The following is a 111385-nucleotide window of genomic DNA, read 5'->3' as shown; positions in this document are numbered from 1 at the left end:
TTTTGTGGTTATTAACATTATACCATATTGGAGCTTTTATTGTACTATTTTTTTCCATTTTTCAAAAAAATTCTGCTCGTTTTTCCCTTACCTACGTTGTTCCTTTGGATTTGATACTTGCTTTTTGGGGAAACTTAAAGGAGTTTTCGGAAAAAGGACGGAATGAGAAGGTTGACGTCAACAGCAGAAAAACGGCTTCTTCAAAGTGCAGAAGCCGTTCATTCTTAAAAAGCAATATCCGTTTCGGCACACAGCGTTTTGCACAGCTTATTGCTTATCTCATCGGGCTGATGAGTGCCTGCATAAAGGGTAAACCTGCTGCCGCAGCGCTTTCGTATGCCGTTTTGGTCAACAGCTGTAAACGCCCTTTCGGAAACGGGAATTGAAACAATAATTTTCTCCCCCGCCTCAAGCCGCACACGCCTGAAACCGCAAAGGCTCACATTCAGCACCGCATTTTCGCTGTAGTCCTTGATGTAAAGCTCAATAACGTCCTCCGTTGCGGTCTGTCCTCTGTTTTCGGCAGTTACATCGGCAATTCCGTCCTTGTACCTGACCGAAGTGCAGACAATATCACCGTAGGTAAGACCGTATCCAAAGGGGTAAAGCACATTGTTTTCCGCATAGCGGTAAGTCCTGTTTTTCATAGAGTAATCCGTAAATTCGGGCAGCAGCTCCGAGTTTTCGTAGAATGTGACGGGAAGCTTGCCCGATGGACTTACATCTCCGAAAAGTATCTCCGCAAGCGCTGTTCCGCCTTCGGAACCCGGGTACCAGGTGTGGATAAGTGCGTCGGGAGAGCATTCGGTATTTACCGAGCTTCCTGCGGCGCATACCACCACAACGGGCTTGCCGGTTTTCATTATCCTGTCGATCAAAATGCGCTGGCTTTCGGGGAGACGGATATCCTTCTTGTCACACGAGGAAAACTCGTTTCCCGTGTCTCCCTCTTCACCCTCAATAGTTGCGTCAAGACCCACGCAGAGTATAATAACATCTGCACATTCCGCCGCCGCCATTGCCTCCGCATACCTGTCTCCCGCCTTAGCAAGTCCCGAGCTTCTGTCCTTGTACAGATGGCAGCCCTCTGCAAATATTACCCTGCCGCTGAACCTTTCCTGAATTCCCTCAAGGAATGTAACATATCTGTCGGCAGTACCGTTGTAATTGCCCTCGAGAGCAGTTCTGCTGTTGCTGTTGGGACCAATTACGGCAATAGTTTTCATCTCATTCTCATTCAAAGGCAGTATGCCGTTATTTTTCAGAAGCACCATTGACCTTTCGGCACATTCCAGGGAAATGTCCTTGTGCTCACGGCAGGAAACTATCTCATATGGGATATCATCATACTCTGTCTTTTCGTCAAACATACCAAGCCTTATCCGTGTCCTCATAAGATGAACGCAGGCTTTTCTTATGTCCTCCTTTGTAACAAGCCCCTCGTCCAGGGCGGCAAGGACATTGGCATAGGTACAGCCGCAGTTTACGTCGCAGCCTGCGGTAAGCGCCATAGCTGCGGACTCCACCGCATTTTTCGTAAGACCGTGATGCTCGTGGAAATCGCTTATCGCCCAGCAGTCGGAAACGAAATAACCGTCAAATCCCCATTCTCTGAGCTTATCCATAAGAAAACTGCTTGCACAGGCGGCTTCACCGTTGACACGGTTGTATGCGCCCATTACGCCCTCCACGTGGGCTTCTTTTATCAAAGCCTCAAATGCGGGCAGATAAGTTTCCTCCATATCTTTAGAGGACACCTCCGCATTGAACTTGTGCCGCAAAGCCTCGGGACCACTGTGAACGGCAAAATGCTTTGCGCAGGCGGCTGCTCTCATAACTTTGCCGCTGCCCTGAAGTCCTTTCACATATGCTTTTCCGTTTTCTGCGGTAAGAAAAGGGTCCTCGCCGTAGGTCTCGTGTCCTCTGCCCCACCTCGGGTCTCTGAAAATATTGATGTTCGGCGCCCAGAGGGTAAGTCCTTTGTAAATGTCCCTGTCGCCGTATTTTGCATAAGCGTTGTATTTTGCCCTTGTCTCGGCAGATGTTATTTCTCCCGCTTTTTCCACAAGCCCTGTGTCAAACATAGCCGCAAGACCGATAGCCTGGGGAAACATCGCTGCAGTACCCGAGCGTGCAAGTCCGTGAAGCCCCTCGTTCCACCAGTTATAGGCAGGTATGCCCAGTCTCGGAACAGCAGGGGAGTCGTATCTCAGCTGACCTGCCTGTTCCTCGACGGTCATTTCATCGGTAAGGGCCTCCGCTCTTTCAAGGGGCGTGAGAGATGTATCAAGATATTTTTTCATATAATATAAAAGTCCTTTCCGCAAAAAGAAAAATCGTATTTATGTGTCTATTATACGGAAAACAAAAGCGCTTGTCAATATAATATCAGAAGAATAAAAATCATAGTAAAAATTTACAGGCATATTTATTGGGAAATTTCTGTAAAATTGTAAAATAACTATTGCAATAAAATTATTTTTGTGATATAATGCATATGCGGATAATGTTCTGCAAAACAAAACTAAAAAAAATTATGGGGGTCATTATTATGAATAAGCTTTTTAAACGAATAGGCGCAGCGCTTTGCGGCGTACTTATGGCGGCAGGCCTTTCGGGCTGTATGTATATCGGTCTGGGAGTTGAGATGAGAAGCAACAATACAGGCTCGGTTTCCCTGTCCTACGGTATGTCTTCCGATTACTGCACCGAGGAGGATTTTGCCGATTCCGAATATGAGATCAAACATTTCACAGTTAACGGCAAAGACTACATCGGTTACGATTATACCGAGGATTACAGCAGCTATGAGGAGCTAAGCGCCGAACTTACCACTCTCAGCGACGACGGCAACAGTTTGTTTACCTCCGCAAAGGCAGAGAAGAAAAACAGCCTTTTCGTTTCTACATACACCTTTGACGCAGTTATGCCTGCTCTTATGGGCGATGACTCGGGAGAATATGCAGGTATGGCTTCTGAAATGATCGCCGTTGACTTTACTCTGAAAATGCCCGGCACCGTTAAATACTGCGAGGGCGGCACAATAGGCGACGACGGCAGCATCACCTTTAATGTTGATCCTTCCGCAGAATGTACCTTCTCCTGCCAGTCCACCGAGGTTAATTTCGCTGCAATATTTATCACGGTCGGAATTGTTATTGTGGTGATCGGCGTTATTGCTGTGGCTGCAAAGAAGAAAAACTGATAAGCAGACATTTTTATTCCCCTGTCTTTTTGGCAGGGGGATTTTTTTATATAAGGGCAGTAAAAAATGCTCCGAAGCCATAAGGGGTTCGGAGCATTTTCAGAAACAGATCTTATCATTCAACGGTTATTTCCAGAACAACATAAGCGGACGAATTAGCTTCAGATTTTATGGTAATATTTGCCTTGCCTGATTTGAGAGCTTCGATTTCGCCCCTGCTGTTTACAGAAATAACGTTGGAATTTGAACTTTTGAAAGAAACATCGGTGCAGTTTGTCTTGATAGGCTTGAAGCTGTATGCCAGCTTGAACTTTGCACCCTTGCTTATGGTAAATTTAGTATTGGTAACAATGATCTCATCGGGAACGATCTTTTCCGTTTCCTCTTCCTTTTCGACCTTTGAGCCGCCGGAAGAACTGCTGCCGGTTTTTACCTTGCCGTTCCTATCGAATTTAACCTTTTTGCCGTCAATGGTAACAGTCTTGTTAACGGCTCTTTTTCCGTCGGAGCAGTAATAGTAATCTGTGCCGTCCACGTCCTGCCAGCCTGTTACCATAACGCCGTCTTCATCAAAATAGTAATAGTTTTTGTCAATCTTAACGCTGCCGACGCTCATTACGCCCTTCATGGAGAAATAGTATTTTCCCGACTTGAGCTTCAGCCAGCCTGTACGCATAGTTCCGTCGGAATTGAAGTAATACTTCTTGCCCGATTTTGTGGTGAGCCAGCCTTTTTTCATAATGCCCTTGCTGTTGAAATAATAAGTCTCACCGTCGATCTCCTGCATACCTGTTACAGTTTTGCCGCTGTCGTCAATGTATGTCATACCCTTGGAGGTCTCTTTCCACTCGGCAGCAAAGCAGTTTGCAGAGGCAGATAATACTGCTGCAGCTGCCATACAGATAACAGCTGTCTTTTTAATTGCGTTGAATTTCATTTCAGGTCAACTCCTTGATTTATTTTGTTAACAATATTATACACCTCTGTGTGTTGTTTGTCAAGAGCTTTCAAAAAATGTCAATAAATATTTTTTTAAATCAAACTAAAAGCACCCCTGCAGAACTTGCAGAGGTGCTTCAGGATGATTTATGGATTTATGGGGTAAATCAGCCCAGTCTTGCCTCGATCTTGTCGAGCTGAGCATAGAGAGCTGCGGGAACGTGACCGCCCTTAGCGGTGATGTCCTCGTCGTAGTATCTTCTCATCTCAGCAATTTCCTTCTTCCAGAGGTCCTTGTCGATGTAAAGGAGCTTGTCCAGGATCTCGGGAGTAACCTCGTCCTCGATGCCCTCAAGGTTGATGTCACCCTTCTTGGGAACATATCCGATAGGAGTCTCCTCAGCGTCGATAGTACCCTCGCAGCGCTTGATGATCCAGTCGAGAATTCTCATATTGTCACCGAAGCCGGGCCACATAAAGTTGCCGTTCTCGTCCTGCTTGAACCAGTTAACGTTGAAGATCTTAGGAGCCTTGTCGCCGAGCTTCTCGCCCATCTCGAGCCAGTGTGCCCAGTAATCGCCTACGTTGTAGCCGATGAAGGGCTTCATAGCCATAGGATCGTGACGGAGAACGCCTACTGCGCCTGTAGCTGCAGCTGTTGTCTCGGAGGAAACAGCAGAGCCCATATATGTGCCGTGAGTCCAGTCAAAGGACTGATATACGAGAGGAGTTGTGGAAGCACGTCTGCCGCCGAAGATGATAGCGGAAACGGGAACACCCTTGGGGTTGTTGAACTCGGGAGATACGCAGGGGCAGTTGATAGCGGGAGCTGTAAATCTGGAGTTGGGGTGAGCGAGCTTCTGAGGCTTGCCGTCAGCACCGATAACAGATGTGAACTCCTTGCCGTTTACCTTAGCGCCCTTCCACTCTGTAGCGTCCTCGGGAGGATTCTTGTCGAGACCTTCCCACCAAACGGTGTTGTCAGCGTTGTTAAGAGCAACGTTTGTGAAGATAGTGTTCTTCATTGTGGAAGCAAGAGCGTTGTAGTTGGACTTTGCGTTTGTACCGGGAGCAACGCCGAAGAAGCCGTTCTCGGGGTTGATAGCGTAAAGTCTGCCGTCCTCGCCGGGCTTCATCCAAGCGATATCGTCGCCTACTGTGAATACTTCATAGCCCTGATCCTTGTAAGCCTTGGGAGGAATGAGCATTGCAAGGTTGGTCTTGCCGCAGGCAGAGGGGAATGCAGCTGTGATGTAAACTACCTTGCCGTCGGGCTTCTTAACGCCGAGGATAAGCATATGCTCAGCCATCCAGCCCTCGTTCTTGCCCTGATAGGAAGCGATACGGAGAGCGAAGCACTTCTTGCCGAGGAGAACGTTTCCGCCGTATGCGGAGTTGATGGACCAGATCGTGTTGTCCTGAGGGAACTGAACGATGTATCTGTTCTCGGGATCAACATCAGCCTTGGAGTGGAGACCTCTTACGAAATCGTTGGAGGTATCGCCAAGGTTTTCGAAAGCCTGTGCGCCCATTCTTGTCATAATATTCATATTGAGAACAACGTAGATGGAATCGGTGATCTCAACGCCCACCTTAGCGAGAGGAGAACCGATAGGACCCATAGAATAAGGGATAACGTACATTGTTCTGCCCTTCATAACACCGTCGTAAAGCTTTGAAAGCTTAGCGTACATCTCGGCGGGATCGCACCAGTTATTTGTAGGACCTGCTTCTTCCTTTGTAGGTGTGCAGATGAAAGTTCTGTCCTCAACACGTGCAACGTCGTTGGGGAGAGTTCTGTGGTACAGACAGCCGGGAAGCTTTTCCTGATTGAGTCTGTACATCTTGTCTCTGTTGCCCTCGGGAAGTGAGCAAACCTCATCGGTAAGAGCATCGAGCTGCTCCTTGGAGCCGTCGATCCATACAACCTTGTCAGGCTTTGTGAGAGCGACCATCTCGTCTACCCACTTGAGTACGTTGGGATTCTTTGTAAGTGCCATACTTCAAAACTCCTTTATTAAATGATATTTTTAACGAAAAACAGAGCTCAAAATGAATAATGTTACAAAGTGACTTGCAAAATTTGCTTAAAAAAAACAATATACATTGTGATTTTTTTAACAAACCGCAGGATAAAAACACTTTGCCGTTGTTCACCAAAGCAGCACACTGTTCCTGTCAAAAAATTATTCCATAACAGTATTATACCCTATAAAACGTCCTCTGTCAAGCATATTTTGATATTACCAAATGTTAAATATTTGTATAGGATATTTTATTGCCGCCGATCTTCGCAAAACCACTTGAAAACCGCCGGAAAAAGAGATATAATTATTGTAAATGTAAACGAATTCAGTTCTCCCTTGTTTCGGGGAGACAGCAGGCAGAAAGGGGAATAATATGGGAGTTACTAAAAATATCCAGAGCAGGGAGACAATAGAAAAAATAATCAGAAATGCATTTCCCGGAAAGAAAATGACCGTTTATACCGAGCTGTCCGAGGGGCTTTGCAATATAGCCTACCGCATAGAGTTTTCGGACGGCAGCAAAAGCATTCTGAAAATTGCGCCGCAGTATAACAGTACCCTGCTCAGAAACGAAAAATGCCTTATGAACGCAGAGGTAAACGCTATGAAGCTTGCGGAAAATATCGGTGATGTCAGGACTGCAAAGGTGCAGTATTATGATACAAGCAAAACTCTCTGCACGGGTGATTATTTCATTATGGAATGTCTTGAGGGCGAAAGCCTTGTCTCTCTTCAGGACAAGCTGAGCGAGGAGGAAAAGGCTCAGATATACTCGGAGGTCGGAAATATCGTCAGGGATATCGCCAAAATAAAGGGAGAGCATTTCGGTCAGCTTTATGACGGTGCAGAGAAATTTGACAGGCTTTACGATTTTGTAAAAATGCTTATCCGTAATGTCCTTGCCGACGCAAGTGAAAAGGATATCCTTATCGGCGTCTCTCCCGAAGAGATACTTTCCCTGCTTGATGCTCACAAGGACGTTTTCGGGGAAGTTTCTCCCGTGCTCGTTCACTACGACATGTGGGAAGGCAACATCTTTGTGAAAAAAGGTCACGTCTGCGCCCTTATCGACTGGGAACGGGCGCTGTGGGGAGACGTGCTTATGGAGGACCGCTTCCGCAGGCACAGCGTAAACGACGCATTTCTGGAAGGCTTCGGTCAGACGGGATTTTCCGAAGCGGAGCGCAAAAGGATACTTTGGTACGATATCGTCCTCTATCTCGGTATGATGACAGAGGGAAAGTTCAGGGAATACCCCGATGACAGTCAGTACCGCTGGATAAAGCCTTATTTTGACCTTTCGTGGAGCGAACTTATATCACTGTAACGAACCTAAAAAGTCAGCGCCGGAGCAGACGATCCTGTCCGCTTTGGCGCTGACTTATCCGGTATTTTATTCTTTCTTTGAAGCGGGAGCGTTTTCAACAGCAGAAACCGCATCGGCAAGCCATTTATCCGTAACGGATTCTACCTCGCCCTTATCGCAGGCAGCAGAAATAGCAGGGTCGATGGGCAGTCTGCCAAGCACCTTGAGACCGTATTCGGCGGCAACATCTTCGATGTGGCTCTCGCCGTAAAGATACAGCTTCTTTCCGCAGTCGGGGCACTCTGCATAGCTCATATTTTCCACAATTCCGAGGATAGGGATATTCATCATATTAGCCATACCCACAGCCTTGCCCACTATCATAGACACCAGATCCTGAGGAGATGTAACGATGATAACTCCGTCAAGAGGTATGGACTGGAAAACGGTAAGAGGCACATCACCCGTTCCCGGAGGCATATCCACGAACATATAGTCAACGTCCTGCCAGATGACCTCGTTCCAGAACTGCTTTACAACTCCTGCGATAACGGGGCCTCTCCAGATAACGGGGTCGGAGGGGTTCTCCAGCAGGAGATTTATGCTCATTATGTCAACGCCGCCCTTGCTTCTCACGGGGATAAGACCCTTTTCGCTGCCCATAGCCCTTTCGGTGGTGCCGAACATTTTAGGTATGGAGGGACCTGTGATATCTGCGTCGAGAACGGCGGTGTGAGCGCCCTTTTTTGCAAATTCCGAAGCCAGCAGACCTGTGACGAGAGATTTTCCCACGCCGCCCTTTCCGCTGACGATACCGATGACCTTTTTAACGCTGCTGCCCTCGCCCAGCTTCTCGATAAAGCTCTGAGGAGACTTTCTCTCAGCGCAGTCCGAGCCGCAGGAGGAGCAGTTATGAGTACATTCGCTCATTGTATAACTTCCTTTCAAGGTTATTTGATGCATATTTTTATTATACCCCATACTATCATAAATGTCAAATAAATCCGAGAAATTTACAGAAGATTTGTTGACAATCCAAAAAATATCAAAAATAATGGTGTATAATTAAGCTATAAAATGAAAAAGTGCGGCAAGACAAACGCCGCTGAAAGGAGTTTTTGGGAAATGCATACTGCGCCCGAAAAGATCATAGATTTTCATACTCACATTCTGCCCGCCTTTGACGACGGCCCTGCCGACTGCCGCACCGCCGCTCAGATGCTTGTAAAGCTGTACGAGCAGGGGGTGACCCACGCAGTTTCCACCTCCCACTTTTACCGCTATGACGAAAGCATAGGGGATTTCCTTGCAAGAAGAGACAGGGCATACAGCGAGCTTCGTGCCTATCTTTCAGCCGAGAGGATAACTCACGTTCCCGAGATAATTCTCGGTGCAGAGGTCTATTTCACCACCGCTCTCATAGATGATCCCGACCTTGAAAAGCTTTGTATCGGTGATACGGATTACATTCTTATCGAGCTGCCATACACCCAGATAACACAGAACGTAAAGGACAGCTTCAGAAGTCTTGCTGCCTGCGGACGGGTGCGCCCCATACTCGCTCATCTTGAACGGTATGCCGCATATGCAGGTGAGGAGACCCTTTTTGAGCTGCTTGAATCCGCTCCCGCACAGATAAACTGCGAATCCGTTCTTTCCGCCCCCTCCTGCCGTCTTGCGGCAAAGCTTTTAAAAAGCGGCGGAGTTGCGGCTCTGGGCAGCGACTGCCACAATATGACCACCCGTGCACCGAAATTTTCCGAAGCAAGGAAAAAGCTTTCACGAAAGATAGGCGCAGGGGTATTTACCGAGCTGATGGTCTCCTCGGCGGAGATACTTGAGAATGGTGATTTCTGAGCAGGCTGAGCCTGCAGCCGCTCGTTCTGTAGTTTATTTGGGCGGCAGGCGGGCGGCTCGGTAACGATACAAATACGTTGCCAAAAATCATAAAGCAAGAACGGAGCAAGGCTATGACCGATAAAAGCAAATTCATCAATGCTATCCCCAAAATAATATGTATAGCCGTAATGCTGTTAATGACGGTCATGTGCTTCATAACGGGCAGCAGCAGGCAGCTCCGTAACCGTCAGAGCGTTCCCGTTTTCACAGGCAGCGGATTTGATTATTACGACCAAAAATATGACATGGCATTCTACGTTTTCATTGTACTGTCGATTATTTCAGGTATCATTCTGCTGATACTTATTTTGTCGGAGAAAAAACGTTCCTTGTTCAAAAAGATAACAGGGGCAGCTCTGACGCTCATATTCGGAATTTTTCTTCTGTTTCTTGATGTGTTTTCCGATACATCGCAGGAAGACAGCTTCTATGAAAATTATTATCCCCAATTTTACATATGCAGTGATGATACCGGTGCGATACGGCTTTTGTTTGCGGAAGGCACCTTCCTGTTTGACGGCATGACAAAAGTGTATTGCCTTGACGAAGAAGATCACGCTTATTACCTGGGTCAGTTCTCAACAGACGACGGAACGGTTCAGGGCGGAAGATATGACATCTCATATTCAGACGATACGGTCTGCTTCCAATATGATTACGGAACCGTTGACGATAAAGGAAATAAGGTCTGTAAAACAGCCTCCTTCAGACTTCCCGAGTATGTACTTGAAAAATAGCTTACCCCCAAAGCCGCTCCCCAACGAAACGGAGAGCGGCTTTTTCACCCATTACCGTTATCTTGCAAAAGCTTTTTATAGCTTTTGTCGATGCCGATCGCACCCAGCGGAGCGGTAATGATTATGGCAAGAACAGAAACGGAAAGCACTATTTTTCCGCAGGGCAGTCCCATTGCCATAGGAACAGAGCCGATAGCCGCCTGCACCGTAGCTTTAGGGAGATATGCGATAACGCAGAAAAGCCTTTCCTTTGCCGTAAGCTTTGTTCCCAACAGACAGAGCAGAACGCCCACCGAGCGGAATGCAAGAGCAATAAATATCATAAGCACCGCCGCACCCCCTGCCCCGAGAGTATACCTTATATCCACAGCCGCTCCCACCAGCACGAACAGCAGCACCTCAGCAGCTATCCACAGCTTTCCGAATTTTGCCGCAGGCCCGCTCCATACGCTCTCATCTGTTTTGAGTTTTATAACGCAAGCCATTGCAACCACCGCAAGCAGACCCGAAAATGCGGCATACTGCTTGATAAAGGTCTCCGTCCACATTAGTAAGAATGATACCGACAGTATTATTATCACCTTGACGGTGTTTTCGATATTATGCTTCCTTCTGCTCGTGATATCAAAGAGAAAATACAGGATATATCCGCACACCGCACCGGTTATCACTCCGAGCACAATTGATACGGGAATATCAAGAAGATCTGCTGCGCTTGCAGAGCCGCCCTGCGCCATTGCCGCAAACGCCGAAAACAGCGTGATAACGAAAATATCGTCGCAGGAAGCCCCTGCAAGTATCATCTGAGGAATGCTCTTTTCCGTTCCGCACTTATCCTCAATGAGCTTTACCATTCTCGGGACTACCACCGCAGGCGAGACTGCGCTCAGCACCGCTCCCATAACGGCGGCTTCGGAACGGGACAGTCCAAAAAAATACGGCGCAAAGCAGACATATCCTATTATCTCAAAGCAGGCAGGGACAAAGGACATCATAACCGCAGGTCTGCCCACTTTTTTCAGGTCTGACAAATCAAGGGACAGTCCTGCTTTTACAAGGATAATGATAAGAGCCATCTGCCGAAGCTCCGAGGATATGCCCAGTATTGTGGGGTCAAGAAGATCAAGCACATAGGGTCCCATAACTATTCCTGCGGCAAGCATACCGATAATCCTCGGCAGCTTTAAAAGTCTCACTATCTCTGCGGCGGAAAGCCCTACAAGAAAAATTATGGCAAGTGAAAATAACATCTTTCATTCCTCCAAAAATAAAAAAGCCGACAGCATCTGCGTAAATTGCAGATGTCATCAGCTTTGTAAGCGGTTTTGGTTTCCCAAGGGAGAACGTCATTCCCTGTGATATTCGGTTTACTTTATTATAGCACGGGGAGAGCGGTCTGTCAAGGGAAAATATTTAATATAATGCTCCATCCGCACCGTGTTCAGCCTGGGAGGGCGTAAATCCCTCATATTCAAGCTGGTCGATAAGCTCGCTTCGTGAGAACTCCATAAAGTCAAGATACTGCTTTGCTTTAAGCACCGCCTGCTCATTCCAGTCAGCTCCGCACTTTTCCACAGCCTCCGTTGCTTCAGCGGTGGAATACCCTTCGTATTCAAGCTGTTCGATAAGTCCCTTCTTTGAAAACGCCGAATATCTCAGATATGCTTTTGCCTGTTCACACGCCTCGGAAGCTGTGTCTATACCGCAATGATCGGCGGCATATTCGGCTTCGGAATGTGTGAATTTCTCATATTCAAGCTGACTTATCAGTCCGTCACGTGAAAATGACGAATAATTCAGATAATCTTTTGCTTTTAATCCCGCCTGCTCTTTCCAGTCCGCACCGCATTTATCGGCAGCGTCCACCGCTTCGGAATGTGAATATCCTTCGTATTCAAGCTGAGCCACAAGTCCGTCGTGGGAAAACGGCATAACTGCCAGATATCTTTTTGCGGTTTTGAGCGCACCGGTGTCCGAGGTATTGCTTGGAGTATAGCTATAGGACTTTGTCGTGCTTTCGGTGGTATAAGACGGCTTTGAGGTTACGGCTGTCGGAGAAGAAACGCTGCTGTGCGGTTTGTTCGCACTGTTCACTGCCGCTCCGACAATAAAAACAGTTGCCGCCGCAATGCAGATAAACGCTGTTTTGCCGCTTATACGGGTACTGTTTCCGCTTTGTGCGGTGTCTCCGTATCTTGGTTTTCCGCAGCTGAAGCACGTGCTGTGATCTGTGCTGTTTTTATGACTGCAGTTCGGACATATCCATACCGGCTCGTTTACATCGGGCTTCGGGACTGCCGCACCCGGGCGCACCGTTCCGCAGGAGGTGCAGGTTTTATTTGAGTCTCTGTTTTTGAAATCGCAATTCGGACAATACCAATCTGCCATAATTATACCCCATTTCAAAATAATTTTTTTCGCAAGATCATTATATCACTTATCGCCTCAAAGCAGCGGATTTTATAACAAAATGGACTAAAAATATTGCAAAAAAATCCAGCCCTCTTCAAAAGCAGAAGAAGGCTGTTGCAGAACTTAACATTTTTAGGCTTAACTACGGGAGCATACCCGTTTACTTCAAAAGCTCCCTGCAGGCATTATGCATCTCCTCAAGTCTCAGACGCTGTTCGCTGCCCTCGGGAACATAGCTTTGTATCTTATCACAGGGGTAATTTTTGCACTCGGCACAGAGCATAACGTGCCTTTCCTTGCAGCATTTTCTTATCTCGCAGCCCTTGCCGAACTTGTTGCAGTCGGCGGACACGGTGCGGCAGCCGCAGCAGGAAATGTCTTTCGGGTAAAATTTTCTTTCACCGCCGGAGTATTCGTGAGCGAGGAATTTCCGCATAGAGTCGTCGTCTCTCTCGGTAGCGATAAAGACGGGACATTCATTGCACATTATTCCGCAGCAGGAAACTGTTTCCATATTTATTCTATCCTTTCTTTCATACCATAAGTAACCGCAGGTGAGCACCCTGCAATATCAGTTTAACATATTTGAGAGTGTACGTCAACCGTTAAAATCTCTCTCTGATAAGTTCCTGCACCTCTCTTATGGGCAGGCTCTTTATCCGATGGCTGCCGATATGCTCAGAGCTTGTGAAGATATGCACATCGCAGGACTTGTTCAGTCTTTGAAAAATATTCTGGGTTATCCGTATCTGCGCCACTCTTTCAAGAGGGACCGTGACGGTGTGGAGCTCATATCCCCTGCAGTATTTGGCGCACACGCTGTCGGGGGTGATGTTTATGCCGTTGGTGCAGTAGGCGCACGCCTTTACAAACAGCAGCCACACCGCAGGCACCTCGCATAGCACGGTCATAAATGTGATAAGCTCACGCCACTGGGAAAACATCATCAGCACCACAAAGCCTGCCGCCTGTATCGCAAATATCAGCAGGGCGGGAGGTCCTATAAAGCGCATAATGTAGGTTATCTTAGGGTTGATATATGTCTCGCTCCCGGAAAACCCTGTAAGCAGCTTTTCCATTATATTGCCCAGACCCTTTACTCCGCCGCTCTTTGTCCCTCTGATTGAGCAGACGGGAACAAAAACGGGCAGCTCATTTTTCCGCTTGCCGTAGCCTGTGCAGTTAACGTGAACGGAGGTCACTCCGAAAAGCTTCATCAGGAGGTTCTGCCGCATATCCGCAATGTTTATCTTCCTGCTGTTTATGCAGTACATTCTCTTCACGATAAAGCCGCCGGTGATGATAATGCATTTTCCCCGTCTGCTTACGGTGAAATTAAGGTGCCTCAGGATATTTGCGGCAAAGGATATCACAAAGCCGATGCCGATTATAACGGAGACCGCCACGCCTGCGGGAGAAATTCCAGTTATGAGCCTGCCTGCAAGGGTGGTAACGGCGTCGGACACATCGCTTACAGCCTTGAAAAACTCTCTTTCCAGCCTGTCCCCGATAATGTCCGTGCTTCCCGACAAAGCGGTCATCAGGAGCACCACTCCCGAAAGAGCCGAGGAAAAAAGCAGGGAAAAGGCTATAAGGCTCTTTGAAGATGCCTTGTAGGTGAAATTCATACCGTCGGGCGTTTTGTCACGCCTGCTGCCCTTGTTTCCGGGGCTTCTGAAAGCCGCCGACAGGATATTGAAAAGCCTTGCCCTGTCGGATTTATATATCATAAGGCTCACGTCCGCAGAGGTCTTGCCTCCCGAGGCGGAGTCGGTGTCAATATAGACCTTTACCGCTCCCAGACGTATCAGAACGGGATTTTCCTCGCTGGTAACGGCGCTTACGTTAAGGCAGGGTATTTTCGTTTCCGATTTGAATATCATTCCCTTTCTGACGGTAACGCCGTCCTCTTCAAACTCATAAAAGGTAAAATACCATCTTATGACCGCAATGGCTATCATAGCTGTCACCGCAAGTATATCCCATCCTGCGCCCTGCGACCACTTGTAAAAATCAAATCTCAGCGCCGCCAGACCTCTTACAAGAGGAATGAGCAGCAGCCAGAAGTTTTTTGTGGTATATCCCAGGAGCGCAGCAGGATGCTGTCGTCTCACTCCGCTCCCCCCTTACTTCTTATCATCGGTCCCGTTTTCAACATCGGTAAAGCTCAGCTGCTCGGAGGACATATCCTCGAAAGAAAGCTGTGTCACGCTGTCGAAATCCTCGGCGATCTCGCTTATCTCACGGGAGCTGAGAATTTCGGAGCTGTCGGTATAAACATAGCCGCTTTCCTCGGGTGAATATTCCACGAAATATTTTCCCTGCGGCTGGGGCGGTTTCGTTTCGCACCGCTCACGGAAAAGCTCAAGTATCTCTCCGCAGTCCTTGTCCGAAAGGAAAAGTATTGGCATAGTTCCGCCAAGCGCCTTTAAGAAAATGAAGTTAAAGCCCGTAAATTGTGACAGGGGAGCGGATATGCGGACTGCGTGCTGTACGGAGCTGAGCTTCATTATCCGATAGGTACGGGTGAATATACCCGAATAGGAAATGACCTCTTTTTCATTTATCACATAGCGTATGGACTTGTACCACATAGGCAGGAGTATTACTATGAACACCACATATACTGCGGCGAAAATTATCATCAGCGCACTTATCACTCTGACGGGCAGTGCAGGGGTATCGGGCATATACTGAGGAAACTTATCCATAGCGTAGAGCCGCAGTATATTTAAAAGCACCAGCAGCACTATGGTCAGCAGAAATGCTGTTGCGGATATGAATTTCCTGCCCTTGGGGTCGGAATTGTAATTTCTGCTCATAGCGGCTCTCCTTTCCCGATAATATTTTTATTATACCATATTTTACAAGGATACGCAAGACTTTTTATTTATATGCATACCGTTTAATTTGAATATCCCGAGGGATAAAAAATACCGCTCTGCACAGGGCAAAGCGGTATTCTGAAATGAGGTCGGGATCTCAGCCGTCACATTCAACTGTTACCATACAGAAAATACAAAGCCTGCAAGGGGCGACAGAACTATCATAACGGCGGAAAAGACAAATGACTCCACAGAGGTAAGGGTAGCACGCTGCTCAGAGGGGAACATATCCTGTAATTTAGCATTTGTCCTCACCTGCAGAGCGTCGTCTCCCACAGCCGCCAGAAAGCCGCCCACAGCCATAAGCAGGCAAGAGGGGGAATGTTCAGCAATAAGCCCCGAAAGAACCAGTCCTGACGCTATGGCAAACACAGTTGCGTATTTAAGCTTCGGCGCTTTCAGTATCAGCCTTGCGCCCGCAATGCCGCCCATTTCCATAAACAGCAGGGCAAAGCCCAGGCTCCACCCGGGTATCCCTTTTTCGGGCAGCTTTGCCTGCAGGAAAAACAGCAGCAGGATATCTGCCGCTCCCACAAGTGCATTGCAGAACATCAGCCCCATTGTTTTCTTAATTTCTTTCAGAAAGGCAAGGCTTTCCTTAAAGCAGCTGACAAGCTCTGAGACTGTTTCCTTTGCGGTCCTGCGCTGTACGGCATTTTCCCGGACATCTGCCCGTATCTCGCAAAGGGACGACAGTATGAATATCTGTATCACTCCTGTGACAAGGTCTGTTCCGTAGGATATCATATGCCCGAGATAAAGGGCAAAGCCTGCGCACAGGGTCGAAATGCCGCCGCAAAGGCGATAGATGATAAGCTGATTTGACTCGTACTTCTCAAACTCGTTCTCTCTTTCTGCCATTTTCAGAGAGTCATATGCAAGAGCGTCTCCCGAGCCGGAGGAAAAATTGAAGCTCAGTGCCTGAAAGGCTATTGACAGGCAGACCATAAACAAATTGCGTGAGAATATCATTATAATGTTGCCTATCATTCTCATAACTGTGCTGACCATAAGCATCTTTTTCCTGCCAAACACATCTGCGAATATGCCCGAGGGTATCTCAAAAATAAGGCTTACGATATGGAACACCGTTTCTGCAATGCCTATTTCCACCAAGCTGTAGCCTCTCGCCGCCAGAATTGCCACCCAGGCACCCGTAAGCGATAAATTGCTCAGCACCGACGAGGAATATAATCCCCTTAATTGTTTTTCTATTTTAAATTTATTCATAAAAAGATCTCCTTAACAGATAATAGTCGTTAAGGAGATAGTGCGCAGCTTTTATTTGATTTGTGTTCATTTACCGCTCAGTCTGTTTACGATCGGGCATATTTATAACAAATCCTCCTGCAAAAGGGCGCACTATCCCCACAGGAGGTAAAAATGCTGCCTTTGCTTAACTGAAGATTTGCGTTTTTCCGGAACATAAACCCGACCTCTGATACTGAATAGTTTAGTATAATTCGGCTCTTATTATATCACAGTTTGTTTTGAATGTCAACCCCTGACGGTAAGATAAATGCGGTCAGCGGATCATCAGCTCGTAATTGTCAATGCTCCGATATTCCCCGTGCTTGAAGCCTGCTTCGTGGATAGTGCCGCAGTAGGAAAAGCCGAATTTTTGGTGCAGAGCCTCGCTGGCGGCATTTCCCGAGGTTATGACCGAAACGATAAGATGAAGAGAGCCGTTCTCACGGGCAAGCTTCAGTATCTCCCTCATAAGCGCAGAAGCCACACCCTGCCTGCGGAATTCGGGAGCAATGTATACCGACAGCTCGGCGGTGGTCTTGTAGGCTTCCTTCTGCCTGTAGGGCGAAAGAGTGGCATAGCCCGAAACTACGCCGTCTGTTTCGGCAGCAAGCAATGGGTGCTCCGCAGTTTGATGCAGGGCAAACCACTCCTTCCACTCCTCAAGGGTCTTTGGCGTGAGGTCGAGAGTGGATACTCCGTTTATGACCTCGTAATTGTAAATTTCCAGCAGTCTTGGAATGTCCGTTTCAGCAGCTTTTCTGATAATCATTTTCATCGTTCCTTTTTTGGGTATTTATAATTGATTATACTCTATACGATATTATTTTTCAATGGAGATATAGAAAATTTCCGTAAAATCGTAAAAGAAAATTTGATGAAAATTTTCTCTCAGCCCTTGCAAATGCCCGGGAGATGTAGTATAATTAAAAATGTATGCGACCATATCACATAAAAAGGAATGATATAAATGTCAATAAGAGTAGGAATGGTCTCTCTGGGCTGCTCCAAAAATCAGGTGGACGCAGAGAGAATGTTATATAAGCTTAATGAAAAAGGCTATCAGCTTGTGGGAGACGCTGCCCTTGCGGACGTTGCCATCATTAACACCTGCGGATTTATCGAGTCCGCAAAGCAGGAGGCAATAGAAACAATTCTCGAGTTTGCAACACTGAAAAAAGAGGGCAGGATAAAGAAGATAATCATCACAGGCTGCCTTGCCGAGCGCTACAAGGACGAGGTGCTTTCCGAGATACCCGAAGCAGACGCCGTTGTGGGCATAGGCTCAAATGACCATATCTGCGATATCGTTGAAAAGGTAATGGGCGGCAATCAGCTCACAAGCTTTGACGATAAGTTAAATTTAGGACTGACAGGCGGCAGAGTTCAGACCACCCTGTCATTCTACTCATATCTGAAAATTGCGGACGGCTGCTCAAACTGCTGCTCCTACTGCGCTATCCCCTCCATAAGAGGAAAAATGCGGAGCGTGCCTATGGAAGCACTCTGCGCTGAGGCTTCAGAGCTTGCGGTAAACGGCGTAAGAGAGCTTATCGTCATTGCCCAGGACAGCACACGCTACGGCGAGGATATCTACGGCAAGCCAATGCTCCCCGAGCTTCTCACAAGGCTCTGTCAGATACCCCAGCTCAAATGGATACGTGTCCTCTACTGCTATCCCGAAAGGATAACAGACGAGCTTATCGATGTAATGGCAAAAGAGGACAAGATAGTCAAGTACATAGATATGCCCATTCAGCATTGTGACGGTGAGATACTCTCAAAAATGAACCGTCCCGGAAATGAGGAAACTCTGAGAGCGCTTATTGCAAAGCTCAGAGAGCGTATCCCGGGCATAATCCTCAGGACCACCCTTATAACAGGTTTCCCCGGTGAGACCGAGGAGCAGTTTGACCGTCTTGCCCACTTTGTAAAGGATATGGAATTTGACCGCTTGGGCTGCTTCCCCTATTCCGCAGAGGAAGGCACAAAGGCTGCCCTTATGGACGGACAGCTTGACGAGGAGACAAAGGAGCGCCGTTCGGATATCATTATGGAACAGCAGATGGTCATTATGACCGAGAAAAACCAGAAGCTTCGTGACAAGACCATCGAGGTAGTAGTGGAGGGCTATGACCGCTACGGCGAATGTTACTTTGGCAGAAGTGCGGCAGACGCTCCCGATATTGACGGCAAGATATTCTTCAACTCCAAAAAGCGCCGCCTTGTTCCGGGCATTTTCGTAAACGTGCATATAAACGATATAATGGACTACGACCTGATAGGAGATGTTGTAGATGAATCTGCCGAATAAGCTTACCGTTGCAAGAGTAGTGCTGGTGCCCTTTTTCATTTTCTTCCTGCTTACGGATATAGTGCCGCTCAGCAGTCTCTGGGCGCTTGTTGTATTTGCACTTGCTTCCATAACCGACGCCCTTGACGGACATATAGCAAGAAGCAGAAATCTCGTTACGAATTTCGGAAAATTTTTAGACCCCCTTGCGGATAAGGTGCTTGTTATCTCCGCACTTGTCTGCTTTGTGGATATGGGACTTGCGGGAGCGGTGCCCGTAATAATCATCATCGCAAGAGAATTTATGGTCTCGGGACTGAGACTTGTGACCGCAGGAGAGGGAGTTGTAGTCGCCGCAGGCATATGGGGCAAGCTCAAGACTGCATTCACGATGGTGGCTATCGTTGTGATACTCCTCTTTGCTGTTATTTTCGGCAAGGACAGCTCTTCCTATGAAATGTGGGTAACGGCTGTTGAACAGACACTTATCTGGATATCGACTGCCCTCACCGTTATTTCGGGAGCCATATATCTTAACGGCTATAAAAGCTATATCAATACGGATAAATAATTCCGGAAGCAGACAGGTATCGCCGGGAAAGCGTTGTTTTCCCGGCGATACTTTTTTATTCCGATGTCAACTGAGCCGCATTTTTTCACTTGCAAAAGCTTTCAAAATATATTATAATAAATAAAATCCCGAAACAGTAGAGAAAAAACTCTATGATAAAAATAACTGCAATGACCACAATGTGCGCCGATGTGTTTGACGGGAGCGGAAAGATATTTCCCGGCGGAGAAGCGCTGAATTTTGCCGCAGCCGCCTGCAAATTCCCCTACATAAGGGTGGGGCTTTTAGGAGCCATAGGTGACGACGAATGCGGACGTGAGATACTTCGCTCGGTGGAAAACAAGCCTGTTGACACAAGCTCCGTCCACGTTATAAAGGGCGGCAGGACAGCCTCCAACCGCATTTACCTCACCGCAGAGGGTGACAGATATTTCAAGGAAGATTCCTGGGACAACGGCGTTTACGGAACCTTTCAGATGTCCGAAGAGGACAGGCAGAGGGTCTGTTCGTCGGATATAGTCTTTATCAACTGTCACAGCCCCAATTTCGGTGATGTCGTATCCCTCAAAGAAAATTCGGACTTTAAGCTTGCGGCAGATCTTGATGTAAGACGTGATTTTGAAAATATGGAAAAGCTCCTGCCAAATATCGACTATTTCCTTATAAGCGGCAGCGAGGATATCCTGCCCGTATTTGAGAGGTGGTCGGAAAAATACCACAGTATCATCAACGTGACCCTCGGTGCAGAGGACAGCGTTACATATCATAAGGGCAGAAAGTACCGTGTAAAAGCCGTACCCGTCCGCAGAGTGGAGGACACCACAGGCTGCGGCGACAGCTATCACGCCGCATTCATCTGCTCCCACGCAAAGGACGGGGACATTACAGCGGCAATGAACGCAGGCTCCGCCGCCGCTTCGGAGACTCTTTCCCATTTAGGGGGATTTTTGTACTGATAAAATAGCGGGACTGCCGATTTTGTGGGTGCAGTCCCGATCCTATTATTTATCAAATAAGAGTTTGGAATGTTCAAACGGCTCCCTCCAAAATCGGAGAGAGCCGTTTTATTTCAGCAAAAATAATTCTTCTTACAGCGCCACCTTGCGCACCGAGCTGCCCGGAACAGTCTTTTTCTCGATATCAGCACCCAACGCTCTGAGCTTGTGCTCAATATCCTCGTAGCCACGTTCAATGTGGTAAATATCGTCTATCTCGGTAACGCCCCCTGCGGCAAGACCCGCAATGATAAGAGCTGCGCCTGCTCTGAGATCGGGAGCGGTAACGGGAGCACCCATAAGCTTTCCCACACCCTCGATAACGGCAACTCTGCCCTCAACGGAAATATCCGCACCCATACGTCTCAGCTCGTCCACGTAGCGGAAACGGTTGTTGAATATTTCGTCCGTAACGATGCTCGTGCCCTCCGCAAGACAGAGAAGGGTAGATATCTGCGGCTGCATATCCGTAGGGAAACCGGGGTGGGGCATAGTCTTGATGCTTGTCTTAACGAGAGGACCGTCAACGGAAATTCTCACGCTGTCGTCAAACTCCTCCACATTAACACCTATTTTGGCAAGCTTCTGAGTAATAGACTCAAGGTGCTTGGGGATAACATTTTTAATGAGCACATTTCCCTTTGTGGCAGCCGCCGCAACCATATATGTGCCTGCCTCGATCTGATCGGGGATAATGGCGTAGCTTGTGCCTTTAAGGTGCTTAACGCCTCTTATCTTGATAACGTCGGTGCCTGCGCCCATAATATCGGCGCCCATAGAATTGAGGAAATTGGCGAGATCGACGATATGAGGCTCTTTTGCGGCATTCTCGATAACGGTGAGACCCGTAGCCTTTACGGCAGCGAGCATAGCATTGATGGTAGCGCCCACGGTTATCTTATCAAAATATATCTGTGCACCGATAAGGGAATCGGCACATATGTCGATCATACCGTTATCCAGAGTGCAGGTGGCTCCCAGAGCCGAAAAAGCCTTGAGATGCTGGTCAATGGGACGGTCGCCCAGGTAACAGCCGCCGGGCATAGAAACTCTTGCTCTGCCGAATTTGCCTAAAAGAGTTCCCAGGAAATAATAGGAAGCTCTCATATGACGTGCAAGCTCATAGGGAACAACAGGGTCCTTGATGTTGCCTGCGTCAATGCGGTAAGTATTTTTGTCAAGCTTCTGAACGTCCGCACCCATTTCGTAAAGTATACGCAGGGATATGGAAACGTCGCTGATATTCGGAATATTTTCAAGCACGCAGGGACCGTCAGCCAGTATAACTGCGGGGATAATAGCCACAACAGCGTTCTTTGCGCCGCTTATAACGACCTCTCCCTCAAGACGTCTGCCGCCTTTTATAATAAACTTTTCCAAAGTAAAATCTCCTGTAGCCGCAAATTTTGTTCTGCGGCAATATTTTATTGCACGCAATATTTATATTGCAATAACTATTATAGCACATTGCAAGTCAAATTAAAAGCATTTTTCTCTAATAAATCTGACGGAAATTTTCTGTGAACATTTGAAATAAATGTCATTCTGTACAAAAAAATACCCGTCTTCTTTTTTTCGGTAAAAACCGAGGGGTGATTTTTGTAACTAATTTGTAATAATCACGCTTTTGCGTAACTGTTTTGTTACCTTTTGGCGGTTTGTCTTTTCCGCTTTGGCAAATGTAACAAAGCTTTGCCTGCAAAACCGCATATATCAAAGCTTTTGCGGGCACTCCTTTGACCTTTGCAGCAGCGGAAAGCATAAAAGCGCACAGTCATATTTTACCCCGCAAAAGCATATTATTTCTATCATTTTCCCGAAAGGATAAATTTTTTATATGGACAGCGGCCTTGATTTTTATGCAGGTGGAATACATTTCAGATTTACCTTCGGATTTTTTTCGGTGTGGGCACTTTTGCTTCTGCAAAGCGCATTTTCCGAAACGGCGGCAATGGCGGCTTTGTGCTGCGCTCTTCACGAGCTTGGACATATAGCAGCGATGAAAGCGCTTAAAATAAAAATACGGGGACTGACCTTCTACAGCGGCGGAGTAAAGCTTAAAAGCGAACCTCTGTCTCTCAGAAACACTTTGTCGGAGATATCCGTGCTTGCGGCAGGTCCCTTTGTAAATCTTCTTCTCGGTGCGGCAGGCTGCCTTTTCGGTAACAGGATATTCACGGGTATCAACATATCCCTTTTGCTCTTTAACCTGCTCCCTTTGTCGGCGCTTGACGGTGGAAGGATAATGTCCGCTGCCGCAGAATGGCTATGCCCTTTAAAAGATGTGTCTCCTGCTTTCCGAACAGCAGATGTTATGTTCGGCATTACTGCGGCGGTGTTCTTTTTTATGTCGGGAAGTGTGAGCTTTACTTTGCCTCTGACAATGGGGGTGATTGTTCTTGAGAGCCTGACAGAGGGCCGAAGCTGATATCCGGCTGATACGTGATTTTTCCTCTTGACAGCTCAAAAAAATATGTTAAAATATCCTTGCGAGTAAGCTATGCGGTTGAACTCATTTTGAGTTAGGAAAGTCCGGGCATCACAGAGCAGGGTAGCTGCTAACGGCAGCCGAGGGCGACCTTAGGGAAAGTGCAACAGAAATATACCGCCCCTTTCGGGATATTTCCCCCTTTCGGGATATTTCCCCCTTTCGGGATATTTCCCCCTGTCGGGATATTTCCCCCTGTCGGGATATTTCCCCCTTTGGGGTAAGGGTGGAAAGGTGAGGTAAGAGCTCACCGGAGCGGCGGAGACGCCGCTGCCGTGTAAACCCTATCCGATGCAACGTCTATTGGTACGTGTACGTCAATGTCTGCTCGGCAGGCGTACCGTAATGACGGCTAAAGCGTTTCGGCGACGATTCGCTCAGATAGATTTCCGCACACGACAAAACCCGGCTTATCGGCTTAGTCGCATTTTTTGAACATAAGGGCGCAGAGGTCTTTTCTGCGCCTTTTTTGTTTGTGCTTTTTTGCTTCAATTATTGCAGAGCGGTGAGATCTGTGATATAATCTTAAATGTGGTAAAAATGTTAAGGGGTGAGATTTATGGGCATTCCGGAAGATAAAAGTGTAATTATCAGGACTGCCAACAAGTCGGACGCCGAGCTGCTTTTGTCATTCGACAGGCATATAAGCAGGTCGGAGCTTGAAAGCATTATCGGGCTTGGTCGGGTATTTATTCTTGAGTGCGGCGGAAGCTTTGCGGGGTGGCTGAGATATGGTCTGTTCCGGGATAACACTCCTTTTATGAATATGCTTTTTCTGCTTGAGGAGTATCGTGGCAGGGGCTTTGGAAAAAAGCTTGTCCTGTTCCGGGAGCGGAAAATGGCTGAGTATGGCTATGTCATAGTAATGACTTCAACCGCTTCCGATGAATATGCACAGCATTTTTATAACAGGCTGGGCTACAAGACCGTCGGGGGATTTGCTCCTTCAGGAGAGCCTTATGAGCTGATACTTTCTAAGAAAATTGACGGCTGAAATTCTGAGCAGAGGGGAGAATTTACAATGAACAAGTTATGCGGCTATATAAAAGAGCAGGCGGAGATAAATTTTTTAAATCTTGAAACGGCTTTAAAGACATATGACAGAAATGCGCCTGTCTGCGGTGCACCGGGGTGGAGATATGCCTATCACACCATTCATTCGGCGGACAAGTGGTTTTTTGATCCGAATGAATACGAGGAGCCTTCCTTTCACGAGGAGGGAATGGATAATCCCGACGATCCTTGTGATGTGGTTTTAAGCGATGAGGAACTGCTTTGTTATCTGAATGAAGTACGGCTGAAGACTCGTGATTATCTTGAGGGGCTTACGGACGGTATGCTTTATGAAAAGCCCGGTAATTGCAGTTTCACCCGCTTTGAGCTTGTGCTTTTGCAGTTTCGGCATATTTCATTTCATACGGGTATGATAAATGGGCAGACTGTTGAGCGGACGGGGAGATTTCCCGTTTATTCGGGGGCTGTGATACGGCAGGGGCTTTATGATGAGTGAGTATAGAAGGGGCGGTGAGGCTTTCACGCAGTATCCCTATTATGACTGATCAAAAAATTGCGGCTTTCCCTTTGAGGAGAGCCGCAATTTCAGTCTGTCGAAAAAGAAACGACAATCATATAATATGCACAAATCAATGCAGAAATTGCTTCGTCAAAAACGTTCCACCGGAACGTTTTTGAGGGTAAGTTATCTCAATCGCTCTACAAGGGGAGGCGGTCGTGTTCGCCTCCCCTCGAAATGCTGTCGCATTTCTCACCCCTTGCTCCGTTTTGAAGGATAAAAGGAGGTTTCGCCCTCTGCGGAGGGCGACCAAAGGGCGCCGCCCTTTGGAAACCTGCAAGCCTTTGAAAAAGGCTTGAGCGAAACTTTTAGTGTTATGTTTATTTGTGCAACTTTTTTCATTTCTCCACTTTATCGACAAGCTGAATTTGCGGCTTTCCCTTTGAGGAGAGCCGCAATTTTATGTTATCAGACTTCTACGCCTTCAAGATATTTTTTCACGTTTGCGATATAGTCCTCCGCTATGTCGCTGAGGCGGCTGTGTTTTTTGGTGATGTAGCCTATTTCCATTGTGGCGTTTCTGTTGTTTTCGTCCTCACGGAATGGAACAGCGGTGAACTCCGAGCCGTTGAGCTCCTCGCAGATTATTCCCGAGCAGAGAGTGTAGCCGTTAAGTCCCACCATAAGATTTAGCTGGGTGGCACGGTCATTGGCGGTGATGGTACGGGGATAGTCGTTTTCGCTGAGTATCTCCTCCGCAAGGAAAACAGAGCTTTGGGCGCCCTGCTCAAAGGACAGGCGGGGAAAGTCTCTGAGCTGCTCAAGAGAAATTGACGGCTCCTTTGCGAGAGGGTGGTTTTTCCAGAGGTAGACATAGGCACGGCAGTTTATCAGGGGGGAAAATTCAAGGTCGTTTTCATTCAGCAGCTTGCCGATTATTTTTCGGTTGTAGTCGCTTTTGTAGAGTATGCCTATCTCGCTTCTGAGAGTGCCCACGTCGGATATGACCTCAAGTGTTTTTGTCTCACGAATGGCAAATTCAAAGTTTATGGTGTCGTATTTTTTCACCGTTTCCACGAATGCCTTTACCGCAAAGGAATAGTGCTGGGTGGAGACGCCGAATTTGCGCTTGAAGGCTCCTGTGGCGGTGTATCTGTCTGTCAGAAGCTCATACTGCTGATAGAGCTGCCTTGCACGTATGAGAAAATCGGCACCTTCGTTTGTGGGAACTACGCCCTTGCTGGTGCGGCGGAATATCATTATGCCTATTTCCTTTTCAAGCTCCTTTACGGCGCTTGTCAGGGAGGGCTGGGAGACGAAAAGCTGCTCTGCCGATCTATTCATCGAGCCTGTGTCCGCAATGGTTATGGCGTATTTTATCTGCTGAAGGGTCATTGTTTTCGGTTCACTCCTTTGTAATTATGTCAACACGAATGTGCCTAAAATTGCCGGCATCGGTGTCGATTTTTTTATGCAGGTGTACAAAAATCATTGTGTTAAAACTAATGTTCCGAAAATATGTTGACAAATCGGGTCAAATGTGCTATAATAATACTGCATAATTAAGAGCGGCGCAGGGGGCGGTTTTTCCGTTTCCTGCAATGCTTTTGTAATTACATTATAAGCTTTTTTATTGCTGAAGTCAAGGTCGGCTATAAATAAAATTTATAGCTAAGTATAGAAAATATGAATTTCACTTATATGAAAAGCTGTGATATAATACATACATAGACCAAAGGAAAACTCCGATAGAAAGGACGGCAGGCGGTATGAAAAATCTTTTATGCTTCGGTGATTCAAATACATACGGCTACGACCCCGAAACAAAGCTGAGATATGATTTCAGCGAGCGGTGGACGGGTATTCTGAGCCGCAGTCTCCTTCCGCTCGGAGTTCACGTGGACGAGGAGGGACTGTGCGGCAGGACTACGGATTTTGACGATCTGTACCGCCCCGGCAGGAAGGGCAGCGATGTTCTCCCCATTCTCCTTGAGAGCCACACTCCCGGGTATGTGATAATTATGCTCGGCACAAATGACTGCAAGAGCTGCTATAAGAACAGCCCCGACGACATTGCGGCAGGGGTGGAAAAGCTGGTTCGCCAGGTCAGGGAATATAACGGGAATGTTAAAATTCTCATCGTCTCGCCCATTCATCTTGCGGAGGGCGTTGGCGAAAAGGGCTATGACGAGGCGTTTGACGAAAACTCTGTGAAGGTCTCAAAGGGGCTGAGGGATGCGTACCTCTCGGTTGCGCAGAAAACAGGCTGCGATTTTCTTGCGGCTTCGGAATTTGCTTCTCCCTCAGTTGCTGACAGGGAACACCTTGACAGGGCAGGTCACAGGCAGCTTGCAAGTGCCATATTCGGAAAAATTCGGGAGGCTGTATAATTGATACAGATTGAAGATCTTTCAAAGACATTTCATACTGCAGCCGGAGATTTCACCGCTCTTTCAGATGTGAATTTAACGGTGAATGATGGTGAGATTTTTGGTATCATCGGACTGTCCGGTGCGGGCAAAAGCACGCTGGTCAGGTGTATAAATTACCTTGAAGTCCCTACAGGCGGCAGGGTGGTCATTGACGGCGACGAGCTTGGAAAGCTTTCAAAAAAGGAACTGCTTATCAAAAGACGGGGCATTGGAATGATATTTCAGGGCTTTAATCTTCTGGAGCAGAGAACGGTTTTAAAAAATGTCTGCTTTCCCCTTGAGATAGCAAAGATGCCGAAAAGCGACGCTGTGAAAAGGGCAAGAGAGCTTCTTGCGCTGGTGGGACTTGCGGACAAGGAAAATTCTTATCCCTCTCAGCTTTCGGGCGGTCAGAAGCAGCGTGTTGCCATTGCAAGAGCGCTGGCGGCAGAGACCAAATATCTGCTCTGCGACGAGGCTACAAGCGCACTTGACCCCGACACCACACGCTCTATTCTTGAGCTTCTCAAAAAGGTGAACAGGGAGCTGGGTGTTACCATAATCGTTATCACCCACGAGATGAAGGTCATAGAAAGCATTTGCGACAGGGCGGCTGTTATTGACGGGGGACATATTGCCGAGCTTGCGCCGGTAAGCGAACTTTTTGCTTCGCCGAAGTCGGACATTGCCAAAAAGCTTATTCTTCCCTCGTTGAACACCGCAGACGAGATAAAGGGCAGCAGAGTGATACGAATTACCTTTGACGGGGAAAATTCCTTCAAGCCTACTGTTGCAAATCTTATCCTCACCTGTCAGGCTCCTCTTAACATTCTGAAAGCGGACACGGAGGATATAGGCGGCGTTGCCTGCGGTCATATCATTCTCGGTCTGCCCGATGACAAGGCTGTTGCCGACAGGGTGATACGGTATCTTGAGGATAATAATATCAAGTACAGCTACAGCGAAAGTGAGGTGGATAAGAATGTCTGAGCTTCTCATTAAGCTCTGGGAGTCGGGTACTATTCAGAAGGGTATATGGGAAACGGTTTATATGACATTTATATCCGCATTCTTCTCCTACCTTATCGGACTGCCTCTGGGTATTCTGCTGAATGTATCGGACAAGGACGGCATTCACCCTATGCCCTGGTTATACCGCATTTTAAGCATCGGGGTGAACATTTTCAGAAGTATTCCCTTTGTTATTCTGATGGTGGCTATGCTCCCTGTGGCGAAGCTCATTACGGGAACAAGTCTCGGAAACAGGGCTATGATAGTTACGCTTATTATTGCCGCTGCGCCTTATGTGGCGAGAATGGCGGAGTCCTCCTTTAAGGAAGTGGGGGGCGGCGTTATCGAGGCGGCTAAGTCTATGGGCGCTTCGGATATGCGGATAATCTGCAGGGTGCTTATCCCCGAGGCTAAGCCTTCGCTTATTGTGGGCAGCGTTATTTCGCTGGTGACTATTCTCGGTTACTCGGCTATGGCGGGCACTATCGGCGGCGGCGGTCTGGGTATGATCGCTGTAAGCTTCGGTTATCAGAGATTTAACGATGATATTATCTGGGTATGCGTTCTGCTTACCATTGTCATTGTACAGATAATTCAGGAAGTGGGTATGCTTATCGCAAGAAAGACCGACAAGCGTATCAGATAGAAAGGAAACACAGAATATGAAACGGGATCTTGAGACGCTCGTAAGAGCAAATTTCAGGTTCGGCCGAATGCGGCGATGTTGACATTTGCTGTTATCGGAAAAACTAAAACTTGTTATTTATGAAAGGAAATCACTATTATGAAAAATCTCAGAAAAACTTTTGCATTTATCTTCACTCTCGCTCTTTCCGCTGCTGTAACAGGCTGCGGCGCTTCGACAGGCAATACGGAAACTCAGACATCTGCTTCGGAAACTCAGAGCGCTGCTTCGGAGGCTGCTGAAACAGAAGCAGCTTCAGGTGCTCTTGAAAAGATCGTGGTCGGCGCTACTTCTACTCCTCACGGAGAGATACTTGAGCAGGTAAAGGACGATCTTGCCGCTCAGGGGTATGAGCTTGAGATAGTTATTTTTGATGACTATGTACTGCCCAACACTTCCCTTAATGAAGGTTCTCTTGACGCTAACTATTTCCAGCACACTCCTTATCTGAACAGCTTTAACGAGGCTAACGGAACGGACATTGTTTCCGCCGCTTCTATCCACTATGAGCCTTTCGGACTTTACGGAAACGGTGTTGCCTCGATCTCGGAAGTTCCCGAGGGTGCGACCATCATTATCCCTGCTGACGACAGCAACGAGACAAGAGCACTTCTGCTTCTTGAGCAGGAAGACCTTATTGATCTTCCCGAGGGCGCTAATGCGGTTGACGGTGTTACTACACTTGACATTGTGGACAACAAGGGCTACAACATCATTACCGTTCAGGCTGACACCGTTGCGGCTCAGTTCGGAAACAGCGATACAGGTTCTCTTGCTGTTATAAACGGTAACTATGCTCTTGCAGCAGGTCTTAACATTGCAGACGCTCTTGCTGTTGAGGACGCTTCGGGCAGCGCTGCTCAGACCTATGCAAACATCATTGCTGTAAGAAACGGCGATGAAAACAGCCCCAAGACCACCGCTCTTGTTAATGCTCTCAAGACCGACAAGGTAAAGAAGTACATTGAGGATACTTACAACGGTGCGGTTGTGGCTATATTCTGATTTGAAAATATTCCGAATAATTCTGCTCGACCCTGTCGGAGCTTTCCGGCAGGGTCGGGAGCTTTTTATTATAAAATGTAAAGGCGGTTTATTATGAAGAAATTATCATTCATACCTTTTGCTGCGGCAATGTTAATTATGCTTTCGGGCTGCGGGGAAAATAATGAGAGCAGGGAGACGGTTTACACCTTTACCGATTCCCTTAACAGGGAGGTTCAGGTCAAAAGCTTTGAGAGGACTGCCGTTCTTTCGGGAAGTCTGGCGGAGATATGGCAGCTTGCGGGGGGCGAGCTTTACGGCGTTACAAGCGACGCTGTGGACAGGGATACTCTCACGCTTTCGGACGATGTGAAGATTTATGGCGGTGTGCATATCCTTTCTGCTGAAAATATCATCGGGGACGGGGTGGACTTTGCGGTGCTTTCAAGCACTATTGCCGATCAGGTGGAGCTTGCGGATACTCTTGAGCCTGCGGGAGTTACCACCGCTTATTTTGATGTTGAGGATTTTGAGGACTATCTTTCCGCTCTGAAAATTTTTACCGATATTACCGGACGACCCGATCTTTATGAGAAAAACGGCGAGGCTGTTCGGGAACGCTGCGAGGAGGCTGTAAAGCGCTCGGAGGGTAAGGGTGAGCCGAAGATACTGCTGCTCAGAGCTTATTCTACAGGCGTGAAGGCAAGAAACAGCGATAATATGACGGGAAAAATGCTTGCGGACCTGGGCTGCGTAAACATTGCGGACAGCGATACCTCGCTCCTTGAGGAGCTGAGCCTTGAGGCTATTGTGAGAGCTGACCCCGATTTTGTATTCGTTACCACTATGGGTGCGGACGAGGAGGCTGCGGTGGCTTCATATGAGGCTGTTCTCGGCTCAAACAAGGCGTGGGAGGAGATGACTGCTGTTAAGAACGGCAAGGTTTATTTCCTGCCTAAGGATATGTTCCACTACAAGCCAAATGAACGCTGGGGAGAGGCTTACGAATATCTTGAGGGAATTTTGTATGAATAAGAAAAAGGCTTTTGCGCCAAAGCTTCTTATATGCTTATGTGTTTTGCTCCTTTCGGCGGTGCTGGGACTTTGCGCAGGCACTAAGTGGTTATCGCCTGTGAGTCTGGCGGCGGATATTTTTAGCCCCGGAATGTCTGCCGATGAGAGGATAGTGCTGTACATAAGGCTGCCGAGACTCATTGCGGCTATGCTTGCAGGGTCGGCGCTGGCGGTGTCGGGTGCGGTCATTCAGGCGGTGCTTGGAAATCCTCTTGCGGCTCCTAACATTATCGGAGTTAATTCGGGTGCGGGTCTTTTTACTGTGCTTTGCGCCTCTTTGTTCCCGACGGCGGCAGGGCTTCTTCCCGCTGCCGCATTTTTAGGTGCCCTTGCGGCGGTGCTGCTGGTTTACGGCATTGCTCGCAAGACAGGGGCTTCACGAATGACCATTGTGCTTACGGGAATTGGTGTTTCAAGTCTTCTGAATGCTTTCATTGACACGGTGACGGCGCTTTATCCCGATGTTATGGTGGGAGTGGCTTCCTTTAAGGCGGGGGGCGTTTCGGGAGTTAATCTTAACTCTCTTTTTCCTGCGTGGATATTTATCATCGCAGGACTTGCAGTCTCAATTATGCTGAGCCACGACCTTGATGTGCTTTCTCTCGGGGAAAATACCGCAGGAAGTCTTGGTATGAATGTGGGACTTGTGAGGTTTATCTGTCTTGTTGCGGCGGCGGTGCTTGCGGGTGCGGCGGTGAGCTTTTCGGGACTTATCGGTTTTGTTGGACTTGTAGTTCCTCATATTTCAAGAAAAATTGCAGGCAGCTCGGAGAATACCGCCGTGCTGCCCCTTTGCGCAGTCATCGGGGCGGCGTTCCTTGCTTTATGCGACATAATTGCAAGGACGATATTTGACCCTTATGAGATACCTTTGGGAATTGTGGTCTCTTACATCGGAGTGCCCTTTTTCTTATGGCTTCTTATCAGAAAAAAGGAGGCAAGGCATAATGCTTGAGCTGAAAAATGTGAGCGGCGGATATGGGAAACGCATTATTGTTTCGGACGTAAGCGCAGTTTTTCCCGAGGGCGGCATTACCTCTGTCATTGGCGCAAACGGCTGCGGCAAAAGCACGCTGCTGCTGCTGTGTGCAGGTCTTATGCCCTGCGCCTCGGGGGCGGTTTTTGCGGACGGGACGGATATTAAAAATATGACGAGAAATGCCCTGGCAAGGAAAATTTCCTATCTTGAGCAGATGAAAAATGTGGGCAGTATTTCTGTGAGGTCGTTGGTTTCTCACGGGAGATTTCCTTATCTTGGATATCCGAGGAGATATACGGCGGAGGACATTTCAAAGGTGGACGAGGCGCTTGAGCTGGCGGGAGCGTCGGACATTGCAGACTGTATGATGAACGAGCTTTCGGGCGGTCAGCAGCAGAAGGCACGCATTGCTATGACCCTGGCTCAGGACGCTGATATCATACTGCTTGACGAGCCGCTTACGTATCTTGATTTCAGGCACAAGCTTGAGATCTCAGAGCTTATTGCAAGGCTTCGGGATATGGGAAAGACCATTGTGACGGTAATGCACGACCCGGAGCTTGCTTTTAAATTTTCCGACAGGATCGCAGTTATGAAAGAGGGCAGGCTTATTGCATTTGACAGTCCCGAAAAAATAGCCTCGGGTACGGCTTTAGGTGAGGCTTTAGGCATTAAGGCGGAATATTGCGATAAAACGGGGCGGTATTTCTTTGACAGGACGGAAAAATTTGTCGATTAAGGATATAATTTTTGGGATTATTTGATTATTCTGTATAAAATTGCCAAAAGTATATAAAACCTATTGACATAGTAGGAATAACGTGATATAATATCGTTAGTCTTAAAAAAGACGGTAAAACTTGATTTTACGGAGCTGATATTATGATCGGTTATTTTGAAGGTCTGGTGAGAGCCAATTTCCGGTTCGGACGATGTTAATTAACCTTTTTCGGATCTTTGCTAAACACATATAAAAAACAGAAAGAGGTTATTTACTATGAAAAAGAATTTTAGATCATATATTTACAGATCACTTATTGCAATATCCGCTGCGGCTGTGGGACTTACTTCATTTGCAGGCTGCTCAAAGGCTGAGGCAAGCTCGGAGAGCGGTTCTGAGAGCAGTACATCGGGCGGAATTGTTACCCTGACAAATGTTTCCTACGACCCCACAAGAGAGCTTTATGAGGCTTACAACAAGGTATTTGCAGAGCATTGGAAAGAAACGACCGGTCAGGACATTGAGATAACTCAGTCCCACGGCGGTTCGGGCAAGCAGGCTCTTGAAGTTGCAAACGGTCTTGAGGCTGATGTTGTTACTCTTGCTCTTGAGTATGATGTGAACGCTGTAAGAGACGCAGGTCTTATCGAGGACGGTTGGGTAAGCGAATTTGCTAATGACAGCGCTCCTTACACATCTACCATTGTTTTCCTTGTAAGAAAGGGCAATCCCAAGAACATTCAGGACTGGGACGATATTGTGAAGGACGGTGTGGGCGTTATCACACCCAATCCCAAGACCTCGGGCGGCGCAAGATGGAATTACCTTGCGGCGTGGGCTTACGCAGACAAGCTTTATAACGGCGATGAGACTCAGATAAAGGAGTTTATTAAGAAGCTTTATCAGAACGTTTTGGTTCTTGACTCGGGCGCAAGAGGAGCTACCACCACATTCGTTGAGAACGGTCAGGGCGATGTGCTTCTTGCCTGGGAAAACGAGGCTTACTTATCCATCAAGGATTATCCCGATGATTACGAGATTATCACACCGAGTGTTAGTATCCTTGCTCAGCCTTCTGTGGCTATCGTTGACAAGGTGGTTGACAAGAGAGGAACAAGAGAGGCTGCTACAGAGTATCTGAATTACCTTTATTCCGATGAGGCTCAGAGAATTGCGGGCGACAATTACTACAGACCTTCAAATGAGGCTATTCTGAATGAGTATGCAGACGTTTTCGACCTTAATGTAAATCTTGTTACCATTGCGCAGTTCGGCGGCTGGGACGAGGCTCAGACAAAGCATTTTGCTGACGGCGGCGTATTTGACGAGATATACGAAGAAAAGTAATATTTAAAGGCGAGGCGTTAGCACGGTTATGAAAAGGTCAAACAAAAGAATTATTCCCGGTTTCGGGCTGTCAATGGGCGTGACCCTTGCGATACTCGGCGTTATCGTTCTGATACCGCTGGCGTCTCTTGTGATATTTACGGCTCAGATGAGCTTTAGCGATATTATCAAGACTATCACAAGAGACAGGGTACTTGCAAGCTTTGAGGTAAGCTTTCTGACTGCGCTTATTGCCTCGCTTATCAATGCTGTTATGGGCGTGGTGCTCGCCTGGGTTCTGGTGAGATATGATTTCCCCTTTAAAAGGCTTTTGGACGGTATGATAGAGCTGCCCTTTGCACTTCCTACCGCAGTCGCAGGCATTGCTCTTACCTCCCTTACGGCGGACACGGGTATTATCGGAAGCATTTTTGCAAAGTTCGGGATAAAGATAGCATACACCCGAATCGGTATCACGGTGGCGCTGGTTTTTATAGGCATTCCCTTTGTGGTAAGGGCGGTCCAGCCTGTTCTTGAAAAGCTTGACCCTTCTCTTGAAGAGGCGGCGGCTACTCTGGGCGCAAGCAGGCGCAGGACTTTCTGGAAGGTCATATTTCCCGAGATAATGCCTGCGGTGTTTACGGGCTTCGGGCTTGCTTTCGGAAGATGCCTGGGTGAATACGGCAGCGTGGTTTTCATTGCGGGAAATCAGCCCTTTGAGACGGAGATAACTCCTCTCATTATTATGTCGGAGCTTCAGGAATACGATTACGCAAGTGCTACGGCGATCGCACTTGTAATGCTTGCGGCTTCGTTTATCATTCTTTTCCTTGTTAATCTTATTCAGATAAGAAATGCAAAGATACTGAGGGGAGGCGGAAAGAGTGCATAAGGAATCAAAGGCAGTCAATTGGCTGCTTATCGGGATAAGCTTCTTCTTTATTTTCGTTATGCTTGTTCTGCCCCTTATTGCGGTAATTACCGAGGCTCTGAAGCAGGGATTTTCCGTTTATGCTGAGGCGATAACGGACAAATACACAGTCAAGGCTATGATACTTACTGTGGAGGCTACTCTGGCGGCTACTGCCATAAATACGGTTTTTGGTTTGTTTGCGGCGTGGCTCATTACAAAGTTTCACTTTAAGGGAAAGAAGCTTTTAGGTTCGCTTATTGATCTTCCCGTAACGGTGTCCCCCATAATCGCAGGTCTCATATTCGTGCTTACATTCGGCAGGCAGAGCCCCATTTATCCTCTGCTTGAGGAGCTTGACATAAAGATAGTTTTTGCAGTTCCCGGAATCATACTTGCAACTATTTTCGTGACTTTCCCCTTTATCTCAAGAGAGCTTATTCCCGTTCTTGAGGCGGAGGGTACTGATGAGGAAGAGGCTGCGGCTCTTATGGGCGCTGACGGATTCACCATTTTCCGGAAGATAACTTTTCCTCATATCAAATGGGCATTTTTATACGGCGTGGTGCTCTGCGCCGCAAGAGCAATGGGAGAGTTCGGTGCGGTTTCCGTACTTTCGGGTCATCTGAGAGGTAAGACAAACACATTGCCCCTTCACGTTGAGATACTTTTTAACGAATTCAAGTATGTGCCTGCATTTGCGGTCTCGTCAATTCTCGTGATGATGGCGATAATCATTCTTGTTATAAGAAGCGTTGTGGAATACATAGGAAAGAGAGAGTCGGAGAATGTACATTGAGCTTAAAAATATTAACAAAAGCTTCGGCAGCTTCAAAGCCTCCGATAATGTGAGCTTCGGCATTGAAAAGGGCAAGCTTATCGGTCTTTTAGGTCCAAGCGGAAGCGGAAAGACCACCATTCTCAGAATGATAGCGGGACTTGAAAATCCTGACAGCGGCGAGATAATCATTGACGGCAGGGTGGTAAACGATGTGCCTGCAAGTCAGAGAGGTATCGGCTTTGTGTTTCAGAGCTATGCGCTTTTCAGGTATATGACGGTTTATGACAATATTGCTTTCGGACTTAAAGTTATGAAGCAGGACAAGGAGCAGATACGGGAGAGGGTTATGGAGCTTGTAAAGCTTATCGGTCTTGAGGGACTTGAGAAGCGCTTTCCCAGTCAGCTTTCGGGCGGTCAGCGGCAGAGAGTGGCTTTTGCAAGGGCGCTGGCTCCTAATCCTCAGCTGCTTTTACTTGACGAGCCTTTTGCCGCAATTGACGCAAAGGTAAGGCAGGAGCTTCGCAGCTGGCTCAAGGATATGATAAGAAAGCTTGGCGTTACGAGCATTTTCGTTACCCACGATCAGGACGAGGCTATTGAGGTGGCAGACGAGATAATCATTACAAACAAAGGTCGGATAGAGCAGGTGGGCACTCCCGAGCAGGTCTACAGCTCCCCCGAAACGGATTTTACGGCTACTTTCTTCGGTCAGCCTGCGGTGGTTGAGGATTACAGCGGATTTCACACCTTTGAAAAGATCGAAAATGCAGACAAGGCTGTTATCCGTCCCGAGTTTGTTAAGATATTCAAGGAAAACGAGCCCCTTAAATTCAAAAGCTCCGTTTCCGAGGGGATCGTTGAGAGAACGGCGTTCAGAGGAAGCAGCGTTGAGATATCCGTCAGGGTAAACGGCGTTCTTCTTACCGCAAGGCGGGGATTTGACGAGCAGAGCGTTTCTGTTGGCGAAAAGGTCTACGTTTTCGTTTACCGAATGTTCGTCACTTCGGGCGGCAGGGCGCAGCTGCTTGAAAATGAGGCGCTCACGGAAGAATCCGTATTCATTTAAAAGGAAACCGGTGATAGTATGAATTTTAACACCGCTCTGCTTCATCAGAGCTTTGACGGAGAAAAAGCCACAGGCTCTACTCTTGTTCCCGTTTATCAGTCAAGCGCTTTCGCTCACGAGTCGGCGGAAAAGCTTGAGGCGGTATTTAACAACAAGGCTCCCGGATTTGCTTACACGAGAATAAGCAATCCTACCGTTGACTCCTTTGAAAAGCGAGTTGCCGCAATGGAAAAGGGGATAGGCGCTGTTGCCTGTTCCTCGGGTATGGCGGCGGTCACGATGTCGCTTTTAAACATCTTGGAGTCGGGAGACGAAATTATCGCAGGCTCGGCTCTTTTCGGAGGGACTATTGACCTTTTCGGTGATCTTGAGGCTTTCGGCATAAAGACCGTTTTCACCGACGAGGTCACGGCGGAAAGCGTGGAAAAGCTTGCTACAGACAGGACAAAGGCAGTCTTTACGGAGCTTATCGGAAATCCGAAGCTTAATGTTACGGACATAAAAGCAGTTTCCGAGGCGGCTCACAAACGTGGCATTCCCCTTATTATCGACAGCACCACCGCAACGCCTTATCTCATAAATCCTTTTGAGTTCGGGGCGGACATTGTCGTTCACTCCTCGTCAAAATACATAAACGGCAGCGGAAACTCCATCAGCGGAGTTATAATCGACAGCGGCAATTTCAAGTGGGACACAAAGCGGTACAAGGGCTTTGAGGAATATAAGAAATTCGGTAAATTCGCATATCTTGCTAAACTCAGAAACGGCATATGGAGAAATGTGGGAGCTTGTCTTGCACCGATGAACGCATATCTGAATTCTGTCGGACTTGAGACCTTAGGACTCAGAATGGAAAGGCTATGCTTTAATGCCAAAAGGCTTGCGGAATTTTTTGAGGAGGACGGCAGGGTAACGGTAAATTATCCTGCGCTTGATTCCAATCCATATCACGAGCTTACGGAAAAACAGCTGAAAGGAATGGGCGGTGCGATAATCACCATTAGGGCAGGAAGCAAGGAAAAGGCGTTCAAGCTTATTAACAGTCTTAAATACGCCTGTATAGCCACCAACATCGGAGATGTGAGAACCCTTGTTATCCACCCTGCAAGCACCATTTACACTCACAGCACCACCGAGCAGCAGGTAAATGCGGGAGTTTATGATGACACCATTCGCATAAGCGTGGGCATTGAGGATATTGACGATCTTATTGCCGATTTCAGGCAGGCTATTGATAAAACGGAGGTTATTTAATATGGCAGTCGATTATGCAACTCTTAAAAAGGGCGGATTTATGCGCCAGAAGCAGAAGAACAACTTCTCTTTGAGACTTCGTGTTGTGGGCGGAAATGTTACAGCTGCTCAGCTTGCGAAAATTGCTGAGGTATCGGAGAAATACGGCGACGGTCACGTTCATCTTACTTCCCGTCAGAGCGTTGAGATACCCTTTATCAAGCTTGACGATATTGACGAGGTAAAGGCGGCGCTTGCTGAGGGCGGTGTTGAACCCGGAGTATGCGGTCCTCGTGTAAGAACGGTCACCGCCTGTCAGGGTGAGGCTATATGTCCCTCGGGCTGTATTGATACCTACGCTCTTGCAAAGGAGCTTGACGAGAGATATTTCGCAAGGGAGCTTCCCCACAAGTTCAAATTCGGCATTACGGGCTGTCAGAACAACTGCCTTAAAGCCGAGGAAAACGACCTGGGCATTAAGGGCGGTATCAAGGTAAAATGGCGTGAGAGCGACTGCATTAACTGCGGCGTTTGCGAAAAGGCGTGCCGTGTGGGTGCGATCGAGATAAAGGACGGAAAAATTTCCGTTGATGAAGGTAAGTGCAATTTCTGCGGCAGATGCGTCAAAGCCTGTCCCACAGACGCCTGGGACGCTGTTCACGGATATATCGTTTCTTTCGGCGGACTTTTCGGAAACAGCATAAGCAAGGGCGAGGCTGTTATCCCCTTTATCGAGGACAAGGAAAAGCTTCTGAAAATATGCGACGCTGCAATTGAATTTTTTGCGGAAAATGCAAATGCCGGTGAGCGGTTTAAGTTCACCCTTGACAGGGTAGGCAGAGATAAATTTGAAAAGAAAATTCTGGAGGTTTACAATGGCTGATATAGATTTTAATATTGACGATAATGTGGATATTACCGATGTGGTTTGCCCCACAACCTTTGTAAAAGCAAAGGTGGCTCTTGAGGAGCTTGATGACGGACAGATCCTTGCGGTGAAGATGAATGACGGCGAGCCTGTTCAGAACGTTCCACGAAGCATTAAGGAAGAGGGTCACAAGATACTGAAGCTCATTAACAATGAGGACGGCACATTCACTCTCATTGTACAGAAGGTCGGTGACTGAGATGGCGGTTCGTGTAAGCGGAGATACCTTTGATACTGAGGTAAAAAATGCAGGAGGGGCTGTTATTGCGGATTTTTATTCCGACAGCTGCGTTCCCTGCAAAAGGCTTTCTCCTGTTCTTGCCGAGATAGAGGAAGAGCAGGGAGACAAGGTAAAGCTTGTTAAGATAAACATAAATTTCGATGCAGAGCTTGCTGAAAAATACGGTGTGATGTCCGTTCCCACACTCATATTCTTCAAGGACGGAGAGGAAGTTTCCCGCATAAATGGTGCGGTGAAAAAATCCGAGATAGTTTCGGAAATAGAAAAAATCTGACCATAATATAAGGAGAAAAATGCTATGAATATCACAGTTGCAGGAGAGAAAAAAGAGGTTAAGGACGGTCTTACCGTTGCACAGCTTGTTATTGACGAAAAGGTGGAGACTCCCGAATATGTTACAGTTACAATAAACGATGAATTTGTTGAGAGCGGCGCTTTTGAAAGCACCGTTTTAAAGGACGGGGACAGCGTTGAATTTCTGTATTTTATGGGCGGAGGTTCCCTTTAATTTAATAAACGGAGGAAACGAAAATGGCATTTACAAACGAACAGCTTGAAAGATATTCCCGTCACATAATCCTCAAAGAGGTTGGTGCAAAGGGACAGAAAAAGCTTCTTAATGCAAAGGTCCTTATCATCGGCGCAGGCGGACTTGGCGCTCCTGCGGCAATGTATCTTGCGGCGGCAGGCGTAGGCACTATCGGTATCGCTGATGCTGACGAGGTCGATCTTTCCAATCTCCAGCGGCAGATAATCCACTCCACCGCCGATATCGGCAAGGCTAAGGTGCAGTCCGCAAAGGAAACTATGGAGGCTATAAACCCCGATGTTACCGTCAAGACCTACCGCACCTTCGTTACAAGCGAGAACATTTCCAAGCTTATTGCGGACTATGATTTCATCATTGACGGCACGGACAATTTTCCTGCAAAGTTTCTCATAAACGACGCTTGTGTTATGGCGAAAAAGCCTTTCTCCCACGCAGGAATTATCCGCTTCAAGGGTCAGCTTATGACCTATGTTCCCGGACAGGGCCCCTGCTACCGCTGCGTTTTCAAAAATCCCCCTCCAAAGGACGCTGTTCCCACCTGCAAGCAGGCAGGCGTTATCGGTGCGATGGGCGGCGTTATCGGCAGCCTGCAGGCTATGGAGGCTGTTAAGTACATTATCGGTCAGGGCGAGCTTCTTACGGGATATCTGCTTACCTATGACGCACTTACAATGGAATTCCGCAAGGTTAAGCTTCCTTCGGACACTTCAAAGTGCGCTGTCTGCGGCGAGCACCCCACCATTACGGAGCTTATCGACTATGAGCAGCACGAATGCGACGGCGTTCATCTTACAAATGAGGACTGATTTCCTATGATAACCTTAAAAAGAGCTGATTTCAATACCATTCTGAAGCACGCAGAAAGCGTTCTTCCCGAAGAGGCATGCGGACTTATTGCAGGCGAGATAACCGAAAGCGGCAAGGAGATAAAAAAGGTCTATATCCTTACGAACATCGACCACTCCAACGAGCATTTTTCCCTTGACCCCAAAGAACAGCTTGCGGCGGTTAAGGATATGCGTGCAAACGGTCTTGTTCCGCTGGGAAACTGGCATTCCCACCCCGAGTCTCCCTCTCGTCCCTCCGAGGAGGACAAGCGCCTTGCATATGACAGCAAGGCAAGCTATCTTATCCTTTCGCTGATGGACAGGGAAAACCCCGTTCTGAACTCTTTTAAAATTACGGGGGATAATGCGGAGAATGAGGGTATAATAATTACGGAATAATTTTTCGGGGAATGATACTTAAATGATCTATGATACCATAATAATCGGAAGCGGAGCGGCAGGTCTTTCGGCGGCAATATATGCCTCACGTGCGGAACTGGACTTTATCGTTATCGAGAAGCTCTTTATGGGCACGGGGCAGATAGCCGAGAGCGAACGGGTGGATAATTACCCGGGGCTTTACGGCGAAAGCGGATATGACCTGGGCGATAAATTCCGCAGCCACGCAGAAGCGCTCGGAGCGAGATTTATCGAGGGTGAAGTCACAAAAATCGCTCCCCAAAAGGGAATATACGTCGTTTCTTTGGAGGACGGCAGCGAGTTTGAGACTAAGACTGTTATCTATGCCGCAGGTGCTTCTCACCGCAAGCTTGGCATAAAGGGTGAGGAAGAACTGTCGGGCAGGGGAGTTTCCTACTGCGCCGTATGCGACGGAGCTTTTTACAAAAACAAGGTGGCTGCCGTGATAGGCGGAGGAGATACGGCTCTCGGCGACGCTGTTTATCTTTCAAAGATAGCAAGCAAGGTCTATCTTATCCACCGCAGAGATGAGTTCCGTGCAAACAAGTCCCTTTGCAGAAAGGTGGCTGAGGCAGGAAATATTGAAACGGTGATGAGTGCTGTTCCCACCGAAATTATTGGAGAAAATCGTGTGGAGGGTATTAGGATCGAGCGTAACGGCAGGGAGGAAACGCTTGCTGTTAACGGAGTATTTGTGGCTGTTGGAACTGTTCCGGGCAGCGAGCCTTTAAAGGGCGTTGCAGATATGGACAAGGGCGGATATATCATTGCAGGAGAGGACTGCGTTACCTCGGCAAAGGGCATTTTTGCCGCAGGTGATGTGCGCTCAAAGCCTCTCAGGCAGGTAGTTACCGCTGCGGCAGACGGTGCAAACAGCGTATATTCCGCAGAAAAATATTTAAGCGAAAACGGAGGAGCTTTCCGTGAAATATGAAAAAATCAAAACCGACCTGCTTATAATCGGCGGCGGTACGGCAGGCTGCTATGCGGCTCTGACGGCTTCGGAAAATTCCGATGTTAAGATACTTATATGCGAAAAGGCGCATATCAAAAGAAGCGGCTGTCTTGCGGCAGGAGTAAATGCTCTTAACGCTTACATCACCGAGGGACATACTCCCGAGGATTATGTGGAATATGCCCGAAAGGACGCTGACGGCATTGTAAGAGACGATCTGCTTTATTCGATGTGCGAGCGCCTTAACAAGGTGACAAAGCGGCTTGAGGATATGGGTCTTGTTATCCTCAAGGACGAGAACGGTAAATATGTGGCAAGAGGAAACCGCAATATCAAGATAAACGGCGAAAATATAAAGCCCATTCTTGCTTCGGCTGTTGAAAAGCTGCCGAATGTTACCATACTGAACCGTGTTAATGTCATTGATTTTTCCGTTTCGGACAACAGGATAAAGGGTGCATTTGCAATTGGCATTGAAAACGACACATTTTATACCATTGAAGCAGACGCAGTTATCGTTGCCACAGGCGGAGCGGCAGGACTTTACAGACCTAACAATCCCGGCTTTTCAAGGCACAAGATGTGGTATCCGCCCTTTAATACGGGTGCAGGCTATGCAATGGGCATAAAGCACGGTGCAGAGATGACCACCTTCGAGATGCGCTTTATCGCTCTTCGCTGCAAGGACACCATTGCTCCTACAGGAACACTTGCACAGGGAGCGGGGGCAAAGCAGATAAATTCTCTCGGAGATGTATACGAGACGAAATACGGCCTTACCACCTCCGAAAGAGTTTACGGTACGGTTTGCGAAAACCTTGAGGGCAGAGGTCCCTGCTATCTGAAAACCGAGGGCGTATCTCCCGAAACGGAGGACTCGCTTATAAAAGCATATCTGAATATGGCTCCCTCTCAGACCATTAAGTGGATAGAAAGCGGCAGTAAAATTTCCGAGCAGAATGTTGAGATAGAGGGTACAGAGCCTTACATAGTCGGCGGTCATACCGCAAGCGGATACTGGGTGGACACAGCCCGTCAGACCACCATAAAGGGCTTATATGCCGCAGGAGATGTGGCAGGAGGCTGTCCTCAGAAGTATGTTACGGGTGCGCTTGCAGAGGGTGAGATAGCTGCCCTGTCAGCAGTAAAATTCATATCCGAAAGCAAGGCTTCTCCCATTGATGAGATTGAAATAAAGGCTCACAGTGCAGAGATCGAGGGATTTATGAGCAAGGGCACCTCTCCATTTACCGCAGAGCAGCTTGAGGAGGCTATGCAGACTGTTATGGACTCCTACGCAGGGGGCATAAAAACAAGCTACCGCTTTAATGAAAAGCAGCTTGACATTGCGGATATGAAGATACGGCAGATAGAAAAGCTGTCAGACAGACTTCACGCAGAGGATTTTCAGGAGCTTATGTACATATATGAGCTTCGTGAGCGGCTTACGGTATGCAGAAGCGTTATTGCACATCTGAAAGCCCGTCACGAGACAAGGTGGCATTCCTTTGCGGAAAATCTCGACTATCCACATAGGGATAATATAAACTGGCGCAAATATGTTAATTCCCGAATGGAAAACGGTGAGATAAAAATTATTCTCAGAGAGCTGACGGAGGAGGGACAGAGAACTTATGAGCATAGCAATTGACAAAAGCAAATGCATAGGCTGCGGAAAATGCCGAAATGTTTGTCCCGGCACTCTGATAAAGCAGGACGATGACGGGAAAGCTTACATAAAATATCCCAAGGACTGCTGGGGCTGCACCTCCTGCATAAAGGAATGTCCCGTATATGCCATAAGCTTCTTTCTGGGAGCGGATATGGGCGGCAGGGGCAGTATGGTGCATACCGAGAAAAAGGACGGTCTCCTGCGCTGGGTGATAGAAAGCCCCACGGGGAACGTTACCAATATCGACATCGACCCCAAGGAGTCAAATAAATACTGATATACGAAAGGCAGGTAATCAGCGTGAGTGATCTTTCACATCTTGACGAGCTTGAAGCGGAAGCTATATACATAATCAGAGAGGTTGCGGCGGAGTGTGAAAAGCCCGTAATGCTCTATTCCATCGGAAAGGACAGCTCGGTAATGCTTCATCTGGCGATGAAGGCATTTTATCCCGAAAAGCCGCCATTCCCTTTCCTTCACGTAAACACAACGTGGAAATTCAAGGAGATGATAGAGTTTCGTGACAAGACCGCAAAGGAGCTTGGCATTGAAATGCTTGAATACATAAACGAGGACGGCGTTAAGCAGGGCATAAATCCCTTTGACCACGGCTCTGCATACACCGATATTATGAAAACTCAGGCGCTTAAACAGGCGCTCAACAAATACGGCTTCACCGCTGCATTTGGCGGCGGCAGACGTGACGAGGAGAAGTCCCGTGCAAAGGAGAGAATTTTCTCATTCAGAAATGCCGCTCACGCCTGGGACCCCAAAAATCAGCGCCCCGAAATGTGGAAGCTTTACAACGCCAAAATTAACAAGGGCGAGAGCATAAGAGTTTTCCCCATTTCCAACTGGACGGAAAAGGATATCTGGCAGTACATTAAGCGTGAGAACATTGATATCGTGCCCTTGTATTTTGCGGCGGAGCGCCCTGTTGTGGAGCGTGACGGCAATCTTATTATGGTGGACGATGACCGTTTCCCGCTTAAAGAGGGAGAAGTTCCGCAGATGAAGTCGGTTCGTTTCAGAACACTTGGCTGCTATCCTCTTACGGGCGGAATTGAGTCTACTGCTCATACTCTTGACGAAATAATCTCCGAGACCCTCAGCGCAGTTTCATCGGAGCGCACATCAAGAGTTATCGACAACGAAGCGGCAGGAAGTATGGAGCGCCGCAAAAGGGAGGGCTATTTTTAATGAAAGGCTTACTAAAATTTATAACCTGCGGCAGCGTGGACGACGGCAAATCAACTCTTATCGGTCATATTCTCTATGACTCAAAGCTGCTTTACGCCGATCAGGAAAAGGCTCTCGAGCTGGACAGCAAGGTGGGCAGCAGAAGCGGAAAGATAGACTATTCTCTGCTCCTTGACGGACTTATGGCAGAGCGTGAGCAGGGAATTACCATTGACGTGGCATACAGATATTTTACCACCGATAACCGCAGCTTCATTGTTGCCGATACTCCGGGTCACGAGGAATACACCCGCAATATGGCGGTGGGAGCTTCCTTTGCAGACCTTGCGGTAATTCTGGTGGACGCTTCACAGGGCGTTCTTGTTCAGACAAGACGTCACGCAAGGATATGCAGCCTTATGGGCATCAAGTATTTCGTTTTTGCCGTAAATAAGATGGACCTGGTGGGCTACAGCCGGGAGCGGTTTAATGAGATAGAAAAGCAGATCTCCGAGCTTTCGGCAGAGCTTTCTCTTGAAAATATTCAGATAATACCTCTTTCCGCCACCGAGGGCGACAACGTTACCAAAAAGTCGGACAATATCAAGTGGTATACAGGTCCTGCGCTTCTTACATACCTTGAAAATGTGGATATTTCCGAGGATAATGAGCAAGGCTTCTATATGCCCGTTCAGAGAGTCTGCCGTCCCGACCATACTTTCAGAGGATTTCAGGGACAGATCGAATCGGGCAGCATAAGCGTGGGCGACGAAATAACCGCTCTCCCCAGCGGTGAAAAGGCGGCGGTAAAGGGAATACTTGTTACCGACAAGTCCGCAGATACCGCATACAAGGGTCAGCCTGTTACCATTTCCCTTGATAAAGAGGTGGACGTTTCAAGGGGCTGCGTTCTCGTAAAGGATACGGACATCGGCGTATACAAGCGTCTGAAAGCTTCTGTTCTCTGGATGGACGACGAGGAGCTTGTTATCGGCAAGGATTACCTTGTAAAGCTTGGCACAAAGACCATTCCCGGAATACTTGCAGGTGTGGAATATGCCGTTGACGTTAATACGGGCGAGCATATTAAGACCGACAAGCTTTCCAAAAACGGCATTGCTCTCTGCGATATACTTCTTACAGAAGCTATTGTGGCAGATAAATTCAGATCTCACAAAACTCTCGGGGAGCTTATTCTTATTGACCGTGTAACGAATATGACATCTGCCTGCGGTGTAGTCGAGGAACTCAGCGAGAGAGGCGGAGGAGCCGCTGACAAGGCTTCCTTCAAGTATGGCGAGCTTACTGCAAGAGGAGACATTTTCGAGGAATTCTACTATGATACAAGCAGCCTGAATGTTCTGAAATATCAGCCCGTAAAGGCTACATATACCGTAGGAGACGAGATACCCACATCGGGCGACAGTTACAGCTATCCCGACAGCTTTGATATCATCGTTCTGAGAGACGGCGTTTCGGTAAAGGTAAGAAACAAGGTCATAACAGAAATAATTCCCACCGCAGATTACGTTTACGGAGACGTTCCCGTAATAAACGGCAGAGGCTTCGGCGTAAAGGCACATTCCGACAGCGAAGTAAAGCAGTTCTTAAAGGAATACTCCGAGACCGACCCGAAGGATCAGAGCGCATTTTTCGCAAAGTGGGTGCGCTTTGACGAGTACAGAAAGGTGATCGTAAAGTCATAATAAACTACAGAGGTGAAAGTAATGCTCGTCACAACAAAAGGAAGATATGCTCTGCAGGTAATGATCGACCTTGCCGAGCATTACAGCGGCAAATGCATACCCGTTAAGGACATTGCGGGACGGCAGGAGCTGTCAATAAAATATCTTGAGCAGATAATGCCCGTTCTCACCAAAGGCGACCTTGTATTCGGCGTTCACGGCAAAAACGGGGGCTACCGTCTTAAAAGGCCTCCCGAGAAATACAGCGTGGGAGAGATACTCCGTGTCGCGGAGGGCAATCTTGTTCCCGTGTCATCTATGAAGGAAAACAATCCTTCTCAGGATAACAGGACTATGAAGATGTGGGAGGATTTCTACAAGCTGACAAATGATTACTTTGACAGCATTACCATTGCAAGCCTTATCCAAAGCGGCGAAGATTATGATTATGTTATATGAATGAGTACGGCTCTTCCCGGATATGACGGGAGGAGCCGCAAACTTATTTATGCATAACAAAATATATCCCGTCAGGCTCATTTTTCAAGCCTGACGGGATATATCTTTAACTTGATTATTCCTTAACGGCGCCGTTTACCAGACCTGCGTAGATCTGCTTCTGAAGTGCGAGGAAGATGACCAGAGCAGGAATGATACAAATAACGATACCTGCAAAGATTATTTCCCACTTAGCTCCGTAGGGGCCCATAAAGCGGTAGAGCGATGTGGAAACCACCGACAGCTCTTCGCTGGGCATATAAAGCTGAGGAGTATAGAAGTCGTTGTAAATGCTTATTACCTTGATGATAAGAACTGTTGCGATAGCGGGTTTTAGCAGGGGAAGAATGATCTTGAAGAAAACTGTGAAGTAGTTTGCTCCGTCGATGATGGCGCTCTCGTCAAGGGAGTAGGAGATGTTGTCCAGAAACTGCATAAAGATGTAAATGGAAACAATATCAGTTCCTATGTAGAGGATGATGGGAGCAGCCATAGTGCCGACAAGGTGGAAATTGTTCATAATGCGGTAAACCGTTACCTGCATTGAAATAGCAGGGAAAAGTGTCGCAAGAAGGAACGCTGCCTTGAGGACTTTGCCGAGAACAGTCTTGAAACGCTGGAGAACGTAAGCAGTCATTGTACCTACGATTATAGTTCCCGTACAGGAGATCACGATGATGATCGCTGTGTTTTTCAGACCTAAAAGAACCTTACCGTCAATGAAAGCGGTCTTGTAGTTCGACCATTCAAACTTTGTGGGACGCGCAAAAACGTTTGATGAAAGGAATTCTGTGTTGTTCTTGAAAGATCCTAAAAATACGACTACAAGGGGAATGAAAACTAACAGGCAGGCAATTACGAGAACGGCATATTTCAGGAAGGTGAAAAGCTTAGGGACAAAAGTGCTGTAGTCCTTTTTGATTGCTGTATCAGCCATTTTACTTTTCCTCCTTGAGAACCAGTTTTTGTATTACCGTGACGACGACTATTATCAGGAACAGTACCACAGCCATCGCCGAGGCAAGCCCGACTTTCTGGAACTTGAATGCCGTTTCTGTTGTCTGGATAACGAATGTGCTTGAACCAAATCGTCCGCCTGTGATGATAAAGGGAATTTCGTAAACGCTGATGGCACCCTTTACCGCAAGTATCATCTGAAGAAGGATAATGGGTCTGATACCGGGAGCGATTATGTAGCGGAATACCTGGAAGCGGTTTGCGCCGTCAAGATCTGCGGCTTCGTAAATATCGGGGGATATAGACTGAATAGCGCCTATGAACATTACAATATCAAATCCGATATATCTCCATATGGAAACGAACACGAGGCAGATGTTGACAAGTCCCTCTGTGGAGAGGAATTTTACGGGGTCTCCTCCCAGCAGGGTGATTATGGAATTAAGAGTACCGTCAGTATTGGTGATGCCGTCGCCCTTCTGGAAAAATCTGCGGAAAATAAGGGCAACTGCAACAGTATTGATCATATAAGGGAAGAAAACAACTCCCTTAAAGAAATTGGAAAATCTGATCTTCGAGCAGAGGATCGTTGCAAGAAAAAGAGCAAGTCCAAGCTGGATAAATGAACCTATAAGGTAGTAAATACTGTTTTTGAAAGCAGCAAAATACTCAGGTGTCGAAAAAACTGTCTTGTAGTTCTCAAGGCCCACGAACTTGACATTTACACCGAACTGGTCTCTTTCCTCAAAGCTGAACTTAACCATTTCAGCGGCGGGAATGTAGGTGAATATGACAAGAAGGAGTGTGGGAATAAGCAGGAAAAGACAAACGGTAACCATCTTTTCAATGTAAGATTTGGAAAGCTTGTTCTTTGGAGCAAGACGCTCGGGCTGAATAGTTTTTTTAGTCAAAGCATATCCCTCGTTTTCGGGTTATTTTCGTGATTTAAGCGTACATCATACCCACGGGTATGAATATACCGTATCATTCTGCGGCGTGAAGAAGGCGCCGCAGAAAAATACAGTATCGGAGAGAAAGAAAAATTTAAAGAAGAAAGTGTGGATTAGCCGAGAATTTCATCTCTGGAAGCAGCCCAGGCAGCGTTAACGTCAGCAGCAATCTTGTCATACTCATCTCTGCCCTTGCCGTCGAATGCAGCCTCTGCCATTCTGAACTTGTAGTTTGTGGAAGCGTCGCCCCAAGGATCAACCTCAGAAGCCTTAGCAATCTCATCCCACTTACCGATGAGTTCCTCGGGGAATGCGTTCTCAACGAAGAGCTGAACACCGAGCTCGTCGAAGGAAGAAAGGGTCTCAGGCATTGCAGCTCCCTTAAGACCGGAGATCTCGCCCTCGTTCTGAGCAAAGCCGGAGTCTGTGCAGAACCAAGTAGCATAAGCCATAGCTGCGTCCATATTAGCGGTGTTCTTGTTAACGCTCATCATATAGTCGTTGGAAGATACGGAGTAGATCTTGCCGTCAATGCTGTTGGGGAAAGGCATATATCCAACATCAGCAGGATCGGAGCCAACCTGAACAGCAGCCTCCTGGAACTGGCTGATTGCCCAAGAACCGAGAACCATAGTTGCGATCTTGCCCTGTGCGAATGCGGGCTTGCAGCCTTCCCAGTCAGTTGTCATAGGATCTTCCTCGTGGAGAGTAGGATCAGCGTAGATATCAAAGAGTGTGCCGTAAACAGCGTCATAGGGGCTGCCCTTAGAGAAGAGGTCAGTCTTTTCGGTGAGGAGCTTGGTGTTGTAATCGGGATCACCGGAAGCGCCTACTACGAGGGACTGCCACTGAGTGATGCACCAGCTTGCGTTGTAGTTGGTGTAGTAAGGAATAGCGTCGGTATTTTCAGCGATCTGCTTGAGGCAAGCAAGGAACTCGTCAGTAGTTGTGGGGAGAGAAGTGATGCCTGCGTCAGCCCATACCTTCTTGTTGTAAAGAACACCGGAAGCTGTACCGCCTGTAGGAAGTGCATAAACCTGACCGTCAACGGTGTAATTCTCAAGCCAGTAGTACTTCTGAGAAAGGTCGCTGTAGGAACCGAAGGAAGCGAAGAAGTTAGGAAGATCAGCCTGCTTCAGAGCCTGAGGAGTCATAACAACGTCGCCGTAGTTATCGGACTGCATCATTGTAGCGATATCGTCAGCATAGTTTGTGAATGACTGATACTCAACTGTTACATTAGGATAAAGAGCATTGAAGCCCTCGGTGAGCTTAGCCATTGTTCCGTCCTGATCTCTGTCGGTACGGTGGTGGAGAACCTTGATGGAACCGCTGATCTCGGAAGAGGAGTCGCCGGCGGGAGCAGCTTCTGTGTCAGCAGCAGCTGTGTCGCCGCCTTCTGCTGCGGTTGTTGTCTCGCCTGCAGCAGCAGTTGTTGTTGCGGTAGAACCGCTGTTGGAACCTCCGCAAGCGGTAAGAACTGAACCTGCCATTACAACTGCGGCACACATAGCCGCAGTTCTTTTAAACTTAGTGTTCATTTTAATGACCTCCATTAAAAAATTAGCATTGTGTGTTATTCATTGCCTATGGTTTTCTGCGATAGTTTTATTATAGTTAATTTCCGTCATAAGTCAAGGGAAAAATGAAATAGCGGCATTTCACACAGCGTAATTTTGTTAGCTTTGTAAATTTTTCACAAATTTCAGAAAGCTATCACAAATCTTTGTTAAATATGATAAATCAGGGCTGCCCGGATTATACATTTTGCTTGTAAAAATTAAGTTCTTTTTGCGAAACATAAATTTTTGATAAAAATAGAAAACGATTGCACGCTTCATATTTACTTTTACGAAATATTATATCCATATAATATTAAGAATTAAAAAATAATTTAGCTTCATAAATAAGCTAACAAATTGCAAATGCAACATAATTTAGTCTAAAAACTGCTTACTAATTTAAGCTAAAAATAATACTTGAAAAGTTCGGGAGAATGTGTTAAAATTAGTCTGTAAATTTACTTTCAGACAGCGCACGGGAGGCGAAACAATTGGCAAAAAGCGTTACTATGCGTGATATAGCGGCAAAGCTTGGAATAAGCGTCGTTTCCGTGTCAAAAGCCTTTTCGGGACAAAGCGGCGTCAGCAGCGAGCTGAGGCAGAAAATACTCAAGACAGCCGAAACAATGGGCTATAAATATGGTACGGAAGCAAAAAAGAAAAAGACTCTCAGCGGAAATATCGGTATCATCGTAGCCGAGCGGTATATGTCGGAAAACAGCTTTTACTTTAAATTTATGCGAGGGATATCCACCGCTCTCCAGCAGCGCAAGCATTATGCATTTTTCCACACTCTCACATCTGGAAACGAGGAAAAAGCTGTGCTTCCCGATATATTTTTCCACCAGAGGGTGGACGGCATCATCATTCTCGGACAGATAGCGGATAAATATATAAACGCCGTTCTCAACACCAAGATACCGGTAGTGTTCCTTGATTTCTACAATCAGCTCACAGCCGAGAGCTGCGTGGTGGGGGACAGCTTTTATGCAGCCTATGAGCTAACGAATTACCTTATCGACAACGGACACCGTGATATCGCCTTTGTGGGCAATATCCACGCCACCAGCAGTATCCAGGACAGATATTTAGGCTATGCCAAATCCCTTATCGAGCATAATATCCGTTTATCCGACTATTATCTTATAAGCGACCGAAAAACGGAAACGGGCGAGTTTATCCCCCTTGAGCTTCCTCTTGTAATGCCCACCGCCTTTGTCTGCAACTGCGACGAAGCGGCAAGCAGACTTATGTCCCTGCTTTCGGAAAAGGGATATCGTGTTCCCGATGATATTTCCGTGACAGGCTTTGATAATTCAGTTTACAGCAGCATTACCGTCCCGAACATCACCACCTTTGAGGTAAATACGGAAAAAATGTCCGCCATCGCCGTAGATGCCCTGCTTTCAAAGATAAAGACCCCCTCCGAGCAGCTGGGAATGATACAGGTCAAGGGGAAGATAATCTTTAAAGACTCCGTAGCCTCACTTAATTTCAAATAAAGAAAGCTCCGCCGCAATACAGCTCATAAAGCCGTACTGCGGCGGATTTTTTTCACATATTAACTCCTGCGGCATAGCCTGTAGAAAAAGCGATCTGTAAATTAAATCCCCCTGTGTAAGCGTCAACGTCAATGACCTCTCCCGCAAAATAAAGCCCGGATACTTTCTTTGACTCCATAGTTTTGGGATTTATCTCGCTGATATCCACGCCGCCCCCCGTAACTATAGCCTCGTCAATGGAGCGAAAATCCTTTATGGTCACCGTCAGATTTTTAAGCAGATGTAAAAGCTCCGTCCGCTCTTTTTTTGATATCTGATTGACCTTTTTCTCTGCAGGGATACCCGAAAGCCTTACAATAACGGGAATAAGCTTTGCTGGAAGAAGCTTTCCCAGGCTGTTTATAAAATCCCTGTTTGCATTTTCGGCAAAATCCCTCTGAAGCCTGCTGTCCAGGGTTTTCTCGTCCAGAGCAGGCTTTAAGTCGATTATCAGCTTGTACCGACCACGTTCCATTTTTCTTATATGCCCCGAAGCCGATAATACCAAAGGCCCCGACACACCGAAATGTGTAAACAGCATTTCCCCCATTTCCGAGAAAAGCTTTTTGCCGTCAGCCCCGTCCACAAGGGTGAGAGTAACATTTTTAAGGGAAAGCCCCATAGCCTCTCTGCACCACTCCTCCTCGCTCACCATCGGAACAAGAGAAGGTCTGAGCGGAACTACCTTGTGCCCCAGCTCCTTTGCAAAACGATAACCGTCCCCGTCCGAACCTGTTTTCGGATAGGAGCGTCCGCCCGAAGCAATAAGCACCGAATTTGCGTGATAAGCCGCACCATCGGCGGAAACGCCCGTGACAGCGCCGTTTTCCGTAAGTATCCTCGTGACCTTTGCATTTTTGACGGTTATCCTGTCCGAACGCTCCTTGATAGCCCTCTCAAAAGCGATAACAATGTCCTCTGCCCTGTCGCTTACGGGAAATACCCTGTTGCCCCGTTCGGTTTTAAGGGGAACGCCAAGGTTTTCAAAAAAACTCATAGTGTCCGAGCAGTCAAAAGCGGCGTAGGAGGAATAGAGAAACCTGCCGTTGCAGGGGATATTAGCAAAAAAATCCTCTTTGATGCAGTTGTTCGTAACATTGCAGCGACCTTTTCCCGTAATGAGCAGCTTTTTGCCCACACGGGGATTTTTCTCAAAAAGGATAACGGTCTTGCCCCAGTCCGCCGCAGTCACCGCAGCCATAAGCCCTGCAGCGCCGCCGCCGATAATAATGCAGTCTGCCATAAAAAATGCTGCCTTTCGAATTTATTTTGTTGCTTCCGAATTTTCGGTAAGAGGAGCCTTGCAGTAGCTGCACCTCTTGCCCTCTGTACCGCCTGTTATCCTGTTAGAACCGCCGCAGCTTTTGCAGGTAACGAACCGATAGCCGTTAATGAGCTTCAGTCCGCCTTTTTCACGGGATAATATTTTGACCCTGCCCTCAGCTCTGTCAATGTAGATGTTGTTAAGGTAATCCTTGTCAATAAGCTCCTCAAGCTCTCTTACAGCCTGCTCAAGGGGAATGTTCATAGTCCTTGCAATTTCCGCAAGCTCGGATTCGGGCTTGTCCGCAAGGCACATAGCATAGACCTCCGCACGGTTACGAAGCTTTCTCTTGTGCTTAGAGGAAAGTATCATAGCAATGCCGATACCGAGACAAGCGCAGGCGAATGGAACATTATCTCTGTGTTCCTCTCTTGCGGCGCTGGCAAATATTCCGAGAATACAGAAAGCAGACCACAGCACACCAACCGTCATAAGAGCCTTTTCAAAAAATAACCCGATAAGCTTTTTCATCTCACCACTCCCGAATTATAAGCTGAAATCCTTGTCATCGGTCTTTTCGTAGACCTCGTATTTCTCCCATATCCCCTCAAGACGCTCCAAGTTTTTGGAAACATACTCCTGCTTTCTCATTCCCACCGCCGAGATAAGCGCATTTATAAGGCTCATAGGAGCCACCAGGGAATCCGCAAAGGAAGCCATATCGCTGTGTGCCAGCAGCAGATGATCCGCATACTGAGCAAGAGGAGAAGCCTTGCTGTCGGTAATGCCGATTACCGTTGCGCCGTTCTCGTGAGCGTATCTGAACGCCTTTACGGTGTGCTTTGAATATCTGGGGAAGCTGACACCTATCATAATGTCCCCCTCGCCGATACCGAGTATCTGCTCGAACATTTCGCTTGTACTTGTGGTGTGGATAATTTTAACGTTGTCAAACATAATGTTAAAGTAGAAAACGATAAAACGAGCCAGCACCGAAGCCGATCTTGCGCCGATAACGTAAATGTTCTTAGCGGAAACAAGAGCGTCAACCGTAGTGTAGAAGCTGTCCTTGTCAATTTCCTCAAGGGTCTTTCTTATCTGCTCAATGTCGAAATTCAGAACTCTGTTAAGAACGTCCTCGCCCGCAAGCTGGTCGTTCATCACATTCATACGCTGAACGGTGGTAAGCTTGTTGCTGGTAAATTCTTTTAGTGCCTTCTGCATTTCGGGATAACCCTCAAAGCCCAGCTCCGTAGCGAAGCGGACAACCGTGGACTCGCTGACGCCAACGATATTTCCCAGCTTAGAAGCCGTCATAAAGGCAGCCTTGTCGTAGTGACCGAGAATATATTCGGCGATTTTCTTGTGACCCTTGGATAATTTCGGAAGTCTTTCCGTAAGCATAGCAGGCAGATTATTCTGCATTTTAAGCCCCTCTTTCAATTCATTTGATATATCATTCATCCCAAAGGGAATTTTGAAGCGATAATATTTCTTTCCGCCGCATTTCGGTGGCAGTTTCATCGGTAATATAAACGTCACCCGAGAGTATAATAACATCACCCTCACGACAGCCCTTGACCATATCCGCCGAAACGGAAAATTCTCCGCTGTCACCCGAAATGACCGCCATATCACCCCGAAGCTTTTCAAGAATAAGCATTATGAGCCGCCTCCCTGTTTTGAAACATACAGCTTTTCTCCGTCGGAATAAACGGAAACTGAACCGCAAAGGTCTGTTCGGTAAATGCTGCCCGTGTATTCCTCAAGCCTTTTCAGCGCCTCTTCGTGTGGGTGCCCGTAGGAATTGCCCTCGCCGCAGGAAATAACGCAAAGTCTCGGCGTGACCCTTTCAAGCAGCTCCTCCGAAGAAGAAGTTGAGCTGCCGTGATGTCCCACCTTGTACGCCGTAACATCAATATCCTGACCGCTTTTTATAAGCGCCTTTTCCCCCTCCTCGGAGAGATCACCCGTAAAGAGCCAGGAAATGCGGTTATAGTCAATTCTAACACAAACAGACCAGTCGTTCAAGTCCTCAAACTCCGCACCCTCACCGGGAGCAAGAATAGTCATAGTCACAGGCAGACCATCAATTTCGGCAATGTCATAAACCTTTCCCGCCTTAGCTGCCGTCAGCTTCATTCCGCCGTTTTTCACAGCCTTGAGGAAATTTTCATAGACCTTAGTGGTGGGAACTTTATCATCGGGCAGCTTGGGAACGATTATCTTCTCAGCTCCTATCTCCGAGACTACCTCCGCCATACCGCCGATGTGGTCTGAATGAGGGTGCGTGGCAATGATGTAATCAAGCCCCGTAATGCCCTTGTCTTTCAGAAAGGAAACCACTTTGCCGCCGTATTCCTTTTCGCCTGCGTCAATAAGAACGCTTTTCCCACCTGCCAAAATGAGGATACTGTCACCCTGCCCAACATCAATAACGTGAACGGCAAAATCTCTCGCCTCTTTTGGAACAGTTCCCCCGTCGGGCATATCGGGGAGCGTAAAACCGATCGCCTGCTGAACGTCCGTCAGCGACACCCATCCCGTTTCAATAAGAACGCCGAGACATACGCCTATACACATCACCATAATGAGCAAAGCGGTGGGAAGTATTTTAAGAAGTCTGCTTACCGACCCCGTCTGCCTTTTTCCTTTTGCCATCTGTCATTCCTGCCTTTTGAACGAGAAGCATTTCTGCCGGTCGAATTTCTTCCGCTGTTTTTGCCGCCGTTTTTCGCTGCCTTTTCTCTCAGATAAGCATTGTACTGCTCATCGGGACGAACAAGACATTCCTTTCCGTTGCCGATAAGGTCGGTGCGGTGCGCCTTGATAAGCGCCTCAATGCATTTTCTCTGATTTTGGAGACGAAAATACTGCAAGAGCGCCCTCTGCATACCCTTTTCCTCCGCAGTTCTCGGAACATACACCTTTTTCATTGTGTAAGGGTCAAGACCCGTGTAAAACATACAAGTGGAAATAGTTCCGGGAGTGGGATAAAAATCCTGTACCTGCTCTGGACGCATTTTAAGGCTCTTGAGAAACAGCGCCAGCTCCACCGCCTCATTCAGCGTACTTCCGGGGTGAGAGGACATAAGATAGGGAACAAGATACTGCTCCTTGCCAATTTTTCCCGTCATTTTATAAAATTTGTCCTGGAACTTTTTATACGCCTCAATATGCGGCTTTCCCATCATATCAAGCACCGCCGCCGAACAATGCTCGGGAGCCACTTTCAGCTGACCGCTCACGTGATGCTCGATAAGCTCACGCATAAACTCCTCGTTCTTGTCCTCAATAAGATAATCATATCGGATACCGCTTCTGATAAAGACCTTTTTAACGCCCTTTATCTTCCGAATTTCTCTCAGGATATCAAGATACTCTGTGTGATCCACCTCAAGATTTTTGCAAGGCTCGGGCGCAAGGCATTTTTTTCCCTTGCAAAGCCCGTGAGTCAGCTGATGCGTGCAGGAGGGTGCACGGAAATTTGCCGTAGGGCCTCCCACATCGTGGATATATCCCTTGAAATTAGGCAGCTTTGTCAAAAGCTCCGCTTCCCTCAGAATACTCTCCTTGCTTCTCACCGAAATTCTCCGTCCCTGATGAAGAGCAATGGAGCAGAAATTGCAGTTTCCGAAGCACCCTCTGTTGTGGGTAATGGAAAACTCCACCTCCTGAATCCCGGGAACGCCGCCCTCTTTCTCATAAACAGGGTGATAAGTCCGCATATAAGGCAGCTCATACACGTGGTCAAGCTCGGGAGTAGTCAGAGAATAAGCAGGAGGCAGCTGCACCAGCATTTTGTCCGTCTGCCGCTGAATTATAGTCTTGCCGTAGATCTCGTCCTGCCAGTCATACTGAATTTTGCAAGCCTTAGCATACTCTTCCTTGTGTTCCCTCACCTGCATAAGAGAAGGACATTCCGCCGCCCCGTAAGGCGTTTCCCTCGGGTCACAAAGATACGCCGTACCTCTTATATCCCGAAGCTCTGAAATTTTCTCGCCCTTTGCAAGCCTTGTGCAAATTTCCACTATCTGATGCTCGCTCATTCCGTACATAAGCAGGTCTGCACCGCTGTCCTCGAGAATAGACGGCCGCACAGCATCGTCCCAGTAATCATAATGAGCAAACCGTCTGAGAGAAGCCTCAAGCCCCCCGATAGCAACAGGCATATCTTTGCCGAAAATACGCTTGATAGCCTTTGAATAAACGATAGTCGCCCTGTCGGGACGTTTTCCCGCCTTGCCCCCTGCAGTGTAAGCGTCATCGGAACGCTTTTTCTTTGCACTTGTGTAATGCGCCACCATCGAGTCAATATTTCCCCCCGTAATGAGGAAAGCATATTTCGGCTCACCCAATTTTTTAAAATCCCTGTCACTTTTCCAGTCGGGCTGAGCAATAATGCCCACAGTAAAGCCCTGATCTTCTATCATTCGTGAAATAATGGAAATGCCGAAAGAGGGGTGATCCACATAACTGTCACCCGTAATGCAGATAAAGTCCAGCTGCTCTATCCCTCTTTCATTCATATCCTCTTTTGAAATTGGTAAAAATGGCATATAAATTCTCCTGCAAAAAATTTATTTCTCCTTAGTCAGAAGCCCGTAAATACGTGAAATGACCAAACTGCTGTCTTTCGGCACATCTTTAGCGTGGTCATACATTATCGTGCTGTCCGAACCGCCGTCATTGTACTCAAGGGAAAATTTCCTGTAACCGCCACGGGATATGCCGTAATACTGAACCTCAAAGCTCTGCACCTCGTCAAGACCGTCATATATTTCCCTCTCGGGCATATAAAAGTCGTCCCATTTTGTGATAAGTACCTCGTCGCAGAACTCTGTAAAATCAGCCGCCTTTTCCTCCGAAAAAGCATTGCTTATCGTCTCGGAAACCTGATATTCTCCGCCCCGATTGAATGAATATGTCTCTTTTTTCGCCGTTCTGTTTTCCATATCCACCGTGTAAACGTAGTAGTGCGGAGCATTGCTGCCGGTGGATATCTCAACGCTCAGGCGTGAAATATCCGCCGCCGAATAACTCTTAGGCAGATCTGTTTCGGTAGGTCCATTGAGCCTTGCCCGAGATGTAAAAAATATCATCACCGCCGAAAACATAATAACCGTTTCAAAAACGGTTATCCCCACAGACACGAACCGTTCGATGTAAGCATATGTGCCATTGCCCTTTGCGTGGATATCGCAGTATTGCCCTACCGTAAACGGAGCCAGAAGTATAAATGCAGCGGCAGGTGGCAGCCCGACATTTTCTCTTTTTGCAAAATATACGAACAGAACCAGAAACAGCAGATATCCCCAGTCCATCGCTGTCTTGACTGCCCTTCCTATGGGAAATGGAGTCTTAGGCTTCTCGGGCTTTTTTTCAATGGAAATGACCTCCGCAGGCGGCTTCATAGCTTTCACCTTCCTAATTTCAGTAAGTACGGCTGCCCGTATCACTCCTCAAAAGGCACATCGTCCTCCGCTACCTCCGCAGGAGCAGCACCTCCGCCGTTTCCGCTGAGTTTTCTCTGCAAAAACATCTCTCTTGTCATAAGCACCTGTCTGGGCTTAGCCCCCTCAAAGGGACCAACAACCCCCAGTTCCTCAAGCTCGTCCATAATGCGGGCAGCCCTCGCATAGCCAAGCTTTAATTTTCTCTGGAAATAGGAAACGGAAACACCCGCACCTCCTGCGTCCACCGCACATTCAATAGCACTTTCGATGATCTTGTCATCTGAGTTGTCATAGCTCTTGTCATTGTCCGCAGGACGTTCCTTTTCGCCCTTAGGCTGAGGAATGTTCTGCTCAATTTCCTTCATAATGTCATCGCTGTATGTAACATCACCCGCACCGTTCTTTATGAAGTTGACAACCGCAGTAACCTCCTTGTCGGAAGTAAAGCAGTTCTGAACACGTACAGGCTTTGCATAGCCCGTAGGGAAATATAAAAGGTCGCCGTTTCCAAGCAGCTTCTCAGCACCAATTTCATTGATAATAGAACGTGAGTCAATACCCGAAGCCACCTTGAGGGCAATACGTGAAGGAATGTTTGCCTTGATAAGACCCGTGATAACATCAACCGTAGGTCTCTGCGTAGCAATGATAAGGTGCATACCTGCCGCACGTGCCATCTGAGCCAAGCGGCAAATGCTGTCCTCGACCTCACCCGCCGCTGCCATCATCAGGTCGGCAAGCTCATCAATAACAATAACGATACGGGGGAGCGGTTCAACACCCTCAGTCTCCGCCGCCATCTCATTGTAACCCTTCAGGTCACGCACATTGTTGTCCGCAAAAAGCTTGTATCTCTTGAGCATTTCCTGCACCGCCCAGGCAAGCGCACCCGCCGCCTTTCGTGGGTCTGTAACAACGGGAATGAGCAGATGAGGGATACCGTCATAGATCTTAAACTCAACCACCTTCGGGTCAATAAGCACCAGCCTTACCTCGTCGGGAGTAGCATTGTAAAGAATGCTCATAATAATTCCGTTTGTGCATACGGACTTACCCGAACCCGTAGTACCTGCAATAATAACGTGAGGCAGCTTTGCAATGTCGCCGAGAATGATCTCGCCGTCAATATTCTTGCCCACCGCAAAGGTAAGCTTGCTCTCGGCGTTTCTGAACTCCTCGGTGTCGATAACATCTCTCAGAGTAACGATGTCCTTTATCTTGTTGGGGACTTCAATTCCCACCGCCGCCTTGCCGGGGATAGGCGCCTGTATACGAACACCTGCCGCCGCAAGGTTAAGAGCGATGTCGTCCGCCAGACCCGTAATTTTGGATATCTTAACGCCTGCATTCGGCTGCAGCTCATAACGTGTGACCGTAGGACCACGATGAATGTCAACTATCCTGGTCATAACTCCGAAGCTCTTCAGCGTCTCCACAAGAGTGTCCGCATTCTGCTTCATCTCAGCCTCTGCCTCCTCGGCGTTAAGCTCGTTGGAGGACTTTTTCAGAAGATCCATAGGAGGAATGACATATTCCGCAGGAGCAGTAACATTTTCGGCAATTTCGTTCTGAATGTCCTGCGCCGTAGTCTCGGGCATATCAAGATCCTCGTCATCGCCAATTTTGTTTGAAGCAAGAGTTGAACCCTTCACCTTGTCATTCTTCTTAAACAAAGGAATACCGCCCGAAGATCTTGCAGGCTCATTACCACCGCCCGAAACGGGAGCAGGCTCACCCTTTGCCGCAGGCTTGACCGCCTTTTTGATTATAGAAGCAAGATCGTCCTGCTTGCTTTCGGCTTCATTTGCAGCAGCCTTAGCCTCATTTGCCGCAGCCGCTTTAGCCGCCTGTCTCTGAGCCTCATTTTCCTCAACGGAACGAGCAATGGCATCTGCCTCAAGCTCCACAGCGCTTTTAGGCTTCTCAGGCTCGGCAGCAGCTTCCGCAGGCTTTTCTTCCACCGCTTTTGCCGCCTCGGCAGCCTTTTTCTTGCCGAAGGGCAGGGGAATGTCAATGTTGAATTCCTTCCGCTTTTCTTCGGCAGCCGCTTCGGGAACGTCCGCATTGGGAACTTTTTTCAAATTCGGCTGAGAACTTGCGGGAACTGCCTTCTTAGGCTGTTTTTTTGCTCCGGGAGGAGGAACGAACTCCTCAACTTCCTCATATTCGGGACGGGCAGCGTCAGCAGCGGCAAAAATATTCTTTATCGCCCTGAAAACGTCCACAATAGTTTTATTGGCAAGGAGCATTGTGAAAACAAATGCAAGGATAATAACGATAATAGCCGCACCTGTCTTGCCGAAAAGTTTCAGCAGAGGGAGAGCAATGACAGCGCTGAAAAGACCGCCGCCGTGCATAGCCTTGCCGTCCTCGAAAAGGTCGGTAAGAAGCTTTCCGAGAGTGATGTCGGGGTCAATAGGCTCCGAGAAAAATATCTGAATGACCGCACAGCAAAGCAGTACCAACAGTATGCCCTGAGCCACCTTTCCCGAGACTGTCTCACGCTCGGTGTCCTTTGATATCATCACCGAGGCATAAATGAGAATAGGGGGCACCAGCACCGCACCCACGCCGAAAAGGCCTAAAATGATGTTATGTATCGCAAGCCACGCCGACTCGCCCTCGAAGAGGAGAAACGCAAGAATGAGTATTCCTGCGGCGAAAATGACCGTAGACCACAGCACCCTGTCGTTGGCACGTTTTGCCTCCTGTTCTGCCTTGGTCGTTCTCCCCTTAGTGGTTGACCTTGATTTACCCGATGATGAAGCTTTTTTGGGAGCTGCCACTTTTTTATCTTCCTTTCTTTATTTTACCGTCCGAATATATTATATAAATATTATAGCACAATCGTTTCTAAAAATCAATGGACATTTCATACGAATTTATCCCTAAAAGTTAAGAACATTTGTATCTATCAGTCGATAATAATAGGGCTGCCGGTCACACGCTCATAAATTCCCGCACCGATGACGAGAATACCGAGAATAAAAGTGTACACCGCAAAAATGCCGAATTTGTCCGACTTCATCAGCCACTTTATGAGCCTGATAGCAAAGTAGCCCGAAACCGCCGCCACAGCCATACCGATAAGCAGGGGAACAGGCTCAAAGCTCATATCGCCGCTGCCCATATCCATAAGCTCCGATAAAGCACCCGCTAAAATTACGGGAATGCCTAAAATGAAGCTGTACTCCACAGCGTCCTCCCTTTTAAGCCCCGACATCAGCCCTGCGGAAATAGTGGAACCCGACCTTGACACGCCGGGCAGCAGCGCCACTCCCTGGAAAAATCCGATAACAAGAGCGTCCGTCACAGTAGTCTCGCCGCCTGTTTTGCCGTCGCCCTTCTTTGCAGTCTTACGGGCAGCTCTGTCGCCCATAGTGAGGATAGCTGCCGTGTAAAGGAAGCATATACCCTCCGCAATGATATCGCTGTCCGAGGACACCGCTGTAAAGAAGTCCTTGAATATGTAAAATGCAAACAGGGGCAGTATGGACACGATTATCATAAGTATCATACGCCTGTTTCCGTCTCCCACCTTAAAGGTGAACTTGCCCGTAAAAATATCTTTGAGCATAGCCAGCGCTTCAAGAATAAGCGCCCATATCTTCTCACGAAAGGCAATGAAAACGGCGATAAGGGTGCCGATGTGGAGAGCAATGGTGGTAAACACCGCCTCATCTCCCGTCACCCCCGTGAAATGCTGAAAAAGCGAGAGATGACCCGAGCTTGAAACGGGCAGAAACTCCGTAGCTCCCTGAATAATTCCCTGAATGATAGCTTCAAAAATTGTCATTATGTAAGATCCTTTCATATGCGGGTGACGACCCGCAGCGAGACGTTCTGTAATTTACTTGGGCGACGAACTGTCGGCTCGGTAACGGCAGGCTGAGCCTGCAGCCACTCGTTCTATAGTTTATTTGGGCGACGAACTGTCGGCTCGGTAACGGCAGGCTGAGCCTGCAGCCACTCGTTCTATAGTTTATTTGGGCATCATACTGTCGGATCGGTAACGGCACATATAAGTAACCCGATAAATTGTTTCTTTATTCTTTTAAAGTGGAAAATGAAAAACACAGCCCATAGGACATTTTCAATTTAACACTTTAAAGAATAAAGAATAAATAATAAAGAATAAATAATAAAGTTATACGGATACGTGTGCGTAACGTTACTTGTTCTTGTTCTCATCGGGATAACGCTGCTCACTCGTCTCAATAAGCTCATACAGCGCCTCAACAGCGTCCGAAAGACCGCCCAGCCTGTCGATAAGCCCCTCTTTTACCGCCGTTTCCCCGTCAATGACTGTACCCATATCAAGTACAAGCTCACCCGTGTTCATCATCAGCTCAGAAAATCTCTCGGGAGAGATGCGGCTGTTCCGGCACACAAAATCGGTTATCCGCTTCTGCATAGCCTCGAAATAGGAAAGCGTCTGAGGAACGCCCAGCACAAGCCCGTTCATACGCACAGGGTGAATGGTCATAGTAGCGCTGGGAACGATATAGGAAAGCTTAGCCGATACCGCCAGCGGCACGCCGATAGAGTGACCGCCCCCAAGTACCACCGAGACCGTAGGCGTCTTCATACCCGAGATAAGCTCCGCAATGGCAAGCCCTGCCTCCACATCGCCGCCTACGGTATTCAGAATGATAAGCAGTCCCTCAATGGAGCGGTCCTGTTCTATAGCCACCAGCGCAGGCATAATATGCTCGTACTTTGTGGTCTTCGTTCCCGGGGGAGCGGCGTAATGCCCCTCAATCTGTCCGATAATGGTCAGACAATGGATAAGGTGCTTGGAATTTTCCGAGACCGCCTGTCCCGCCCGTTCAATAAGCTCCGCCTTGTCGATAAGCTCCGAAGCGGCTGAGTTTTCATCGTCCTCCGTGCTCCGGCTGTATTTTTCATCCGACACCGAAAATACCTCCCGCAATTCATAATATACCTATTATCTCTGTTTAATGCGGAAATATTCCCGGGTGCACATAATTAAATTATACATCACAATTCCTGCAATGTCAATGAATTTTTGCAGGATTGCAAGTTTCCTGCTGCAAAAAATTGCATTTTGCCTTGAAAAACCGCTGTGATTGACGGCAAACACGGAAAAAATGCCGTAATTGTCAGGCAAGCCTAAAATTTTATAAATGTCGACACTCAGCTTTTGACGAATTGCTTTAATTGCCGTCAGAGGCTGTTGGAATGCTTAAAATAAGCGCTGTTTATCAAAAATATACGGGATTTGTTATACCCCCAAAATAACGCAAAAACTATTGCAAATTTAAAAAAAACGTGATAATATTATGTCAACGGGTGAATAAATCACAAGTAAAAAACATAAAAAAGAAAGGACGACCGAAAATGAATGAAAAAATCAAGGTTATCATCGGAGACGAAAGCAAGGAGTTTGGCTGTATGCTTGCAAATTCCCTGAGAGGAAGAGGATTTTTTGCGGTAACGAGAGACAGCGACGGACTTGCGCTTCTTGAAGCTATCCGCAGCGAGGAGCCCGATGTGGTAATAGTTGACAGCATAATCCCGGGAATAGATGCAGCAGAGCTTATCAAGCGCTGCGGCAGCTTTGTACATAAGCCCTTTTTCATAGTCACCTCCGCCTACAGGAATATGTTTGCCGAGCGGCAGATAATGTCGATGGAGAATGCATATTTTATGCTCAAGCCCTTCGACTGCGATATGCTGGTGAACGTTATCCGCAGCGCCGCACAGATGGAGCTGCCCCCCGACGACCCCAGACTTAAAGAGGATATGAAGATGGTGGTCACGGAAATAATCCACCAGATAGGCATACCTGCCCATATCAAGGGCTATCATTATCTGAGAGAAGCAATTCTCCTGAGCCTTGACGACGAGGAAATGCTTGAGAGCGTAACAAAGCTTCTCTATCCGACTGTGGCAAAGCGCTTCAACACCACCGCCTCACGTGTGGAGAGAGCTATCCGCCACGCTATCGAGACTGCCTGGGACAGGGGCGACCTTGACACCATTCAGAACCTTTTCGGCTACACCGTAAGCGTAGGCAAGGGCAAGCCCACAAACAGCGAGTTCATCGCTCTGATAACCGACAATCTCAGACTCAAATACAAAAAGAATGAAAAGGCGCAGATCGCCGTAAAGTGATACTGTCAAAAAGATCCTCTGCAATTTCCGCAGGGGATCTTTTTGTGCTTGACAAGCTATGCAGGCTATGGTATAATATATACAGACAGGTGAAAGCCTGTCATATATGAGAGCTTTGCTCTTGTAAAAAGCAGGAGGACCCTGCCGCTAAGTGGGAGTATTAAAGTAGGAGGACCCTGCCGTTAAGTGGGAGTATTAAAGCAGGAGGACCCTGCCGTTTAAGTGGGATTTATAAAAAGCTGTGTTTTTCGGCACAGCTTTTTTTTATGAAAAGAATGGGTGTAAAAAATTGGAAAAACTGAATTTTTATTATGTTGATATGAAATATATACGTGATCTTGCCAATGCGGACAGCAATGTGCTGTCCGTTTCGCCGCAGGATAACAAGCAGACACGTCCGTTTGTGGGAGTTATTCTTGTCTGTGGAAACAGGACTTATTGTGTTCCGTTATCATCTCCGAAAAAGAAGCACGAAACGATGAAAAACAGAGAGGACTTCTCAAGGATCATTGACAATAACGGAAGGATAATAGGCGTGCTTAATTTTAATAATATGATACCCGTATGTCAAGAAGTCATTACGCCTATAGATATTCGTCCGAACCGCTCCGACCCCCCTGCTCAGATCGGGCGGAAGAAAATTATGAATATTCAGCTTGACTGGTGCAATAAAAATAAGGAGCTTATATGTAAAAAGGCAAATAAGCTTTATCATCTTGTGACCGAAACGCCCGAAAAAATGCGCAGCCTTACACGAAGGTGCTGTGATTTTAAAAAGCTTGAAACGATCTTGGATAAACGGCTTGAAAACATTGCCGTAAAATGATACTATAAACATCTCCTCCTATGGTATAATAAAAATATCATAGGGGGAATTTTTATGCCGAAAAATATAGACAAATCCATATAAAGGTAGTATAATATAATATGTGCTTTTCTATATGACGCTATGGGGGAAGTGAATAACCGAAGTGAATTTACAGCATCTGAAATATATGACAGAAGTAGAGCGCACAGGCTCGGTAACAAAGGCGGCGGCAAACCTCTTTATGGGACAGCCGAACCTCAGCAAGGCAATAAAGGAAGTGGAAAACGAGATAGGCATAACGGTTTTCCGCAGAAGCGCAAAGGGGGTATATCCCACCCCCGAGGGAGAGCGTTTCCTTTCACGGGCAAAGGCGGTGCTTGAGGAAATGGGAAAGCTTGAAGCTCTGTACAAGCAGGATAATGTCCCCGAGCTTTTCACCCTATGTGTTCCCGGTGCAGAATATGTGCCCGAGCTTCTTGCGGAGCTTGCACAAAGTCTGTCCGTAAATATCGAGTGTGTGACCGCTCCTTTTTATCTTGCGGCAGAAAATGTGAGCGAGGGGATATGCAAAATTGCCGCAGTCCGCTGCCCCGACGACTGCAGGGACTTTTTTGCGGCGCTCATTAACGAGAAAAATCTCCGCTCGGAGCAGCTTTTTTCGGGAAAGTACAAGCTCACAGTCTCAGAAAACAGCCCCATTTCGGAAAAAGATGATCTGCCTCCCGAAGCCCTTTCTGAACTCATTCGGATAACCTCGGGAGATGACTTCAAAAGCGGCAGTCCGACAGAAAAAAGGATAGTTTTACGAAACGGCTCAGACCCCTTTGAACTGCTGTCACTTATCCCCGAAGCTTATATGCTTGCCGCACCCGTCCCTGAGAGCAGACTGAAAAAATACGGACTTGTCCAAAGAGAAATACAGGGCGGCGGAGGATTTGCCGACTGCCTTATCACTCCATCGGGATATAAGCCCGACGAATACACCGCTGCATTTGTCAGATGTCTTAAAAACGTGATAAACAAAAACATATAGATGATATTATAAGGAGACCGCTATGGATAAATTTGAACTTGTGTCCCCCTACAAGCCATCGGGAGACCAGCCACAGGCGATAGACAAGCTTGTGGAAGGACTTGAAAAGGGGTACAGAGACCAGACCCTGCTGGGTGTAACAGGTTCGGGAAAGACTTTCACAATGGCGAATGTCATTGCCCGAATGAACCGCCCCACCATCGTTCTCGCCCATAACAAAATTCTTGCGGCGCAGCTCTGCTCCGAGTTCAGGGAGTTTTTTCCCCATAATGCCGTGGAATATTTCGTTTCCTACTATGATTATTACCAGCCCGAGGCATATATCCCCTCCACCGACTCCTATATTGAAAAGGACAGCGCCATAAACGACGAGATAGACAAGCTCCGCCACAGCGCCACACTTGCCCTTGCCGAGCGCAGGGACGTTATAATCGTGGCGTCGGTATCCTGCATATATTCTCTGGGCGCACCCGAGGAATACCGCAGCAACGTCATTTCTCTCCGCAAGGGAATGGAAATGTCCCGTGAGGAGCTTCTGAAGAGGCTTGTGGATATACAGTATGAGCGAAACGACATAAATTTTGTCCGCAACAAATTCCGTGTAAGAGGAGATGTGGTGGAAATATTCCCCGCAGGCTCCACCGAGAATGCCATTCGTGTGGAATTTTTCGGAGACGAGATAGACCGCATTTCCGAGATACAGGTGCTTACGGGAAATGTTATCTCCACCCTTGCTCACACGGCAATTTATCCCGCTTCTCACTATGTAGTTTCGAAAGACCATATCCACGAGGCTGTCCTTGAGATAGAAAGGGAGCTTGGAGAGCGTGTGGAGTGGTTTGAAAAGCAGGGCAAGCTTGTGGAAGCACAGAGACTTAAACAGCGCACCCTTTACGATATCGAAATGCTTGAGGAAATAGGCTTCTGCAAAGGGATAGAAAACTATTCACGCATACTTGCGGGCAGACAGCCGGGCAGCACACCCTATACTCTCCTTGACCATTTTCCCAAGGATTACCTTCTTTTCGTGGACGAGAGCCACGTGTCCCTCCCGCAGGTAAGAGGAATGAGCGCAGGAGACAGAGGCAGAAAGACCGTTCTTATCGACTACGGCTTCCGTCTCCCCTCGGCATACGATAACCGTCCACTTAATTTTGACGAGTTTGACTCAAAAATAAATCAGGCGATATACGTATCCGCCACCCCGGGTCCTATCGAAAGGGAGAAGTCCGCTCAGATAGTTGAGCAGGTAATTCGTCCCACAGGTCTTGTGGACCCCGAAATTATCGTTAAGCCCGTTGAGGGACAAATTGAGGACCTTCTCAGCCAGATAAATATACGTGCGGAGAAGAATGAGAGAGTCCTTGTCACCACCCTTACAAAGAAAATGGCGGAGGACTTAACAGCATTCCTTACCAATGCAGGGGTAAGAGTGAGATATCTTCATCACGATATCGACACCATCGAGCGAATGGAAATTATCCGGGACCTGAGACTGGGCGAATTTGACGTGCTTGTGGGAATAAACCTGCTCCGAGAGGGACTTGATATCCCCGAGGTTTCACTTGTGGCAATTCTTGATGCGGACAAGGAGGGCTTCCTCCGCTCCGAGTCATCGCTTATACAGACCATCGGACGAGCTGCCCGAAACAGCGAGGGCAAGGTAATAATGTACGCCGACAGCGTAACAGGCTCAATGGAGCGTGCCATTGCCGAAACAAACCGCCGCAGGGAGCTGCAGCTAAAATACAACGAGGAACACGGGATCGTGCCGAAGACAATTATCAAGGACGTTCGTGATGTTATCGAGATATCCACCAAGGAGGAGGTAAACGGCAAGACGAGCGAAAAGAAGCTCACCAAAAAGGAGCGTGACGAGCTTATAACAAAGCTCACCGCCCAGATGAAGGAAGCCGCAAAGCTGCTTGAATTTGAGCACGCCGCTTATCTGAGAGACAAGATAAACGAGCTAAAGGAACAGAAATAAACAAGGAAACCCCTGAAAGATAAAGAAAGGATAGTCGGAAAATGAGCAGTTCGGAATTTAAGATCAAATGCCGCAGGATCATAGTAAACAGGATATTCATAACAGCTTTGTTCCTTATCCTGCAAATTGCCTGGTTTGCGCTTTGCATAGTAAAGCTTTCAGCCTTTTCGGGCATAATAAACGCATCGCTTCGGGCGCTGAGCCTGCTCATAGTGCTTTACATTGTCTGCAAGGAGGACAATCCGTCCTACAAAATGATATGGATAATCCTGATAATGGTGCTGCCCATTTTCGGCGGGCTGCTCTACCTTTTTGCAGGCAACAAAAAGCCCTCCAAGCATATGCACCACAAGATACAGGCAACAAAGGAAAAATATCTGCCAATGCTTAAAAGCTTCGGTGAAAAGGGAAAAGCTCTGGAGGAGACAGACCCAAGAGCCTATGCCGTCTGCCGCTATATCAATAACCTCAGCGGTTATCCTGTCTATTCCAATACCCAGGTGAAATACTACCCCGTAGGCGAGCTGATGTTCAAGGATATGCTTGCGGAGATACGAAAGGCGGAGCATTTCATTTTCCTTGAATATTTCATAATCGGTCTTGGAAAAATGTGGGACGAAATGCTGGAGGCGCTTGTTGACAGAGCGGAGCACGGCGTTGAGATACGGATAATTTACGATGATATGGGCTGTGTGGCACTTTTGCCCCCGAAATATTTCAAGGTGCTGGAAAAGATCCACCCCAACATCAAATGCCTTGCCTTCAATCCCGTAGTACCCGTCCTCTCCCTTGTGATGAACAACCGTGACCACCGCAAAATACTGGTAATAGACGGACATACGGGCTTCAACGGCGGCATAAATGTTTCTGACGAATATATAAACGAGACTGCTCCCTACGGTCATTGGAAAGACACAGGCGTAATGCTTCGTGGAGACGCTGTGATGAACCTTACGGAAATGTTCCTGGAGCTGTGGCACAGCTTCAAGGATACCGAAGTCAAGGCGGATATCGTGAAATACGCTCCCGAGGTCTACGGCGAGAAATACCCCTCGGACGGCTATGTGCAGCCCTTTTATGACACACCTCTTGACAGGGAAGCACTCAGCGAGAACGTCTATATCGAAATACTTAGCCGTGCGGAAAAATACGTATATATCTACACCCCCTATCTTATCCTTGACGATATAATGAAAAACGCCCTCTGCCTTGCGGCGAAAAGGGGAGTGGACGTCCGTCTCGTCACCCCCGGCATACCCGACAAGAAGATAATCTACCGTATGACCAGGGCAAATTACACTCCGCTCCTTAAAGCAGGCGTCCGTATATTTGAGTACACCCCCGGATTTATCCACGCAAAGAGCTTTGTGAGCGACGATAAGATAGGCGTTGTGGGAACCATAAACCTTGATTACCGCAGCCTGTTCCTGCATTTCGAGTGCGGCACTCTTTTGTACGGCAACAAGGCTGTGGCAGACCTTAAAAAAGACTGCCTTGACACATTTGAGAAAAGCAGAGAGATAACTCTTCAGAATATAACGCAGTATTACCGTGGAACGATGTTTGACGCTCTGCTCCGTCTTATCGCTCCTCTGCTGTAAACAAGAAAGGAAGTATGTAAATGAACCAAAGAGACAAAAGCAGATTAAAACGGTTTGTACCTTTTTTGCTCCTCTCGGCGGCGGCGGTGCTCCTTGTGATGTATTTCGGCACAGTCGCCTCCGCTCTGAAAGCGGTGCTGGGCATATTCAGCCCCCTGCTTATCGGCTGTGTGCTGGCATATATACTTAACATCATAATGCGCAGGATAGAGAAGACATATTTCCCGAATTCCCGGAAACGTGCAGTCATCGCAACACGCCGTCCCGTCTGCCTTATACTTTCACTGCTGACGGTAATTCTTGCGCTGGCTCTCATAATGGTGATAATCGTTCCTGAGATAGGAAATATCTTCCGTGTGCTGAGCGATTCCTTCCCCGTCTATGCGGCGACTGTTCAGCAATGGCTTGCCGAAGCGGAGGTGAAATACCCCGAGGCGGCTGAGCTGATAAGGGAAAATATTGACCTGAAAAACTTTGACTGGAAAACCATATCCCAGACGGTCATTGATTTTGCAATGAACGGAATGGGCGGAGCGCTGACCTCTGCTCTCACCGTTATCTCCTCATTTTTCGGGGGAATAGTAAACTTTGCGGTGGGACTTATCTTTGCCATATACATTCTTCTCAGCAAGGAGAAGCTGGCGGAGCAGGTGGGCAGGCTTATGAAAAGCTATATGAAGCCCGAAAGCGAGCGCCGATTCCGCTATTTCTGCGCTACAGCGGATAAATGCTTTTCAAGCTTTATCGTGGGACAATGCACAGAAGCTGTCATCTTAGGACTGCTCTGCGCTCTGGGAATGACAATTCTCCGTATACCCTATGCATCCACTATCGGCACCCTTATCGGCGCCACCGCCCTTATCCCCATTGTGGGAGCATACCTGGGAGCGGCTATAGGTGCGCTTATGATCGTAGTGGTAGACCCTATGAAAGCACTTTGGTTCCTTATTTTCCTTGTGATACTCCAGCAGGTAGAGGGCAATGTGATATACCCGAAGGTGGTAGGCTCCTCGATCGGACTGCCCGGAATGTGGGTGCTGGCGGCTGTTACCGTGGGCGGCGGACTTGGAGGCATCGGCGGAATGCTGCTGGGCGTGCCTATGGCGGCAACTGTTTATAAGCTCCTTGAAAACGATGTTCACCGCAGGCTTGACGGGGAAATTTCTTCCGAGAATTCGGAAGAAATACGCTCGGAGGACAATGCCGCCCCGACATCTCCCGATGATAATACTTCCGTTCAGCAGGAGACTGTGGAAAATGCCGGAGAGAACGGCAGCTCGGATAATAGCTGAGATGTAAATATTTTTGTGAAAGCTTATGGTTTAGCATATAAATTGAAATATGGCAGGTTCAGTCTGTCAGACGGTTTGCAGTCCCGTTTTGTATCGGCGTAAATTCGGGACCGGATATCCGTTTGCTATAAGGCTGCGATGATCTTGATGCGTCTCTCCTCCTTACAAGGGGGGAGACCTTTTTTGTGCTTCAGAATTCCGCACAGACTTTTCAATTATGAACAAAATGCAAGTTTATGATTTGCAAATTGCATATTTTACAGAATTTCTCTGATATTTACCGTATTATATCTGATTTTTACCGTAGCAAACGGTGGATTTTTATGGTATATTTTATTTGCAAAAGAAAAATCCGTATAAAGGATATGCAAAATGTTCTGCGAAAGGGGAAGCCCTATGGATAATTACGTTATAACCATTGCCCGAGGCTTCGGCAGCGGAGGAAAGCATATCGGAATGGCTCTTTCAAAGCGGCTCGGTATCCCCTGCTATGACAGCCAGATACTTGCAATGGCTTCAAATTACAGCGGGATAAGCAAGGATCTGTTCGTTCAGGTGGACGAAAAGCTGAGAGGCTATCATCTCCTTAAACGGCTGATGAAGACTCCAAACACCGACGAAGTCGTCCAGCCCACCGACAAAAGCTTCATTTCCGATGTTAACCTCTACAACATTCAGGCGAGGATAATCAGGGAGCTGGGCAAAAACCAGTCCTGCATTATAATCGGAAAGTGTGCAAATCACGTTCTCAGAGATTATGACAATGTGGTCAGCGTGTATGTGGAAGCCCCCCGCAAGGAATGTGTGGAGTCTATCGTAAATCTTCTCGGCGTTACCGAGGACGATGCAAACAAGCTTATCTATCAGACCGACAGATACAGGGCTGATTACTACAAATACTACACAGGCGGCGAGAACTGGACAAATCCCGTTCTCTACGATATGACCCTTAACACCGCCCGTATCGGCAGAGACAAATGCGCCGAGCTTATCGTGGAATATCTAAAAATAAAGCTTGGCAGCGACATTCTCGAGAAAAAGGGAACTATCGAAAATGACAAGGCGCTTGCAGCGCTCAATTTAATTTAATTTCGGCAACGGAGCCGACGGAGATGTGGAAAGAGTCTCCGCCGGCTTTTTTGTATAGTTATTCATAAAAAGAAGAGAGGAAAATTTTATGAAAAAATTCAGTATGAAAATGATCGCCGCCCTTGCTGCGGCAGGAATGATGGCTCTGAGCCTTGCAGGCTGCGGCGGCAGCGCAGGCACATCGTCGGGCGGATCGGAAAGCACCGACGGCTCTGCGGCTCCTGCGGCTTCGGGAGATGATACCGTCAAGGTGGGACTTCTCCACTCTCTCACAGGCTCAATGGCAATAAGCGAAAAGGCTGTAAGAGATGCCGAGGTGCTTGCAATTGAAGAAATAAATGCCGCAGGCGGAGTTCTGGGCAAGCAGATAGTATATGTTGAAGAGGACGGCGCATCCGAGCCTTCAACCTTCGCCACAAAGGCAGAAAAGCTGGTGGACAGCGAAAAGGTAAAGACAGTTTTCGGCTGCTGGACTTCTTCTTCAAGAAAGGCTGTAAAGCCCGTATTCGAGGATTACAATTCTCTGCTCTGGTATCCCGTTCAGTATGAGGGTATGGAGCAGTCGCCCAACATCGTTTACACAGGCGCAGCTCCCAATCAGCAGATCGTTCCCGCTATCGAATATCTCATTGACAAGGGCTACAAGAAATTCTTCCTTTTAGGCTCGGATTATGTATTCCCCAGAACAGCAAATATGATAATCACCGCTCAGGTAAATGCCGCAGGCTGTGAAGTAGTCGGCGAGGAATATGCGGATATGGATCAGACCGATTTTGCTGCTATCATCGGCAAGATCGAAGCCGCTCAGCCCGAGGTCATTATCAACACATTGAACGGCACAGGCAACGTTTCCTTCTTCAAGCAGATGGCTGAGAAGAACTACACCAGTGAGAATTATATGACAATGTCCTTCTCCATTGCAGAGGAAGAAGTTGCAACTATCGGCGCAGATATCCTCAAGGGTCATATGGTATCCTGGAACTATTACCAGACCACAGAGACCGATGTGAACAAGTCCTTCGTTGCGGCTTACAAGGCAAAGTTCGGCGATACAAGAGTTACCTCCGACCCTGCAGAGGCAGCATATGACGCTGTTTATCTCTGGAAGGCAGCCTGCGAAAAGGCAGGAAGCTTTGAGGTAGACGATGTGCTCGGCGCTATCCGCACAGGCGAGATCTCCTTTAACGCTCCCGAAGGCACAGTTACCATCAACGGCGAGAACCAGCACCTTACAAAGCCTGTAAGAATTGGCGAGGTAAGAGAGGACGGTCTTATCTACGAGGTTTATTCAACTCCCGCAGCGGTTGACCCCGACCCCTATCTCACTACATATGACTGGGCTGTTGCAGCAGGCATTCAGCCTATCGAGTAAAACGTTTTAACAAATATCCCAGGGAGGAGCATCCTACTTCGCTCCTCCCGTGATATTGTTTCGTAAGCTTCGGAATAATACCCGATATTCCGAAGCTTATGAATTTCCCCGAAAGGATGAGTATTTTTATGGAACAGTTTATCACCACCCTGTTCAACGGACTTAGTCTCAGCTCCATAATACTTCTCACGTCCCTGGGACTTGCCGTTACATTCGGACTTATGAGAGTTATCAATATGGCTCACGGCGAATTTGTTATGATAGGAGCCTATATGACCTATGTGGTGCAGCAGATATTCGTGAAATTCTTCCCCGAGAGTGTTCGGGATATTTACTACATAGTTTCCATTCCCTCCGCATTCGGTGTGGCATTTTTGCTTGGAAGTCTCCTGGAGAGATTTGTTATCTCAAGGCTTTACGGCAGAGAGATAGACAGTCTCCTTGCCACCTGGGGAATAAGCCTTATTCTCCAGCAGGCTGCAAGAAGCATTTTCGGTACTCAGGGCGTGAATGTCACCGCTCCCTCCTTCCTGAAAGGCGGCATACAGATAGGCGGCTGCACATTTTCCTACAACCGTATCTTTATCTTTGTAATGATCCTGCTCTGCCTGCTTATGGTATGGGTCATAATGTACAAGTCAAACTTCGGTAAGCAAATGAGAGCGGTTATGCAGAACAGACCTATGGCTCAGTGTATGGGAATAAATTCCAGACGTGTGGATAATATCACCTTCGCTCTCGGCTCGGGTCTTGCGGGAATTGCAGGCTGCTCGGTGGCTCTTCTCGGCTCAATTGACTCCACCGTTGGTCAAAGCTACATCGTTAACTCCTTTATGGCTGTAGTTCTGGGCGGCGTGGGCAAGCTTGCAGGCACCGTTTTAGGCTCCACCATAATCGGCTCGGCAAGCATATTTACCGAAAATTACACCTCGTCCACCATTGCAAAGGCTATCGTTCTTCTTATCGTTATCGTGTTCTTGCAGAAGCGTCCTCAGGGTCTCTTCGTTATCAAGAGCAGAAACTTAGACGAATAACAGGGAAAGGAGTTTTCTCACGTGAAAAATCTGCTAAAGAAGCAGGGCAGCAATATCTGCTTTGCATTTATAGTTCTTCTCCTCGCCCTTGTTCCCGTAATGTTTTCGGCAGGGCTGATGAACAGCTCAACGGTGCTGTTTTTAGGCAAATGCATTGCATTTGCTGTGGTGGCAATGGGACTTGACCTTATCTGGGGCTACACAGGCATACTGAGCCTCGGTCACGGACTGTACTTTGCTCTGGGCGGCTACGCAATGGCAATGTACCTTAAACTCCAGAGCACAGGCGGCAAGATAACCGACTTTATGCACACAGGCGGACTTGATGAACTGCCCCTTGTGTGGAAGCCATTTCTGAACCTGCCCCTCTCCATAATTATGATAATACTCGTTCCTGCCGTTGTTTCGGGAGTTATCGGCTATTTCATCTTCAAGAGCAGAGTCAAGGGCGTTTACTTTTCCATCATCTCTCAGGCGCTCACCTGGGCGGCGTATTCAATGTTTATCGCCCTTTCTCCCTACACCAACGGAAATGTTGGCATTACCGAGATAAAGTCGGTGTTCGGCAGCATCAAAGGCGAGGCTAACAGGGACAATATGTTCCTGCTGTTCTACATCTCCCTTGGAATTATGATACTTATTTACGCTCTCTGCAAATTCCTTGTGGGCAGAAAATTCGGCAAACTCCTTATCGCTATAAGAGACGGCGAGAACCGCACTTATTTCTCCGGCTACAGAGTAAGCCGCTACAAGACATTTGTATATGTTCTTTCCGCTGTTATTGCTGCCATAGCAGGTGCGGTATTCGTTAACTTCAACGGCAGCATCACTCCTTCTCAGATGACCATAGCATATTCCATCACAATGGTCATATGGGTGGCTATCGGCGGCAGAGGAACCATAATCGGCGCAGTCATCGGAGCGTTCCTCATCAACCTCTGCGAGTATAATCTCAGCTCCGGAGCAATGGTTGAGGTTTGGCAGTACCTTATCGGTGCGCTGTTCTGCATTACAATTCTTTTCTTCAAGGGCGGAATCGTGGGATTTGTAAAGGATCATTTCCTGGGCGATAAGAAAGCTGCCCCCGCAGCGCAGGCAAAGACTGAGGAGGCAAAGGTATGAGTAACGAAAATATTCTTGAAATAAAGAACATCTCCGTCTGCTTTGACGGCTTCTACGCCCTTACCGATGTGCGGACAAACGTAAAGCGCCACACGGTGCATTTCTTCATAGGTCCCAACGGCGCAGGCAAGACCACTCTCCTTGACATTATCTGTGCAAAAACCAAGCCTACCTCGGGAAATATTATGTATTACCCCGAGGGCAGAGAGGGCATAAGACTTACGGGTATGAAAGAGTACAAGATAGTGGAAGAGGGTATCGGAAGAAAATTTCAGGTGCCTTCGGTGTTTGTGAACCTCACCGTCCTTGACAATATGATACTGTCCCTCAAGGGTCACAAGGGAATTCTCGATTCCATATTCGGCAAGCCTTCAAAGGAGGATATGGAAAACATCGACAGCGTCCTTGAAAGAGTGGGGCTTGCGGATAAAAAGGACGTAAGGGCAGGCAGCCTTGCACACGGTCAGAAGCAATGGCTTGAGATAGGTATGCAGCTTGTGTCAAAGCCCGAGATAATTATGCTTGACGAGCCTGCCGCAGGTATGGGCAAGCCCGAGACATTCCGCACAGGTGAAATTCTCAAGGAGATAAAAAAGGAATGTACCGTTATCGTCATTGAGCACGATATGGATTTCGTAAAGCAGGCGGCGGATATCGTTACCGTTCTCCACGAGGGAAAAATCCTTATGGAGGGCAATATCTCCGATGTGCTGGCGGACAAGACCGTTCAGGCGGTTTATCTGGGCAGAGGTGCGGAGTGATATCCCGAAATAAAGTCGAAGGGTTGATATTTGATGCTGAAAATTCAGAACGTTGATTCATACTACGGTGAGAGCTGCGTTATAAAAGGGCTTTCCTTTGAAGTGCCCAAGGGTAAGATAGTAAGTCTCATAGGCAGAAACGGCGTTGGCAAGACCACCACTCTTAAGAGCATTATGGGACTTGTGAAAACGCCTACGGGCAGTATTCTTATGGACGGTCAGGAAATGATAAAGATGCCCGCTTATGAGAGAGTGCGCCTTGGCATAGGCTATGTTCCTCAGGGAAGAGACATTTTTCCTCAGATGACGGTGCAGGAAAATATTGAGCTGGGACTCCAGCCCAAGGGCGGCAAGGGAACTGTGCCCGATTACATTTACGACCTGTTTCCCATTCTGCCTAAATTTGCCAAAAGAAAGGGCGGCGACCTTTCGGGCGGTCAGCAGCAGCAGCTTGCCATTGCAAGGGCGCTGGCGGCAGACCCCAAGATAATCATTCTCGACGAGCCTACCGAGGGTATACAGCCCTCCATTATTCAGGATATCGGTGCGGCGATACGGAAGATAAACGAATGGAAGGGCATTACCGTCCTTCTTGTGGAGCAGTATCTTGACTTTGTTCTTGAGAATGCAGAGGATATTTACGTTATGGAAAAGGGTGAGATAGTTTTCAAGGGAGGCAGGAATGAAGCTGACCACGATACCATAAGGCAGCTTATGACCGAATAATAATGATCACACGCCCCTCTGTGCCGGAGGGGCATTGTATTTTTTACAGCAGGATATCAGATCCCCTGCTCATTTGCGGATATTTAGTCAATAAAAGTCCGCTTTTTAAAAAATAGCTCTTGAAAAATTCACACTTGTCTAATATAATATAAACTGATGTAATATTTGAACAAGACAATGGACAGATCATATTGTCCCTACTTCATACATTTTTATCAAGAGGACTAAAATGCAGAACATAAAGAAGATCATTACGAGCCGCCTGTATGGCATCACTCTGGGAATGGTGGCGGCGCTCCTTATATTTTCCACTGTTATTCAGATATCAAATGCCAGACACTATGCCGTGGAAAGCTCCGAGATATCGTTTTATCACATCGAACAGCTCCTTTCGGAAAACAAACAGGAGCTTGCGGACGTTAAGGAGCAGTACCGCAATACCTGCCTTTTAGACGCCGAGGGCATTGCTTATATCCTCCAAAGATATCCCGATGCCATATACAGCATTGACGATCTCAAAAAAATTGCCGAATTTATGGAAGTTGACGAGATACACATCTTTGACAAGACGGGCAGGATAATTTCGGGCACTCACCCCGAATACTACGGCTTGACCTTTGATTCGGGAGAGCAGCTGAGTTTTTTCAAGCCTATGCTTACGGATAAAACCCTCAGGCTGTGCCAGGACGTTACTCCCAATACTGCTGAAAGCAAGCTTATGCAGTATTCCGCTCTGTGGAGCGAGAACGGTGAATTTATCGTGCAGATCGGTATGCAGCCTGTGAACGTAATGAAGGTAACAGAGAAAAACGAGCTGTCTTATATTTTCTCTATGCTGAGATCCGACCCCGAGATCGACCTTTATGCCGCAGAATTGGAAAGCGGCGTTATCATAGGCTCCACCGACACGGAGGACGTGGGAAAAGATCTTGAGGATATCGGTATCTCTCTCTCAAAGGCAAAGGACGCTGAGAGCGGATTTGACGCTTCGGTGAACGGTGTGAAGTGTTACTGCATTTTCCGTGAGACGGACGGAATACTTATCGGCAGGATAATCACAAACAAGGAGCTTTACAGAAATATCCCCTACAGCATATGCGTGCTTGCGGCAGGTCTGCTGCTTATCTCCGCTATACTTGTGCAGGCGTTCCTGCGCTGCATTAACAAGTTTGTCATTGACGGCATTTACGATGTTAACAGCAAGCTGAGAATGATAACCGAGGGCGATCTGGACGAGAAAATTTCCGTTGACACAAGCCTTGAATTTTCGGAGCTCAGCAGTCACATTAACGAAATGATAGAAAGCCTGCTGTCGAGTACGGACAAAATATCCTATGTTCTTAACAGCACAGACGTACATATCGGCGTTTACGAATACAGCGAAAAAATGAAGCGTGTGCGATTTACGGAGCAGGTCCCCGAAATACTTGCTCTTGACAGGGAAAAGTCCGAAATGCTCTTTGCGGATCAAGCTCTGTTCAGGCAGTATATCGCAGATATCCTTGATGACCCTGTGGACGGCGAAAATTCGGTTTATCGGCTTGGAGGAGAAACAGAGCATTTCATCAAGCTGAAAGAAATATCAAATGGCAGGGAAAATCTGGGAATTGTCATTGACGTGACCGAGGAAACGCTGAAACGCCGCAAGATAGAGGCGGAAAGAGACATTGACCTGCTGACGGGGCTTTACAATAGGCGTGGGCTTCAGAACAGGCTTTCAGAGCTGTTTGCCGAGTCTGAAAAGACAGGCTATGGCGCTATTGCTATGATAGACGCTGACGGACTCAAGGAAATAAACGACAGATACGGTCACGACAAGGGTGATATGTATCTCAGAAGCATTGCAGACGCCATCAGCTCAGTAGGAAGCAATGGTACTGTATGCGCTCGTCAGGGCGGCGATGAATTTGTGCTGTTTTTGTATAACTATCCCGATGAAAAGGAGCTTCGGGAGGATATTGACAAGCTGGCTTTCATTCAGCAAAATGGCAGCGCCGACCTGGGTGACGGTCTGACAGTTTCTTTGAGATTTTCCTTCGGGTATTGTATGACCAAGGGAGAGACGGATACTGACGCTTTGCTGAAGCTTGCCGACGAGAAGATGTATCGCAACAAAAGCGAGAGGAAAAAGGCAATGTCGGCTCAGATGTGAATTATAAAGTGAACAGCTTTTTTATCACAATAATGCCTTGCAGATACAATTCTCCTCTTCTGTACAAAAAAGCAATGTCAGCTGTTTGTCGGGAAATAGATTTTATAAAAATTTGCGATATGCACAGTTTGCTTTTTGCTGAAATTCACTGTATTGTGCAATTTTGCCAATAACGTTTTTGGGAAAATAATGCGTCGGATTATCTTTGTGAGAAATTCACAGATATCCGGCGCCTTTTCTTTTTATATGTGGTATATATCTATAACTTTAACGCACGAAAGCAAAGAAGTTCTCAGCTTGAAAAAAATACCCGACAGGATTATAATAAGGAAAAATTCAGCCGAAAGGAACGATATAAGTTTGAAAATCAAAGATTTTCAAACTTCCGAGTTTTGTTTTTCGGACTTTGTCCGAAATTTTCTAACGAAAAATACAAAACTCTCTATGAAAGGACGGTTATTTTAATGAGTGAAAACAGAGCAGAGCTTAACAGAAACCTTGCCCAGATGCTCAAGGGCGGAGTTATTATGGACGTTACCACACCCGAGCAGGCAAAAATCGCAGAGGCTGCAGGCGCTTGTGCGGTAATGGCGCTGGAGCGTATCCCTGCGGATATCAGAGCGGCAGGCGGCGTTTCGAGAATGAGCGACCCCAAGATGATAAAGGGCATACAGGCGGCGGTGTCTATTCCCGTAATGGCAAAGTGCAGGATCGGTCATTTTGCAGAGGCACAGATACTCCAGGCTATCGAGATAGACTACATTGACGAGTCCGAGGTGCTTTCTCCCGCAGATGACAAGTATCACATTGATAAGACCCAGTTTGATGTTCCCTTTGTGTGCGGAGCAAAAGATCTGGGCGAGGCGCTGAGACGCATTAACGAGGGTGCTTCTATGATACGGACAAAGGGCGAGCCGGGTACGGGCGATGTTGTTCAGGCGGTGCGCCATATGAGAATGATGCAGTCGGAGATAAGAAGAATTTCCTCAATGTCCAAGGACGAGCTTTACGAGGCTGCAAAGCAGCTGCAGGTGCCCTACAACCTTATCGAATTTGTTGCGGTGAACAAGAAGCTGCCCGTTGTTAATTTTGCGGCAGGCGGAGTTGCCACTCCTGCAGACGCCGCTCTTATGATGCAGCTGGGTGCAGAGGGCGTTTTCGTTGGCTCGGGTATTTTCAAGTCGGGCAATCCCGAAAAGCGTGCGGCTGCTATTGTCAAGGCTGTCACAAACTACAATGACCCGGGGCTTCTTGCGGAGCTTTCGGAGGACTTAGGCGAGGCTATGGTAGGAATAAACGAGCAGGAGATAGCTCTGCTTATGGCGGAGCGTGGTAAGTAATGTCAAAGGTAATTGCCGTTCTGGCATTGCAGGGCGCTTTTGCGGAGCACGAAAAAAAGCTTTCGGAGCTTGGTATCGAAAGCTTTGAGATAAGGCGGCTGCCCGATATTGACAGGTCTTTTGACGGGCTTATTATCCCCGGGGGAGAGAGCACCGTTCAGGGCAAGCTGCTCAGAGACTTAGGACTTTTTGACCCCATAAAAAAGCGTATAGAAGGCGGGTTGCCCGTTTTCGGCACCTGTGCGGGAATGATACTTCTTGCACAGAGCATTGAGGGAGGGGAGCAGTCACATCTTGCCACAATGCCCGTTACGGTCAAGCGCAATGCATACGGCAGGCAGCTTGGCAGCTTCTTTACAAGGGATAATTTTAACGGCAGGGAAATTCCTATGAGCTTTATCCGTGCGCCCTACATCAGCGACATCGGCTCTGCGGAGATACTTGCGGAGACGGGCGGCAAGATAGTTGCGGCAAGGTATGAAAATCAGCTTGTAACTGCCTTTCACCCCGAGCTTTGCGATGATATGTATGTTTATGAGTATTTTCTTACGATGATGGGCGAGTGAGTTTTTATATGTTTGGTCGGGCTGCTTTTCGGGGCAGCTCGATTTTTTTTGTTTGGTTGACAAAAGGGGGCGGGGAGTGGTATAATGAGAAAAAATAACGGGAGATCGTATATGAGCTCGATTTACAGAAATGAAAATGCAAAAAAAGCAGTCCTCGAACTGTACGACAGGCAGCTTGAGGCACTTGGGATACCGTTTAAGGATATTTATGTTGAGACAAGCTTCGGCAGTACCCATCTCATAGAGTGCGGAGATATGGACAAAAAGCCGCTGCTTGTGTTTCACGGCGGCAATGCGACTACTGCTTATAATCTGAAATACTGTGATTTTCTTCTGCCTCATTTTCATATTTATGCGGTGGACACCATTGGTCACCCGGGAAAGAGTGCGGAAGTATCTCTGTCCCCCTATAATCAGGATTACGGAAAATGGGCAGGCGAGGTCATAAGACAGCTGGGATATGAAAAATTGGCTTGCTTCGGCGGTTCATTCGGCGCAGGAGTGCTGGTCAAAACAATGTGTGCGGCGCCCGAAACAGTTGAGAGAAGCGTGCTGCTGGTTCCGTCGGCTATAAAGAACGCTTTGTCAATAAAAAGCATAAATATGATGTTCCCGATGATTATGTACTATATTACCCACAAGGAAAAATGGTTCAGAAAATGCCTTCTGCCTATGGCGGTCGAAGAAAAGAACATTTCCGAGGACATTCTTATCACCGCAAGGTGCAGTATTGACAACGCTAAGATCAAATCAATTATGCCTCAGGACGAAAAGGAGTCGGAACTGAAAAAATACCGCAGTCCCGTACTTGTGATGGCGGCGGAAAAGGACTGCCTTTTCCCTGCTCATAAGGTCCTGCCCCGGGCTCGCAAGGTATGGAAGCAATGTGATACATATATGCTTGAGGGCAGGGGACATATGAATGAACTTACCGAAAAAGAAAAAGAAATGATCGTTGAATTTTTAAAATAATAGGGTACCATATTGCGGTAAGGTCAAATGGCAAAAGGTATTACAGCATTATTTTATAACATTGAGCCTTGCTCTGAATTCTTCTTCTTTCAGAAATGACTGATATTTTTTAGGGGTCAGCCCCGTATATGATTTGAAATCGTGGACGAAATGCGCCTGGTCGAAATATCCCAGGTCTGCGGCTATTTCGGTCAGAGACCGTTCCCGTGGGTCATTCAGCGCCGAGACAGCAGTCTGAAATCTGATTATCCGTGCAAGCTGTTTTGGGCTAAGACCCATCTCGTCCTTGAAGCACTGGTTTATGTATCTTACCGAATAGCCCGTATCGGAAGCCATCTCCTCCACCGAAACATTTCCGTACATTCTAAAAAGCGTGATCGCAGAGTGGCGCACAAGAAGATTGCCGTACTCCTGGGGACAGACACGGCGGTAAATGCTGAGATATGACCGCATAAAACAGTTTATCTGCTCCTTGAAATCACGGCTCGTAAAAATTCCCTCCATCATACGCTCGTCGTGGATAAGTTCGCTCAGATCAATTTTATTGTTCACAAGCTCCTGCATGATCCCGACCTGACCGATAACGGGATTAAAGCCCGGGAGAAATCGTACGCCGAAATAAAGGGTGCAGGGCTTCATTACAGTATAATTCATAGAAAGAACGGTTCCGCAAAGCTCGGCGCAGGGGGCTGCGGGGTCGCAGCAGAAAAGCATATCCGCACTTCCGTCGGGGATAACGCAGACAGGTTCTTCACCTGTGACGCATTGGTAAAAATGGACTATGCCGAATTTGTTGAGAACATATTTCAGATAAGACCTTGATGCCGTTACAAAGAACGGCTGCTTCGGAGTAATATACAACAGTTCTTCCATATATCATCACCGTAAGCATTATATCATATTACATAAGGCATTTCATCACTATTCTTTATACTCATTATGAAAAAAGACAGCCCGCAAAGGGGCGGCCCCTTTGTCATTTCGTTAGATAAACAGCGAAATGAGCAAAGTTTGCCGCTTTGTACCGTTAAAACTTCTTTATCGGTACTTCCCTAAAGAGCTGTCTTTTAAAATTTATTCCTCGGGACGTGTGCCTGTGTTGGTATCGGCTCTCACGCTGACGATCTCGGGTTCGGCGGAAAGATGAAGCTTTCTTGCCATTTCGGGATCGTGGTTTATCTGGTACAGGTCGCTTTCCATAGCCATAACTTCCTTAATGGGATAGGGCTTGAAAAGAGGGCGCTTTATCACAAGTTTTGTCCAGATGACCGCATATACGGACAGGATAGCAAAGGTGATGAGGAAAATAGCGTATATCTTTGTCTTGACCTCCATACTGGGGTCGATGTTCCATATCATAAATGCGTTTCCGATAACGCCGATAACGGGGATAACCGGACCTAAGGGCACCTTGAAGGTTCTGGGAGCCTTGGGCATTGTTTTTCTCAGCACCAGCACGTCGATATGCAGAATGATGTAGGAGAATATCCAGAAGGTACAGCCTGTAAGTATCAGGAATGTTACCTGGTCGCTGGTGGAAAGTCCCGTTGCGTTGATGATTATCATTGCGGCGGAAACTATCAGCAGACCAACATAAGGCGTGCCGTATTTATTCTTACGCATAAATACGGAGGGCAGCAGCTTTATCTTTGCCATTCCGCAGCATATCTGTGAAATGGAGAACATAGCCGTGTTTACCGTACTGATAACAGCTAAAAGGGATATTATCGTCATCCAGGCGGTGCCGAATTTGCCGTAGAGAAGGCTTCCGTAGAGGATATGGGGAACGGTGCTCGATCCAAGCTCTTCCCAGGGGGTATAGTGGCTGAATCCGATAGTCACGAATATCTGCATTACAAGTATCGCAAGCAGACTGATGACCATTCCGAGAGGAACGTTTCTGCGAGCATTCTTTACCTGTGTTGAAATGGGCACGATAAATTCTGCTCCGATAAAGAGGAAGAAGGCAAGACCCAGCAGGGAGAAAATATCTCCGATATCCGAAGATATCACCGCAGGCTGCTCGACTACCTCGCCTGTGCCGAGCTTCAGCGTTCCAAGTATGCCAAGTATCGCAAGCGAGCCTATAAGACCGTAGGCAACAACATTCTGTATCTTTGCAAACATATCCACGCCGAAAAGATTAAAGCACATAAGGATAAGTATCAGGATTATCGAATACACAGTTCCCGAGATTGGAATGTCCGAGAACACGCTGCTCATAGTATTTCCGAACATTGCGACCTCTGTGCTGCCCATTATGGTCTGGCAGGTAAGATATCCGCCCACGTTCACAACTATTGAAGCAAAGGGTCCGAGACAGGCAAGGGTGTACTGCGCCATACCGCCCGAAAGGTTAGGCATAAGCGCATTCAGCTCGCATATGGAAAGTGCTGTAAGGATGTTGAAAAGACAGGCGATGACCATTGTAATGATAAAGGGAGTTCCGATAGCCGCCGCTCCCTGTCCTATGGAAAGCAGACAGCTGGTGGCTATGATAAGTCCCACGCCCGTAGCTATGGCGCTGGGCAGGCCGAGTTTTTTATTCTCCATAAATTTTCACCCCATTACGGTTGCTTTTTTACGGGAGTTACTTGTCTCCCTCCATAACAGCTTCAACGCCCTCCTCGCCTGTGCGGATACGGATAACGTTTGTCACGTCGGAAACGAATATCTTTCCGTCGCCGATATGACCTGTGTAAAGCTCCTTTTTCACAAATTCAAGCAGCTCGTCAAGCTCGTTTTTGGGAACGACCATCATTACCACTTCTTTGGGAAGGAGGCTTATCTCCTTCTTATTTTCATCGGTCTCAAACTCCTGAGTGCCGTGCTGAACGCCGCAGCCAAGCACCTGATAAACGGTCATTCCGCTTATGTTGAAGCGGCTCAGCGCCTTTTTAAGCGGCTCGATCTTTGAAATGCCTGTGATGATCTCTACTCTTGCAAGTTCCATAATAAATTCTCCTCTCTTAAATACAAAAAAATTTCCTTAAAATCTGTCATATCTGAGAGCCGACAGATCAACGGCAGTTTCCTCGTCGGTGGCAAGCTGTGAAAGAACAAGTCCCACAGCAGGGGCTATTCCGAAGCCGTGACCCGTAAATCCGCAGGCTGCTATAAGCCCGGGTACTTCGTCAATTTTGCTGATAACGGGAACGTGGTCGGCGCAGGAGTCCATCCAGCCTGCCCAGCTTCTTACCACCTTTATATTTGCAAGGGACGGGAAGTAGTTCATTATGCCTCTGCAGGCTGCCGATGCGGCAATGCTTGAAGATAAGGGCTTTCCCGGCTTTGCATAAGGCTCAAGACCCGAGTTCAGTCCGAACACGAAGGAACCGTGTTCCGTCTGATGTCCGTAGAAATCGGCGTCGGCGGTACCAAGCATCTGCCAGAACATCGGAGCGGCGGCTTCCGTTACAAGAGTTTCCAGAAGCACGTGCTGCATCGGGATATCAATGCCCACGGTATTGGCTATTGCTCTGCTTTCAAAGCCTGCACAGAGGATAACTCTGTCGCCCTCGTAAACATTGCCCGAAGCTGTAATGACTTGCCTTACAGCGCCCTTGTATTTTTTCAGTTCGATTACCTTTTCGTCCGATATAAAGTGTGCACCCAGTCTGCGTGCAGCCTTGTAATATCCCATTGTTGCCGTAAGGGGATTTGCGTGACCGTCTGTGGGGCACCAGCTTGCACAGGTGACAGCGTCGGAAAGATAGGGGTTGATCTCTCTTGCCTCGTCGCCGCTTATCATTCTCACATCAAGACCGCATTTAACGGCTCTGTCGGTAAGTCCTTCAAGTATCTGCCTGTGCTTCTCGGTGCTGCCGAGACGGAGATTTCCCTGCTGATGATATTCCACATTGGTATCAAGCATTTCCGAAAGATTAGGCCATATATTTTTTATAGCATACATAACAAGGGGAAGCTCTCTGGGGTCACGTCCCGACTGACGAACGCCGCCGCCGTTTCTTGTGGAGCCGCCGTTTCCGATATTGGAGCTGCCCTCAAGGACAATTACGGAAACGCCCTTTGCGGCAAGGTTATAAGCCGCCGCAGAGCCTATGATACCGCCGCCTATGATAATTACGTCCGCATTCATTTCGTTTCCTCCTTATCCCGTGCAAGAATATACATCTCAATGGGTCTCATAGGTGCTCTGCCCGTTGCAGGCTCAAGCTCGGAGGGTTTTACTCCCAGCTCCCTCGAAACGATAGCCTTTACAAGCTTTGTGCAGGTCTGTCCCTGGCAAAGTCCCATTCCCGTCCTGAGATAACGGCGTATTTCGGTAAGGGTGAACATTCCGTCGTGAACAGCTTTTCTGATCTCGCCTTTGGTGATCTCTTCACAGCGGCAGACTATCATATCGTCATCGGGCTGAGGGATAAACTCGCCTATATCTCTGTTTCTGTCGTTCATAATCATATTCCTTTCTCACGGAAAAATCTTGCCTGCATAGCAAATTCCTTCGGCACCTTCATTGTCAGAAGATTGGTGCAGTCAAACGCCTTTGCGCTTCTGACGCCCACTACTTCCGCATCACAGACGGGCTTGCCCGATCTGCTCAGCGCCTTGCCCTTATCGCCCTGCTTGGGCAGAGGCAGGAACTCATAAGGCAATGTTATCTCTGCCGTACCGTCGCCGCAGTCCTCGTTTACAAGGAATATTGCCTGTCCCGAGCAGGAGGCTACGCACATTCCGCAGCCTGTGCATTTTACCTCGGGGTCTGCCGCAGGGAGGGCGGTGATTTTGCTGCCTATCTTTATGCAGTGCTTTGGACAAGCGTCCTGACAAGGGTTGCAGGGGATATTCTGAGTACATTCGATAACGGGGTGGATACCTGTTTGGTGGGTCACTCCCGGGAAACGTCCTATCTCGTCATCGGAAACAAATCCGTGCTTCAGAAGGTTCTGTGAAATTGCAATGCCTTCTTCCGTTTCGGTGATAGCCTTTCCTCTCATTCCCGGGGCAAACATTCCCTGTCTGAGTCCGTCAAGGGCGGCTTCCTGTTCGGAAACGGCTGCCTTGCATTCTTCTTCTGTGATATATCCCAGACGGGCGGCAGCGGCAATTCCTGCGATACGTCCTTCTATCATTGCGCTGGAGGCTTCTTCAATTCCCGAAACATCTCCTGCGGCAAATATGCCCTTTACCGAGGTCTCCCCGTACTCGTCCACTACGGGAACAAAGCCTGCCTTTGCGGGGTCGTCCTTCATTTCGCAGCCTGCCATATCGCAAAGCTTTGACATAGGCGAAAGTCCCACAGCAAGACAGATGGTATCAACATCAAAATGCTTTTCCGTTCCCTTGATGACCTGCCAGTTTTTATCCACCTCGCCGATGGTAACGCCTGTAACATACTCATCGCCCTCGGCTGCAACTATGGTATGGGAAAGGTAGAAGGGAACGCCGCAGCGTGCCACCTTTGCGGCGTGAACGCCGTATCCGCCCACACGTGGAGCGGCGTCTGCAAGTGCCACTACCTCGCAGCCTGCCTGCATAAGCTGAAAGCTGACCACAAGACCAACATTTCCCGAGCCAAGCATAAGCACTTTTTTTCCGGGAAGTATTCCGTGAAGGTTCATCATTGTCTGAGCCGCTCCTGCGCCGATAACGCCGGGAAGCGTCCAGCCTGGGAATGTGACCATATTTTCGCTTGCACCCGTTGCAATGAGAATGGTATCGCCCTTTATATGCTCAACGTGCTCGCCTATTTTTACCGTTACCTCTTTTTCGGGGAAAATGCCGATAACGATAGCGTTCAGGACCACCTCTACGCCCAGCTCGCTTGCCTCCGCAAGAAGCTCCTCACCGATATGAAAGCCTCTTATCTTTGCCTTATGCTCCTTGGAACCGAAAAATTTATGTATCTGCTTGAAAAGCTGTCCGCCGGGCTTTGCGTTTTCATCGAAAACAGCCACCTTCATTCCACGCTTTGCCGCTTCTATGGCAGCCGAAAGTCCTGCAGGGCCGGCGCCGACTATGACCATATCATATCTTTTCATATCTTCTGCTCCTCCTTCGGCTCTGCTGTTACTCCGTACTGCGTTCTTACGTCCATTCCTTCTTCAAGGGGGGTTATGCAGGTGCGGACATTGGGCTGACCGTTTACTACCATTACGCAGTCGGTGCATCGCCCTATGGCGCAGAAAATTCCTCGGGGCTTATGCTGCTTTTTGGTGTATCTGTGTACCATTACCCCTGCATTTTTCAGAGCCATTGCAATAGGCTCGCCCTCGCAGCCTTCAAGCGTTTTTCCGTCAAAGGTAAAGGATACTGTCCTGCCCTTTTCGTATGTACCCAGTATCGGATGCTCATCTATTCTCATAACGATCTCCTCCGTTTGTCATCAGATCATCTGCGGCTTGTCCCAGAGCGTAAGCTTTGTGCCTATGCCCTTGGCAAGAGCATTGCGGTAAACTACCGTGCCCCACGCCACATCTTCCACAGGCATACCGCCTATGGAATACACTATGATCTCGTTTTCGTCCCTGTGAAGGGGTATCTTGCCCATAAGGATATCTCCCAGGTCGTCTATCTTGTCCTCGGACATTTTTCCCTCGGCGATAAGGTCCATAACACGCACCGCAGGAATGGGAACGGTGTTGTAGGCATTGGGCTTCATTTCTTCCTCCCACGCCTCGTAGAGCATAATATTGTCCGTCACCGTTCTTGCACGGTTGATGATGAAATCATCGTCAAATCTGAGAGCCGCCGTGGAGCTGATAAGCGCTCCCGGTTTTATCCATTCCTCGGCAATGTAGGGATAAAGCTCGGGGTCTCCCGTGGGAGTGGAGGTGCTTGCGGAAACGATGTCCGAATCTCTTACAGCTTCTTCAATAGTATCAACAGCGTAAACATCAACGCCGGGGTATTCCTTTTTAACGTGAGCGATGAAATTTTCAAGAGAAGCGGCGCCTCTGCCCTTTACCTTTATGGTCTCAATGCCGGGGCGGACTGCCATAATTGCCGCAAGAGCGGTCTTGCTCATAACTCCGGGGCCGATAATGCCCACCACCTTTGAATCCTGCTTTGAAAGGTGCTTGTAACCAACTCCCGGAACGGCTCCCGTGCGGTATGCGGAAAGGATATTTGCGGACATATATGCAAGGGGCGCTCCCGTGTCCTTGTCGTTAAGGGTGAGCATAAGAATGGAGCGGGGGAGACCTTTTTCCTTGTTCGCACAGTTTGAGCCGTACCACTTCATTCCTGCCATATCAAACTTGCCGCCCAGATATGCAGGCATTGCCATAAAACGTCTGTCGGGGCCGTCTACCGGCATTTCGGGAAAGGGTGAGGACTGAGGGAACATTACCATACAGCCGTGAGAGTTTCCGTTTGCTCCGCCCATACGGTAGTTGCCCACCTTCATAAGCTTGAACATTTCTTCCATAGTTTCAATGCAGCCTGCCATATCCTTAACACCTGCTGCGATCATATCTTCTTCGTTCAGATACAGAAATTCAACTTTTGGATAAGCCATAAGGCAACCGTCCTTTCGGATATAAAATATAAAAAGGAGTTCACGTCATTTTTGACCTGAACTCCTTTGTTCAATTTCATTATAGTCTCAAAATAAACATAATAATTGTAAAAATCGGAAGTAAAATGAATTTCCGAGGCTCTGTAATTTCATTTTTGCAAATAAAAAAGGCAGGAAGCTTTTCGGCTCCCTGCCGCAGATTTGAGGTGTATGTGCTGATTTGACAGCTTTTACAATAATATGTGTACCGCCGAAAAGCTTAGTCGCTTATCTCACCCTTTTTAAGCCGTGCAAAGTAATCCTTGGTGTCCCGTGCAACCACGCCGTTTAAAGCAAAGAGTGCGATAATATTCGGGAACGCCATAAGTCCGTTGAATATGTCTGCGATGGTCCATACTGCGGAAACGGTCATATAGGGACCGATGAAAACTGCCGCAATGTAGAGGATACGGTATATCATAACAGCCGCCTTGTTTTTGCCGCTGAGATATTCAAGGCAGCGCTCGCCGTAGTAGTTCCAACCGAGGATAGTGGTGAATGCAAAGAAAACAAGGCATATCATAAGAATAAAGGAAGCTGCCTGAGAGGGGAGAAAATGCAGTCCCTTCCGGAATGCGTCTGTTGTGACCTGAACGCCCTGAAGGTTCGGGTCTGCCCAGGAGCCCATCATTATTATGGAAAGTCCCGTCATTGTGCAGATGACGATGGTGTCGATAAATGTGCCTGTCATAGAGATAAGACCCTGTCTTACAGGCTCTTTGGTCTTAGCCGCCGCAGCCGCAATAGGCGCAGAGCCGAGACCCGACTCGTTGGAGAAAATTCCTCTTGCAACGCCGCTTCTCATAGATATCATCATTGAAGCGAGCATTCCCCCCGCAATGGGCTTTATTCCAAAAGCGCCTTGAATTATTTCGGCAAGAGCGGCAGGAATTTTTGTGATATTGCAGATAAGGAGCGTTACGACTGCGAGAATATAGAGTATCGCCATAAAGGGCACGACCACCTGTGAAACGCTGCTTATGCGCTTAATGCCGCCGATGATAACAAGTCCTGCGCAGAGGGCTATGATAATGCCCGAGATAACGGTGACGATAGAATATGTATTTCCCAGAATGGTAACGGTGTTTTCGCAGTTGGGGTCAAAAAATCCCGTTACCGCAGAGGAGATACCGTTAACCTGAGAGAATGTGCCGATACCCATAAGTCCAACGCAGGCACCGAAAAATGCAAATATCTTTGCGAGCCATTTCCATTTTTTGCCCATACCGTTTTCTATGTAGTAGAAGGGACCGCCGAGAACGTGTCCTTCCTCGTCGATGGTACGGTATTTGACAGCAAGAAAGCCCTCGGCAAATTTTGTTGCCATTCCGAAAAATGCGGCTATCCACATCCAGAAAAGCGCTCCCGGACCGCCTGCCAAAATACCTACCGCCGTTGCAACGCCTACGATATTTCCCGTTCCTATGGTGGCGGAAAGGGCGGTGCAGAGAGACGCAAAGCCCGATACTTCGCCGTGAGCTTCGTCCTCTTCCTCTTTAAAAAGATACCTGAGTGCCCTGGGCAGGTGGCGTATCTGGATAAATCCTGTGCGTATCGAAAGCAGGATACCTGCGGACAGGATAAGGACGATGAGGGGGACGCCCCACACGGCGTCGTCGATTTTGGTAAGCAGACTGTCAAAATCCATCAAATCAGCTCCAATTTCAAAAAAATTATACTTCTATTTTACCATATCCTGAGATGAAAATGATTAAATATTTATAAATATTGCACGGCAGCATTGATTTGCTTATCAAAATATATTTTATGAGCCTTTTTGAATAATTATGTTCCCGTGTGAAATATTACAAACAGAGTCTATCTTCGGAAAGGCGGTTTTAATATGGCTCAGAGAATTTCACGTAACACTTTTAAAATGGACATGCCGCCCACTATCCACAGCTATGCGGCGATTGTGGGAAAGAAGGAGGGAGACGGCCCTCTTCACAGGCATTTCGATCAGATCTATCAGGACACTCATTTCGGGCAGGACTCATGGGAAAAGGCGGAGAGCGAGCTTCTTAGACTTACGGTGATGAAGGCTCTCGAAAAGGGAAATATTTCAAAGGAGGACGTAAACTATATGTTTGCGGGTGACCTTCTTAATCAATGCACCACCACTTCCTACGGGCTGAGAGACCTGGAAATACCCGTTTTGTGCGTTTACGGAGCCTGCTCAACAATGGCGGAGAGCCTGCTTCTGGCGGCGCTTATGACCGACAGCGGCATTGGGGGAAATGTGGTTGCCGCCACATCATCTCACTTCTGCTCGGCTGAAAGACAGTTCAGATTTCCGCTTTCCTACGGCGGCGTGCGGACTCCTACGGCTCAATGGACCTGCACCGCTTCGGGTGCGGCGGTGGTAACTCCTCACGAGAAGCAGGGACCCCATATCAAGGGCGTGACCATCGGAAGGATAGTTGATATGGGCGTATGCGACGCAAACAATATGGGTGCGGCAATGGCTCCTGCGGCGGCATATGTTATCGAAAGCTATCTCAACGACACGGGAATGAAGCCCGAGGATTTCGACCTTATCATCACGGGAGACTTAGGCAGAGTGGGCGGCACGCTCCTTATCGAGCTTCTTGCGGGAGACGGGCTGAACATTGCGCCCAGATACAAGGACTGCGGAACTATGATGTTTGACTATGAGAAGCAGGACGTTCACGCAGGCGGCTCGGGCTGCGGCTGCAGCGCTGCGGTGCTGTGCGGATATTTTCTTGACAAGGTAAGGTCGGGTGAATACAAGAATATCCTTTTCTGCGCCACGGGTGCGCTTATGTCGCCCACAATGTCCCAGCAGGGGGAGAGCATTCCCGGAATATCCCACGCTGTGCATATTTCACGAGACTGACCAAACAAGGAGGAAAACAAAATGGAATATTTATGGGCGTTTATCATAGGCGGTGCACTCTGCGCTGTGGGACAGCTGCTCATCGACTACACAAAGCTTACTCCTGCAAGGATACTCGTTACCTATGTGGTTGCGGGAGTGGTGCTTGGCGCATTTAAGATATACCGTCCCCTTATCGAGTTTGCGGGGGCGGGAGCGGCAGTTCCCCTGACGGGCTTCGGCAACGCCCTTGCGGAGGGCGTGAGAGAGGCTGTTGACACCAAGGGCTTTATCGGCGTATTTACGGGAGGTCTGGCTGCCGCTTCCGCAGGCATTACGGCGGCTATGATATTCGGTCTTATTATGGGACTGTGCTGTAAATCAAAGGAAAAATGAAAAAAGCTGTCCGCTTTTGAAACGGGCAGCTTTACATAGCGGGCTGAGCTTGCAGCCGCTTGTTATATAATTTATTTTGGCGGCTCGGTAACGTTTGTCAGCCCGATAAATTGGAATATGACGGGCTGTATATTTTGCTTATTTATTATGTTTATTTTACTTAACCCTGTTAGCGAGTAAGCAAAGGGACAACCTAAGGGGAGGGGAAAGAAATAAACCCAACAAAAATGCGGATTTTCCCCTCCCCTACGGTTTTCCCCTTGCGACCTCTTTCCCTACCCCCTCCCCTTTCCCGCATTTTTACAGTTATGCTTGAGCCTTAAAGTTTTGAGCCTTATATTTGGTTTTGTTCGAGGCATTTCACCTCGTCATTCCTTTTTTGCGGTTTTCCGTAGCCTATTATGGGGCATACGCCTATGCGGTTTAGGTCTGCGGCTTTGCGCCAATAAAAAAATTCCAACCTCAAGTCTAAGCAGAATGGGCGTATGCTCCATAACAGAACGTGGGAAACCGCAAAAAAGGAATGACGATGTGAAATGACCCGAACAAAATTTTATTACAGCAAGAAAAAATCTCAATCCCTATCTATCTGTAAAAATGCGGAAAGGGGAGAGGGGGTAGGGAAAGAGTGTGCAGAGGGAAAACCGTAGGGGAGGGGGGAAGTCCGCATTTTTGTTGGGTTTAGTTCTTCCCCCCTCCCCTTAGGTTGTCCCTTTGCATACTCGCTAACAGGTTTAAGAAAAACTAAATTTTGTTAATCAAAAATAATTTAGTCTTGTGACATAAAACACGATGCGGTGACAAAGTAACAAATTCCCGTAAAGTAACTTCGTGACCTCGCCGCAGGTCGTCACCCGCCGTCACCCGCCTATATTATCTGCAAAAGGAAAAATTTCAGATATTCCGTTTCATCAACCGACATAAGAATAGGGTGGTCGGGAGCCTGACGGCGAAGCTCTATGAGACGGAGCTCAACTCCCGCCGCCTTTGCCGCATCTTTAAGCATCTGAGCAAAAAGCTCCTCGGTCATAAAGTGGGAGCAGGAGGCTGTGGCAAGATAGCCGCCTCGGGGGAGCAGGCGCATTGCAAGGGTGTTCAGCTCAAGATAGCCGTTTCGGGCGTTTCCCACAGTCTTTCGTGACTTGGTGAATGCAGGAGGGTCAAGGATTATGTAATCCGCACTCCTGTCGTGAGCTTCGATACGTGCTTTCAGAAAATCGAAAACATCGCTCTGCACAAAGGTCATATTTCCCTCAAGACCGTTGAGTGCTGCATTTGAACGTGCCATTTCCACCGCCTGTGCGGAAACGTCCACCGCCGTTACGTGAGCCGCACCCGCTTTTGCGCAGTTAAGTGCAAAAGATCCTGTGTGTGTGCAGCAGTCGATAACGTTTTTGCCCTTTGCGATAGAAGCGGCGGCACGGCGGTTGTATTTCTGGTCAAGGAAAAAGCCTGTTTTCTGACCGTTTTCCACATCAACGCTGTAGCGTATGCCGTTTTCAACTATTTCGGTCAGGGGAGAGGTGTTTTCCTCTCGGAAATACCAGCCCTTTTCCTCGCTCATTCCCTCAAGGGTGCGGATATTTACATCGTTTCTCAGATAAATGCCCCTTATTTTTACACCGTCGGCTTTGAGAATATCCATAAGTGCGGGGAGAATTATATCCCGTCTTTGCTCAATTCCGAGGGAAAGTATCTGAACTGAGAGCAGGTCGTTAAATTTATCCACCGTAAGCCCCGGGAAACCGTCTGCTTCTCCGAAAATAAGTCGGCAGGCGTTCATATCCTCCTCGGTCATTACCGTCTTTCTGTAGCTGTAGGCATACTCCAGGCGGCGTTTCCAGAAGCCTTCGTCAAAGGTGTCATTGGCATTTCGGGAAATTATCCTTACACGAATTTTTGAGTTTGAGTTGAAAAAGCCTGTGCCCATATACCGACCTTTTTCGGAAATGACATCGGCAAGTGCACCATCTGTGATATTATCGGCGGCGGTTATTTCGTTATCGTATATCCACGGGTGACCGCCCGAGGTACGCTTGCGGCATTTTTCGGTTACTGTTACTTTTGGAAAATCTCTTTTTATGTTCATTATAATTATCCTTTCAGCAGGGCAGGCTGAGCCTGCAGCCAATCGTTCTATAGTTTATTTGGGACGTTATATATGCGGCTCGGTAACTGTAGAAATAAGCCCCTCAAGAATCAGAAGAGGGCTGAGCCTGCTAAATCATGATTTATCTTTGTTGAGCAATAACATATCTGTCGGCGCGGAGACAAAGCTAAAAAATCCGCAAAACTGACAGCGCGACCTCGCTGCGGGGCGTCCCCCGCCGCCGCGGGTCGTCACCCGCACCCGCTTAAAATTTTTTAACGCTTCTTCCGTCCTTTGAGGACAGCTTCTTGTATGCCTTTTTAAGATTTTGCCTGTAATGCCGCCTGAAATCCTTGTAGAGCCTTACCGCCGAGGAAACAAAGAATATGCCCATTGCAATTGCTCCCGCCATTCCGAATGCGTCTATCGCCCTGTCAAGGAAGGTGTCGTTATCGCCCATAACGAGAGCCAGCATTGCGTAATAGGTGAGTCCGCCCGGCACAAGAGGGATTATGCCCACGATAAGATACATATTAACGGGAGCTTTGTTTATCTTTGCCATTACCTCGGAAAACAGCGCCACCGCCGCCGCCGAGATAAAGCAGGTCTGTATCTCCCCGAATTCGTTCATAATGAGGAGCGTATAGATAAGCTGGCTCACCAGCGACCCTACCGAGGCGGCTATCAGGTGCTTGAAGCGGATATTGAACTGCACACCGAATGCGGCGCACGCCACAAAACTGCATATGCAGGGAATAACAATATCGTTTGTGATATCCATAAATTAAAACCGTCTTTCAGAATTTTATTACAGCAGCTACCGCCGAGCCTGCTCCCACCGCCATTCCGACAGCGATAAGAAGCGCTTCGGTAAGGGTGTATATGCCGGAAATGAAGTCCCCCGAGATAAAGTCTCTCATACAGTTTGTAAGGGCAACTCCCGGGACAAGAGCCATTGATGCGCCTATTATCATCTTGTCAAATCTGGGAACAAAGCCGATGGAGCTTATTATCACCGCTAAAAGCGACACTGCCATTGAGCATACCACAGCGTTCAGAAATGCGCTGGCGTTGACCTTCCGGAGCCTTACGGTAATGAAATTTATCACAAGTCCCAACAGTCCGCCGAACAGCGCTTCGAGAGGCTCGCCCTTGAAGAAAAGAGTGAACGCCGCTCCCGTTATGAAATAGCTTAAATAGATAACAGCAGGGCTGTAGGTCTTACGCTCCTTTATCTGCTGAAGCTTGTGGAGTATGACCTCCGCTTCGGGCTTTTCGGTGCAGATGAAACGGGAAAGCTCGTTTATTTTTCCCACCCTGTCAAGGTTTGTGTCCCGTCCCGAAATGCTTTTTGAATCGGTATATGGCACGCTGTTTTTGTCCTTGACGGTGATTATGAAGTTTGCGGGGGTTGCGTATATCTCCGCCTCCTCGTGCTTGTAGGCACGGCAGATACGGGTAATGGTGTCCTCCACACGATATATCTCAGCGCCGTATATTATCATCAGACGGGCGATCTCGGCGCATATGCCCGTAAGCTGTATCTCGTTCATTTCAGTCCTCCCCGGGAAATCCCTTAAATAATAAATCCGCCGTTAACGCCTATTATCTGTCCCGTAATAAAATCGGAGCCTTTGTCCGCAAGGAAAAGGGCAGTTCTTGCAATATCCTCGGGAGTGCCTATCCTGTTCATAGGCGTTTCCTCCTTGAGATATGCCATTGTTTCTTCGTCAAGATGAGCGTTCATATCCGTATCAATGACCCCCGGGGCAATGCAGTTTACCGTGATTCCCGACAGCCCCACTTCCTTTGCCAGAGCCTTTGTAAAGCCGATCACCGCCGCCTTTGCGGCACTGTAATGCACCTCGCAGGAGGCTCCTGCCTGTCCCCACATAGAGGAGATGTTTATTATCCTGCCGTACTTGTTGTGTATCATATAGGGGAGAGCGGCGTGTGTGAAGCTGTAAACGCTTTTAACATTCACGTTAAACATATTGTCCCACATTGCCTCGGTAATATCCGAAAACAAAGCCTGTTCGGCAATGCCTGCGTTGTTTATGAGCACATCGGCGCCGCCGAAAACTGAGCTGATTTCCACAACAGCCTCGCATACCTCGCTGTATACGGCGCAGTCGCATCTGAATATCTCACAGCCTATCTCAGCCTTGAGACTTTCCGCTTCCGCCTTGCTTTTGTGATATACAGCGGCAACATTGTAGCCTGCCTTTGCAAACTGTTTTGCACATTCCCTGCCTATTCCACGGGATGCGCCTGTTATTATAACTGTCTGAGCCATTTTGCCGCCTTTCTTTAATCGTTCAGTCTGTCCAGAAGTATCTTATCGCTTTTCTTTTCGGTAACAGCGATTATGATAATTGCGATAATGCCGCAGAGAGAGATGATTATGCCTGCGCTCAGTCCTGCGGGGAAGAAGGTCATTTCTATCTCGTGAGTGCCTGCGGTAAGCTCAACGCCGATAAGAGCGTCGCATACCTTAACAGGCTCCACCTTTTCGCCGTCCACCTTGATAGTCCAGCCCGGCTCCCAGCTTATGGTGGTGAACATCACACCGTCCTTTTCGGCGGTTATCTCGCCCTTGATGTGGTCTTCCTCAAAGTGGGTCATTTTAAGACCGTGTTCTTTGAGCTTGTTTATGTCCTCGGTGAACTTTTCCTCGTCAAGATAATAGAAAAGCTTGTCCTTGAAAAGCACCTCATTTTTTTCCTCGGTGATGGTGACGATAAGGGAAATTTCCTCGCCCTTGTCAAACCTGCCAAGAGTCTGAATGACCATATTTCCGCCCTCAAAATAGTAATCGAGGAACTCCTTGTTAAGCCAGAGATTTACCTTTCTCTCGTAGCTTGAGGGTAGATACATATATATCATATCCTCGGTGGGAGCGTCAAAAATAAACTCAATGTGAGAATTTTTCCCCTGTTCTACGGGAACATATTTGGTATGTGCGCCATAGCTTGTCTGCTTTGCATTTTCGGGAATGGTCTTGTCAACGGATATCTGCTTGAAATACTGGGTGTATTCATCGGAAACCAGGTGGCTGAGAAGCTTGTTCTGGTTTTCAAAGGGATTGTCCGTTCCGAACTCCACGTCGAGAATGGAGCTGTCCGCCATAAATGCGATGGGCAGGGCATTGGGATTTTCATAGACCGCAAATATATCCTTTTCGTCCTTGTTTGTAAGGACGAGCTTGTCATAGTGCTTGTTTTCGGGTATCTTTTCCTCTGCGGAGATGTTTTCGTCTGCCTCGTCGCTTGCGATAGACTCCTTTTCCATTACATATTTAATGCCGAGGATCGAGTCGGTGACATAGGTGGAGCCTTTGTATTTGATGTAGTGACCGCCGTAGGAGAAGCCCAGACGTCGCAAAAACTGTATGGGAGCGGCATTAAGGGTGGAGCTTGAGTGTGAAATGCCGAAGCTGCCCATTGCCATAGCGTCATTTACGGTTCGGTGGTAATTTTTCTCTATCCTGTAAACGCCGCCTTCATCAAAGCTGTCCTGATCGAGAATTTTCTTTACGGTGTCACGTCCGAGAGTGATATATCTGTTGTAGGAGGAGTATTTTGAATAAACAACGTCCTTGTTTATAGCCTCCATAGTGGAAAGTGTGGAGCCGAAAAGTTCGCCTGCTGTGAAAATACCTATAACAAAGGTGAGAACTGCCCTTTTGGATTTGTCGGACATTTTTATGCTTCTGAGAACGATGCAGTAAATGAGTGTGAAAAGCACCGTGTACCATACGGACATAGTAAGGTCAACGCCCTTGAAATCCTGTCTGCCCACATAGAAGGCATAGAGCATAAGTCCGAAGCCCGTAACGCCGATTTCCTTAATGGTAATGCCCTCAAGGCGCTCAAAGGTCATAGCCGCCATTACAAGGAGAACAAAGCTGAATGTGAAGCTGTAGCGGTAGGGGAGCCAGTTCGGCACCTGAAATCCGTGCCACGCAAGGTCTGCGGTGGAGAGATACATTGACAGGAGAACAGACATCAGCACAGCGCCCAGACCCATTTTTTGCCTGAAACGTATCTTGCTGTTTAAGAAAAACAAAGGAATGAGTATCACCGTAAGTACGCCGCAGTAAACAACGGGAGAACCTTCGGGGCGGCAGGTGTCATACACGTTCGGCAGGAGATTTTTAAAGAAATCAATGAAGTCAAACTGAGTTTTAAGAGCGTAGCTTGGGTCTGAAAATTCAAATTTGCCGAGCTTTAAGGAGTTGTACAGAGGCAGAAGCACCCAGGCGGCGGACATTGCCGCAATAACACCGCCAACGGCAAATTTCACTCCCGCAAAGAAAAAGGACTTAAAGGAATGGGTGTAATTTTTCTTGCCTGCAAAATAGTAGTAAAGGAAATAGATGATAGAGAAGAAGGTTATCATCCAGCCGATGTAGAAATGCGCCATATACATAAGCGCAAGGGGAATGATAAAGCGGAGCCAGCAGTTGTCGTCGATTATCTTTTCAATGCCGTAAACGATAAGGGGCAGATAGATAAGACCGTCCAGCCACATCGGGTTCATAAGCTGTACTATCATATAGCCCATAAGGGAGTAAAGTATGCCGAAAAGCATAGCTGTAGAGCCTTTGCAGCCCTTTGAGCGCCTGAGATAATAGTTAAATGTCACCGAAGCCGTACCCACCTTGCAAAGCTGCATTATAAGCAGAGACTCGGTCATCATCGAGCGAGGGAGTATCATCGGTATCAAGGTGAAGGGGCTTGCCAGATAATAGGCGAATATTCCCATTATTTCTCCCGTAAGGTTACGGCTCCAGGAGATAAAGGGACTGCCGTTACCGTGAAGGATATCACGGAGATTTTCAAAGTAATAAACATATTGTCCGTTCAGGTCGAGTACCAGCACGGACATATCCCCGAAGGGGTGAACGCCGAAGCAGGCGTATGCGGCAAAAAGCAGCAGGGCAGGGATAAAAAAGGCAAATATATAGCTTCTCTTTGATTTTATAAAGCTGACTATCCCGCTCAGAAATTTATTTTCCTTCTTAGGCTCCTTTATGTTTGAGCCGTCACGTCCGCCGTCGATGATGTTAACGTTTATCTTTTTAACGTCCATCTCTCCTAAGGAAGTTTCCCCTTCGGAGCCGTTGTTTTCGGGCTGGCCCTGAATGTTTACATTTTCTTCCATATCCGTAAAGTCTCCGTTCTTTGTTATGAAAAGTGTGGCTGATTGGCTTAAAATACATATACATATACTATTATAATATTTTTACTAATAAAAAACAAGAAAAATCAGCAGAAATAAATAAAAAAAATTCTGAATTTTGACTTGTTAAATTGTTCAATATGTGATATAATAAATTTAGTGAAACAGACTTTCGCTGAAATAGTGCGATTTTCGGTCAAATTAACGGAGGTTTGCTTAAAAATGCATTTAAGTGAGAAAACTATAGAAAAGGAAGTCGTGTTCGAGGGACGGATAATCACCGTCAGAAAGGATAAGGCGGAGCTTGAGGACGGTACCGTTGCCCCCAGAGAGCTTGTTATCCACTCGGGCGGCGTGTGTGTTGTTCCTCTCACCGATGAAAATGAGGTCATAATGGTGCGGCAGTTCAGATACGCTTTCGGCGAGCCTCTTCTTGAAATACCCGCAGGCAAGCTTGAGATAGGTGAAGATCACAGATCAGCTGCCCTCAGAGAGCTTGAGGAGGAAACGGGAGCAAAGTGCGAAAGCTTTGATTATCTGGGGGTCTGCTACCCCTCGGTTGCATATCTCACAGAAAAGATACATATGTATCTTGCAAGGGGTCTGAGCTTCGGCAAAGCCCATACCGACGAGGGCGAGTATCTTGATGTGCTCCGCATACCTCTTGACGAAGCGGTCCGGATGGTAATGCGTGGGGAAATTCCCGACGCCAAGACCCAGATCGCCCTTCTCAAAACAAAAATGCTCATTGATGAGGGCAAATAAAAATCCCCGTTTCCGGTAAGAAACGGGGGAGAGACATCTGATATCCCGGATAGCTGATATGATCAGATAAGGCCTGCCTGCTCTGCTTCTGCCTCAGCCTGCATCATTTCGATGTGGCGTGTGTAAGCGTCAAGGATCTGACCCTCAATGGACTGTCTTGCGTCGGGGGAGATGGGGTGAACGATATCTCTGAAAACGCCGTTCTCGTCCTTTCTGCTGGGCATTGCAACGAAAAGTCTTGCGTCGCCCTGGACTACCTTGATGTCGTGGATGGCGATCTGGTCGTCAATAGTGATGGAAATAACAGCTCTCAGACGGCCCTCGGGAATGATCTTGCGGATCTTGATATCGGTGATTGTCATTTTATATGTCCTCCTTAAAATCTGCGGCATTCGGATAATAGTAGTATGTTTCCGCTGCGCTGCAATATTCAGAAATTTGGAAAATGAAAGTTTTTCCAATCCGTAATTCAATTATAATATATGACTCTTAAAATTTTATAAACAGAGGTGAAACTTTTGAATAACTATATGCGTAAATTTGATGATGATGTCTTAAAGGATAAGCATCACATTCATATGATAGGCATAGGCGGCAGCGGAATGTATCCCCTTGCACAGATACTAAAGGCAAAGGGCTATCACATAACAGGTTCGGACAATAACGAGACAGACACCCTTAAAGCCGTCAGAGCAATGGGCATAGAGGTGTTCCTCGGTCAGCGTGCGGAGAATATAAAGGGCGCCGACCTTATAATCCACACTGCCGCAATTATGCAGGATAATCCCGAGCTTATTGCAGCAAAGGCGAGCGGAGTCCCTGTTCTTGAAAGAAGCGACCTGCTGGGAATAGTCACTTCCTGGTATAAAAATGCAGTCTGCGTAAGCGGAACTCACGGCAAGACCACCGTTACCTCGATGATAACCCAGATCTTAAAGCAGGGCGGAATGGACATCACCGCATATATCGGCGGAAAACTGCCCATAATAGGGGGAAGCGGCTGTGTAGGCACTTCCGATACAATGGTGTGCGAAGCCTGCGAGTTTGTGGATCATTTTCTGAAGCTGTCTCCCGATATAGCCGTAGTGCTGAACGTTGACGCCGACCATCTTGACTATTTCAAGACCCTTGACAACGTTATCGCCTCCTTTAACAAATTCTGCTCCCTTGCAGGCAGGATAATCGCCAACGGGGACGATGAAAACACACGCAAAGCTATAAGCGGTCTTGACAAGGAAACAGTCACCTTCGGAAATTCCGAGGAAAACGACTGGTACCCGAAGAATGTAAGCAGGGTAAACGGACTTCTCACCGAGTTCGATATTTATCATAAGGGAGAGCTTTTTACTCATGCAAGGCTCCATATTCCGGGTATCCACAATGTGCTTAATGCCGTAGCTGCAGCAGCTGCAGCATATATGTCGGGAGCGGACGCAGATATGATATCCGCAGGTCTTGACAGCTTCCGTGGGGCAAAGCGCCGCTTTGAAAAGTACGGCGAGGTAAACGGCATAACCGTATGCGACGATTACGGTCATCACCCCGCAGAGCTTGAAGCTACCCTCAGAGCTGCTGCCGATATGGGCTTTAATAAGGTCTGGGCGGTGTTCCAGCCCTTCACCTTCTCCCGAACAGCCCTGCTCCTTGACGATTTCATACGGGTGCTGTCCATTCCCGATAGGTGCATAATCACCGCCATAATGGGCTCACGTGAGAAGAACACCTACAACATTTATGATAAGGACATCGGTGAAAAAGTTCCCGGAGCAGTATGGTTCGAGGAACAGGAACACGACGCCAACTTTGAGCTTTGCGCCGAATATGCCGCAGAACACGCCCAAAGCGGAGACCTTATCCTTACAATGGGCTGCGGAGATGTAAACAAATGCGCCTGGCTTATCCTTGATAAGCTGAAGGCAAAATATAAACAATAATATTTAAAATATGAAAGGAAGATCATTATGAAAATGAAAGAGATCCACAAGAAGGTATACGAGTACATCAAGCAGAGAACAGAGGACGGCTATTCCCCCTCTATAAGAGAGATCTGCCGTGACCTTGACATCGCTTCCACCTCCACCGCCGCAAGATATGTAAATTTCCTTGTAGATCAGGGATATCTTGAGAAGATAGAGGGCAAGAACCGTGCCGTAAAGCTTGCAGGAAACGGCATAATGAGACTTCCCGTTGTGGGCACCATCACCGCAGGTCAGCCTGTTACAGCCTTTGAGGATATTTCGGAATACATATCCTTCCTGCCCAACAAGACCTACACAGGCGAGCTTTTTGCTCTCAAGATCAGAGGCGAAAGTATGATAAACGCAGGTATCTTAGACGGCGATTTCGTTATCGTAGAAAAGTCCGAATACGTTGAAAACGGCGAGATTGCAGCAGTTATGGTAGGGGACGAGGAAGCCACCGTAAAGCGTTTTTACAAGGAAGACGGACATTACCGTCTCCAGCCCGAAAATGACACAATGCAGCCTATTATTTCCGACGAGTGCACCATTATCGGAAAGGTAGTTGGAGTAATGCGTTACTTAGGCTGAGAACGGAGCATTTAATGGAAGAAAATCGAAATGACCCCTTAGGACAAAGCCACGCTCCATATCCCGCATATCAGCCCTATACCCCGGGCGGCGGATATTACAGGAGCGAGGCACCCGTTTCGGAAAACGAGCGCAGAGCCATCAAACGCAATTACCGCACCGCATTTACCGAAGCCATTATCCACAACATAGGCAGTGTTGTCCTTGCAAATGTCATATTTGTGATAATGATGCTGTTTGGCTATGAATTCAGGGTAAACGAAGATAATACCCAGATAGTGGATATTCCCTATGCCATAGCAGGGTCTTTGCCGTCCATTCTTTTCTGTCTCGGTATATTCCTTTATGACAAGAGTTCAGGCAGGAAAAAGCTTTCGGAATATTTCCGCACAGAGGACATAACTGCAGGCAGGGTGTTTGCATTTTTCGGAATGGTGATGCTGTTTTACTCCGTCAGCGTTATACTCCAGCAGGTAGTCATAAGCGGCTGCTTTTCGGCAGGCTTTTCACCCATAAAAGAGGAGTATCTGTCGGAGGAAGAGCTGTCCGTTCCATATCTTGTCTGGGATATAATAATGACCGCAATACTTGCTCCCATAGGCGAGGAGCTTATGTTCAGAGGAGTTATACTGAGGCGTCTCAGTACCGTGAGTCAGCGCTTTGCCATATTTGCGTCTGCAGCTATTTTCGGACTGATGCACGGAAATCTTCTCCAGATGATACTTGGCTTCTGCGTAGGACTGGTGTTCGGCTATGCCGCAGTTAAAACAGGCTCGCTGCTGCTGCCCATAGCGGGACATATTTTCATCAATTTCTTTGCAGTCTCGTGCAGTATACTCACATTCCTTACCGATGACGAAACTGCAAATACCTATTGGCTGTGCGTACTTGGAGTATTTTTTGTAATAGGCATCGTGACCCTTGTCATACTTCTTGCACGTCACAGCATAGAGCTTCCCCGAAGCACGGAGTATCACCGCAAGAGAACATTTCCCATAATGGTATCCTGCGTAAGCTTCTGGGTGCTGCTTGCAGTCTATATTATAGATATAGTATCAAAATTCGGTCCCGTGACCGAAAAGCTTATGGAATAAGCATATTGACAACCGTTAAAAGGTATGATATAATCATTTTTATGGAAAAGACGGCAGGGAGTGTCCCAATGCCGTAAAGTCCGAAGGCGCTGACTTTCGGACGGGTCTTGTGTTTTCGCAAGGCTCAGAAAGGATGGTAATTCTAAATGGAGAAAATCGACGGAAAAACGCTGATAAACGAGTTTGATCTCGACGAAGCAAAGAGCAGCGAGGGCAAAGAGATCGAAATTTCCGCCTGCGTTCATAAGGTAAAGAAGATGGGCGGTTTCGCCTTTGTAATTCTCAGGACCGCAAGATATCTTATCCAGACAGTCTATTCCCCCGATACCTGCCCCGACAGCATCGACGGTATCAAGGAAGGCTGCTTTGTGACCGCAAAGGGCGTTGTTAAAAATGACGACAGAGCATATAACGGCATTGAGCTTTCCCTTACAGGCATAAAGCTTATCCATAAGCCCGATTATGATTATCCTCTCCACGTTTCCGCAAGGAAGCTGGGCTGCAGTCTGGACGTAAATCTTGACAACAGAAGCGTTTCTCTCAGAAATCCGTATGAAAGAGCCGTTTTCAAATTCCAGGAGGGCGTAGTTTCGGGCTTCAGAGAGTTTATGCTTAAAAATAAATTCACCGAGATACACACCCCCAAGATCGTAGCACAGGGCGCTGAGGGCGGAGCAAACATTTTCCGTCTCGATTATTTTGACAACGAGGCATTCCTCAATCAGTCCCCCCAGTTCTATAAGCAGGCAGCGGTGGCATTCTTTGACAGAGTATTCGAGATAGCTCCCGTTTACCGTGCAGAGCGCCACTCCACCTCCCGTCATCTGAACGAGTATATCGGACTTGACTTTGAGATGGGCTTCATCAACGATATGTACGACGTTATGAATATGGAGACAGCAATGCTCCGTTATCTTATGGCATATCTCAAGGAAAACTATGCACAGGAGATAAACATTCTCGGCGCAGATATCCCCGAGATAACCGAGATACCTGCAATAAAGTTCGAGGACGCAGTTGCTCTCATCAAGGGCAGCAAGGCAAAGAACAAGTTTGACCTTGAACCCGAGGACGAGGTGTTCCTCTGCAACTATGCAAAGGAAAACTACGGCACAGAGTTTATTTTCGTAACAAACTTCCCCTCCTCCAAGCCTCCTTTCTATGCAATGAACGACAAGGAAGACCCCAGAACAGCCTGCAAGTTCGACCTTCTTTTCAGAGGACTTGAGATAACCACAGGCGGTCAGCGTATCCACGATTACAACGAGCAGATCGAGAAGATGAAGGCTCAGGGACTGGACCCCGATGATTTCAAGAGCTATCTTGAGAGCCATAAGTACGGACTTCCTCCTCACGGCGGTCTTGGAATTGGACTTGAGAGACTTGTAATGAAGCTTATCGGCGCACAGAATGTCCGTCAGGCTTCAATGTTCCCCAGAGACCTTAACCGTCTGCTTCCGTAAGCATTTTGAAACAACTTGCGGCTGCAAATTCATAATATCCCTTATAAAATAGGCTGAATTATGAAAAAACTGCCACAAAATGCAGGATAATTTATAAATCTTGCAAAAAATTCAAAAAAGGTCTTGACAAACTAAAATATATAGTGTATTATAATACTGTACTCAGAAACAAGTTAATAATTCAAAGGCAACGGCGCCGATGGACAGTTCATTTTATATGTGAGCTGTGCTTCGGCGTCTTTTGTTTTTGATGAATTGGGAGGAATATAATATGTCAGAGTCAACAGTTCAGGGAATTAAGAACGTGCCCGATTATTTCGGCTGCAACGTTTTTAATGAGGAAACAATGAAGCAGAGACTTCCTAAGAATGTGTACAAGTCCCTGCTTAAAACAAAGACAATGGGAACAGCTCTCGATCCCGATGTAGCGGACGTTATCGCCGCAACAATGAAGGATTGGGCAGTGGAAAAGGGTGTTACCCACTATACCCACTGGTTCCACCCTATGACCGGTCTGTCCGCCGAGAAGCACGATTCCTTTATCTCTCCCACAGATGACGGCAAGGTAATAATGGAATTTTCCGGCAAGGAGCTTATCAAGGGCGAGCCCGATGCGTCTTCTTTCCCCTCTGGCGGTCTGAGAGCCACCTTTGAGGCAAGAGGCTATACAGCCTGGGACCCCACATCTCCTGCATTTATCAAGGATAAGACCCTCTACATACCCACAGCATTCTGCTCCTACACAGGTGAAACACTTGATAAGAAAACTCCTCTTCTCCGTTCAATGGAGGTAATTTCCGAGCAGGCTGTAAGAGTTCTGAAGCTTTTCGGCTCCAAGGCAACAAGAGTAACCACCACCGTAGGACCCGAGCAGGAATACTTCCTCGTAGACAAGAAGCTTTACGATCAGCGTAAAGACCTTATCTACACAGGCAGAACCCTTTTCGGTGCAAAGGCACCCAAGGGTCAGGAGCTTGAGGATCACTACTTCGGAAATATCAAGACAAGAGTTCACGATTATATGACCGAGCTGGACGAAGAGCTGTGGAAGCTTGGAATCTACTCCAAGACCGAGCATAACGAAGTTGCTCCCGCACAGCACGAGATGGCTCCTATCTTTACAACATCTAACGTAGCAGCCGACCAGAACGCCCTCACAATGGAAATTATGAAGAAGGTAGCGCTCAAGCACGGTCTTGTATGCCTCCTCCACGAAAAGCCCTTTGCAGGCGTTAACGGTTCCGGTAAGCACAATAACTGGTCCATTTCCACCAACGACGGTCAGAATCTTCTTGACCCCGGCAAGAACCCCAAGGACAATATCCAGTTCCTTACCTTCCTTGCCGCTATCATCAAGGCAGTTGATGAAAATGCAGACCTGCTGAGACTTTCAGTTGCTTCCGCAGGCAATGACCACCGTCTGGGCGCAAACGAAGCACCTCCCGCAATTATGTCCATTTTCGTAGGCTCCGAGCTTCAGCAGATCCTTGACGCTCTCGAGACAGGCGAAATGATCAAGTCCGGTGCCAACGAGGAATTTGTTATCGGCGTTGAAGCCCTTCCCAACTTCCCCAAGGATACCACCGATAGAAACAGAACATCTCCCTTTGCATTCACAGGCAATAAGTTCGAGTTCAGAAGCCTTGGTTCTTCCGAGACTATCGCCTGCACAAACTGCATACTGAATACCATCGTAGCAAACTCCCTCAAGGAATTTGCCGACAGACTCGAGGGTGCAGAGGACTTCACCTCCGAGCTCAATAAGCTCCTTGTTGAGACCATCAAGAAGCACAAGAGAGTTATCTTCAACGGCAACGGCTATGATGCAAGCTGGGTAGAGGAAGCAGCAAGAAGAGGACTTCCCAACTATGTTTCCACCGTTGATGCAGTTCCTCACTATACAGATGAGAAGAACGTCAAGATGTTCGAGATGTTCAAGGTATACACAAGAACAGAGCTTGAGTCCAGAACTGAGATCATTCTTGAGAACTACTCCAAGGTCATCAATATCGAAGCACTCACAATGCTTGATATGGCAAAGAAGCAGATACTTCCCGCAGGTATGGAATTTGCCAAGGAGCTTTGCGACAGCGTAAATGCCAAGAAGTCCGCAGGTGTATCCGCAGACCTCGAGAAGAAGCTTGCAGATAAGGTAACAGCCCTTAACGCAGGCATTTCCGAAGCAATCGACGAGCTTGATACAAAGCTTATCGGCGCAGGTGACGCAGGCGATGCAGAAGCAACCGCAAAATACTATAGAAACACAGTATTTGCAGCAATGCAGAGTCTCAGAGCAGTGGCAGACGAGCTTGAGACCATTACTCCCGAGACCATCTGGCCCTTCCCCACATACGGCGATCTTATGTTCAGAGTTTGATTTTATTGAAGGCAGCGCTGCCCGTTACGGGGAGCGCTGTTTGTCATTTCACCGTATTATTAACGCTTACTTCTATTTTCTGCTGCATACGGTCAAACGTATGCATATACTCACAGGCGGACAGGGTTTGTCCCTGAAGCCCCGTCCGCCATCTCCCTGCAATAAAACGTTCTTGTATCCGACCTTGTGTCAGATACGAGGGCGGTTTTTGCATTTAGTTGACATAACCTTGCTTGTCTGATATAATAAAGAAGATGATTTTCAAAAAAACACAAGGAGCAGAAAAGTGAACATAAAATACCCCGACTACAAAAACAGCATAGCGAATTTAGCCTGTTCGGTACTGAAATATTACGGCATAGAGCCGCCAAATCCCACCCTGCCCCAAGCAGACAGGCTTTTAAACAGACCATATAAAAACGTGGTCATCATACTCCTTGATGGAATGGGAGCAAGCTCTGTGGAAAAGCACCTTTCCCCCAAGGGCTTTTTCCGCAAACATTTCATAACGAAATACTCCTCCACTTTTCCCTCGACCACCGTTGCCGCCACCACCGCTATGGACAGCGGACTTTTCCCAAATCAGTCAGCGTGGCTTGGCTGGACGGGCTATTTTGAGGAGCTTGACAGGAATATCGTGTATTTTTTCGGCACGGACGGCGATACGGGGGAGCAGCTTGACATAAACGCCGCTTGGACCTATGTTCCCTATGAAAATATCCGTGACAGAATAAGCAAAACGGGAGTAACTGCCCATTACCTTGCCAAATTCTGGGGAGAATGTCCTCAGACCTACAGCGAGTTATGCGGTAATATCAAAAGGCATTGCCTTGAACCGAACCGAAACTACATCTATGCTTACTGGGACGAGCCCGACTGCACAATGCATAAAAGCGGCGTAGACGGTGAGGAAATAAAGAAGCTTCTTATGGATATGGAAAAAACTACCGAGCAGCTTGCCGCAGACCTTGACGATACCCTGCTCATCGTCACCGCCGACCACGGGCATATAAATATAAAAAATAATCTCCTGACCGATTATCCCGACCTTACCGAATGTCTTGTGCGAATGCCCTCAATGGAGCCGAGAGCGTTGAACCTCTTTGTAAAAGACGGAATGAAAGACCGCTTCAAATCGGCATTCAATGAGCATTTCGGAGACGAGTTTATCCTGCTCACAAAGGAAGAGCTTCTTCAAAAGCAGCTTTTAGGCTCAGGACAAAACCACCCCAAGCTTGAGAGAATGCTTGGAGATTTCCTTGCCATAGCCATCGGAGATATGCAGATAGTAAATTCCGAAAGTCGTTTCAAAGGCAGCCACGCAGGTCTCACCGAAGACGAAATGACAATTCCCCTTATCGCCATCTCAAAATAAAGGAGAAATGTTTCAAAATCAAAGATTTTCAAACCGAATTTTGTTTCTTTGTCTGCCGACAAAGATTTCCTTACGGAAAACACAAAATTCTCACGAAAGGAATATTCACAAATGAGTAAAAACCCCCTTACAGCCCCCTGTATCATACTTTCGGCAATGACCGCACTTACCCTCGGAACAGCCTGCCTGTTTATCGCAAGAGCCTCGGGGCTAAGTAAAGACAATGAAAGCCTCAGAGCGTCGGCAACTATGGCGGAAGCAGAAATATCCCGTCTGAATGCGGCTCTTGAGACAGCAATTCCCGAAACCGAAGCCGTTCTCGGAACGGCAGCTTTCCTTGATGCACGGGACGAAAATACCGTCTACATATACGATAACGGCATAGACGTAATAGAATACCCCGAAATAAACGGCGCAATTTTCAATGATTATGATATGACCCTCCTTGAAACTGACGAAAAAAAGCATAAGACCCTGTATGACGAAAGCGGAAACAAGCGCAGCCGTTTCGGAATAGACGTGTCCTCCTATCAGCAGAATATCGACTGGCAGGCGGTTAAAGCAGACGGAGTGGAATTTGCCATTCTCCGCATAGGCTATCGTGGATATGAAACCGGCCAGCTCACCGAGGATAAATATTTCAGAAGAAATCTTGAAGGCGCAAAGGCGGCAGGGATAGAAACGGGCGTGTATTTCTTTTCCCAGGCGCTTACCCCCGAAGAAGCTCTGGAAGAAGCAGACTATGTGATATCCCTCCTTTCGGAAACGGGAGCGGAGCTGACATACCCCGTAGTGTTCGACTGGGAATTTCCCACCGATGAGGACCCTGCCCGTACCGAGGGGCTTTCGGGTGAGATACAGACCGCCTGCTGCCGTGCTTTCTGTGACAGAATAATAGAAGCAGGCTATGAGCCGATGTACTACTCTACCATCAACACCGCAATTTTCCGCTATGATATGGGCGAGCTTTCTGACATACCCCTCTGGCTTGCAGACTATAACCGCACCTGCAATTTTACCTATGACTACAGAATGTGGCAGTATTCCTGCTCGGGAGTTGTGGACGGGATAGAAGGGCTTGTGGATATGAACATACGGATAGAGAAATAAACTGGAACTTTAGTTCCGAATACATTATAGCACATCTGTTTTAATTTGTCAAGACCTTTTGGAAAAAAATATTGTATCATATATAAAACAAAAAGCCGCCTCTGACACGAACTGATATAATCCCCTTAGAGTAGACACTCGAAAAAACAAAAATTTCGAGACTACACTAAGGGGGTAATTTTATGCCAAGAAGAAGTCATAAGAACAAGAAGTATTCAACAGAACTAAAGCTGAAAGCGGTAAAAGAATAT

Annotated in this window: 102 protein-coding genes, 1 other RNA gene and 1 riboswitch; of the genes, 62 read left to right on the top strand and 41 right to left on the bottom strand. The window is 47.6% G+C overall.

All coding sequences use genetic code 11. The features are described from left to right. Positions 1–224 precede the first annotated feature (224 nt). The gene (locus ACR0QN_RS02745) at positions 225–2303 is read right to left on the bottom strand and encodes a glycoside hydrolase family 3 C-terminal domain-containing protein (protein WP_432649662.1); all 2079 of its coding nucleotides are present in this window, start codon (positions 2301–2303) and stop codon (positions 225–227) included. A 248-nt stretch (positions 2304–2551) separates the two neighbouring features. Between ACR0QN_RS02745 and ACR0QN_RS02740 the strand changes: the two genes are divergently transcribed. Then, positions 2552–3205: a hypothetical protein gene (locus ACR0QN_RS02740; RefSeq protein WP_432649661.1), complete on the top strand. Its 654-nt coding sequence runs from the start codon at positions 2552–2554 to the stop codon at positions 3203–3205. Between the two features lie 115 nt (positions 3206–3320). Here the strand turns inward: ACR0QN_RS02740 and ACR0QN_RS02735 are convergent, their stop codons facing one another. Next, positions 3321–4142: an N-acetylmuramoyl-L-alanine amidase family protein gene (locus tag ACR0QN_RS02735; RefSeq protein ID WP_432649660.1), complete on the bottom strand. Its 822-nt coding sequence runs from the start codon at positions 4140–4142 to the stop codon at positions 3321–3323. Positions 4143–4311: 169 nt separating this feature from the next. Next, positions 4312–6144: a phosphoenolpyruvate carboxykinase (GTP) gene (locus tag ACR0QN_RS02730; protein ID WP_432649659.1), complete on the bottom strand. Its 1833-nt coding sequence runs from the start codon at positions 6142–6144 to the stop codon at positions 4312–4314. Positions 6145–6544: 400 nt separating this feature from the next. Between ACR0QN_RS02730 and ACR0QN_RS02725 the strand changes: the two genes are divergently transcribed. After that, positions 6545–7498, top strand: a complete 954-nt coding sequence (locus ACR0QN_RS02725; protein ID WP_432649658.1) for a phosphotransferase family protein — start codon at positions 6545–6547, stop codon at positions 7496–7498. Positions 7499–7564: 66 nt separating this feature from the next. On the opposite strand, the gene ACR0QN_RS02720 is transcribed toward ACR0QN_RS02725, so the two are convergent. Beyond that, on the bottom strand, positions 7565–8407 hold the full coding sequence (locus ACR0QN_RS02720) for a P-loop NTPase (protein WP_432649657.1): 843 nt from the start codon (positions 8405–8407) through the stop codon (positions 7565–7567). Between the two features lie 195 nt (positions 8408–8602). Between ACR0QN_RS02720 and ACR0QN_RS02715 the strand changes: the two genes are divergently transcribed. After that, positions 8603–9334 carry a CpsB/CapC family capsule biosynthesis tyrosine phosphatase gene (locus ACR0QN_RS02715; RefSeq protein WP_432649656.1) on the top strand — a complete coding sequence of 244 codons (732 nt, stop codon included), beginning with the start codon at positions 8603–8605 and terminating at the stop codon, positions 9332–9334. A 113-nt stretch (positions 9335–9447) separates the two neighbouring features. Continuing rightward, positions 9448–10113 (top strand): hypothetical protein, encoded by a 666-nt coding sequence (locus ACR0QN_RS02710; protein ID WP_432649655.1) that lies wholly within the window; start codon positions 9448–9450, stop codon positions 10111–10113. A gap of 44 nt (positions 10114–10157) precedes the next feature. Here the strand turns inward: ACR0QN_RS02710 and ACR0QN_RS02705 are convergent, their stop codons facing one another. The 7 genes from ACR0QN_RS02705 to ACR0QN_RS02675 form a co-directional block, all read right to left on the bottom strand. After that, positions 10158–11363, bottom strand: coding sequence for a cation:proton antiporter (locus ACR0QN_RS02705; protein ID WP_432649654.1), 1206 nt, complete (start codon positions 11361–11363; stop codon positions 10158–10160). Between the two features lie 41 nt (positions 11364–11404). Then, positions 11405–11476, bottom strand: a riboswitch (Fluoride riboswitch). Positions 11477–11526: 50 nt separating this feature from the next. Next, on the bottom strand, positions 11527–12501 hold the full coding sequence (locus ACR0QN_RS02700) for an Ltp family lipoprotein (protein WP_432649653.1): 975 nt from the start codon (positions 12499–12501) through the stop codon (positions 11527–11529). Between the two features lie 184 nt (positions 12502–12685). Further along, complete coding sequence (locus tag ACR0QN_RS02695; RefSeq protein ID WP_432649652.1) at positions 12686–13039, bottom strand: DUF3795 domain-containing protein; 354 nt, start codon at positions 13037–13039, stop codon at positions 12686–12688. 91 nt (positions 13040–13130) lie between these two features. After that, on the bottom strand, positions 13131–14639 hold the full coding sequence (locus ACR0QN_RS02690) for a PH domain-containing protein (RefSeq protein WP_432649651.1): 1509 nt from the start codon (positions 14637–14639) through the stop codon (positions 13131–13133). 12 nt (positions 14640–14651) lie between these two features. Further along, the gene (locus ACR0QN_RS02685; protein ID WP_432649650.1) at positions 14652–15347 is read right to left on the bottom strand and encodes a PH domain-containing protein; all 696 of its coding nucleotides are present in this window, start codon (positions 15345–15347) and stop codon (positions 14652–14654) included. 180 nt (positions 15348–15527) lie between these two features. Beyond that, complete coding sequence (locus ACR0QN_RS02680) at positions 15528–16640, bottom strand: MFS transporter (protein ID WP_432649649.1); 1113 nt, start codon at positions 16638–16640, stop codon at positions 15528–15530. A 295-nt stretch (positions 16641–16935) separates the two neighbouring features. After that, positions 16936–17430, bottom strand: coding sequence for a GNAT family N-acetyltransferase (locus ACR0QN_RS02675; RefSeq protein WP_432649648.1), 495 nt, complete (start codon positions 17428–17430; stop codon positions 16936–16938). Between the two features lie 198 nt (positions 17431–17628). Between ACR0QN_RS02675 and rimO the strand changes: the two genes are divergently transcribed. The 3 genes from rimO to ACR0QN_RS02660 all read left to right on the top strand — a co-directional run bounded on the left by rimO (position 17629) and on the right by ACR0QN_RS02660 (position 20478). Further along, complete coding sequence (gene rimO, locus ACR0QN_RS02670; RefSeq protein WP_432649647.1) at positions 17629–18972, top strand: 30S ribosomal protein S12 methylthiotransferase RimO; 1344 nt, start codon at positions 17629–17631, stop codon at positions 18970–18972. Continuing rightward, on the top strand, positions 18956–19522 hold the full coding sequence (gene pgsA / locus ACR0QN_RS02665) for a CDP-diacylglycerol--glycerol-3-phosphate 3-phosphatidyltransferase (RefSeq protein WP_432649646.1): 567 nt from the start codon (positions 18956–18958) through the stop codon (positions 19520–19522). The genes rimO and pgsA overlap by 17 nt, the downstream gene beginning before the upstream one ends. A gap of 152 nt (positions 19523–19674) precedes the next feature. Continuing rightward, positions 19675–20478, top strand: coding sequence for a carbohydrate kinase family protein (locus tag ACR0QN_RS02660; protein WP_432649645.1), 804 nt, complete (start codon positions 19675–19677; stop codon positions 20476–20478). 132 nt (positions 20479–20610) lie between these two features. On the opposite strand, the gene ACR0QN_RS02655 is transcribed toward ACR0QN_RS02660, so the two are convergent. Continuing rightward, a complete protein-coding gene (locus tag ACR0QN_RS02655; RefSeq protein WP_432649644.1) occupies positions 20611–21897 on the bottom strand; it encodes a UDP-N-acetylglucosamine 1-carboxyvinyltransferase in 1287 nt (428 codons plus the stop codon). A 457-nt stretch (positions 21898–22354) separates the two neighbouring features. On the opposite strand from ACR0QN_RS02655, the gene ACR0QN_RS02650 reads away from it, so the two are divergent. The 4 genes from ACR0QN_RS02650 to ACR0QN_RS02635 all read left to right on the top strand — a co-directional run bounded on the left by ACR0QN_RS02650 (position 22355) and on the right by ACR0QN_RS02635 (position 24515). After that, positions 22355–22945 carry a site-2 protease family protein gene (locus tag ACR0QN_RS02650; RefSeq protein ID WP_432649643.1) on the top strand — a complete coding sequence of 197 codons (591 nt, stop codon included), beginning with the start codon at positions 22355–22357 and terminating at the stop codon, positions 22943–22945. Between the two features lie 62 nt (positions 22946–23007). Beyond that, positions 23008–23434: RNase P RNA component class A (rnpB, locus tag ACR0QN_RS02645), an RNA gene on the top strand. Between the two features lie 130 nt (positions 23435–23564). Then, positions 23565–23999 (top strand): GNAT family N-acetyltransferase, encoded by a 435-nt coding sequence (locus ACR0QN_RS02640; protein ID WP_432649642.1) that lies wholly within the window; start codon positions 23565–23567, stop codon positions 23997–23999. 27 nt (positions 24000–24026) lie between these two features. Then, positions 24027–24515, top strand: a complete 489-nt coding sequence (locus ACR0QN_RS02635; protein ID WP_432649641.1) for a DinB family protein — start codon at positions 24027–24029, stop codon at positions 24513–24515. A gap of 471 nt (positions 24516–24986) precedes the next feature. Here the strand turns inward: ACR0QN_RS02635 and ACR0QN_RS02630 are convergent, their stop codons facing one another. Continuing rightward, a complete protein-coding gene (locus ACR0QN_RS02630) occupies positions 24987–25913 on the bottom strand; it encodes a LysR family transcriptional regulator (protein WP_432649640.1) in 927 nt (308 codons plus the stop codon). Between the two features lie 374 nt (positions 25914–26287). Between ACR0QN_RS02630 and ACR0QN_RS02625 the strand changes: the two genes are divergently transcribed. The 24 genes from ACR0QN_RS02625 (at position 26288) to ACR0QN_RS02510 (ending at position 46615) form a co-directional block, all read left to right on the top strand. After that, positions 26288–26908, top strand: coding sequence for a GDSL-type esterase/lipase family protein (locus ACR0QN_RS02625; RefSeq protein WP_432649639.1), 621 nt, complete (start codon positions 26288–26290; stop codon positions 26906–26908). Beyond that, positions 26909–27919: a methionine ABC transporter ATP-binding protein gene (locus tag ACR0QN_RS02620; protein WP_432649638.1), complete on the top strand. Its 1011-nt coding sequence runs from the start codon at positions 26909–26911 to the stop codon at positions 27917–27919. Continuing rightward, on the top strand, positions 27912–28586 hold the full coding sequence (locus tag ACR0QN_RS02615; RefSeq protein WP_432649637.1) for a methionine ABC transporter permease: 675 nt from the start codon (positions 27912–27914) through the stop codon (positions 28584–28586). The genes ACR0QN_RS02620 and ACR0QN_RS02615 overlap by 8 nt, the downstream gene beginning before the upstream one ends. A gap of 138 nt (positions 28587–28724) precedes the next feature. Next, positions 28725–29630, top strand: coding sequence for a MetQ/NlpA family ABC transporter substrate-binding protein (locus tag ACR0QN_RS02610; protein WP_432649636.1), 906 nt, complete (start codon positions 28725–28727; stop codon positions 29628–29630). Between the two features lie 93 nt (positions 29631–29723). Continuing rightward, positions 29724–30644 (top strand): ABC transporter substrate-binding protein, encoded by a 921-nt coding sequence (locus ACR0QN_RS02605; protein ID WP_432649635.1) that lies wholly within the window; start codon positions 29724–29726, stop codon positions 30642–30644. Further along, the gene (locus ACR0QN_RS02600) at positions 30637–31638 is read left to right on the top strand and encodes a FecCD family ABC transporter permease (protein WP_432649634.1); all 1002 of its coding nucleotides are present in this window, start codon (positions 30637–30639) and stop codon (positions 31636–31638) included. Before ACR0QN_RS02605 ends, ACR0QN_RS02600 begins: the two co-directional genes overlap by 8 nt. Next, complete coding sequence (locus ACR0QN_RS02595) at positions 31631–32401, top strand: ABC transporter ATP-binding protein (RefSeq protein ID WP_432649633.1); 771 nt, start codon at positions 31631–31633, stop codon at positions 32399–32401. The genes ACR0QN_RS02600 and ACR0QN_RS02595 overlap by 8 nt, the downstream gene beginning before the upstream one ends. Before the next feature lie 258 nt (positions 32402–32659). Further along, a complete protein-coding gene (locus ACR0QN_RS02590) occupies positions 32660–33730 on the top strand; it encodes a sulfate ABC transporter substrate-binding protein (RefSeq protein ID WP_432649632.1) in 1071 nt (356 codons plus the stop codon). 28 nt (positions 33731–33758) lie between these two features. Next, a complete protein-coding gene (gene cysT, locus ACR0QN_RS02585; RefSeq protein WP_432649631.1) occupies positions 33759–34601 on the top strand; it encodes a sulfate ABC transporter permease subunit CysT in 843 nt (280 codons plus the stop codon). Beyond that, complete coding sequence (cysW, locus tag ACR0QN_RS02580; RefSeq protein ID WP_432649630.1) at positions 34594–35418, top strand: sulfate ABC transporter permease subunit CysW; 825 nt, start codon at positions 34594–34596, stop codon at positions 35416–35418. Before cysT ends, cysW begins: the two co-directional genes overlap by 8 nt. Further along, positions 35408–36466 carry a sulfate/molybdate ABC transporter ATP-binding protein gene (locus ACR0QN_RS02575; RefSeq protein WP_432649629.1) on the top strand — a complete coding sequence of 353 codons (1059 nt, stop codon included), beginning with the start codon at positions 35408–35410 and terminating at the stop codon, positions 36464–36466. The genes cysW and ACR0QN_RS02575 overlap by 11 nt, the downstream gene beginning before the upstream one ends. An 18-nt stretch (positions 36467–36484) precedes the next feature. Then, positions 36485–37720, top strand: coding sequence for an O-acetylhomoserine aminocarboxypropyltransferase/cysteine synthase family protein (locus ACR0QN_RS02570; RefSeq protein WP_432649628.1), 1236 nt, complete (start codon positions 36485–36487; stop codon positions 37718–37720). A 1-nt stretch (position 37721) separates the two neighbouring features. After that, complete coding sequence (locus ACR0QN_RS02565) at positions 37722–38582, top strand: 4Fe-4S binding protein (protein ID WP_432649627.1); 861 nt, start codon at positions 37722–37724, stop codon at positions 38580–38582. Continuing rightward, a complete protein-coding gene (locus tag ACR0QN_RS02560) occupies positions 38575–38826 on the top strand; it encodes a sulfurtransferase TusA family protein (protein WP_432649626.1) in 252 nt (83 codons plus the stop codon). The genes ACR0QN_RS02565 and ACR0QN_RS02560 overlap by 8 nt, the downstream gene beginning before the upstream one ends. A 1-nt stretch (position 38827) precedes the next feature. After that, positions 38828–39142: a thioredoxin gene (gene trxA / locus ACR0QN_RS02555; protein ID WP_432649625.1), complete on the top strand. Its 315-nt coding sequence runs from the start codon at positions 38828–38830 to the stop codon at positions 39140–39142. 24 nt (positions 39143–39166) lie between these two features. Beyond that, positions 39167–39376 (top strand): sulfur carrier protein ThiS, encoded by a 210-nt coding sequence (gene thiS / locus ACR0QN_RS02550; protein ID WP_432649624.1) that lies wholly within the window; start codon positions 39167–39169, stop codon positions 39374–39376. A gap of 23 nt (positions 39377–39399) precedes the next feature. Next, the gene (gene thiF, locus ACR0QN_RS02545) at positions 39400–40224 is read left to right on the top strand and encodes a thiazole biosynthesis adenylyltransferase ThiF (protein WP_432649623.1); all 825 of its coding nucleotides are present in this window, start codon (positions 39400–39402) and stop codon (positions 40222–40224) included. A gap of 6 nt (positions 40225–40230) precedes the next feature. After that, complete coding sequence (locus ACR0QN_RS02540) at positions 40231–40644, top strand: M67 family metallopeptidase (protein WP_432649622.1); 414 nt, start codon at positions 40231–40233, stop codon at positions 40642–40644. Positions 40645–40666: 22 nt separating this feature from the next. Further along, complete coding sequence (gene trxB, locus ACR0QN_RS02535; protein ID WP_432649621.1) at positions 40667–41599, top strand: thioredoxin-disulfide reductase; 933 nt, start codon at positions 40667–40669, stop codon at positions 41597–41599. After that, entirely contained in the window at positions 41589–43271 is a 1683-nt protein-coding gene (locus ACR0QN_RS02530; protein ID WP_432649620.1) for an adenylyl-sulfate reductase subunit alpha, read from the top strand. Before trxB ends, ACR0QN_RS02530 begins: the two co-directional genes overlap by 11 nt. Beyond that, positions 43255–43569 (top strand): 4Fe-4S dicluster domain-containing protein, encoded by a 315-nt coding sequence (locus ACR0QN_RS02525; RefSeq protein ID WP_432649619.1) that lies wholly within the window; start codon positions 43255–43257, stop codon positions 43567–43569. The genes ACR0QN_RS02530 and ACR0QN_RS02525 overlap by 17 nt, the downstream gene beginning before the upstream one ends. Before the next feature lie 23 nt (positions 43570–43592). Then, the gene (gene cysD / locus ACR0QN_RS02520; protein ID WP_432649618.1) at positions 43593–44492 is read left to right on the top strand and encodes a sulfate adenylyltransferase subunit CysD; all 900 of its coding nucleotides are present in this window, start codon (positions 43593–43595) and stop codon (positions 44490–44492) included. Beyond that, positions 44492–46177, top strand: coding sequence for a sulfate adenylyltransferase subunit 1 (locus ACR0QN_RS02515; RefSeq protein WP_432649617.1), 1686 nt, complete (start codon positions 44492–44494; stop codon positions 46175–46177). The genes cysD and ACR0QN_RS02515 overlap by 1 nt, the downstream gene beginning before the upstream one ends. 21 nt (positions 46178–46198) lie before the next feature. Next, entirely contained in the window at positions 46199–46615 is a 417-nt protein-coding gene (locus tag ACR0QN_RS02510; protein WP_432649616.1) for an RrF2 family transcriptional regulator, read from the top strand. A 115-nt stretch (positions 46616–46730) separates the two neighbouring features. On the opposite strand, the gene ACR0QN_RS02505 is transcribed toward ACR0QN_RS02510, so the two are convergent. The 3 genes from ACR0QN_RS02505 to ACR0QN_RS02495 all read right to left on the bottom strand — a co-directional run bounded on the left by ACR0QN_RS02505 (position 46731) and on the right by ACR0QN_RS02495 (position 50102). Next, positions 46731–47591: a carbohydrate ABC transporter permease gene (locus tag ACR0QN_RS02505; RefSeq protein WP_432649615.1), complete on the bottom strand. Its 861-nt coding sequence runs from the start codon at positions 47589–47591 to the stop codon at positions 46731–46733. Between the two features lies 1 nt (position 47592). Continuing rightward, positions 47593–48522: a carbohydrate ABC transporter permease gene (locus ACR0QN_RS02500; protein ID WP_432649614.1), complete on the bottom strand. Its 930-nt coding sequence runs from the start codon at positions 48520–48522 to the stop codon at positions 47593–47595. Between the two features lie 152 nt (positions 48523–48674). After that, entirely contained in the window at positions 48675–50102 is a 1428-nt protein-coding gene (locus ACR0QN_RS02495) for an ABC transporter substrate-binding protein (RefSeq protein WP_432649613.1), read from the bottom strand. Positions 50103–50614: 512 nt separating this feature from the next. Between ACR0QN_RS02495 and ACR0QN_RS02490 the strand changes: the two genes are divergently transcribed. Further along, on the top strand, positions 50615–51625 hold the full coding sequence (locus tag ACR0QN_RS02490; protein WP_432649612.1) for a LacI family DNA-binding transcriptional regulator: 1011 nt from the start codon (positions 50615–50617) through the stop codon (positions 51623–51625). A gap of 52 nt (positions 51626–51677) precedes the next feature. Here the strand turns inward: ACR0QN_RS02490 and ACR0QN_RS02485 are convergent, their stop codons facing one another. The 10 genes from ACR0QN_RS02485 to ACR0QN_RS02440 form a co-directional block, all read right to left on the bottom strand. After that, the gene (locus ACR0QN_RS02485; RefSeq protein WP_432649611.1) at positions 51678–52907 is read right to left on the bottom strand and encodes an NAD(P)/FAD-dependent oxidoreductase; all 1230 of its coding nucleotides are present in this window, start codon (positions 52905–52907) and stop codon (positions 51678–51680) included. A 21-nt stretch (positions 52908–52928) separates the two neighbouring features. Further along, on the bottom strand, positions 52929–53459 hold the full coding sequence (locus tag ACR0QN_RS02480; RefSeq protein WP_432649610.1) for a hypothetical protein: 531 nt from the start codon (positions 53457–53459) through the stop codon (positions 52929–52931). A 15-nt stretch (positions 53460–53474) separates the two neighbouring features. Next, positions 53475–54353, bottom strand: coding sequence for a MurR/RpiR family transcriptional regulator (locus ACR0QN_RS02475; protein ID WP_432649609.1), 879 nt, complete (start codon positions 54351–54353; stop codon positions 53475–53477). A gap of 31 nt (positions 54354–54384) precedes the next feature. Further along, positions 54385–54591 (bottom strand): DUF3006 domain-containing protein, encoded by a 207-nt coding sequence (locus ACR0QN_RS02470; protein WP_432649608.1) that lies wholly within the window; start codon positions 54589–54591, stop codon positions 54385–54387. Next, complete coding sequence (locus tag ACR0QN_RS02465; protein WP_432649607.1) at positions 54591–55589, bottom strand: ComEC/Rec2 family competence protein; 999 nt, start codon at positions 55587–55589, stop codon at positions 54591–54593. The genes ACR0QN_RS02470 and ACR0QN_RS02465 overlap by 1 nt, the downstream gene beginning before the upstream one ends. Then, positions 55556–57487, bottom strand: a complete 1932-nt coding sequence (locus ACR0QN_RS02460) for a YgiQ family radical SAM protein (RefSeq protein ID WP_432649606.1) — start codon at positions 57485–57487, stop codon at positions 55556–55558. The genes ACR0QN_RS02465 and ACR0QN_RS02460 overlap by 34 nt, the downstream gene beginning before the upstream one ends. A 21-nt stretch (positions 57488–57508) precedes the next feature. After that, positions 57509–58342: a hypothetical protein gene (locus ACR0QN_RS02455; protein ID WP_432649605.1), complete on the bottom strand. Its 834-nt coding sequence runs from the start codon at positions 58340–58342 to the stop codon at positions 57509–57511. Positions 58343–58383: 41 nt separating this feature from the next. Next, a complete protein-coding gene (locus ACR0QN_RS02450) occupies positions 58384–61170 on the bottom strand; it encodes a DNA translocase FtsK 4TM domain-containing protein (RefSeq protein WP_432649604.1) in 2787 nt (928 codons plus the stop codon). 128 nt (positions 61171–61298) lie between these two features. Next, complete coding sequence (locus ACR0QN_RS02445) at positions 61299–62180, bottom strand: undecaprenyl-diphosphate phosphatase (RefSeq protein WP_432649603.1); 882 nt, start codon at positions 62178–62180, stop codon at positions 61299–61301. Positions 62181–62555: 375 nt separating this feature from the next. Continuing rightward, positions 62556–63299 carry a ClpP family protease gene (locus tag ACR0QN_RS02440; protein ID WP_432649602.1) on the bottom strand — a complete coding sequence of 248 codons (744 nt, stop codon included), beginning with the start codon at positions 63297–63299 and terminating at the stop codon, positions 62556–62558. Between the two features lie 446 nt (positions 63300–63745). Between ACR0QN_RS02440 and spo0A the strand changes: the two genes are divergently transcribed. The 16 genes from spo0A (at position 63746) to ACR0QN_RS02360 (ending at position 82377) form a co-directional block, all read left to right on the top strand. Further along, on the top strand, positions 63746–64522 hold the full coding sequence (spo0A, locus tag ACR0QN_RS02435; protein ID WP_432649601.1) for a sporulation transcription factor Spo0A: 777 nt from the start codon (positions 63746–63748) through the stop codon (positions 64520–64522). 241 nt (positions 64523–64763) lie between these two features. After that, complete coding sequence (locus ACR0QN_RS02430) at positions 64764–65348, top strand: type III toxin-antitoxin system ToxN/AbiQ family toxin (protein ID WP_432649600.1); 585 nt, start codon at positions 64764–64766, stop codon at positions 65346–65348. Between the two features lie 145 nt (positions 65349–65493). Beyond that, positions 65494–66363 carry a LysR family transcriptional regulator gene (locus tag ACR0QN_RS02425; RefSeq protein WP_432649599.1) on the top strand — a complete coding sequence of 290 codons (870 nt, stop codon included), beginning with the start codon at positions 65494–65496 and terminating at the stop codon, positions 66361–66363. Positions 66364–66385: 22 nt separating this feature from the next. Next, a complete protein-coding gene (gene uvrB, locus ACR0QN_RS02420; protein ID WP_432649598.1) occupies positions 66386–68350 on the top strand; it encodes an excinuclease ABC subunit UvrB in 1965 nt (654 codons plus the stop codon). Positions 68351–68391: 41 nt separating this feature from the next. Next, complete coding sequence (gene cls, locus ACR0QN_RS02415; RefSeq protein ID WP_432649597.1) at positions 68392–69951, top strand: cardiolipin synthase; 1560 nt, start codon at positions 68392–68394, stop codon at positions 69949–69951. Positions 69952–69971: 20 nt separating this feature from the next. After that, positions 69972–71243 (top strand): AI-2E family transporter, encoded by a 1272-nt coding sequence (locus ACR0QN_RS02410; protein WP_432649596.1) that lies wholly within the window; start codon positions 69972–69974, stop codon positions 71241–71243. A gap of 396 nt (positions 71244–71639) precedes the next feature. Continuing rightward, a complete protein-coding gene (locus ACR0QN_RS02405; protein ID WP_432649595.1) occupies positions 71640–72332 on the top strand; it encodes an AAA family ATPase in 693 nt (230 codons plus the stop codon). A gap of 88 nt (positions 72333–72420) precedes the next feature. Next, positions 72421–73704 (top strand): urea ABC transporter substrate-binding protein, encoded by a 1284-nt coding sequence (gene urtA / locus ACR0QN_RS02400; protein ID WP_432649594.1) that lies wholly within the window; start codon positions 72421–72423, stop codon positions 73702–73704. Positions 73705–73832: 128 nt separating this feature from the next. After that, a complete protein-coding gene (gene urtB, locus ACR0QN_RS02395; protein ID WP_432649593.1) occupies positions 73833–74738 on the top strand; it encodes an urea ABC transporter permease subunit UrtB in 906 nt (301 codons plus the stop codon). 21 nt (positions 74739–74759) lie between these two features. Beyond that, entirely contained in the window at positions 74760–75860 is a 1101-nt protein-coding gene (gene urtC / locus ACR0QN_RS02390; protein ID WP_432649592.1) for an urea ABC transporter permease subunit UrtC, read from the top strand. Further along, on the top strand, positions 75857–76621 hold the full coding sequence (gene urtD / locus ACR0QN_RS02385) for an urea ABC transporter ATP-binding protein UrtD (RefSeq protein WP_432649591.1): 765 nt from the start codon (positions 75857–75859) through the stop codon (positions 76619–76621). The genes urtC and urtD overlap by 4 nt, the downstream gene beginning before the upstream one ends. Before the next feature lie 33 nt (positions 76622–76654). Then, positions 76655–77347 carry an urea ABC transporter ATP-binding subunit UrtE gene (gene urtE / locus ACR0QN_RS02380; protein ID WP_432649590.1) on the top strand — a complete coding sequence of 231 codons (693 nt, stop codon included), beginning with the start codon at positions 76655–76657 and terminating at the stop codon, positions 77345–77347. A 229-nt stretch (positions 77348–77576) separates the two neighbouring features. Next, entirely contained in the window at positions 77577–79499 is a 1923-nt protein-coding gene (locus tag ACR0QN_RS02375) for a diguanylate cyclase domain-containing protein (protein WP_432649589.1), read from the top strand. 464 nt (positions 79500–79963) lie between these two features. Continuing rightward, the gene (gene pdxS, locus ACR0QN_RS02370; RefSeq protein WP_432649588.1) at positions 79964–80839 is read left to right on the top strand and encodes a pyridoxal 5'-phosphate synthase lyase subunit PdxS; all 876 of its coding nucleotides are present in this window, start codon (positions 79964–79966) and stop codon (positions 80837–80839) included. Then, a complete protein-coding gene (pdxT, locus tag ACR0QN_RS02365) occupies positions 80839–81405 on the top strand; it encodes a pyridoxal 5'-phosphate synthase glutaminase subunit PdxT (protein WP_432649587.1) in 567 nt (188 codons plus the stop codon). The genes pdxS and pdxT overlap by 1 nt, the downstream gene beginning before the upstream one ends. Before the next feature lie 111 nt (positions 81406–81516). Then, positions 81517–82377 carry an alpha/beta fold hydrolase gene (locus ACR0QN_RS02360; RefSeq protein WP_432649586.1) on the top strand — a complete coding sequence of 287 codons (861 nt, stop codon included), beginning with the start codon at positions 81517–81519 and terminating at the stop codon, positions 82375–82377. 48 nt (positions 82378–82425) lie between these two features. Here the strand turns inward: ACR0QN_RS02360 and ACR0QN_RS02355 are convergent, their stop codons facing one another. The 9 genes from ACR0QN_RS02355 to ACR0QN_RS02315 all read right to left on the bottom strand — a co-directional run bounded on the left by ACR0QN_RS02355 (position 82426) and on the right by ACR0QN_RS02315 (position 91544). Continuing rightward, entirely contained in the window at positions 82426–83250 is an 825-nt protein-coding gene (locus ACR0QN_RS02355; protein ID WP_432649585.1) for a helix-turn-helix domain-containing protein, read from the bottom strand. Positions 83251–83451: 201 nt separating this feature from the next. Beyond that, positions 83452–84930 carry an APC family permease gene (locus tag ACR0QN_RS02350; RefSeq protein ID WP_432649584.1) on the bottom strand — a complete coding sequence of 493 codons (1479 nt, stop codon included), beginning with the start codon at positions 84928–84930 and terminating at the stop codon, positions 83452–83454. Positions 84931–84967: 37 nt separating this feature from the next. Continuing rightward, positions 84968–85330, bottom strand: coding sequence for a P-II family nitrogen regulator (locus ACR0QN_RS02345; protein ID WP_432649583.1), 363 nt, complete (start codon positions 85328–85330; stop codon positions 84968–84970). Between the two features lie 36 nt (positions 85331–85366). Continuing rightward, a complete protein-coding gene (locus ACR0QN_RS02340; protein ID WP_432649582.1) occupies positions 85367–86476 on the bottom strand; it encodes an NAD(P)/FAD-dependent oxidoreductase in 1110 nt (369 codons plus the stop codon). Then, a complete protein-coding gene (locus ACR0QN_RS02335; RefSeq protein ID WP_432649581.1) occupies positions 86473–86793 on the bottom strand; it encodes a (2Fe-2S)-binding protein in 321 nt (106 codons plus the stop codon). The genes ACR0QN_RS02340 and ACR0QN_RS02335 overlap by 4 nt, the downstream gene beginning before the upstream one ends. A gap of 2 nt (positions 86794–86795) precedes the next feature. Beyond that, a complete protein-coding gene (locus tag ACR0QN_RS02330) occupies positions 86796–88379 on the bottom strand; it encodes an FAD-dependent oxidoreductase (protein WP_432649580.1) in 1584 nt (527 codons plus the stop codon). After that, positions 88376–88702 (bottom strand): (2Fe-2S)-binding protein, encoded by a 327-nt coding sequence (locus tag ACR0QN_RS02325; RefSeq protein WP_432649579.1) that lies wholly within the window; start codon positions 88700–88702, stop codon positions 88376–88378. The genes ACR0QN_RS02330 and ACR0QN_RS02325 overlap by 4 nt, the downstream gene beginning before the upstream one ends. A gap of 21 nt (positions 88703–88723) precedes the next feature. Beyond that, a complete protein-coding gene (locus tag ACR0QN_RS02320) occupies positions 88724–89857 on the bottom strand; it encodes a tyramine oxidase subunit B (RefSeq protein WP_432649578.1) in 1134 nt (377 codons plus the stop codon). A 259-nt stretch (positions 89858–90116) separates the two neighbouring features. Further along, positions 90117–91544, bottom strand: coding sequence for an alanine/glycine:cation symporter family protein (locus tag ACR0QN_RS02315; RefSeq protein WP_432649664.1), 1428 nt, complete (start codon positions 91542–91544; stop codon positions 90117–90119). 195 nt (positions 91545–91739) lie between these two features. Between ACR0QN_RS02315 and spoVAD the strand changes: the two genes are divergently transcribed. Beyond that, positions 91740–92753 carry a stage V sporulation protein AD gene (gene spoVAD / locus ACR0QN_RS02310; RefSeq protein WP_432649577.1) on the top strand — a complete coding sequence of 338 codons (1014 nt, stop codon included), beginning with the start codon at positions 91740–91742 and terminating at the stop codon, positions 92751–92753. A 21-nt stretch (positions 92754–92774) separates the two neighbouring features. After that, on the top strand, positions 92775–93128 hold the full coding sequence (gene spoVAE / locus ACR0QN_RS02305) for a stage V sporulation protein AE (protein WP_432649576.1): 354 nt from the start codon (positions 92775–92777) through the stop codon (positions 93126–93128). Positions 93129–93996: 868 nt separating this feature from the next. Here the strand turns inward: spoVAE and ACR0QN_RS02300 are convergent. The 5 genes from ACR0QN_RS02300 to ACR0QN_RS02280 all read right to left on the bottom strand — a co-directional run bounded on the left by ACR0QN_RS02300 (position 93997) and on the right by ACR0QN_RS02280 (position 100383). Further along, positions 93997–95217, bottom strand: coding sequence for a class I SAM-dependent rRNA methyltransferase (locus ACR0QN_RS02300; protein WP_432649575.1), 1221 nt, complete (start codon positions 95215–95217; stop codon positions 93997–93999). 265 nt (positions 95218–95482) lie between these two features. Continuing rightward, the gene (locus ACR0QN_RS02295; RefSeq protein ID WP_432649574.1) at positions 95483–95998 is read right to left on the bottom strand and encodes a threonine/serine exporter family protein; all 516 of its coding nucleotides are present in this window, start codon (positions 95996–95998) and stop codon (positions 95483–95485) included. A 16-nt stretch (positions 95999–96014) separates the two neighbouring features. Next, positions 96015–96770 carry a threonine/serine ThrE exporter family protein gene (locus ACR0QN_RS02290; protein ID WP_432649573.1) on the bottom strand — a complete coding sequence of 252 codons (756 nt, stop codon included), beginning with the start codon at positions 96768–96770 and terminating at the stop codon, positions 96015–96017. 23 nt (positions 96771–96793) lie between these two features. Beyond that, positions 96794–97513 carry an elongation factor P 5-aminopentanone reductase gene (gene ymfI, locus ACR0QN_RS02285; RefSeq protein ID WP_432649572.1) on the bottom strand — a complete coding sequence of 240 codons (720 nt, stop codon included), beginning with the start codon at positions 97511–97513 and terminating at the stop codon, positions 96794–96796. A gap of 14 nt (positions 97514–97527) precedes the next feature. After that, positions 97528–100383: a YfhO family protein gene (locus tag ACR0QN_RS02280; RefSeq protein WP_432649571.1), complete on the bottom strand. Its 2856-nt coding sequence runs from the start codon at positions 100381–100383 to the stop codon at positions 97528–97530. 240 nt (positions 100384–100623) lie between these two features. On the opposite strand from ACR0QN_RS02280, the gene ACR0QN_RS02275 reads away from it, so the two are divergent. Further along, the gene (locus tag ACR0QN_RS02275; protein WP_432649570.1) at positions 100624–101166 is read left to right on the top strand and encodes an NUDIX domain-containing protein; all 543 of its coding nucleotides are present in this window, start codon (positions 100624–100626) and stop codon (positions 101164–101166) included. A 62-nt stretch (positions 101167–101228) separates the two neighbouring features. Here the strand turns inward: ACR0QN_RS02275 and spoVG are convergent, their stop codons facing one another. Continuing rightward, the gene (gene spoVG, locus ACR0QN_RS02270; RefSeq protein ID WP_432649569.1) at positions 101229–101528 is read right to left on the bottom strand and encodes a septation regulator SpoVG; all 300 of its coding nucleotides are present in this window, start codon (positions 101526–101528) and stop codon (positions 101229–101231) included. 168 nt (positions 101529–101696) lie between these two features. Between spoVG and murC the strand changes: the two genes are divergently transcribed. The 7 genes from murC (at position 101697) to ACR0QN_RS02235 (ending at position 111134) form a co-directional block, all read left to right on the top strand. After that, positions 101697–103100, top strand: coding sequence for a UDP-N-acetylmuramate--L-alanine ligase (murC, locus tag ACR0QN_RS02265; protein ID WP_432649663.1), 1404 nt, complete (start codon positions 101697–101699; stop codon positions 103098–103100). 27 nt (positions 103101–103127) lie between these two features. Beyond that, entirely contained in the window at positions 103128–103715 is a 588-nt protein-coding gene (gene lexA, locus ACR0QN_RS02260) for a transcriptional repressor LexA (protein WP_432649568.1), read from the top strand. A gap of 14 nt (positions 103716–103729) precedes the next feature. Further along, complete coding sequence (locus tag ACR0QN_RS02255; RefSeq protein ID WP_432649567.1) at positions 103730–104809, top strand: CPBP family intramembrane glutamic endopeptidase; 1080 nt, start codon at positions 103730–103732, stop codon at positions 104807–104809. Positions 104810–104955: 146 nt separating this feature from the next. Next, positions 104956–106272, top strand: a complete 1317-nt coding sequence (gene aspS, locus ACR0QN_RS02250) for an aspartate--tRNA(Asn) ligase (RefSeq protein ID WP_432649566.1) — start codon at positions 104956–104958, stop codon at positions 106270–106272. Between the two features lie 271 nt (positions 106273–106543). After that, positions 106544–108649 (top strand): glutamine synthetase III, encoded by a 2106-nt coding sequence (locus tag ACR0QN_RS02245; protein WP_432649565.1) that lies wholly within the window; start codon positions 106544–106546, stop codon positions 108647–108649. A gap of 286 nt (positions 108650–108935) precedes the next feature. Next, positions 108936–110024: an alkaline phosphatase family protein gene (locus ACR0QN_RS02240; RefSeq protein ID WP_432649564.1), complete on the top strand. Its 1089-nt coding sequence runs from the start codon at positions 108936–108938 to the stop codon at positions 110022–110024. 111 nt (positions 110025–110135) lie between these two features. After that, on the top strand, positions 110136–111134 hold the full coding sequence (locus ACR0QN_RS02235) for a glycoside hydrolase family 25 protein (protein ID WP_432649563.1): 999 nt from the start codon (positions 110136–110138) through the stop codon (positions 111132–111134). Positions 111135–111385: the final 251 nt, after the last annotated feature.

The sequence above is a fragment of the Huintestinicola sp. genome (assembly GCF_050874005.1).
In the GTDB taxonomy this organism is placed as follows: domain Bacteria; phylum Bacillota; class Clostridia; order Oscillospirales; family Ruminococcaceae; genus Huintestinicola.
The sequence above is the reverse complement of the archived record's forward strand: the minus strand, read 5'-3'. Positions and strand labels throughout refer to the sequence as shown.

What these genes read in the sequence shown, in the direction of transcription:
- ACR0QN_RS02745 (WP_432649662.1), bottom strand. Translation starts at nt 2,303, where the DNA reads ATGAAAAAATATCTTGATACATCTCTCACGCCCCTTGAAAGAGCGGAG.
- ACR0QN_RS02740 (WP_432649661.1), top strand. Translation starts at nt 2,552, where the DNA reads ATGAATAAGCTTTTTAAACGAATAGGCGCAGCGCTTTGCGGCGTACTT.
- ACR0QN_RS02735 (WP_432649660.1), bottom strand. Translation starts at nt 4,142, where the DNA reads ATGAAATTCAACGCAATTAAAAAGACAGCTGTTATCTGTATGGCAGCT.
- ACR0QN_RS02730 (WP_432649659.1), bottom strand. Translation starts at nt 6,144, where the DNA reads ATGGCACTTACAAAGAATCCCAACGTACTCAAGTGGGTAGACGAGATG.
- ACR0QN_RS02725 (WP_432649658.1), top strand. Translation starts at nt 6,545, where the DNA reads ATGGGAGTTACTAAAAATATCCAGAGCAGGGAGACAATAGAAAAAATA.
- ACR0QN_RS02720 (WP_432649657.1), bottom strand. Translation starts at nt 8,407, where the DNA reads ATGAGCGAATGTACTCATAACTGCTCCTCCTGCGGCTCGGACTGCGCT.
- ACR0QN_RS02715 (WP_432649656.1), top strand. Translation starts at nt 8,603, where the DNA reads ATGCATACTGCGCCCGAAAAGATCATAGATTTTCATACTCACATTCTG.
- ACR0QN_RS02710 (WP_432649655.1), top strand. Translation starts at nt 9,448, where the DNA reads ATGACCGATAAAAGCAAATTCATCAATGCTATCCCCAAAATAATATGT.
- ACR0QN_RS02705 (WP_432649654.1), bottom strand. Translation starts at nt 11,363, where the DNA reads ATGTTATTTTCACTTGCCATAATTTTTCTTGTAGGGCTTTCCGCCGCA.
- ACR0QN_RS02700 (WP_432649653.1), bottom strand. Translation starts at nt 12,501, where the DNA reads ATGGCAGATTGGTATTGTCCGAATTGCGATTTCAAAAACAGAGACTCA.
- ACR0QN_RS02695 (WP_432649652.1), bottom strand. Translation starts at nt 13,039, where the DNA reads ATGGAAACAGTTTCCTGCTGCGGAATAATGTGCAATGAATGTCCCGTC.
- ACR0QN_RS02685 (WP_432649650.1), bottom strand. Translation starts at nt 15,347, where the DNA reads ATGAGCAGAAATTACAATTCCGACCCCAAGGGCAGGAAATTCATATCC.
- ACR0QN_RS02680 (WP_432649649.1), bottom strand. Translation starts at nt 16,640, where the DNA reads ATGAATAAATTTAAAATAGAAAAACAATTAAGGGGATTATATTCCTCG.
- ACR0QN_RS02675 (WP_432649648.1), bottom strand. Translation starts at nt 17,430, where the DNA reads ATGATTATCAGAAAAGCTGCTGAAACGGACATTCCAAGACTGCTGGAA.
- rimO (WP_432649647.1), top strand. Translation starts at nt 17,629, where the DNA reads ATGTCAATAAGAGTAGGAATGGTCTCTCTGGGCTGCTCCAAAAATCAG.
- pgsA (WP_432649646.1), top strand. Translation starts at nt 18,956, where the DNA reads ATGAATCTGCCGAATAAGCTTACCGTTGCAAGAGTAGTGCTGGTGCCC.
- ACR0QN_RS02660 (WP_432649645.1), top strand. Translation starts at nt 19,675, where the DNA reads ATGATAAAAATAACTGCAATGACCACAATGTGCGCCGATGTGTTTGAC.
- ACR0QN_RS02650 (WP_432649643.1), top strand. Translation starts at nt 22,355, where the DNA reads ATGGACAGCGGCCTTGATTTTTATGCAGGTGGAATACATTTCAGATTT.
- ACR0QN_RS02640 (WP_432649642.1), top strand. Translation starts at nt 23,565, where the DNA reads ATGGGCATTCCGGAAGATAAAAGTGTAATTATCAGGACTGCCAACAAG.
- ACR0QN_RS02635 (WP_432649641.1), top strand. Translation starts at nt 24,027, where the DNA reads ATGAACAAGTTATGCGGCTATATAAAAGAGCAGGCGGAGATAAATTTT.
- ACR0QN_RS02630 (WP_432649640.1), bottom strand. Translation starts at nt 25,913, where the DNA reads ATGACCCTTCAGCAGATAAAATACGCCATAACCATTGCGGACACAGGC.
- ACR0QN_RS02625 (WP_432649639.1), top strand. Translation starts at nt 26,288, where the DNA reads ATGAAAAATCTTTTATGCTTCGGTGATTCAAATACATACGGCTACGAC.
- ACR0QN_RS02615 (WP_432649637.1), top strand. Translation starts at nt 27,912, where the DNA reads ATGTCTGAGCTTCTCATTAAGCTCTGGGAGTCGGGTACTATTCAGAAG.
- ACR0QN_RS02610 (WP_432649636.1), top strand. Translation starts at nt 28,725, where the DNA reads ATGAAAAATCTCAGAAAAACTTTTGCATTTATCTTCACTCTCGCTCTT.
- ACR0QN_RS02605 (WP_432649635.1), top strand. Translation starts at nt 29,724, where the DNA reads ATGAAGAAATTATCATTCATACCTTTTGCTGCGGCAATGTTAATTATG.
- ACR0QN_RS02600 (WP_432649634.1), top strand. Translation starts at nt 30,637, where the DNA reads ATGAATAAGAAAAAGGCTTTTGCGCCAAAGCTTCTTATATGCTTATGT.
- ACR0QN_RS02595 (WP_432649633.1), top strand. Translation starts at nt 31,631, where the DNA reads ATGCTTGAGCTGAAAAATGTGAGCGGCGGATATGGGAAACGCATTATT.
- ACR0QN_RS02590 (WP_432649632.1), top strand. Translation starts at nt 32,660, where the DNA reads ATGAAAAAGAATTTTAGATCATATATTTACAGATCACTTATTGCAATA.
- cysT (WP_432649631.1), top strand. Translation starts at nt 33,759, where the DNA reads ATGAAAAGGTCAAACAAAAGAATTATTCCCGGTTTCGGGCTGTCAATG.
- ACR0QN_RS02575 (WP_432649629.1), top strand. Translation starts at nt 35,408, where the DNA reads ATGTACATTGAGCTTAAAAATATTAACAAAAGCTTCGGCAGCTTCAAA.
- ACR0QN_RS02570 (WP_432649628.1), top strand. Translation starts at nt 36,485, where the DNA reads ATGAATTTTAACACCGCTCTGCTTCATCAGAGCTTTGACGGAGAAAAA.
- ACR0QN_RS02565 (WP_432649627.1), top strand. Translation starts at nt 37,722, where the DNA reads ATGGCAGTCGATTATGCAACTCTTAAAAAGGGCGGATTTATGCGCCAG.
- ACR0QN_RS02560 (WP_432649626.1), top strand. Translation starts at nt 38,575, where the DNA reads ATGGCTGATATAGATTTTAATATTGACGATAATGTGGATATTACCGAT.
- trxA (WP_432649625.1), top strand. Translation starts at nt 38,828, where the DNA reads ATGGCGGTTCGTGTAAGCGGAGATACCTTTGATACTGAGGTAAAAAAT.
- thiS (WP_432649624.1), top strand. Translation starts at nt 39,167, where the DNA reads ATGAATATCACAGTTGCAGGAGAGAAAAAAGAGGTTAAGGACGGTCTT.
- thiF (WP_432649623.1), top strand. Translation starts at nt 39,400, where the DNA reads ATGGCATTTACAAACGAACAGCTTGAAAGATATTCCCGTCACATAATC.
- ACR0QN_RS02540 (WP_432649622.1), top strand. Translation starts at nt 40,231, where the DNA reads ATGATAACCTTAAAAAGAGCTGATTTCAATACCATTCTGAAGCACGCA.
- trxB (WP_432649621.1), top strand. Translation starts at nt 40,667, where the DNA reads ATGATCTATGATACCATAATAATCGGAAGCGGAGCGGCAGGTCTTTCG.
- ACR0QN_RS02525 (WP_432649619.1), top strand. Translation starts at nt 43,255, where the DNA reads ATGAGCATAGCAATTGACAAAAGCAAATGCATAGGCTGCGGAAAATGC.
- ACR0QN_RS02515 (WP_432649617.1), top strand. Translation starts at nt 44,492, where the DNA reads ATGAAAGGCTTACTAAAATTTATAACCTGCGGCAGCGTGGACGACGGC.
- ACR0QN_RS02510 (WP_432649616.1), top strand. Translation starts at nt 46,199, where the DNA reads ATGCTCGTCACAACAAAAGGAAGATATGCTCTGCAGGTAATGATCGAC.
- ACR0QN_RS02505 (WP_432649615.1), bottom strand. Translation starts at nt 47,591, where the DNA reads ATGGCTGATACAGCAATCAAAAAGGACTACAGCACTTTTGTCCCTAAG.
- ACR0QN_RS02495 (WP_432649613.1), bottom strand. Translation starts at nt 50,102, where the DNA reads ATGAACACTAAGTTTAAAAGAACTGCGGCTATGTGTGCCGCAGTTGTA.
- ACR0QN_RS02485 (WP_432649611.1), bottom strand. Translation starts at nt 52,907, where the DNA reads ATGGCAGACTGCATTATTATCGGCGGCGGCGCTGCAGGGCTTATGGCT.
- ACR0QN_RS02480 (WP_432649610.1), bottom strand. Translation starts at nt 53,459, where the DNA reads ATGAAAAAGCTTATCGGGTTATTTTTTGAAAAGGCTCTTATGACGGTT.
- ACR0QN_RS02475 (WP_432649609.1), bottom strand. Translation starts at nt 54,353, where the DNA reads ATGCAGAATAATCTGCCTGCTATGCTTACGGAAAGACTTCCGAAATTA.
- ACR0QN_RS02470 (WP_432649608.1), bottom strand. Translation starts at nt 54,591, where the DNA reads ATGCTTATTCTTGAAAAGCTTCGGGGTGATATGGCGGTCATTTCGGGT.
- ACR0QN_RS02465 (WP_432649607.1), bottom strand. Translation starts at nt 55,589, where the DNA reads ATGGCAAAAGGAAAAAGGCAGACGGGGTCGGTAAGCAGACTTCTTAAA.
- ACR0QN_RS02460 (WP_432649606.1), bottom strand. Translation starts at nt 57,487, where the DNA reads ATGCCATTTTTACCAATTTCAAAAGAGGATATGAATGAAAGAGGGATA.
- ACR0QN_RS02455 (WP_432649605.1), bottom strand. Translation starts at nt 58,342, where the DNA reads ATGAAGCCGCCTGCGGAGGTCATTTCCATTGAAAAAAAGCCCGAGAAG.
- ACR0QN_RS02445 (WP_432649603.1), bottom strand. Translation starts at nt 62,180, where the DNA reads ATGACAATTTTTGAAGCTATCATTCAGGGAATTATTCAGGGAGCTACG.
- spo0A (WP_432649601.1), top strand. Translation starts at nt 63,746, where the DNA reads ATGAATGAAAAAATCAAGGTTATCATCGGAGACGAAAGCAAGGAGTTT.
- uvrB (WP_432649598.1), top strand. Translation starts at nt 66,386, where the DNA reads ATGGATAAATTTGAACTTGTGTCCCCCTACAAGCCATCGGGAGACCAG.
- cls (WP_432649597.1), top strand. Translation starts at nt 68,392, where the DNA reads ATGAGCAGTTCGGAATTTAAGATCAAATGCCGCAGGATCATAGTAAAC.
- ACR0QN_RS02410 (WP_432649596.1), top strand. Translation starts at nt 69,972, where the DNA reads ATGAACCAAAGAGACAAAAGCAGATTAAAACGGTTTGTACCTTTTTTG.
- ACR0QN_RS02405 (WP_432649595.1), top strand. Translation starts at nt 71,640, where the DNA reads ATGGATAATTACGTTATAACCATTGCCCGAGGCTTCGGCAGCGGAGGA.
- urtA (WP_432649594.1), top strand. Translation starts at nt 72,421, where the DNA reads ATGAAAAAATTCAGTATGAAAATGATCGCCGCCCTTGCTGCGGCAGGA.
- urtB (WP_432649593.1), top strand. Translation starts at nt 73,833, where the DNA reads ATGGAACAGTTTATCACCACCCTGTTCAACGGACTTAGTCTCAGCTCC.
- urtD (WP_432649591.1), top strand. Translation starts at nt 75,857, where the DNA reads ATGAGTAACGAAAATATTCTTGAAATAAAGAACATCTCCGTCTGCTTT.
- urtE (WP_432649590.1), top strand. Translation starts at nt 76,655, where the DNA reads ATGCTGAAAATTCAGAACGTTGATTCATACTACGGTGAGAGCTGCGTT.
- ACR0QN_RS02375 (WP_432649589.1), top strand. Translation starts at nt 77,577, where the DNA reads ATGCAGAACATAAAGAAGATCATTACGAGCCGCCTGTATGGCATCACT.
- pdxS (WP_432649588.1), top strand. Translation starts at nt 79,964, where the DNA reads ATGAGTGAAAACAGAGCAGAGCTTAACAGAAACCTTGCCCAGATGCTC.
- pdxT (WP_432649587.1), top strand. Translation starts at nt 80,839, where the DNA reads ATGTCAAAGGTAATTGCCGTTCTGGCATTGCAGGGCGCTTTTGCGGAG.
- ACR0QN_RS02360 (WP_432649586.1), top strand. Translation starts at nt 81,517, where the DNA reads ATGAGCTCGATTTACAGAAATGAAAATGCAAAAAAAGCAGTCCTCGAA.
- ACR0QN_RS02355 (WP_432649585.1), bottom strand. Translation starts at nt 83,250, where the DNA reads ATGGAAGAACTGTTGTATATTACTCCGAAGCAGCCGTTCTTTGTAACG.
- ACR0QN_RS02350 (WP_432649584.1), bottom strand. Translation starts at nt 84,930, where the DNA reads ATGGAGAATAAAAAACTCGGCCTGCCCAGCGCCATAGCTACGGGCGTG.
- ACR0QN_RS02345 (WP_432649583.1), bottom strand. Translation starts at nt 85,330, where the DNA reads ATGGAACTTGCAAGAGTAGAGATCATCACAGGCATTTCAAAGATCGAG.
- ACR0QN_RS02340 (WP_432649582.1), bottom strand. Translation starts at nt 86,476, where the DNA reads ATGAATGCGGACGTAATTATCATAGGCGGCGGTATCATAGGCTCTGCG.
- ACR0QN_RS02335 (WP_432649581.1), bottom strand. Translation starts at nt 86,793, where the DNA reads ATGAACGACAGAAACAGAGATATAGGCGAGTTTATCCCTCAGCCCGAT.
- ACR0QN_RS02330 (WP_432649580.1), bottom strand. Translation starts at nt 88,379, where the DNA reads ATGAAAAGATATGATATGGTCATAGTCGGCGCCGGCCCTGCAGGACTT.
- ACR0QN_RS02325 (WP_432649579.1), bottom strand. Translation starts at nt 88,702, where the DNA reads ATGAGAATAGATGAGCATCCGATACTGGGTACATACGAAAAGGGCAGG.
- ACR0QN_RS02320 (WP_432649578.1), bottom strand. Translation starts at nt 89,857, where the DNA reads ATGGCTTATCCAAAAGTTGAATTTCTGTATCTGAACGAAGAAGATATG.
- ACR0QN_RS02315 (WP_432649664.1), bottom strand. Translation starts at nt 91,544, where the DNA reads ATGGATTTTGACAGTCTGCTTACCAAAATCGACGACGCCGTGTGGGGC.
- spoVAD (WP_432649577.1), top strand. Translation starts at nt 91,740, where the DNA reads ATGGCTCAGAGAATTTCACGTAACACTTTTAAAATGGACATGCCGCCC.
- spoVAE (WP_432649576.1), top strand. Translation starts at nt 92,775, where the DNA reads ATGGAATATTTATGGGCGTTTATCATAGGCGGTGCACTCTGCGCTGTG.
- ACR0QN_RS02300 (WP_432649575.1), bottom strand. Translation starts at nt 95,217, where the DNA reads ATGAACATAAAAAGAGATTTTCCAAAAGTAACAGTAACCGAAAAATGC.
- ACR0QN_RS02295 (WP_432649574.1), bottom strand. Translation starts at nt 95,998, where the DNA reads ATGGATATCACAAACGATATTGTTATTCCCTGCATATGCAGTTTTGTG.
- ACR0QN_RS02290 (WP_432649573.1), bottom strand. Translation starts at nt 96,770, where the DNA reads ATGAACGAGATACAGCTTACGGGCATATGCGCCGAGATCGCCCGTCTG.
- ymfI (WP_432649572.1), bottom strand. Translation starts at nt 97,513, where the DNA reads ATGGCTCAGACAGTTATAATAACAGGCGCATCCCGTGGAATAGGCAGG.
- ACR0QN_RS02280 (WP_432649571.1), bottom strand. Translation starts at nt 100,383, where the DNA reads ATGGAAGAAAATGTAAACATTCAGGGCCAGCCCGAAAACAACGGCTCC.
- ACR0QN_RS02275 (WP_432649570.1), top strand. Translation starts at nt 100,624, where the DNA reads ATGCATTTAAGTGAGAAAACTATAGAAAAGGAAGTCGTGTTCGAGGGA.
- spoVG (WP_432649569.1), bottom strand. Translation starts at nt 101,528, where the DNA reads ATGACAATCACCGATATCAAGATCCGCAAGATCATTCCCGAGGGCCGT.
- murC (WP_432649663.1), top strand. Translation starts at nt 101,697, where the DNA reads ATGCGTAAATTTGATGATGATGTCTTAAAGGATAAGCATCACATTCAT.
- lexA (WP_432649568.1), top strand. Translation starts at nt 103,128, where the DNA reads ATGAAAATGAAAGAGATCCACAAGAAGGTATACGAGTACATCAAGCAG.
- ACR0QN_RS02255 (WP_432649567.1), top strand. Translation starts at nt 103,730, where the DNA reads ATGGAAGAAAATCGAAATGACCCCTTAGGACAAAGCCACGCTCCATAT.
- aspS (WP_432649566.1), top strand. Translation starts at nt 104,956, where the DNA reads ATGGAGAAAATCGACGGAAAAACGCTGATAAACGAGTTTGATCTCGAC.
- ACR0QN_RS02245 (WP_432649565.1), top strand. Translation starts at nt 106,544, where the DNA reads ATGTCAGAGTCAACAGTTCAGGGAATTAAGAACGTGCCCGATTATTTC.
- ACR0QN_RS02235 (WP_432649563.1), top strand. Translation starts at nt 110,136, where the DNA reads ATGAGTAAAAACCCCCTTACAGCCCCCTGTATCATACTTTCGGCAATG.